Origin of the sequence: Mariniradius sediminis (assembly GCF_021491425.1) — a bacterium.
GTDB classification, from domain to species: Bacteria; Bacteroidota; Bacteroidia; order Cytophagales; family Cyclobacteriaceae; genus Mariniradius; species Mariniradius saccharolyticus.
Genome location: NZ_JAKEVZ010000004.1, coordinates 1 through 115,343, shown reverse-complemented (window position 1 = coordinate 115,343; position 115,343 = coordinate 1). Strand labels below are relative to the sequence as shown.

The window sequence follows — 115,343 nt, the reverse complement described above, 5'->3', positions numbered from 1 at the left end:
CAAATAATTCGTATCTTTATAAAAAAAGGGCGCAGCAGGCCATCTTTCCTTTGTGTTAGATGCTGACAGTTTTATCTTTGTAACAGTATACCATTTAAACAATACCATCATGACAACATTGGGTTTCTTGCAAAACATGGGCGGAGGATCGATCCTTCTGATCATCGTCGTGATTCTTCTGCTTTTCGGAGCCAAAAGAATCCCTGAACTGGCCAGAGGATTGGGCAGAGGCATCAGAGAATTCAAAGATGCTACCAAAGAGATTCAGGATGACCTCGAGGAAGGCCTGAAGGACAAAAAGAAGAAAGTTTGAGTACCAATTAGGTTCAATAATTTTGGAAAAATACCTTTCATTTGACGACATAAAAAAGTCGCTGGAAAATGGGGAAACCGATTGTAAAGCGATAGTCAATTATTACCTCCAAAACATTCAGACGAAGGCGCACCTCAACGCCTTCGTTGAAGTTTATAGGGATTCCGCTTTGGAGCAAGCTGCCAAAGTAGACGAGAAAATCACCTCTGGCAAGGCCGGCAAACTCGCAGGAATGGTCGTCGGTATCAAAGATGTATTGGTCTACAAAGACCATGAGTTCAACGCATCCAGCAACATCCTCAAAGGTTTCAAATCCCAATTCACCGCAACCGCCATCCAAAGACTTATCGACGAAGACGCGATCATCATCGGGCGCTTGAATTGTGACGAATTTGGGATGGGTAGTTCCAATGAAAACACTTGTCACGGAAGGGTTCTAAACGCCGCCGACGAGTCCCGTGTGCCGGGTGGCTCCTCGGGAGGATCTGCGGTCGCCGTTCAGGCGAATATGTGCACCGTATCTCTTGGTACGGACACCGGAGGTTCGGTAAGGCAACCAGCTGCGTTTACGGGGTTGGTTGGAACTAAACCTACCTATTCCCGCGTATCGAGGTGGGGATTGATCGCATACGCGTCGTCATTTGACACGATTGGCATTTTTTCGCGAAATGTTCGGGATAGTGCACTCGTGATGGAAGTCATGGCAGGCCCCGACAATTTTGACAGCACCGCCTCCAAAAAACCCGTGCCCCATTATTCCGAACTCCTGCATTTTGGGAAAAGGGCAAAAGTGGCTTACCTAACAGAAACCATCGAATCGGCGGCACTCCAACCTGAAATAAAAGCCAACACCCTGGCGGTTATTGACAAGCTGAAACAAGAGGGACACCAGGTGGAAGAAGTGCATTTTCCTTTGTTGAAATATGTATTGCCAACCTACTACATTTTAACAACTGCGGAAGCAAGTTCGAACCTCTCTAGGTACGATGGAGTCAAGTACGGATACAGGAGCCCCAATTCCCATAATCTGGAAAGCATGTACAAAAAGACACGCACGGAAGGATTCGGCGAAGAAGTAAAAAGGCGGATTATGTTGGGGACTTTTGTGCTCAGTGCGAGCTACCACGATGCCTATTTTACCAAAGCTCAGAGGGTCAGAAGATTAATTAAAGAATTTACTGAGGAATTATTGAATAAATTTGATTACATTTTGATGCCAACTACGCCCTCCACAGCGTTTAAGTTCGGAGAGCATAGCAATGACCCGGTCGCCATGTATTTGGAAGACCTCTTCACAGTCCAAGCATCAGTGTCAGGAGTGCCCGCCCTTTCACTGCCAAATGGGACTGATAATCAAGGACTTCCAATCGGTATTCAGGTCATGGCCAATTCTTTCAAAGAAGCCGAGCTTTATGCTTTTGGCAACTACCTGATGGAGTTAAACTCGAATTAAACCTAAATTTTAGGCTATGAAAAATCTATCTCACTTCTTAATCACCGCCCTCTTTTTTAGCTTCTTATTTTCAACTTCCGTAAAAGCCCAAGATTTTGACAGGCTTAGCAACGCAAAAATTGAGGAGCAAATGATCGTGCCGAATTATCAATTCGAGTACATCCCTGACTTCACTTACCAGGAAGTGGCGGCAAAAATTAAGGCAATGGAAACCGACATGCCTTTTGAACTCAATGAAAAAATCTTTGCGTTCATCAATTATTTCACCGTGCGGAATCGGGAATACACCAAAATGGTGCTCCAAAGACAGAATCTCTATTTTCCGCTCTTTGAAGAGACCCTCACAGATCACGAGATGCCCGAAGACATCAAGTTTCTCGCGATCATCGAATCGGGCCTCAATCCAAAAGCCAAATCAAGGGTCGGCGCCATGGGTTTGTGGCAGTTTATGCCTGCAACAGGAAGGATGTACAGCATGAACCTAAATCGGGACGTTGATGACCGAATGGATCCGGAACTGGCTACAGAAGGGGCTGCCCGTTATCTCAAATCGCTCTACAGGATGTTTGGTGATTGGGAATTGGCCCTGGCGGCATACAATTGCGGACCGGGCAATGTCCGTAAGGCGATCAAACGATCCGGAGGTAAAAAGACTTTTTGGGGTGTCTATGACTATTTGCCAAAAGAAACGCGAAGCTATGTCCCCCAATTCCAAGCCATGATGTACGTGCTGCGACATACCGAAGACCATAACCTTTTCTTGGAACAGCCAACCTACCCTATTGCTTTTGAAAAAATAAAATTCAACCAAGAACTTGATCTGGAACAATTGGCCACAGTTGCAGGCGTATGCGTAGAAGATCTCGAATTCTTGAACCCGTCCATACAAAACAGGCTCGTACCTGCCACAAATCTGCATATGGCGATTCGTGTGCCAAAGGAAAAAGCGGAACTGATTGCTGCAAATAAAGAGCAATATGCAGAGGCTGTCAAATTGACCAGTGAACGTTCAGATGCATTGAGAGCAAGTAATTCAACTGCAACGCCTATTAAGTCCGTTGCCGTCGCATCAAGTACTACGAATAGCAGTGCGGGACAGCAGCAAAAGGTGATTTACACTGTGAAATCAGGGGATGTATTAGGGACTATCGCCGCTCGAAATGGTACCACTGTCACTAAGTTAAAGACTTGGAATAACCTGAGAAGCAACAATATCCGGGTGGGACAAAAACTTGTTATTTATAAAAACCAAGCGAATTTCGAAAATACCCTGGCGCAGAATTCAGGCAATGCTGGTCCAGCACCCGAATCCTATACCGTACAACCAGGGGATACTTTGTGGCTAATCTCCAAGAAACTAAATGGGGTTACCGTTGACCAACTAAAGAAATTGAACAATCTCCAGTCTGATCAAATCAAACCAGGGCAGAAACTAAAAATAAGTTAACTATTTTGTTAGGAAAAATTTTTTCTACCTGTCCAGAATTCCTAACTTGTGGGGAAATAAGTTAACCATGAAAAATAGTAGCATTATTTCCCCTCTTTGGTCTCTCGTTTTGGCCATTGTTCTGTTGTATGGATGTGACGCAAAAGGAGGCTTTGGCACTTCATCCAACAAGCCAAAATCAAGGGGTGCGATCGGCGAAATTGTTGTCGCGGTCGATTCTATCAAATGGCAGGGTCCCGTAGGACAGGCGGTTAGGGATGTTTTCGAAGGTAGTATTCCGGGCCTGATTCGGGATGAGAATTTCTATGACCTGAGAAAGGTAGATCCGCGCGCCATGAACAAAGTCCTCAAAATGTCCACTAATATCATCTATGTCACCACGTTCGACGATAAAAAGGGCGGTAGTCAGGTAATCAATGCAATGTTTACCAAGGAATCAAAGGAAAAAGCCGCAGCGGACCCCAGCCTTTTCATGTTGAGAAATTCAGACGAATTTGCGCTAGACCAAGAGGTGATGTACCTTTTTGGAAACAACGAGGCCGAGCTTATTCAAAATTTAAAAGAAAACAAAAGACAGCTCCAAAACCTCTTCCAGGTTCGGGAGAGAAACAGGATGCAAAAGGTGATTCTGGCAAGAAAAAGCTCTGAAGCCAATATGGCAGGAAAACAGCTAGGCCTGCAGCTTAGCGTACCAGCCTCCTACCAAATCGCAAAATCCGCTGATAATTTTTTATGGCTCAGACAGCCTACCATTAGTACCGCTCGGCCCGATATTAGCCTGTTCTTTTACAGTACCGATTATACTTCTGAACTTCAGACCTTTCCGGATTCCATCATTGCGCTAAGGGAGCGAATCACGAGACAACACATTTACGGTAATCCTGACAACAGGAATTCTTTTTTGATTACCGAGCGACTTGATCCTTCGCCGGTGTTCACGAATTTCAGGATTAATGATAATTTCGCCGTCGAAATCAGGGGTGGGTGGAAAACCAACAACCTAAGTATGGGTGGCTCATTCCTCGCCTATATCATGGTAGATGCCGAAAAAGGAAAGTTGTACTACATGGAAGGATTTGTATACTATCCAAATGAAGCCCACCGGGAATCCATCCGTGAGATAGAGACCATATTACTCGCCACCCAGCTTGTCGCCCCTGAGACAAAGGCACAATAATCAGTAAGAAAAAACAAAAACCCAATATGGCTATCAAAATCAGAAGACAAGACGCCCTGAACTACCATACCCAAGGCAGTCCTGGAAAGATCGAAGTTGTACCCACCAAACCTTTGTCAAGCCAACTTGATTTGGCTTTGGCCTATTCCCCGGGTGTAGCCGAGCCCTGCAAGGAAATCGAAGCTGACAAAGAGAATGTCTACAAATACACTTCCAAGGGAAACCTAGTGGCCGTAATCTCAAACGGAACGGCTGTTTTGGGCTTGGGAAATATCGGCCCGGAGGCTTCCAAGCCGGTGATGGAAGGAAAAGGAGTATTATTCAAGAAGTTCGCAGGTATTGATGTGTTCGATATAGAAATCGCTGAAGATGACCCGAAGAAACTCATCCATATCATCAAATCACTCGAGCCTACTTTTGGCGGGGTGAATCTCGAGGACATCAAAGCCCCCGAATGCTTCGAAATCGAACAGACGCTCAAACGGGAAATGAAAATCCCCATCATGCATGACGACCAGCACGGCACGGCGATAATTTCTGGCGCGGCTTTGATCAATGCATTGGAGGTTGTCGGAAAGAATATCGGCGATATCAAGCTCTTGGTCAATGGTGCGGGCGCATCTGCTGTTTCCTGTACGAGGTTCTATATCAGCCTCGGTGTGAACCCAAAAAATATCGTCATGTGCGACCGGGAAGGTGTCATCAGGAAAGACCGTGAAAAACTGGATCCCATCAAGGAAGAATTTGCAACAGACCAAGACCTCCATACACTGACTGAGGCATTTGTGGGAGCAGATGTGTTTTTGGGCTTGTCCTCGGGAAATATTGTGACGCCAGAGCAAATTCTCAGTATGGCTGAAAATCCGATCGTTTTCGCCTTGGCAAATCCGGATCCAGAAATCGCCTATGACCTTGCAATGTCAACCAGAGAGGACCTGATCATGGCAACAGGACGATCTGACTATCCCAACCAAGTCAACAACGTTTTGGGATTTCCCTACATATTTCGCGGCGCCCTGGATGTACGTGCGACCAGCATCAATGAAGAAATGAAAATGGCCGCCGCGAAAGCGATTGCGGCATTGGCAAAAGAAACCGTTCCAGACATTGTCAACCGGGCCTACGGTGACAATAAGATCACCTTCGGCAAAACCTATTTGATCCCAAAGCCATTGGATCCAAGATTGATCACCACGATCGCGCCAGCTGTCGCAAAGGCTGCTATGGAATCGGGAGTTGCCAAAACTGTAATCACTGATTGGGAAGCATACAACCTTGAACTTCAGCAGCGAATTGGAATCGACCAACGGCTAATGCTCCGTGTCGTAAGCCGCGCCAAAAAAGATCCGAAACGGGTGGTTTTTGCTGAAGCGGACAATTCCAAAATCCTAAAAGCAGCCCAATTGCTTTGGGGCGAAAAAGTCGCCGTCCCCATTTTGCTAGGAAACAAGGAGAAAATCGACCAATTGATAGAAGAACATAACCTTGATCTATCTGGAGTGACGATCATTGACCCCTATGAAGACGAGGCCAAACTCGAACACTTTGGGAATATCCTATATGAAAAAAGAAAACGTAAGGGCCTGACCCAAAGTGAATGTATCCGACTCATGAAGGACCGAAACTACTATGGTGCGATGATGGTAGAATTGGGGCAAGCAGATGCGTTGATTTCGGGTTTGACCAAGGATTATCCAAAAACGATCCTCCCAGCCCTCCACGTCATCGGAGTCCGTCCAGATGTCAACCGTGTGGCCGGTATGTACATCATGAATACCGCAAAAGGTCCTTTCTTCTTTTCGGACACCACTGTCAATGTAAATCCAACAGCAGAGGAATTGGTGGAAATCGTCGGCCTAACCGCAGACGGCGTAAGATTCTTTGATATCGAACCAAAAGTTGCTATGCTCTCCTACTCCAACTTTGGATCGGCCAAAGGCGAAATCGCTTCCAAAACCGCCAAAGCCACTGCTTTGGCAAAGCAGCGATTCCCCAACATGGTCATCGAAGGTGAAATGCAGGCCAACGTGGCCGTCAACGAGGAGCTGCAAAAGGAAACTTACCCATTCAGCTCGCTGATTGGAAACAAGGCAAACACTTTAATTTTCCCTGACCTGAGCTCCGGCAACATCGCTTACAAACTCTTGTCCGAACTGGGAAATGCGGAAGCCATTGGGCCGGTCCTCTTGGGAATGAATAAACCTGTGCATATATTACAACTTGGCAGCTCGATCCGCGAAATCATCAACATGGTGGCTATAGCTGTAGTAGACGCGCAAACCAAGAATAGGACATGATCGCTTACCTCAAAGGAAAACTAGCCCATAAAGACCCAACATTCGTCATTATCGATATAGCGGGAGTTGGGTATCAAGTCAAGATTTCCCTTCAGACATATTCACAAATCAAAGATGAGGAGCTAATCATGCTCCTCACTTATTTACATATCAAGGAGGATGCGCATACCTTGTATGGATTCAAGGAAGAAAATGAAAAAAAACTATTCCTCCACCTGATTTCCATCTCCGGTGTGGGACCCAATACGGCGCTGCTGATCCTTTCGTCGCTGAGTTCGGCTGAATTGGAAACAGCCATCCTTCACGAAGACGCCCGGCTTATCCAGAATGTAAAGGGTGTGGGTGCAAAAACCGCCCAAAGAATCATCCTGGAATTGAAAGACAAAATCAAAAAAGAATCCTTCGGTGAGGTCGGGGCGCAGATTCCTGCCTTTGCTTCGCCTAACAATAAAATCAAAGAGGAGGCGTTACAAGCCTTGCTGACATTGGGTTTCCAAAGGCCTGTGGCCGAAAAAAACATAGCCACAGTGCTGAAAAAAACCGGTCCGGATATTTCCTTGGAAGAATTAATTAAAGCATCTTTAAAGAACCCTTAATCATTACAAACCAATTTTACTTTTGTACCTGCATTTTTCCAGAAAAAATGACATGAGATGCTTTTGGAATACTCTTGGTATTCTGGTATGCCTCCTTTTTGCTTTTTCATCTCCAAAATTACAGGCTCAACAAACTGGCAGAGACTCCGTAAGGGCGGCGTTAGATACTGTCAAGGTAGCATCAGACACCACCAAGGTTTCTCCCATTGACTCCCTGAATAAGCGTAGGGCTCTCCCTTCCTTCTTGCTTTGGGGTGACCTCAATACCAATCCGCTATATCCACGGCAAAACCCCTACATTCCGAGTTACTCTCCCTTCTACAGTCCAACCCCACTACAGTCAAACATCCGAGTGGAAATGGACTCGGTACTTAAATATCGGGTGCAGGAACAAATGGACTCCACGGAAATCGATCCGGGGATGTTGTATGATTTCGATGATTTCTCCAAAATCCAAGAATACCGTATTAGGCAAGAATATTGGCGCAATCGATCTCGGGGCCTCGACGGAGAAAGCCCCGTCAGTAGCCGCTCGCTCATACCGCCAATCACGACAAGCCCGAGTTTGGACCGAATCTTTGGAGGGAATGAAATCAACATCACCCCGACTGGTTTTGTAAACCTTGACCTTGGTGCGATCTTCCGCAGGATCGATAATCCCTCGATCCCGATTCGTCAACAGCAAAATGGCAACTTCAACTTCAACCAGCAAATCCAAATGTCCGTCAATGGTACTTTGGGTCAAAAACTGAAGATTGGGGCCAACTTTGACTCCAACAATTCCTTTGATTTTCAAAACCAATTGAAGGCAGAATACACCGGATTCAAAGAAGACATCATCAAGTCGATCGAGCTTGGAAACGTCAGCATGCCTGTACAAAACAGCCTGATCCAAGGTGCCCAAAACTTGTTTGGTGTAAAAACCCAACTGCAATTCGGGAAGCTTTTTGTCACTGCGGTGGCTTCTACGCAACGAGGCCGCAGGGATGAATTGGTCATTGAGGCTGGAGGTCAAGGAAGGCAGTTTGAGGTACAAGGCTCGGCCTACGACGAAAACAGGCACTTTTTCCTTTCACATTTCTTTAGGGACAATTACGAACGCTGGCTTAGGGGTTTGCCTCAAATCCTCTCTGGCGTGAATATCACACGTGTGGAAGTTTACATCATGAACCGCGCCCAGAATACCGAGACACTCCGTAACCTCGTGGCTTTTATGGACTTGGGAGAGGGAAATCGGATTTATCGTCCAGAAAATCCAAACATCGGGTCAGGAACGCCAGGAGCTCCGGCCGGCAATGACGCCAACCTTTTGTTCAAAAATCTAATCGCAAACCCCGCATTCAGACCATTTGATACAGGATCTAGCGCTATAGAGGCCAATCTGGGGCTATCCAAAGGGATCGATTATGAACAAGTAAATGGAGCGCGAAGACTCGCTCCAACAGAATACACATTCAATCGCGAACTCGGATATCTCTCTTTGTCAAGAAGGCTGCAAAACGACGAGGTCTTGGCTGTATCGTTCGAATACACCTACAACGGACAGGTTTATAAGGTTGGTGAACTTTCCGAAGACTACCAAAACAACCCGCTGAGCGATATGATCTTTCTCAAGATGCTCAGGCCAGCCCGTATCAACATCCGTATCCCAACATGGGACCTGATGATGAAAAACGTCTACAACCTCAACGCCAGCCAAATCCAGCGGGACGGCTTCCAGTTGCAGGTGATCTATCGGGATGACCGAACGGGATTGGATAATCCTGCTCTCTTGGAAGGTGAAAACGTGGCGAACAGGCCGTTGATTCGTTTGACGGGTTTGGACAACCTCAACCCACAAAATGACCCGGCACCTGATGGCAACTTCGATTATATCCCGGGAATCACAATTTTCCCCGAGCGCGGGTTATTGGTATTTCCCGTGCTGGAGCCTTTTGGAAAGACACTGAGAGATTTGTTTCTTCCCAACGAAGTCAACCTCGCAAATAAATACGTTTTTGATACCCTTTACCGGACTACACTTGCAGATGCCGAATTGGTGACGCGTTATGATAAGTTTTTTATCAAAGGACGCTTGACCGCGGGGTCAGCCTCCGAGATTATGCTTCCTGGCTTGAACGTTTCTCCCGGATCGGTAATCGTGATGGCAGGAAATATCCCACTGACAGAAGGGGTGGATTTTACGGTTGATTACAACTTTGGTCGAGTAAATATCATCAACGAAGGGATCCTCCAATCTGGCAAAAGGATTTCCATCAGTTTTGAAAAAGCAGACCTTGTTTCCTTTCAGACACGAAGTATGTTGGGAACAAGGCTCGACTACATCCTCAACGACAAATTCAACGTGGGCGGTACCTTCCTTTACCTCAACGAAAGGCCCAATATCACCCGTATCGCGGTTGGAAATGAGACATTGCGCAACAGTATGTGGGGCTTGGATGCAAATTTCAATGACGAGTCCCGGTTCTTGACCAAACTTGCTGACGCCTTGCCGTTTACAAGTACCAAGGAAAAATCCCTCGTCCAAGTCAGCGGTGAATTTGCCCAACTGCTTCCGGGCACATCGGTTCGGGTAACGGGAGACCCCACGGTTTACCTCGACGACTTTGAAACGGCCATCACACCCTACTATTTGGGCGGAGCTGCAGCCCAGAGTTGGTACCTCGGTGCTACCCCAAAAACCGACAACAATCGATTTGACCTGAGCGGACTTACGGGAGACAATCTTGGAAATGCCTATCGTCGCGCGAGGATTGCTTGGTACAATATAGACAACGTGTTCTACCGTGACGGAGGCACTGGCGTTCCCACCAATATCACCCAGCAGGACCGACTTAACCACTACGTTAGAAGGGTATTGCCACAGGAAATTTTCCAACGCCGTGAGCGGGATGTCATCGTGGTCCCAGAACCACTATTTGAACTTGCCTATTTCCCAAGCGAGCGGGGAATGTACAACTACAACACCAACCTGACCACCAGCGGTCTATTGCCCGATCCTCGCGTAAATTTCGGTGCTGTAACGAGACCGATCACGACCGAGGTGGACTTTGACCGGACAAATATCGAATACATGGAGTTTTGGCTTTTGGATCCATTTATCCAAGGGGAGAATGGCCGTGTGTTGGACGGTATTTTCAACCAAAACAATACAACTGGTGGTAAGCTATTTTTCAACCTCGGAGAGATTTCCGAGGATGTAATCAAGGATGGACGCCATGGGTTTGAAAATGGCCTTCCTGCCAATGGAGATCCCGCTGAGACAAATACCACCGAATGGGGGCGTATCACGCGGCAGCAGTTCTTGATTCCCGCTTTCGATAATTCTCCGGAATCGCGCGTAAACCAAGATGTGGGGATGGACGGCCTTCGCAACGACAATGAAGCCGAATTCTTCCAGCAGCGTTTTATAGATCGGCTTAATGTGAGTCCACCGGCATTGCAAAACATTATTGCAGACCCCTCTGCCGATAACTTCCAATACTACCTCGATGAGAACTTTGACAACAACGACGTCAAAATCCTAGAACGCTACAAGAAGTTCAACGGCATGGACGGCAATACGCCGATCACTAACAATACCAACCTAAACTTCACCCCTGCAAGTACCAACCTGCCCGACAACGAGGACCTCAACAATGACAATACCCTGAATGAACTGGAGGCCTACTACGAATATGAGATTGACCTGAGACCGGGTCAGATGGAAGTCGGGAAAAACTACATCGTCGACAAAGTCACGACGAGCCAAAGCGGTGACCAAGTGGATTGGTACCTCTTCAGGATTCCGGTCAGGACTCCAAATAGGGTTCAGGGTGAAATAAATGGATTTAAGTCAATCCGGTTTATGCGTGCCTACCTGACTGATTTTGAGCAGCCGGTTGTATTACGGATGGCTCACTTCAGGTTGGTATCGAGCCAATGGCGTATCTTCCAAGAATCACTTTTCGGACGTGGACTTTTTGAAATTCCAGAACCGGACAACTCCAACTTCAGCGTCGATGTCGTCAATATCGAGGAAAACGGCCAGGGAAGTGCTACCCAAAGTCCCTATGTACTCCCTCCAGGCATCGTCAGGGACCGCGACAACTTGGCTTCTATCGAGCGCCAACTCAACGAACAGTCCATCCGTCTCTGCGTAGAGGACTTGCAAGCACTTGATGCAAGAGGTGTTTTCAAAAATGCCAATTCACTAGATCTTGTACAGTATGAACGCATCAGAATGTTCCTACATGCCGATAGCGAAGATGCGCAGGACGGAGAATTGACAGCATTCCTAAGACTTGGCACTGACTACACAGACAACTATTACGAGATTGAAGTACCCCTGAAAATCACCCCGAAAGGCACGCGGGATCCGCTTCAGATTTGGCCACAGGAAAATGAAATCGATATCGCCATCCAAGAGATCGTAGGGGTAAAAGTTGAGCGGGATATGCAACGTGTGCCCCTGAATCTTGCTTTTTCACAAAATATCAGACAGTTCAAAGTAACAGTAGTGGGTCGTCCCGAATTGAACCTCGTGCAGGCAATGTTGATTGGCGTGAGGAATCCCGCTGTCGCAAATGCCGCCGCCAAATCGATCTGCATTTGGGCAAACGAATTGCGGGTCACAGGCTTCAAGGAGTCGACCGGATGGGCTGCCAATGCCAGATTCAATGCACAGATCGCGGACGTCGCGACCGTATCCACTTCGGTCAGGCACAATTCTTTTGGATTTGGTGGACTGGAAACAAGGCTTTCCCAAAGGACACTTTCGTCGGCGACGCAATATGATGTCTCCGCCAATGTCAATGTCCACAAGATTCTTCCCGAGGGCTTGAATATGACAATTCCGATGTACATCAGCTTCGAAAATGCGACTATCAACCCCCAATACGATCCGCTGAATCCCGATGTACTTTTCTCTGAAACCTTGCGGAAATTCGCCAACGAAAATGATCGGGATTTCTATCGCAGCCAAGTGGTCGATCAAATGCGGCGCAGGAACATCGGCTTCACCAACGTAAGGAAAAACAAGAACCCCAATAATGACAAGAACAAGGTCTACGACCTAAGTAACTTCTCGTTTTCCTATGCACATGGCACGGTCCGGCAGAGCAATATCAATACGGAAAGCTATCGGTTCGATACTTATCTTGGTAACATCGCCTACGTGTACCAACCGAAGCCTATGGTATTAGAACCATTTAAGAACGTTTCTTGGCTCGGAGGGGAAAAATTCAAACTGATCAACGACATCAATTTCAATTTTGTGCCCACCAGCTTCTCTGCAAGGGTCGATGTGGACAGGCGATTTATTAGGACCCAATACCGCAACGACCAACTGACGACGGATGGTGTGGACCCTTTCTTCCAAAAAAGCTTCTTTATCAATCGGACCTATAACCTCAACTGGGATTTGACCAAAAACCTCCGTGTGGACTATGCGGCAAGAGTGATGGCGGTGGTAGACGAACCGGAAGGAGACATCGATACTGAATCCAAGCGGGATTCCCTCCGCAATAACATCAGAAGTTTTGGCCGTACCACCAACTACAGCCATAACGCCAACCTCAACTATAAGATCCCGCTCGACAAAGTCGCTGCCTTGGATTGGATTGGGGTGGATTATCGGTATTCGGCAACCTACGGTTGGCTAACTGGAGCGATTGGGCAACGGGATACTTTGGGTAACGTCATCCAAAATACACGCGACCAATCCTTCGTCGGTAAACTTGATTTCGTCAAGCTCTACAACAAGAATGCAAAATACCGCGCTCTGAATGCTCCGAAAAGACCAACGATTCCCGGCAGGACTTCCGTTTCCGCAGAGGATACCATTGGCACGCCTTTCACAAGGAATATCGTCAAGCTCCTGACCATGATCAAAGATGTGAATTTCCGTTATTCGGTTGTGGAAGGGACTTTTTTGCCAGGCTATATGGCCGAAACGGGGATATTGGGCCTTGACCGGAGCTTCATGAATCCTGGATTTGGCTTCATCTTCGGTAGCCAAGACCCAAGTATCCGATTCGGCTTGGCAAATCAAGGCTTGATGGCACCGAGCAGCGAGCTTACGCAGCTTTTCCGACAGAACTCGACTAGAAACCTTCAAATCAACAGCTTGGTGGAACCCTTTAGGGATTTCAGGATCACATTCGAGGCGAAGAAAAGGGAAACTGGCGACTATACAGAGATATTCAGAAACTCGAGTACCAATCCAGGAGAATTCACGCCATTGAGTCCAAACAGGATGAGTGGATACAGCATCACCTATTCGATGATCCGTACCACGTTGGCAAGGAACGACCAAAACAACAATTCTCCGTTATTCACGGATTTTGAGCAAAATCGAAGCATCATCCAAAGCCGCCTCAACGCGCAAAACCCCGGGGGCGAATATGCGCTCAACGGCCAAGACGTTTTGACACTGTCGTTTTTGTCGGCCTATGGCGGAAGGGACCCAAATACCATTTCACTCAATCCTTTTCCAAAGATCCCGCTTCCTAACTGGCGTTTGGATTATAAGGGCCTCAGCCAAATCCCAGCCCTGAAGGAATATTTCTCCAGTATCAACATCACCCACGGCTATACCTCCACCTATGATGTGAGCAATTTCTCAAATTCCTTGCTTTATCAGACTGGGTTGGAGTTGTACAACCGGATTCAAAATCTTCCCCAGGCCAACCTTGTGAATGAATTTGGTCAATTCATTCCGGTTTTTGTGCTCAATCAGGTCGTGCTGTCAGAGCGGTTTGCCCCATTGGTAAGAGTAGACATGTTGACCAAAGACAGGCTCAACATTGTCATGGAATACAATTCTGAGCGAAACATCGGTCTCAATTTCTCTAACGCACAAGTCACGGAACAAACGAGCAGGGATTTCGGATTTGACCTTGGTTATACCAAAGCTGGCGTGAAAATCCCTTTCAAAATCCAAGGGAGGCAGGAAATACTCGAAAATGACCTTCAAATCAGGATCAATACCCGCGTGGTGGATACACGGCAAATACAACGGAAGATTGAAGGGGAAAGCACGGTGACCAACGGTAACCTCAATATCTCAATCAGGCCGACGATTGGCTACATCATCAGCAAAAGCCTAAACATTACCTTCTATTTTGACCGCATAATCAACGACCCAAGGGTCACTACAGCCTTCAGACGGAGTTCGACTGCCTTTGGTGGACAGCTTAGATTTAATTTAGCACAATAGGTTTTTACATTTGGTTAATCCTTGTATTTTTGACCACCTTAATTAAAAATCAACTATGAATTTCCCAAAAGAACTCAAATACACCAAAGACCATGAATGGGTAAGAATCGAAGGCAACATCGCCACTATCGGAATCACTGAATTTGCACAAAGGGAATTGGGTGATATAGTATATGTGGAAGTCGAAACAGTCGGCGAAACTATCGAGGCAGGGGAAGTATTTGGCACGGTAGAGGCTGTTAAGACCGTATCGGACTTGTTTATGCCACTGACAGGTGAAATCACCGAGTTCAACGACGAGTTGGAATCCTCTCCCGAATTGGTAAATGAATCCCCCTACGAGAAAGGTTGGATGATCAAGGTTAAAGTCGCCGGTGACCTGCCAGCGGATTTGCTCGATGCAGAGTCGTACGGGGAATTAGTGGGGGCCTGATTTGACTTCAAAGATCGCGATCAAAAAAGTCAAGAAATAATGGTTTGTTAGTTTGGATTATTCGCTTATAATCAAATTGCGGTTGCCAACGGTACAGTTATTTGGCCAATCTTATTGTTAAATTTCTACAAGAGTGATTCTTTTCTTGTAATAAATAAAATACTTGGTTATAATTGTTATCCTGTATAGAGTCGAAAAGAAAAATTAACCTAATAAACAATCAACCATGGAAGCTAAAAAGACGCCAAGTGCAGATTTGTCCAAGAAATCTGGGATGTTTCTGAACCTCGGTTTAGCCATCAGCGTCGGATTAACCCTTGCTGCTTTCGAATACAAATCATACGATGATGGTAGTCTGAAAGACTTGGGTCAAGTTGCCGATGACTTCGAAGAACTATTGGATATTCCAATTACCGAACAACCACCACCGCCACCACCACCAATTGAACAACCTGTAATCCAAGAAATTCCGGATGAAGTCGAGCTCGAGGAAAAAATCGAAGTAAATTTTGACGTGGACGTGAAGGAAGAGACTGTGATCAAAGAGGTTATTATCGCCGATGCGCCTGTAGTTGAAAAAGCGGACGAAATCTTTGACGTGGTTGAAAACTCTCCCGAATTCCCAGGTGGAATGGAAGCTTGGAACGAGTACTTGAGGAAAAACCTCAAATATCCAACCCAAGCGAGAAGGATGGGTGTAGAAGGAACCGTTTACGTGGTATTCGTTGTGAACACTGACGGTTCTATCCAAGACGTTGAACTCCTTAGAGGTATCGGAGGAGGTTGCGATGAGGAAGCACTCAGGGTTGTGTCCGGAGCACCGAAATGGACTCCTGGTAAACAAAGAGGTAGACCTGTAAGGGTTCGTATGAGATTGCCAATCCGATTCAAACTCGGTTAACCTTATAAAGGGGAGATTTTTTCTCCCCTTTCTTTTTGTTAAAATATTCTAATTTTTTCGTCTACTGGTTGTTTTGTTAGTTTAATTTACCTAATTTTTTCTATCAAAATAAATACAGCCATGGAAACCAAAAAAAATCCCGGACTTGATCTGGAAAAAAGGCGCGGCTTTTTTTTCAATTTCAGCTTGATGCTCAGCGTAGCAATGGTACTCCTTGCATTCGAATGGAAGCAAGCCAGAGGTAGCGAAAACCATCTAACAATAGTTGACATTCCTGGTTGGGACGAAATCCCCATTGACATCCCGATCACTATCCAAGATCCACCTCCACCTAAGATCATTGCTCCCATCATCACGCCCATTGAAGACGATGTTTTGGTGGACAAGTTGCCAGAGGTAATTTTCCAGCCCGAGGTAGAAGACCTTCCAGAACCAACTATCCTAGAGGGTCCGCCAGTTATCGAAATTGCTGAAGAAGTGGTCGATTTTTCGGATGTGATGCCCGAACCGGTTGGTGGAATGAGCGAATGGAACGATTACCTATCCAAAAATCTGAAGTACCCCTCTACGGCAAGAAGAATGGGCATTGAGGGAACGGTATATGTATCCTTCGTGGTCGAAAAATCCGGTGAGATATCCAATGTACAATTGCTCCGGGGAATCGGTGGCGGCTGTGACGAGGAAGCAATCCGGGTGATAGAAGATGCGCCGATCTGGAAGCCGGGCTACCAACGCGGCCGACCCGTCAAGGTGCGGATGCGTGTGCCGATAAGGTTTAAGTTGCAATAATTTGTCTTATAAAAGAAATTTGGCCAAGTTCCGGTAAACTCATTTTCCAGAACTTGGCCAATTTTTTTCCGATAATGGAGACCCAATTTTCAATCCGGAAATCTACTCCTATCAATATTGGGAATGATTTTGATCGCATTTTTGTAATAGACTTTTTTAAGGACGTCATCGGGTAACCCAAGACCATACATGGCCCAAAATGCGTGGTATTTTTTATAATATGGAAAATACTCGTCCTCAGTTTCGAGGACCCGAAAGTAAGTATAGAACTCCTCCTTTACGTAGGCATCTTTGGCAAAAAGAATTCTGTCTTGGTAGTCAATGAAAAATTTCCTGGCCCGCTTGGGTTGCCTACCAAACTCCGCAATAACTGCACCGATGCCAAAGTAGACGTTTGGATATTGGTCCAAATGGGCGCTCGCCTTGTCTAAGTCGTTGGCCATCCAACCCATATGGGCATTGATGAAGGTGGTCTTTGGGTGTTTTCGGAACACATGATGCTGTTCTGCGATAATCTGGGAAAAGGGAGCAGGGTCGGTATCACTTCGCTTCCGTCCGGGATTGAGTTTCAATTCCAGCCAACGCTCATTGTTGGCATCCATGGGTTGCCAAAAAGGTGCTGGATCCGCAGCATGGATGATCACTGGTATGCCCAATTCTCCGCACTTTTTCCAAACAGGATCCAAATCGGGATGGTCGATAGGCACCCTATTTCCGTGAATATCCTTGGTGGAAAGTCCCAGACTCTTGTAAATTTTCAATCCATTGGCACCATTTTGCACGTCTTTCTCCAAATCCGCAACTGCCTTTTCGATCCAGCCTGCTGAACCAAATTCCCTGAAAGAAAGGTTGGTAAAGACGATGAATCTTCCAGGCGCCACACCATTGAAGCGCCGGATCATCGAGAACATATATTCCTGCCCGTCAATATCACCAGTTGCTCCTCTTCCCCTTCCGCTGAGGTTAACCATGACAGCCATATTGATCTCGTCCATCTCCCGAACCAAGCGGTTGACTGTTTCTTGGGACACGTTCCATTGATGGCTGTGGATATCAATAAAGGGAAACTTGGCCCGTTTCACAGGATTTTGAGGTACCACCAAGGTGGATGGCGGATTGTACTCCTCAAAACTCATCTCTTGGGCCTGGAGGAAAAAACCCTGCATACAAAGCAGTATGCCGAATAAAAGGGATTTTGCACGACGGTGGAAGGGAGGTGACTGCATGTTTTGAAGGGAATTTTATCAAAATTAAGCTGGAAACAGCTTCCAAGCCGAGGAGAAAATTTGGAAAATAAAACCAAATTCCCTCGTCCGCTTATAAAATTTCCAAGATCACAACTCCCTCCCCTCTGTCACTCATCCTTCAATATCTTAGCTGGGTTGGTTGTTGCCGCCGCATAGCTGTGCAGGCCCACTACCATAAGGCAAATGAGCAGCACGATTCCACCTGCAAATACAAACTGACTGTAGGGCATCGCGATGCGGTACTGGAAATCGTTCAACCAATCCCTGCCAAAATAGTAGGCAGGAATGCAGGCAAGGACAAATGAAACTCCTACAAGTACCAGGTATTCCTTGGAAATCATACCGAGGATCTGGGCGATGCTTGCGCCCAGCACCTTTCTGATGCTGATTTCCTTGAGTTTCTGAGCAATGGTAAAAGAAGAAAGCCCAAACAATCCCAACATCGATATCAACACCGCCAATGCCGAGGCAAATGAGAGGACTCGTTGAATTTTCAGGTCATCCTGGTAGAATTTCTCCATTTCGGCTTCGAGAAAGTGAAATTCCTCCGTCTCGTAGGGATAAATGCTGCGATAGGCTTCCTCGAGGCGGGTTTTGAGGAGCGAAAGATTCTGGCCTCCTTGCAGCTTCACGTTGATCGTCTGGAAATAAGTCGGATTGTAGGTAATCAGCAGCGGCCTGATTTCCTCCCTGAAAGAACGTGAGTGGAAATCATCGACCACACCAACAATCGTCCGTGGTTCGCCCCCAAATGTGGCAACCGTGCCAAGAATTTCCTCAGGAGTTTCTATCCCTGCATCTTTCAGAAAACGTTTGTTGACAACAATCTCATCTGCCTGATTGGAGGGGCGGCGACCCGCCAATAGCTTGACGCCATTTACATTTGTGAAAGCAGAATCCGCATTCATCACTTGGGTGAAAAACTCCATTTGGGTGCTGTCTTTCGGAACCCTGACATCGGAGGTCCACAGGCTTGTCGACGACACCAAACTGCCCGACAGGCTTACGCCCACCACAAAACTCTCCTGTGCAAGCCTATCCCTCAGCAAGTTCATCTTGTCCTCGCCAGACATGAAAGGGAGGTTTGCATACATGACCGCATCCTTTTCAAAACCGAGGGGTTGATTGCTGATATATTTCATTTGGGCACCCAACACCCCGACCAGTATGATGAAGGCAATGGAAGCTGTAAACTGCAGTACGGTCAGGTTTTTTCTCAAAAATACCCCCATCGAAAAACCTCTGTTGGAAATTTTTTCTCCCTTCAACGCCCGCTGTGGCTGATAGTTGGCAAGGATAAATCCCGGATAAAGTCCAGACACAACGGTTAAGACCAATACGATGACCACAAAAAAGAGCAGATTTGGCCAGTTAAACAGCTTCAGGACAAAACCAGTCGGCAAGTAGTCTATTAACAGTTTAGCGACCAATTCTGCCAAGAATACCGAGAGCACCGCGGCCATCAAGACGATCAAGAAGGTCTCTGCCAAGAACTGGAAAATCAATTGGCCGCGATTGCCTCCCAAGGTCTTCCGAATGCCCACTTCCTTAGCCCTACTGATGGCTTGGGCGGTTTCAAGGTTGATAAAATTGAGGCAAGCTAGGAGCAAAATCAAACCGGCGATGTATATGAGGCCTTTGAGATAGACCTTAGAAACCGTCGTATCGTTGTAGTTTTGGTTGAAATGAAACTCGGCCAAGGGCTCCGCGGAGAAATTGGTACTGTTGCCTTCATTGTTTTCATAGTATTTTTTGACCAAAGATTCAAATTCGAAATCAAAGTCCTTGGCGGATTTACCGGGTACTGCCTTTACAAAAAGCTGGCTACTTGAATTCACATTTCCCCAACTGTCCAAGCCGTACCAGTTCTCTTTTTGCAGGTGCTTGATCGTGGAAAAGGAAATGAAATCGGTAAAAATGAAGTCGGTGTTTTCCGAAAAATCCTCCACTACGCCTGTGATTTGGGCAGTGACGGTGTCTGCATCCACCCACATCAGTTCTTTGCCAAGGACATCCTGTGGACGCATCCCGGGAAAATATTTCTCCAAACTTGCCTTTGAGATCACCGCTGCAGAGGGATTTTCCAAGGCTGTTTTGGGATTGCCCGCCAGCCATTTCCTTGGAAAAATTTCAAAATAGCCCCCATCCGAAAAGGTAACTTCATTGCTCCTCCCAAACACTTTGTTTTCGGAAGGGTCGACGACCAATGTCCCCCAAAGCGTATACAGCCTACCTTTCGTTTCAATCCCGGGAATCTCATCTTGGATCGTCTCCCCCAAAGGCCCCGGAGTACCGGAGTTGGGATAGGATTCGCCTCCTTCATAAGCGGTCAAGGTGTTGATGCGGAAAATCCGCTCCGAATCAGGGTGGAATTTGTCAAAGCTGTTTGCAAACCAGACGACGTTGAAGATCAAAAAGCAGATGGAAAGGCCCATGGCCAATCCCAATAAATGGATCGCCATCCGGAGTTTGTTGCGGAGCATGTTCCGCCAGGCGACAAGGAAATAGTTTTTGGACATGGGAGGGAAAGATTGTTGGTTAATGGTAATTATGTTAATGGGTTATTTCATCACTAAGCGAAGTCGACGGGTTTATAGTCCATAGCTGAGGCTCTTGTATCTTGGATCTGATTTCTAGTGCCTCATATTTGATATCTCAAATCTCATGTCTCACTGCTACTCTCCCTTCAGTGCATCCACCGGATTGGACCAGGCTGCTTTCAGCGCTTGTGAACTCACAGTCAGTATGGCTATGAGCAAGGTTATAACTGCAACAAGGAGGAATATCCAAACATCCAATTCGATACGATAGTTGAAGTCCTTGAGCCATTCACTCATGAAATACCAAGAAATCGGGATTGCGATCAGCAGGGCAATAAGCACGAGCTTTACAAAATCGGACGTCAATAATGCCACTACCCGAGAAGAAGAAGCCCCCAAAACCTTCCTGACGCTGATTTCCTTCATCCGCTGCTCGGCCATAAAAGCTGCCAATCCGAACAATCCAAGACATGAAATGAAGATTGCCAAACCGGAAAACCAAAGCGTCAATGTTCCCACCCGCTCCTCGGTCCGGAATTTTGCGGCATATTCCTGATCAACAAAAGTGTATTGAAATGGAAAATTTGGATTGAACTTCCCAAACAAACCCTCCATCGTTGCCAGGTTGTCCGAGACGGCATTGGCGGGATTTAGACGCACATGCAGTACATTGTACCAGCTGCCCGGGCCAAAAATCACCAAGGGATTTACTTTATCAAAAGGTGAATTCAAGATAAAATCTTCAACAACACCGACGACAAGCCAGTCAGACCCATTGTCCTGAATTACCTGGCCCAATGGTTCTTCAAAACCCATAACTTCAACTGCGGTTTGGTTGAGGAGGACTGCGTTTGAATCCGAAGCATGTTGGAAAATGTCGATGTCACGTCCAGAAACTAAGCTAAGGCCCGCTGTCTTGACCAAATCCGCATCGGAACTGAAGCGTTCGATGGTAATTGTTTGGTTGGGATCCTTGCCGGGCCAAGACATACCCCAGGTATTGCTCCAAGTAGAAGACATCGGAGACATCGTGCGGGAAACGGATATGGCCGCACCAGAGCTTAGCAACTCATTTCGGAAAGTCTCATAATTCCTGGACAGGTCTTCCGTTAAGATATGGTACACCAATTGGTCCCGATCGTACCCTGCATTGCGGTTTTGACCATAATCAATCTGGGATTTGATTACCAAAGTTGCGGCAATCAGAATAACCGCAAAGGCAAACTGGGTCACGACCAACACTTTTCTTAGGGAAAAAGCTGATCTGTGCGAAGTTGCTTTGCCCTTTAGCACCTTTGCCGGGACAAAGGCAGAGAGAAAAAACGCCGGATAGGAACCTGCAGTCAATCCAGTCAAGATCACAAATCCAAACAACAAAATCCAAAAGCCCGGGTTCGCAAATGGCAATGCGAGCGAAGTCCCCATGAGGCTATTGAAATAGGGTATCAATATTTCGACAATTACGAGCGCGAAAGCCGCCGCAATGACGGCCACCACCATCGACTCCCCGATAAACTGGAAGATCAACTTTTCCCTGCCCGCGCCTGATAACTTTCGAATACCCACTTCCTTGGCCCGTTTTTCACTTCGTGCAGTACTGAGGTTCATGAAATTGATGCAAGCGATCAGTAAAATGAGGATCGCGATCCAAAAAAACTGTTTCACCAATTGCATTTTTCCTTCGGCCAAGACACCGTTTTCGTAGTGATTGTAAAGGTGCATTTTGGTAACAGGATGGAGAATCAGGTCATTTTCCTCATCCGAATACTTCTTGGTCACGCCACGGATATTCGCTGCGGCGGTCTCGAGACTGACTTCCGGATGCAGTTCGATGTAGGTCTTGACGCTGTTGTTGCCCCAATATTCATCTTCGTAGCCAAGCTGCTTGTAGAGCGCCCAAGGTACCGCCACGTCAAATTTGAAATCTGTATTTGCCGGCAAATCTGCCAAAACACCGGATACCAAAAGCGACACTTGGTTGTCAAACAATACTTCTTTTCCAATCGGATCTTCCTCGCCAAAAAGCCGCCTTGCAGCATCTTCTGTCATAACCACGGATTCTGGATTAGACAAAACCGTCGCAGGATCTCCTTTTTTCAATGGAAAATCGAACATGGTAAAAAACCCGGGATCTACCACGGTCAATTCCTGCATCAGTCTCTTATCGCCATAGGCGACCAACATCCCATAGGGGAATTGGTATCGGCTGAAGGCTGCAACTTCTGGATATTCGCTACCCAATATCGGGCCAAGCGGCTTGGGAGTATAGCTCCAAGTGTTCAATTGTCCATTGAATTCCGCCTGGTTCCAGACCTCAAAAAGTCGATCTCTTTTGCTGTGAAACTGGTCGAAACTAGTCTCAAAATGTATCCACATCAAAATCATGATCGCACCGGCCATCCCAACAGTCAAGCCGGAGATATTGATTAAAGAAAACCCCCTATTCTTCCAGAGGTTTCGCCAAGCGATGGTGAGGTAGTTTTTGAACATGGGAGAGATTGGTTAGTGGTTATTGAGTTATTAGGTTGCAAAGCGAAGTCGAAAGGAATCGATAGTCAATAGGTTCGGCACCTGTTTCTTTTTTGTTAATAGTTAATAGTTATTAGCTTGAAGCCAACTGTTTCCTGTTCGTCCAATCTAAACTCTACAATCATAAATTGTCTTTAAGTCGACAGTCCATAGTCCACGGTCGCGGCTCTTGTTTCCTGCTTCTTGTGTCTTGATTCTCAAATCTCAATTCACCCATCAAAAAGCCATCCTTGTGCCAGATAAAAGTCGCCAAAAATGACAATTTAGGCCGTTTTGGAGTGATTTTCCGGAATTTCACGAACAAAATTGTTCGCTTACGGACAAATCAAATTTCCCGACTGCCAAGATGAAAGTTCAAAAAAAAGCCCTCGCCGAATTCTGTGTTTGGCGAAGGCTTGTTGGTTGCTTGCTTTGGCGACATGTTTAGGCTCTTGGCAATGCCATTCTTGCGGCGCGGTCGGGATCGTTTTTTACCTCACTCTTGTCGTTGAGTACCATCGTCTCACCATTCGCCACAGTGAATTTCGGCCAGTTGGGCAAGGTGCCGGCGTTAGGGTTTCCGGTTTTCATAAAGGCGATCAAAGCGCTTGACATCTTTTCAGAAAGTTCGCGCGGACGCTTTCCGCCGCCGGTATGCGTGTACATCCTGTCCGTATTGTCAAACCAAAAACAGATGTCGATGCAGTGGAAAGCCCGCATCCTGCCATTGTACAGGTTAGGCTCCCAACCAAACCAAGCCATATAAACTGGTGCTTTCTGCTTGGCTTTCGCATTGCCGCAGGCTACTGCATTTTGCCTGTTGGAAGCAGCCAAGGCCATGATTTCGGCTGGTTTTTTATCCGGAAAATTGGCTTGGTATGCCTTGAAAACTTCCCCTGCCTTATCGCCAAATCTTGGCTTGAGCGCCTCGATGGCACCATTGGCATCTGCCGCTTCCAGTTGGGGATTGGTACGGGTGGCACTCCACTCGTGAAAAGTAGTGCAAATCATCAGTGGGACCTCGGATTCATGTCCGGTTGGATTGGAGAAAAACTCGCCCTTAGGGATATTGACACCATCGGCGACCGGCGCGAAACCTCCCCGGAATCCTGGCTGGGGAAATTCCTTGCGCATCCGATCCAAGGCTTTGTAGGCCACATCGAGGTATTCACGCCAAGTGAGCTCCTGGATTTTGTCCAAAGTATCCGGTGTCAATCCCGCCGCTTCCATCACATAATGGCCCAACTTCCTGCTGTACTCTTGGTCATTGGCCGTCAACATGGACCCGCTTAAAGCCACGCCTTTGTGTACCAGACCTTTGGAAGCGGGCATGGCCATGGTAGCCGTGACTTTTGCGCCGCCGCCGGATTGCCCCATAATGGTGACATTGCCGGGATCACCTCCAAAATTGGAGATATTGTCACGCACCCAATGCAGGGCTGCGATGATATCCAGCATGCCCACATTTCCTGAATTGGCATACTTCGCTCCACCCACACCTGAGAAATCAGTAAAACCAATGGGCCCCAAGCGGTGGTTGATGGAGACGAACACGAGATCGCCTTTTCGGGAAAGGTTCTCTCCATGATAGCCATCCTGCTCGATGGCATTGCCGTTGGTGAATCCACCCCCGTGCAGCCAAACCATCACGGGACGTTTTTTCCCATCGCCGATCGCCGGTGTCCAGACATTCAGCTTCAGGCAATCCTCACTCACATCATCGTAGTTCCAATGGTCGGCAAAGGAATAATGGACATTTGCGTAGCGGTTATCCATGATTTGTGGCGCGGTATTTCCCCACCAAATGGTATCCTTGATGCCTTCCCATTTTTGTGGTTTTTGGGGCGGCATAAAGCGGTTTTTCCCTGTCGTATTTTCTCCGTAGGGCACGCCGAGAAAAGTATAAATACCATTCAGTTGGTATCCACGGACTTTCCCAAAGGCGGTATTGGCGATCGCGATGTCATCGCCGATAAACAAAAACTGTTCGTCATCAGAGGCTTGATGGTTGGTTGTGCCTGTAGTAGCTCCTTGTATGCCAAATGGCACCGCGGCCATTCCGGCTGTTCCGAGGCCGACTTTGGCCAAAAATTCCCTTCTGTTGGTTTTCATGAGATCGGTTGATTTGAGTGGTTACTTTTTCTATTGTCTCAAATTGAGTATATAGAAATACAATTCCTAACCGCTCATCATTTTTTGGGTCCTAGGTCTTAATATCGATACTCTTGTAAACCCAAAACCATGGGACAAAATACAGAAGGAAGGTTTTAGACGATGGGATAAATGAAAAAAAGAAGTTGGAAACCCCATTGCGAGTACCTGATCCAAATGACTTACATTACGATGAAAATGGTGCAGATGGGTTTCTAAAATTCCTCAGGTAGAAGCACCTCGATATCTTGGCTACTTTTTGGGAAGTCCTTGATATTCCTTGTGATGAAATACCGACATTGATTTGAAATTGCAGTTTGGTAAAGAATCGCATCTTCCAAATCTTCAAAATCGGATTGAATGGCTCGATCGATATCCTCTGACTGGGTTTGCGCCAAATTGACCAATCGGTTGATTTTTGAAATCGTACTCTTAATCACATCTGTGGTACAATTGGACTTTTGAAGTACGTAAATGACTGTTTGGATACAGGCAGGAGAGGTGAATAGAATCATTTGCTGATTGACGCTTGATTCAAGAAATTTTCCCACCCGATTGCCGAAATCTCCTCGGTTCAAGATCAGGTCAAGAAAAACATTGGTATCAATGAAAACCCTATTTTCCATGCTTTTCAAATGCCGATTCACGGATTACCTGTTTCCAATCTGTTTCAGGACTCACTTTCCCGGCAATCCCTTGTAATTCCCCGATGAGCGCAAGCTGTTTTTGCCTGTCTTTTTCAATTTCTTTATTCAGCAGATCTTCTATCAAAAAGGATAGGCTTAGCTGTTTATTTTGAGCCATCAGACGACTTTTCTCTATAATCTCCTTATCAATACTAAGGGTAAGTTTCGTTTTCATTGCACGTAACAATATCTTTAATACGTATAAATATACGTGAATTTATCGGTTTTCGTCAATGCCTTTAGGCAAAACTCTTTCCGAACCATGGAATATACCCCATATTGATCTTTGGGGTATTTGGGCCAGGGACAAAAAGAAACCCCGGCAAGTATCTACCTGCAGGGGTTCTTTGAAATGCAATCAGCAAATGCTTACTCGACTACCTCAGCTTCTTGTATTTGATCCGCTTCGATGTCACATCACCCAGCCTTTTCTTCTTGTTTTCCTCGTAATCGGAGAAGTTGCCTCTAAATGATCGGGCTTTGCTATTTCTTTACTATTTGGTTGAACCGGAAATTCTATATATCTGGACAAGAAAAACCTATACCACTTCAGAGAAAACCTTCAAACAAAACAACAATTATTCAAGAAATGAGCTTTTTCGACCACATCATCTTCTTTCTCTGACGAAGATTCGATTAACATTCCTATCGTTAAGAATTAATGAATCTCCTTTGATCTCATAGGTTAATTGTTCGGAAGCGTTTATACTTGGTACCTTCAATGTCAATATTCTGTCATCCATTGTGGAAAAATAATAAGTGGGAATGTCCGTGTATTGGAATTCAACCCCTCCTTTTTTAGCTGCATCTCTGAAAATTCTACTGTCAGGGATAAAACGTCCATCTTTTGTGTATATAGCTTTGTAGTTTTTAGAGGAATTATCATTCTGTTTGTTTACCGAACCGTCCAAATTAAGTGTATTTCTTTCAATCCAAGTTCCAATGATTCTGTTGTCAACCTTGGTTGCCTTCGATTGCTGCAGTGCTTGGGACGAAGGTTTAGTCATCGCTAAGAAAATGGCTTGATCTCCCCTTTCTTCAGTATTATAATCAATTCCTTCATTGCCATCGGGTCGAATTTCAAAAAAATCGCCTGCACCTATTCTTGTGGCGCAGGCATCGCGGATGATATTGTCTGTTATTTCCAACTTGACCGAACAGGTTGAATTAACTCTATCATGATTTTCACTCAATTGGATCTTTACACTATTCCGTTCCAAAACAGCCAAAGCAATAGAATTGGTCAACTCGGTTGTAAATGGGTTCCTCTTTATGTGCACAAAAGAAGACTCTTTACAAATCGCTATAAACAAAAGAAAAAGAATATTTTTCATAGGTTTATCCTTTTTTGAGATTCAAATTACGTCACTCTTTGATTCAGGAGGAACCATCAAAGAATTATCGTAATCAGAACAACGAACGCTATTTGCCTCTAAGCAGGAAGCGGACATTTCCATTTGAATACCCTAAAAGGAGAGTATCGCCTAAAAAGCCATATCGATTGTCTTTGCTTCCAAGTTCTCCATAATTAATTCTTAGGGTGTTATTGTTAATCGTAGTCCATTGAAACGTAGGTATCGAAGCATAGTCAAGTTTAGTGATTTCACCTAATCGTTTCATATCATCTAATAAAAATTGGGGGTCTAGTATTAGCCTCCCGTCTTTTGTGTATTCTTCAATATAATTTTTACCGAAGAATTCATCTTTGATGATTTTGCCATTCGCATCTTTTGAGTAAAGCATCGTCCACTTTCCAACTAATCGTGGATCGCGTTCGGCTTTTTGAAGAAGAGACAAAAAACCAATCAAAAGGATTATTGATAGGCACCTCATAATCAGGTATTTTAGTTATCTTTTTTTTTTGACGAATCGCCCAAAATCAATTCCAAAATCTTTATATCGGAACTGAAATCGAAAATGAATAAGACTGTGAGACAATAACTAGTAAAAAGTCCTGAAAAACAAAAAAATGACAGTTCAATAAAATCTTGAAAAATTTCAATAACGAAGGAAAACTAATTTTTACCAAATATAATTTTACCACCCCCCTAACGGAATAGGTAATAAATTCTGGACTTATCCGTTTTGGGGGGGATTGAGCAAAATTAAATTTTTCGGATTTTTTCCGAAAAAGCTTCCAAGTCCCGATCAAGAGGTGCTCACTTGTCTTTTCTTTGACTATGCTTTCACTAAGAAAAAAAAGGCAGGCCTGAAGTAGGCCTACCTGTCGTGTCTTCGTCTTTGTTTCTTTGTCGAAGACTACCTCAGCTTCTTGTATTTGATCCGCTTCGGCGTCACATCACCCAGCCTTTTCTTCTTGTTTTCCTCGTAATCGGAGAAGTTGCCTTCAAACCAATACACCTGGGAATCGCCCTCAAAGGCCAAGATGTGTGTACAAATCCTGTCCAAAAACCACCTGTCGTGGGAAATGATCACCGCACAGCCGCCGAAGTTTTCCAAAGCTTCCTCCAGCGCACGGAGCGTATTGACATCCAAGTCGTTGGTAGGTTCATCCAAAAGCAGCAGGTTGCCGCCTTCCTTGAGCGTCAGCGCCAGGTGGACCCGATTGCGTTCGCCTCCTGACAGTATGCCTACCTTCTTTTCCTGGTCAGAGCCTGCAAAGTTGAACTTCGAAACGTATGCCCTCGAGTTGACTTCTTTGTTGCCCAGTTTCATCAATTCGTTGCCTTCGGAGATGGTCTGGAATACCGTTTTGTTGGGATCCAAGCGATCGTGTTCTTGGTCCACATAGGCCAGTTTCACGGTCTCACCCACTTCAAAATTGCCGGAATCGGGTTTTTCCTGTCCCGTGATCAATTTGAAAAGGGTGGTTTTTCCGGCGCCGTTTGGCCCGATGATACCGACAATGCCGCCTTGTGGAAGCGAAAAACTCAAATCCTCAAACAGCAGCTTGTCGCCATAGGCTTTGGAAACCTTATTGGCTTCGATCACTTTGGCCCCCAATCTTGGTCCGGGCGGGATAAACAATTCGAGTTTGGCTTCTTTCTCTTTGGCGTCCTCACCTACCAACTTGTCGTAGGCGTTGAGACGGGCTTTTCCTTTGGCTTGACGGGCTTTGGGAGCCATGCGGATCCACTCCAATTCGCGCTCTAGGGTCTTTTGGCGTTTGGATTCCGTTTTTTCCTCTTGCTTCAGTCGGTTTTGCTTTTGTTCCAGCCAGGAAGAGTAGTTTCCTTTCCATGGAATCCCTTCTCCCCTATCCAATTCCAGAATCCATCCGGCCACATTGTCCAGAAAATAACGGTCGTGGGTCACGGCAATGACCGTTCCTTTGTATTGCTGCAGGTGCTGCTCGAGCCAAAGCACGGACTCAGCGTCGAGGTGGTTGGTCGGTTCGTCGAGCAAAAGCACGTCCGGTTCCTGAAGCAGGAGACGGCAAAGCGCCACCCTTCTTTTTTCACCACCGGAGAGATTGCCGACCATCGCATCGCTGGGAGGAAGCCTCAGGGCGTCCATGGCTTTGTCCAGCATCACGTCGAGTTCCCAAGCATTGGCGGCGTCGAGTTTCTCCTGCACTTCGCCTTGTTTTTGGATCAGCTTGTCCATCGCATCTGGATCGTCCATCAGCGCTGGATCCATGAATTTCTCGTTGATTTCCTCAAATTCCTTCAGCAACGCGACGGTACCAGCAACAGCCTCCTCGACGATTTCCTTGACGGTTTTGGTCGGGTCAAGTTTGGGTTCCTGCTCGAGCATGCCCACCGTATATCCCGGAGACCAGACTACTTCCCCGATAAAATCCTTGTCCATGCCGGCAATGATCCTAAGCAAGGAGCTCTTACCAGAACCATTGAGACCAAGCACGCCGATCTTGGCGCCATAGAAAAATGAGAGGTAAATATCTTTCAAAACTTTCTTCTGCGGAGGATAGATTTTACTCACTCCCGCCATGGAAAAGATGATTTTTTCTGCACTCATGATAAATAAATAGGGATTTTATTTTGGAGAACGACAAAGATGGCAAAAAACGGAGTACTTTAGGAATAATGCTTTTGAATTAATTAATTTGCGGAAAATATAAACCCACCACCTACAACCTATTAAATCGCAATGGAGCATCCATACGGGTACATTAAAGATAACAAGGTTTATCTCAAGGGATTTTTGAATCAGCCGGACAGGGTGATTGGAGAAGTAAAGGAAGACGAGGCCTCCACGATCAAGTATTTTGAAGATCGCTACACGGCCTTACTCGAGAAAATCAACAACTTAAAAAAGGATATTGAGGAAAACCAAAACAAAGGCTCCTTCCTCATGAAGCTGGTGCACCTTAAGGAATCATTGTATGCCTATGATGCCTTGGGTGACTTTCCTCCTTTGATCGAAGAACTCAGCCAGTTGCAAGCATTTCTTGATGAAATCATCCAAAAAAACAGGGAACGGAACCTCGAAATAAAGCGCGGCCTAATCTTGGAGGCAGAAGCTATCAAAGACAGCACGGATTGGAAAAAGACTGCCGAAGACTTCAAAAACCTCAAAATGCGCTGGATTAAAACCGGCCCAGTGGACAAGGAATTTGAGGAGGAAATCGAATCCAGCTTCAACGACATTGTCGAAGGCTTTTTTGAGAGAAGGAAGGAATTCTTTGAAGCCTTGGCCCTACAGGCAGAAGAAAACATCAAGATCTACGAATACTTGGTGCAGCAAGCCCGCGATGCATTTGACATGCAGGACGCAAAGGCTTCTTTTGAGATTTCGAAAAAAATCCAAAAAGAATGGAAAGCTGCCGGCAAAGTTCCGATCGAAAGGCGCAAACCGCTCTGGGATGAGTTTTCCAAGTTGAACAACAGGATCTTCAGCCGCTTCAAACGAACGATGCAGACCGAACCCCAAATGAAACCTTGGGAACTGCTCAAAAAAATGGAAGCCATGACCGACGAGATGAAGAAATTGGCCTATGCGCCGACCTCTCCGAACATCATTTCTTCTGCAAAAACCCTCCAGGCAGACTGGAAAAAGCTGCCGCAGCGAAAGCCAAAGGAAGCCAATCTCGTCAACCGCTCGTTTCAGTTTTTCTCGGAGATCGTTTTTGAGAAACTCTTTCTTGAGAAGCTCGTAACAGGAAAATATCCCGATTTTGACCAAAAGGACCGTGCCGAGCAAAAGAAACTGAAAATGGCTATTCTCAAGGATTTGATCTACCGCGACGAGAGCGAACTGGCTACGGTGCGGGACAATACGGAGAATTTCCGGAGCCCTGAACCAGATTTTGAAATCATGATGAAAAAGAAACTGAGCACCCTGAAAAGAAAGGTCGATGTAAAAAATTTCATCCTGAAGGAACTTTCGAACAAATATTAAGTTAACAATTGAAAATTTAAAACAATTTCTATTTTTGCTTGCCGCTGAGGCAGTAAACATTAAAAACTGACACTATGTATTGGACATTAGAACTTGCGTCTTACCTGGAAGATGCGCCATGGCCCGCGACAAAAGACGAGTTGATCGACTACGCAATCCGTTCCGGTGCTCCTTTGGAAGTTGTAGAAAACCTCCAAGAACTAGAGGATGACGGCGAACCGTACGAAAACATTGAAGAGATTTGGCCGGATTATCCGACGAAAGACGACTTCTTCTTCAACGAGGATGAATATTAAAAAAGCCCGACTTCGGGCTTTTCCTTTTTTTTGACAGGTTTACAATCCCAGAACAGACTTCAACTTAGGATAGCCTGTCTTGCTAACGGGCACCGTTTCCCCCCCTCTCAACTTCAACAAGTACCCTTCCTTTTCATACGGCTCAATTTTTGTGATTTCGGCGATATTGACCATGTAGGACCGATGAACCCTCACGAATGAATCGGGCGGCAGGGACTTTTCAAAATAGGAAAGTGTCTTGTTTTTCAGGAATTTCCCCTCTTTGGTGAAAATATTGACGTAATCGTCATTGGCCTCGAGGTATTTGATTTCGGGTACCGGGATGATCTTAATCTCGTTTTTCACCTTGAGAACGACCCGCTGCGCAGCCTCTTGATGGGTTCGCTCCTCGGATTCAAGCATCTCTTTCAGCGCCACCGTTTGCTCCAACTGTAGAAATTTCTCAATGGATTTTGCAAATCGTGCTTTGGAAAAAGGCTTGAGCAGATAATCCACTGCATGGGTATCAAAGGCCTTGAGGGCATATTGGTCAAATGCGGTCGTGAAAATTACAGCCGGCGCATCTTCCACCAATTCGAGCAATTCGAAACCATTCAGTTTCGGCATCTGCACATCCAAAAACATCAGGTCGGGCTTCGAGGTCTGCAATGCCTTGAGCCCTTCAAAGCCATCATGGCAAACTTTGATGATTTCAAATTGGGGATATTCCGCCAAGTATTCTTTGACGATTTCTGTAGCCAAAGGCTCATCATCCACTATGAGTACTTTGAACATAGTATTGGGGTATTTTTAAAGTTACCAAAAACTCGTTTTGATGGGTTTGGGTCGACAGCAAATCCGCCCTCCCATACAATAGGAACAGCCTTCGCTTCACGGACTCCAATCCAAAACCCTCGCCGGAGGGCTCCCCTCCCATGCTTGGATCATAAGGATTTGAAATCAGGACCTGCAAGTCGTTGCCAATTTTGGCAAATTCCAGGCTGATTTGGACCTCTCCTGTGATACCGTATAGTCCGTGCTTGATGGCATTCTCCAGAAGTGGCTGCACCATCAGCGGCGGGAGTTTCATCGAGAGGCTATTTTCATCTACTTTGAAAACGACCGAAAGACGATGTCCAAACCGGACCTTTTCGATCTCCAAATAAAGCTCCAAGTAATTCCGTTCCTCCTCCACAGACAGCCACTTTTTATCATCCTTCTTGATCGTTCCCCGGAGGAAATCCGCCAATTGCAGGACCATTTCACGTGCTTTGTCGGGTTGGCTCTTGACAAGCGCACTGATGGAATTGAGGCTGTTGAAAAGGAAATGCGGCTGAAGTTGCTGGCGCAAATGGAAAAGCTCAGCCTCCTTTGCCATCTGGGCAATTTTCTCCTGGCGCTCCTTGGTTTTTATTTGATCGTCAACTTTTCCATAAAAAACCAAGATCGTCGACCAAGCCAAACTCATGAGGATAAAAAACATCAGCCGAATAGGATACGAAAACGCCACCATTTCAAGGTATCCTGAATTATTTGTCATCAGCCACTGCATCAGATAGCTGCCTAAAAATGTCAGCACAACTGACAGCATGACTGATAGCAAAACGACAAGCCACCACTCAGAGCTTTTCGGTACATAAAACCGAAAGACATTCTCCAGCATCGTCAAACCTATGAGCAAAAGGACGATTACAACGGCGCTATCTGTCAATGCCAATGAAATTGGATAGCCGTAGTGCTGCAGGAGAAAAACTATGGCCGTCATCCCAAGGAGGATGACAGCCAAGGCCTTTAGCCAATTCAGACTCTTCGCAAAAATGATGTCCCGGATCACTGTTTAGAAGGATTTGATTTCAAGGCCTCCGAAGATGATCGAGCCGTAGATTTTCAACACCTTGGTAGAATCCGCCACGTTGGGGTTGTACATGCGCTTGTCCTCGATCCCTGCGAAGATATTGGACACGTTGATCTGCAGGTCCCAATGTGGTGGCACCACCAATTTCACCCCACCGAAAGCTACTTCCACATTGAGAATGGCGCCGTCAGCGATATCCGCCTGCGAAAGGTCAATCTCGGTGCCACCGAAAATTGCGGAGGTCTTGCCTCCCCTGAAGTTTTTGGATAGTACCCGCTTTTGTATCCCCGTAAAGAGTGCCTGCGCATTCAAGACATCTCCTGTTTCAACAAAAGTCCCATTTCGGAAAGTACTGGTTCCTTCACCTCCTGCATTTGGGTCGGATGGATTGTTGACATTTTTTTGGTAGGACTTGAAAAAATCCTCGTTGAACATCTTGTCATTGCGTTGCTTTTTGGCAATCAGGTAAAGGCCCAAGAGTATCAAGCCCGCTGGAATCAAAAATGGTTCGAATTCAACCGGGAAACCGAAATTCTTTTTTACCAAGAAGAATGAACCAAAAAGAATCATGAACACTCCGAATCCGCTTTGGTACTTGTTTTTTACCAAGCTTACCACACCAATGGCGATAAGGATCATTGGCCAGGTGAATACCCAAGATGGGAACCAAATACCGAGGGCTTTGAGCAAAAGCACACCACCGATGATGAGAATCACGATACCTGCCGTGATGTCGTTGTTTCCGGAATTGAATTTACGTTTTGACATGGTCTTTAAAATTAGGTTTTTGTTTCAGATGATGTGTCAAAACTAGGCCGATCGCCTCCGAAATCTGAGTGGGATTAGGCAATCACCGACCAAAACTCGGTGAACACCACGATTTAATCGGTAAAAAAAATCAGTGTCCGGTCTTACTTGCCAAGTACTCGGCGAAATCCATGTCCTCCGGCGTTGTAATTTTGATGTTTTCGGCATTTCCCGAAATCAAAGTCACCTGCCATCCCTGATGCTCATACACCGTGGCATCATCGGTGAAATGCACCAACTCAGGGACCTGAAAAGCCCTTTTTATTTTCGCCAACTGAAAAGTCTGGGGTGTCTGGACCAGGCGGAAGTATTGCCTTTCTTGGAAAAAGGATTTTCCGTCGTCCGAAAGCCTGCGGATCGAATCCTTCAACGGGACTACTGCAATCGCCGACCCTGTCTTTTCTGCAACTTCAAAACTCTCCCGAATCACCTCATGTCTGACAAATGGGCGTACGCCATCATGAATTGCCACCAGCCCTACTTCTGAATTGATCGCGTCAAGGCCATTTTTAACTGATTGAAAACGACTTTTTCCGCCCCCGACCAAGCGATGCGGAATGGTGAATTTGTAATCCAATATTAATGATTCCCAATAGTCAAAATCAGCCGACGGAATTGCCAAAATTAATTCCACATCGGGAACCGCATCCCGGAACCGCTCTAGGGTATGCATCAAAATGGGCTTCCCCGCTACAGGAAGGTACTGCTTGGAAATGGGCGCCCCCATTCTTTTTCCGCTGCCACCGGCGACTATCAGTGCAAATTTCTTCATACTTGTTCTTTTTGGCGCAAAGCTATCTTTTTACATCTCGCCTTATTTTATCCAAAAATGATCGAATTGTGAACAATAAAAAAGGGCCCTTTCGAGCCCTTCATTTTTTAGAGGATCAACATCGCGTCTCCGTAGGAGAAGAACCTGTATTTTTCCTTGATTGCTTCTTTGTAGGCTTTCATCACCAAATCATACCCGCCAAAGGCAGCCACTGTCATCAGCAACGTAGATTCAGAAAGGTGGAAGTTGGAAATCAAGGCGTTTGCAATCTTGAAATCATAGGGAGGGATGATAAATTTATCGGTCCAGCCTTTGCTGATTTTTAGTCTGGCATTCGCGGTTACGGAAGATTCCAGGGTCTTCAAGGAAGTCGTACCGACGGCAACTACTCGCTTTTTATTATCCAAGGCTTCGTTGACCAAGTCGACGGTCTTCTGTGGGATATCGTAATTTTCAGAATCCATTTTGTGCTTGGTCAGATCTTCCACATCTACCTGCCTAAATGTCCCCAAGCCCACATGCAATGTAATAGGCGTGACATCCACTCCCCTCAGCTCCAAGCGCTTCAGCAAATGCGGCGTAAAGTGCATGCCCGCAGTCGGGGCAGCGACAGCACCGACGTGCTTCGCAAAAATTGTCTGATACCTATCCCTGTCTTCTGCTTCGATTTTCCTTTCGATATATTCTTTCAACAAAGGAGTCTCGCCTAGGCTGTCGATAGTCTTATAAAATTCCTCATCCGAACCATCAAAGAGAAACCTTATGGTTCTTCCTCTGGAGGTTGTATTGTCGATTACTTCAGCCACCAAGTCGGAGTCACCGAAATACAGCTTATTACCAACCCTGATTTTCCGTGCAGGATCCACCAATACATCCCAAAGCCTCAAGTCTTGATTGAGTTCCCTCAACAGGAACACCTCTATCTTCGCGCCTGTCTTTTCCTTATTTCCATACAACCTCGCAGGAAATACCTTCGTATCGTTGATCACGAACACGTCGCCGTCTCCGAAGTATTCAATGATATCCTTGAAAACCCGATGCTCAATTTGCCCGGTTTTTTTGTGGACTACCATCAAACGGGATTCGTCTCTGTTGGGTGTTGGGTAAAGGGAGATGAGTTTTCTGGGGATGTCTAATTTAAAGTCGGATAACTTCATATGGTGAATGAGTAGGGTATGCTATGTTGATTAATCTTTCTTTAATATTTAAAAAGTGCAAAGTTAAAAATAAAAATCCCCAATTCTACTTATATTGCTGATTAGTTTTTAAACAAACCAACTACGTGCAATTTATCAACCTCGTGTGGGAAAGTATCCGCTTCGCGATGCAGGCCCTCAAATCAAACCTCACCCGCACCGTGCTATCCCTGCTCGGGGTTACAGTCGGGATTTTTGCGATCATCGCAGTGTTCACCTTGGTGGATTCCTTGGAGAAAAACATCAAATCCAGCTTCACCTTTCTAGGCACGAATGTCGTCACTGTCAACCGATTCTTTTTTGTCGGTGGACCGGATTATCCATGGTGGAAGTTTATCCGAAGGCCGTATAATACCTATTCCGAATACCTTTTTTTGAGGGAAAATCTCAAAAACAGTGAAGCGGTTTCCTTTTCAGCCTCTGCCAATACTACTGTGCAGCAAGCCAGCAATGCCTTCCAAGGTGCAGACCTTACAGGAATCACTTATACCTACCAAGATGTATATGACCTTCCACTGCAATCCGGAAGGTTTTTTACAGAATCCGAAATAAGCTCAGCAAGGAACGTGGCGCTGATTGGGACCAAGATCGCAAGTACGCTTTTTCCCGGCACCGATGCCCTTGGAAAAGAAATCAAGATCAAGGGACGGAAGTTTGTAGTCATTGGGATTTTTGAGGAAGAGGGCGAGGGCCTTTTCGAGATTGCCTCCAAAGATCAAGCGATCATGATCCCGTACTTTAGCTTCACGAAATTGTTTTATGTTGGAAAAAACGGCATCGAACCCAGTATTGCCGTGAAGGGGCAGGAAACAGACATCGGACTGGTTTCTCTCGAGAATGAATTAGTGGGACTGATGCGCGCCAAAAGGGGTTTGAAACCTGCAGAAGAGGACAATTTCTCCCTCAATAAATCCGAATTCTTGATGGATACAATCGGATCGGTGTTTGACGTAATCTCGGGTGCGGGGTGGGTGATCGGCGGATTTTCGATCCTCGTGGGTGGATTCGGCATCGCCAACATCATGTTTGTCTCCGTGAGAGAAAGGACCAATATCATCGGTATCCAAAAATCACTCGGCGCAAAAAACTACTTCATTCTGTTCCAATTCTTGTTTGAAGCGATTTTCCTAAGCCTTATTGGAGGTTTTGCAGGTCTACTGATCGTATATGCATTGACATTTATTCAACTTGGCTCGCTCGAGCTGATACTCTCACTCAAAAACATCGTCTTGGGAATCGGGATTGCATCCGTGATTGGACTAGTTTCCGGTTTGGTTCCAGCAATCGTGGCCGCAAGACTTGACCCTGTCGAGGCGATCCGCGCGACCTAGAAATAAAACAAGGCTCCAAATTGGAGCCTTTTTGATTTATATAATATAAAAGAGTCGCAAGAATCAATCTTCGCCCTTTTCTTCCTTTAATTTGGCACCCAATCCTGCCTTTTCCTTGATTCTTCTTTCCAATTCTTCCGCCAACTCAGGATTGTCAAGCAATAGTTCCTTGACGGCATCACGGCCTTGGCCAAGCTTGTTGCCATCGTAGGAAAACCAAGAACCTGCCTTCTTGATTATCTCAAACTCGACACCGAGGTCAATGATTTCACCTACTTTGGATATGCCTTCTCCATACATAATGTCAAACTCCACGACTTTGAAAGGCGGCGCAACTTTGTTTTTCACGACCTTCACCTTAGTTCGGTTACCAACCACGTTGTCCGCACCTTCCTTGATTTGACCGATTCTTCGGATATCCAATCGGACAGATGCATAGAATTTCAAGGCATTACCGCCCGTGGTAGTCTCTGGGTTACCGAACATCACGCCTATTTTGTCACGCAGCTGGTTGATAAAAATACAGGCACAGCCGGTCTTGTTTATAGCCCCGGTAAGTTTTCTGAGCGCTTGGGACATCAACCTTGCCTGCAAGCCCATCTTACTTTCGCCCATTTCGCCTTCGAGTTCTCCTTTTGGAACCAATGCTGCCACGGAGTCGATGACGATGATGTCGATAGCCCCTGAACGAATCAGGTGCTCGGCAATTTCCAATGCTTGCTCACCGTTGTCGGGCTGGGATATCAGCAGATTTTCGGTATCGATACCCAATTTCTCTGCATAGGTTTTGTCAAACGCGTGCTCGGCATCAATAAAGGCCGCAAGTCCGCCAGCTTTCTGTGCCTCGGCAATGCAGTGCATGGTCAAGGTTGTCTTTCCGGATGATTCTGGACCATAGATTTCGATTACCCTTCCCCTTGGTATACCGCCCACTCCCAATGCCATATCCAAACCCAAGGAACCCGTAGAGATCGCAGGTATATCCTGAACAGTATTGTCACTGAGTTTCATGACGGTACCTTTCCCGTAGGTTTTCTCGAGTTTGTCGATGGTAAGCTGCAGCGCTTTTAGCTTTTCTGTATTTGCGTTCATATTATTAATTTAACATTTCGATGATTTGAATAATTAAAATTAAAGACGGATACTTGGGATACCAACCCATGCTGTCAGTGCTTCGTATTTTGTTGTTGGAAGCAATAAATTGGCTACCTTAATCCGTTGCTAATATTGTAAGAAGATTTGAGATGCTTTCGACAGAAGTTTTAATTTAATGAAAAACTACCTGAAAAAGTCAGTAATTGTCGTAATTATTTTTTTAGGCTACCTGCACGTCTGCCTAGCGCAGAAAAACAATTCGTTCAGGGAAGGAGAGGAATTATTGTTCAAGGTTTCCTATGGTTTTTTTGACGCTGCCGAGGCCAGGATGGTCATCCAGCCCGCCGTGGTACCCTTCAACAACAAACCGACTTACAAGATCGATGTGTATGGTCAGACATTGGGGATATTCAAGCTATTCTATGTCAATGACAATTGGGGAAGTTACGTAGATACCGCTTATATCATTCCCCATCATTCGTACCGATTTATCGAAGAGGGACGGTATAAGAAGAATGAAAGGGTCACCTTCGACCATCAAAATAAACAGGCCGTGGTGAAGCTTTTTGACAGGGATGACAAGGAAGTGGTAGAAACGAAGCAGTTCCCTATACCTGCTAACGTGCAGGATATCGTCAGTGGGTTTTACCATCTCCGCACGATGGATATGAAAAAATTCAAAAAGGGGGATTTGATCACCTTGACCGGCTTTTTTGACAAGGAAGTATACACGATCAAGATGCAATACAAAAGGAAGGAAAAAATAGAGACCAATATCGGCACTTTTGATGCTTATGTTTTGTCGCCGATTATTCCCAAAAATAAGCTCTTCAGAGGCGAGCAGCCGGTCACGGTTTGGGTGTCTGACGACATGAATAAAATTCCTTTGAAGATAAAAGCCAAATTGGTGGTAGGTTCGCTCGATATGGAAATCATGGATGCGAAAGGCCTGAGAAACAATTGATTCATGATTTGGTAACACTGGATTAACATTGCCCCATCCAAAAAAAATTTTGTGTTGTTTTTAGCTTTATCTACGTCTGCCAGACGTATTCATGTTTTGCCGTTCTTTAAATTAGCATCATATTAGCCTAATAAAAAAACCACAATCTACCCATGGGTGACAAGCAAAAAGTCAAGGTATTGGTCGTCGATGACGAGCCGGATATCGTGGACCTACTTACTTATAACCTCAAAAAAGAAGGCTACGAGGTGGAATCCGCGGAGGATGGCGTGAAGGCAGTAAAAATCGCCTCCAAATTCCAGCCTGACGTGATTCTGCTTGATATCATGATGCCTATCCAAGACGGTGTGGAGACCTGCCGCCAACTGAGGGAGATACCTGAGCTCAAAGGCACTTTTATTATTTTTCTGACCGCGCGAGCTGAGGAATACTCCGAAATCGCAGCATTTGACGTCGGGGCGGACGATTACATTACGAAGCCTATCAAGCCACGGGCCTTGATGAGCCGCATCGCGGCCTTGTTCAGACGGGAGTCCAAAAAAGAACAAGAGCTCACCCAAATCAAGATCAAAGACCTCATCATCGACCGCACGAGTTATACGATCGACAAAAGCGGCAAAACGATCACCCTTCCCAAAAAAGAATTCGAACTGTTGTATTTTCTTGCAAAAAACCCGAATATGGTTTTCAGTAGGGATGATCTTTTGCAGAATATCTGGGGAGCGGATGTCTTTGTCCTCGCTAGGACAGTCGATGTACACATCCGCAAAGTCAGGGAAAAAATCGGCGAAGATTATATCACTACTGTCAAAGGCGTAGGGTATAAATTCGATCTGAACTAGCTGCATGTTTACCACTTCGAGGGGGATTTCTTTGGTGTTGGCCTTGGCTATATCAGCCTTGACAGTGGCTTTTCTTTTTTTGATGGAGGATGCGACCCCTACCCTTTTGGTCGTTGCAGGTGGTATCTCTTTTTCCGTCTCTTATATTTTGATCAATGTGACGCTGGAATTCCTCATTTTCAAGGAAATAGCCAATATCTACAGTGTCTTGGAGAAAATCCAAAAAAAGGACTACTCCGCCGTCACGGACAAGTCCGACAGCCTGTCGATCTCCCCGCTCAAAAAGATCAACAAAACAATCAACACCTACGCACAGGCAAAAAACAAGGAGATCGAAACCCTTCAGAAAAACGCCGAATTCCGAAGGGAATTTATCGCCGATATCTCCCACGAACTCAAGACTCCGATTTTTGCAGCGCAAGGGTATATCCATACGCTCCTCGATGGTGCTGTGGATGACAAATCCGTCCGGCTGAAGTTCCTCAAGCGCGCTGCGAAAAGCCTAAATTCGCTCGACAAACTTGTCCACGACCTCCTCACGCTCAACCAAATGGAAAGCGGGGAGATCAAGTTCAATTTCGAAAAATTTGACCTGCGGGAGATGATCCTCGAGGTCATCGAAGACATGGAACATAAAGCCTCCAAACGACAGGTGCTGATCCGATTTTTCTATGACAAGGAAAAAACCTTCATCACCCATGCCGACAAGGACAAGATCTTTCGGGTCTGCCAAAACCTCATCTCCAACGCCATCAAGTACAACAATGACGGCGGCGAGGTCGAAGTACACCTCAAGCCCCATAAAAACCACATCACCGTCGAGGTCAAGGACAACGGCAAAGGCATCCCTCCCGAGGATATCAAGCGGATTTTTGAGCGGTTTTACAGGGTGGAAAAAAGCCGTTCCCGCGAAATGGGCGGCACAGGACTCGGGCTAGCGATCGTGAAGCATATCCTCGAGGGCCACAAGACCAAGATATCCGTCAGCAGCACCGTCGGCAAGGGCTCCATTTTTAGCTTTGAGTTGCCATTGGACAAAGCGGCCATGGAATTTCCACCCAAAAGCCCTGCAGCCGTATAGTTTCTTTGATTTTTTCACATGTTTGAGGCTATGTAGTTCTTTTCATTGGAAAAAGGCAAATCTCTACAGGCTCCTGCCCCGGGTTTTTCACTATCAGTTTTCCAATCTGTTTTTTTTCCTCCCCGATTTCAATACCTTTGCGCGCTTATTGGGCGCGTAGGCTGCATGAAGAAGATTGACTTTCAGGAACTGATTCTGTTTGAAAACGAGGATTACCTTGTCATCAATAAGCTTCCCTATGTATCGACATTGGACGACCGTCACGAAGCGCAGAATATTCTGGACTTGGCCAGACAATACACCCCTGATGCCCAGGTGTGTCACCGGCTGGACAAAGAAACCTCAGGCTGCTTGGTCATTGCCAAGCACCCCGAAGCCTACAGGAATATTGCGATTCAGTTTGAGAACAGAAAAGTGGACAAAGTCTATCATGCAGTCGTGGAAGGCATTCACGAGTACGACAACTTGCTCGTAGACCGCAATATCCACGCAACCAACAAAGGCATCGCCAAGATAACCAAGGAAGGCAAGCCGGCACAGACCTACTTCACCACGCTGCGGACTTATTATGGGCATTCCCTGATTGCCTGCAGGCCCGTGACGGGAAGGCTACACCAGATAAGGGTGCATTTGGCCCATCTGAAGACGCCTATCTGTGGAGATGAGACCTACGGCGGCAAGCCACTTTATTTATCTGCCTTGAAGCGGCGGTTTAACCTTAAAAAAGATACAGAGGAATTGCCCATCATGCAGCGGGTGGCGCTCCATGCGTTTGGGATTGGATACGAAGGATTGAAAGGAGAGCGGATCGAAGTAGAAGCTCCATACCCCAAAGACTTCGATGTCCTGGTCAAACAATTGGAGAAAAATCGCTAACCCAAAGAAAATGTGGGCAATAATGTGCTTTCTTTTGTTTGAAAAAGAAAATACTTCTATCTTTGTGTCCCTTTTTGAGGGTGAAGTATACATAACAAGCTAATAAACAAACATTTACACAGTGGATACATTAAGCTACAAAACCAAATCAGCGAATGCACAGACTGTAGAGAAAAAATGGATCGTAGTGGACGCCCATTCTGCAGTGCTAGGTAGATTTGCCAGTGAGGTTGCTAGAATCCTGAGGGGCAAGCACAAGCCTTATTTCACCCCTCATGTGGACTGCGGAGACAACGTGATTGTCATCAATGCAGACAAGGTAAGGCTGACCGGCAGAAAGATGGACGAGAAAGTCTATGTACGTCATACCGGTTATCCAGGCGGACAGCGGATCTCTACCCCAAGGATGTTGAAGGAAAAATCAGCTTCCATCTTGGTAGAAAAAGCCGTAAGGGGAATGCTTCCCAAAAACAGATTGGGAAGGGATTTGTACAGAAACCTGTTTGTGTACAACGGTCCTGAGCATCCACATGCCGCACAGCAACCTAAAGAAGTCAAATTTTAATCTAGCAGTTCATGGAAATCATCAACACAATCGGTAGAAGAAAGACATCTGTCGCAAGAATCTACATGAAACCCGGAAAAGGCGAGATCACGATCAATGACAGGTCGATCGAGACTTATTTTCCGTTTGAGCTGCACCAGATCATTGTCAAGCAACCACTGGTGCTTGCAGGCGTGGATGGCACCTATGACATCAAGATCAACCTGGACGGCGGAGGCATCAAAGGACAAGCAGAGGCAGCCAGAATGGCTATCTCCAGAGCGCTTTGCGAATTCGATATCGCCCACAGGCCAGCCTTGAAAAAAGAAGGATTCCTTACCCGTGACCCAAGAATGGTCGAGCGTAAGAAGCCAGGACGCAGAAAAGCCAGAAGAAGATTCCAGTTCTCCAAACGTTAATTGGGACTTTATATACCCTTTACTTTCATATTTATCTATTAATGGCACAATTAGAATATAAAGACTTACTGGATGCTGGTGTTCATTTTGGACACTTGACGAGAAAGTGGGATCCAAGAATGGCGCCGTACATCTTCATGGAGAAGAACGGAATCCATATCATTGACCTCAACAAAACGCTTGTTTGCCTCGAAGAAGCATCCAACGCAATCAAGCAGATCGTTCGCTCAGGTAAAAAAGTCATGTTCGTCGCTACCAAAAAGCAGGCGAAAGACTTGGTGGCCGACGAAGCAAAAAGACTCAACATGCCTTTCGTGACCGAAAGATGGCTCGGCGGTATGTTGACCAACTTCGCCACCATCCGCAAATCCTTGAAGAAGATGTCTTCCATCGACAAGATGATGAAGGAAGATTCCTACAAGAACCTGGCGAAGAAAGAAAGACTCATGGTCAGCAGACAGCGCGAGAAATTGGAAAACGTGTTGGGCGGTATCTCCGACTTGACCAGACTTCCTGCTGCTTTGTTTGTCGTTGACATCAAGAGAGAGCACATCGCGATCTCAGAAGCACAAAAGCTTGGTATCCCTGTTTTCGCATTGGTAGATACAAACTCCAACCCCAACGAGGTGGATTTCCCTATCCCAGCCAATGACGATGCTTACAAATCAATATCCTTGCTCGTCAAAGCGTTTGGTGCAGCCATCGAAGAAGGTCTCTCCGAGAGGAAAAGAGACAAAGAAGATGCTAAGCTGACCGAAGAGGAAGAAGCTAAAAGAGCTGTCGACGCCGAGACACAAGAATAATCCACTTTGATTTCATTTATTCAAAAGATTGAACATGTGGCCCCGGCCTGTGTTCAATTTTTTGTTTCTAACAGACCTTTGAGGTTTTTATCACTACAAAGGCTTTTCAGGAAATTTCCAACCTCGAAGGTCTTTGTACCTGCTGGTTGATCAAACAGACAAAAAGTTTAATCTCATAAATTGACTAAAACAATGGCAATTACTGCACAAGAAGTAAACAAATTGAGGCAAATGACCGGTGCCGGCATGATGGATTGTAAAAAAGCCCTAACAGAAGCAGAGGGTGATTTCGAAAAAGCAATCGACATCTTGAGGAAAAAAGGTCAAAAGGTATCTGCTTCCAGAGCCGACCGCGAAACCAAAGAAGGTACAATCGTCATCAAGACCAGTGCAAACGGTACCACCGGAACCTTGCTTTCATTGACCTGCGAAACGGATTTTGTGGCCAAAAACGAAGAATTCGTGGCTTTCGCAAATACAGCCTTGGATTTGGCGATCGCAAACAATGCAGCTACAGCTGCGGATGTTTTGGCGATTCCATTCGAAGGCATCACCATCGGCGAGAAAATCATCGAGCTTACCGGTAAAATCGGTGAGAAAATCGAAATCTCCCACTTCGAAGTCGTGAAGGGTGAAGCTGTAGTTCCTTACATCCACTCCAATGGCAAATTGGGCGTGTTGGTTGCGTTGAAAAACGTAAACGGTGCAGCTGTGGAAGAGGCTGGCAAAGATGTGGCTATGCAAATCGCTGCCATGAACCCAGTTGCTGTTGACAAAGACGGCGTAGATGCTTCGATTGTAGAAAGAGAAATCGAGATCGGCAAAGACCAAGCGAGACAAGAAGGCAAGCCTGAGGAAATGCTCGAAAAAATCGCCCTTGGCAAATTGCAGAAGTTCTACAAAGAGAGCACTTTGCTGAGCCAAGCCTTTGTAAAGGACAACACCAAATCCATCGCACAGTACTTGGACGGCGTCAGCAAAGGCCTGACAGTATCTGCTTTCAAACGGATCTCCATCGGCTAATCCCAGATACCCGAATAGCAAAAGAACCTTCGAAAATTCGGAGGTTTTTTTGTTTATGTGGGCGAATAACAAGTTCGGAAAGACCTTTACGCGTCCCTTACTCAAAAAGCGGAAAAACGGCATTCGGACGATGGGCTTCCGCAAAAAGTCTGTTGAACTCCGAGACCAAATCAGGGTATTGATCCACCAGGTTTTTTGTTTCGGAAGGATCGTTGCGAAGATTGTAAATCTCCATCGGTGGATTTGGATTGTTTTTCACATTCAGTCTTACGGCTTTCCAGTCACCCATCCGAATGGCCTGCTTCCCCCCTTGCTCCACAAACTCCCAGAATAGATACTTGTGTTGAACTTGCCTCCCCTTTCCCAGTAGCGTGGGGACCATCGATATCCCATCCAACTCCGAGTCAATGGACACTCCCGCCAATTCGACAAATGTCGGCATCAAATCCCAAAATGCGGAAATATGGTCTGAAACCGAACCTGCTTTTATTTTTCCTGGCCAGTTGGCGATCATTGAGGTTTTGATTCCCCCTTCGTACAAATCCCGCTTGTATCCTCTGTAAATCCCATTGCTGTCAAAAAAGTCTGGATCATTGCCACCTTCTTGGTGGGGTCCGTTATCAGAGGCAAAGACGATGAGTGTATTCTCCCGGATGCCAAGTACTTCTAGCTTCGCAATGATTTCACCGACATGGGCATCAAGTTTTTCGACCATCGTGGCATAGGTCGCCCTTGGATGTTTGACGGATTGGTAGCCAGGGATATCGATGCCGGGTCCATAGTCCCACCCCGCTGCCGCCACAAACTCCCTTTCATCGCCAAACCTCTCCCGATATTTCTTAAAAATCGGACTCTCCTCATCCGCAGCCAATTCCGCATGCGGGATGACCATCGGTACATACATAAAAAAAGGCTTGCCGCTATTTGCCTCAATAAATTCCAAAGCGGCTTTTTGGATCACATCCGGCGCAAAAGTGGCTTTGTTTGTCCAGTCATTCCCAGGCAGAAAAACCTTCTCTGAATTCAGCCAAAGGTATTCTGGAAAATAGCGATGGGCATATCGCTGGCAATTGTAGCCAAAAAACTGGTCGAACCCCTGTCTGTTTGGGTCACCCGAAGAGCCGACAAATCCCAAGCCCCATTTTCCAAACGCACCGGTTGCATAACCAGCCCTTTTCATCATTTTGGGTAAAGTAAGTACAGAATCAGGCATGGGATGCTGTCCCTCGGGTTGGATTTCCTTGTTTCCCCTGATTGGCGTGTGGCCAGTATGCAAACCCGTCATCAGCGCAGCCCTCGATGGGGCGCACACGGTCGCGCCGGAGTAATGGTTGGTGAAAAGCATCCCCTCTCGTGCCAACTTGTCCAAATTGGGTGTCTCTATCTTGGTTTGCCCTGTAACTCCCAAGTCACCATAACCCAAATCGTCGGCCAGAATGAAGATGATATTTGGCTTGACGGATTTGTTGGTCTGCCGGTCTGAAGTAATTGGGTAGACATCCCAACAAATGGTCAGAAAAAAAACAAGCTGAATGAAATGTGAATTCTTCATGCTAGGAATCTATAGATAAATCCCTTCTTTTCAATCAAAAATATTGAAAAATGACCCTTACATGTTGACAATCGCAATACACTTAGAACTTCCCAAAAAACTCTCAGGTAAATTCTTTACATAATTCAATCCAATAATCGAATAATTCTTTCCTTGAAGCCATAATTGAAAAAAATCAATAAAATACCAACCTAAATCTTTATTACCTAATAATTAAATTTTTATTTGCTTGTGAGGTTATGTTTTTTTCGTACCTTTTAAAGTCTATTTTGAGTAATGAAAACTGTATTTCATTCTAAACCAAACATGGATGTTTTTAAAAGTACTTTACAACCCAATGAAATAAATCAGTTATCGAATGAACCCTTCGACTGTAACTTTTGAGAATTCCAACACAACCCAACTCATCATGAAAAATATTTTGTCAAACTTGAAATGGCTTTGCCTTTTTTTTATAGGCATAAATATGTCGTATGGCCAAACAGTAAGGCTGGAACAAGGCCAAAACGGAGGCATCAATAAACCTGCAGTAAGTCCAGTCAACTGGGCAACAGGAAATTCCAATGAAAGCAACAGCCACTTTTTTGAGGGACAATCGATCCCTTACAGGCTTACAATTTCAAAATTGAGATCTGGTTCTCAAGGTGTTGTCGAAATTGAGTGGGATACCCGAAGCAACAGTAAAAGTGCCATCGATTTTATAACAGGTTTTGACAGGATTTGTGAGGTTGTAGAGCCGGTCTCCAGCTTACCATTTGGTTCATCATCCTACAACTATGCTAATATTCCGGCACCCGGTGGAAGCGCTGGAATGCCAAGGGAGAGTTTCAATAACCTACCTGCCGAAGAACGGAGACTGGCAATCCATGGCGGTACATTTGGGACAATCAGCTACGTAGTTCAGCAGAGCCCAACTGGTACGACAGCGATCACGAGATTGAGAATCCCATTTACTGTTAATAGCACCCCAAGTGGCAACAATAACACTGTGGTCATTGCGTGGGGTGGGCATATCGCGAGCGCCAGCGATTGGGGTGAAGGCAACTCTGCTTCAAGCATCAATGGCTCACCTTATCATACCCGGGTTGTTTCATTGAATGGAAAATCTGTCGGTAGTCAAGACAGGTCAGTTCAGGCAGCCTCTACGTCGGTGGATTTGGACGGTGAATGCGAAATCCAAGGCCCATCCGAGGTCTGTGCAGGAAATCTAGCGACATATTCAGTGCCCGAGGGTGCAGAAAACTACCTCTGGTCAATTACTGGGGAAGGTCAAATAATGGGAGGTCAAGGATCCAATTCAATTTCGGTCAATTGGACAGGCGCGGGCACAGTCTCGGTAGAAATTACCAGCCAATCCTCTTGCGGCCCAGTGTCTTGTTCCAAATCCGTTGAACTTTCAACTCCAGCCAATTTGACTATCGAAGATGCTTTGGTATGTAGTGACGAACTCGGCGGTAGTACCGCTGTAATCGATTTGAATGATTACGCAACTACCGACCAGGGCAACTTGGTGTTCAGAAAAATTCTCCAAGATCAAAGCACAATCGAAATCCAAGATCCATCAAACTACATTGCCACCTCTGGAGATGTGATTCAGGTTGAACCCCAATCAGTCGGAGCATGTGCAGAGGAACCTGCGACTTTTTCAATTACAGTTGCTCAAAGACAGACATTTGGAGTTTGTGCACCTTTCGCAGGAAAGGTTTATGACCTGATCGGATCCGAACTCACAATGCTTTACAATCTATTCGATCCAGAAAATCCGGTCGAAACGAATGAGGTATATTACATTGAGGGATCAAAAGTGCTCGTTGAGATTATTTTCAAGGACAAGTCGAACTTGCCAGCCCTGATCGGATTGTTGGAATCTCAATACCAATTTGAATTTACCTCTGATCTGATCGACATCGAGGAGTTTGAAGACGATTTTGTCATTGCCGGTTTCTTACCAATCGGTTTGTTGGAGCAAATCAACCAAGAAGTACTTTATATTCAGGAGATTCGCCCAGCATTTCCTCCGGTCACCAATAAGGGCATCACCACTACACAAGGGGACAAAGTGATGCGATCTGACTTGGTAAAGTTTGGTTATTCCCATTTTGAGGGAGACCCGACCATAAATGGCGCCGGTGTGAAAATCGGCGTGCTGTCAGACAGCTATGCGACCAGGACTGATGACGGCGTAAACCCACTTGCAGTTGACATTGCAAATGGTGACTTGCCATCTGAACTTTATTTCTCCAAAGATTTGCCAAGCAGATACGGCAAGGGGACTGATGAGGGCCGTGCAATGATCCAAATCATACACGATGTCGCTCCTGGTGCCCAGTTGGGCTTCAGGTACGGCGTCGTAACTGCCGGGGATTTTGCAAAAGGTATTTTGGAATTGGCCGAAGCCGGCAGCGACATTATCGTTGACGACATTACCTACATCACCGAACCATTCTTCAAAGATGGACGGGTAAGTAGGGCGGTCAACCAAGTGACGGCTGATGGAGTCTCCTATTTTACCTCAGCGGGCAATTTTGGCAGCAAATCGTTCGAAGGAACCTTCAATCCTGTGGTTGACAACACGGTCAGCCTACCGTTGAACGGAGGTGTTTGGCCAGAAGGGCGGGTACACCAGTTTGCCAATGGCAGGAATACGCAATCCATAAAAGTTTTCCCAGGTCAGACCGGTCCTGCAGTTTATATGATCGCACTTCAATGGGATGATCCATTATTTTCAATTGAACAGCAAGGAAGCCAATACGACTTGGACATCTATCTAAAGAACTTTCAGGGAGTGCCTCTGTTTGGTTTTAACAGGAACAACCGAAATGGAGATCCAATCGAGGTTTTGTCATTTACCGTCACAGAAGAGACTACGGTTGAGTTGCTCCTAGCAAGAGAATGCGACAGTTGTGGTGACCTTGATTCCAACAGAGGGATTAAATTTAAATACGTTGTGTTCCGTGGGGAACTTGACCCAGAGGCCCAAAATGACATAAATTCATCCACGATTATCGGACATGCCAACTCAGAAGGTGCTATGACCGTAGGTGCAGTCCTTTATGCCAATACTTCGGTATTTAATTTTGACCCAAGCCTTGTACCCGCTGGCACTCCTCCTTTTACGGTAGCTACTTTCTCCTCACGTGGGGGAACAACTACCGAAAATGAGATCAGAAACAAACCGGATTTTGTGGGACCAAACGGCGTCAACACGACGGTAAATCTTGGCGCTCAGGATTTGGAGAATGATGGCTTCTCCAATTTCTTTGGAACCTCCGCCGCAGCGCCACACGCGGCCGCAGTGGCTGCACTGATCAAGCAGGCAAGGGTGAAATATTATCCAACTACCAATCCTCCAGGATGGATTGGTGGTCCAGGGGTAAGTCTTCCAGCGGATATCAGACGGGTGATGTCGAGTACTTCACAGGACATGCATGAAGCGGGGGTTGATTTCAAATCTGGGTCAGGTATGGTGAGAGCTGATCGCGCCTTGCTGACATTGGCAAACCCAAATCCCGAAATCATTGCGCTGGTATATGATCAAAACACTGGCTTGGGTGAGGTTGAATTCCAACTGACAATTACAGGGAAAAACTTCAATGAATCCTCAGAGGTCTTTTTGCGTGACGAGAAGCTTCCATCAACATTTGATGAAAACACTGGAAACTTGTTGGTCACTGTACCCAAATTTGAAGGTAATCCTGACATTACAGTAGTCAATAATCCGATTTCTGAGACCCAAACCGATGGAGGTACAGCTGGTCCTGTCTTCTTCTTCGACGTGATCAAGAAAACAGTGGCGATTAAACTTGACAACCAAACCAAAAAATACGGACAGGTACTTAATCCACTCACTTTCAGTATCGTAGAGCTAGCCGAGGGCAATATCTGGGTGCCTAGTGCATTGACTTTGGCTGAGATTGGGTTAACCACAGATCCAAATGACCCCAATAGCGCGCTGAGACTTCTTTCACTGTCGAGCCCGATTTTTGACCTTGGAGGAGAGTTGGCTGAGGTAGGCACCTATATCATCCGGGCATCCCATCCCAGGACTGGGTTCGCGTTCGCTGATTTCTACAATTATGCAGGCACGCTTCAGGATGGTCTTGTACAATATCCATCCGCCACTTACAGGGTAGAGCCGCTCGCAATAACGATTCAACCTAAGGGTCTATCCATCACGTTCGGCGAATCGATATCCGACAATCTTGAATTTGATGTAATTATTCCAGCGGAATTAATTCAAGATGGGGAGAAAACTCTCATCACCGACCCCCAAGTGATCAAAGACAAAGTGATCGAGCAGTACCTCGCAGACCTTGCTCTCGCCAAACAAATTGGAGATAATAGCCTACCGCTTGGAATTTTCAATGGCCGAACCATCTTCAATCAAGAAACCCTTGTGAACAAAAGCTTCATGGTCAGTGCGAGAACAATGATCAATGCTCGAACAATGATCAATGCTCGAACAATCATCAACTCAGCATTTGATGTCCCGGCGGAAGCATTCGTGGATTATCTCGATAATGAAGAAGATCAAGTCACAAAGCCAGTTTCGATCAATGGAAGACCGATGATCAACGCAAGGACAATCCTCAATGCCCGAACCATAGTAAACGGCAGAACCATCCTCAACGCTCGAACAATCATCAATGCGAGGACTATTCTCAACGCTCGGACGATCATCAATGCGAGGACAATCCTCAACAGTACCGAAAATGCTGAAATAGAATCCGAAAACAATAGTTTGGTAGTGTTTAGCGAAAACGACCTTGACTTGGCCGTGGAAGGAGAAAATGCTACTTTGGGCAAATTCTATGATTTTGGAGCTGAAATAGAAGGAGAGGAAGATGACTTCAATTTGGAGTTTTTCTCAATCAATATGGTCACCGGTTCGGATGTTGGAAGCCATTTCATTATACCTGGAACCTTTGATTCCAGAAACTTCAGAACCTCTTATTTACCTGGAGCGTTGGAGATCACTCCTGCGACGCTCAACGTAACAACTGAAGCAAATCCTGAAGAGATCACCTTCGGAGATCCCAATCCTGCCTTTAGCAGTAATTTTGAAGGATTTGTATTCAGTACCAAATTCTTGAATCCACAGAAAGAAGAAGTAATCCTCGAGGACAATGCTGAAACAATAGTCGAAAGCGTTGTTTACAAACTGAACTCAGGGGCTTTAGAATTCCCATCAACAGGCACAATAGCTGCTGGAAATTATTTGGTAAAACCAGAGATCACATTGATTGATCCTTCGAATTACGTCTTGGGTAATGTTTCTAGGGGCATGCTTGCGGTCGAAAAGGCGACTCCAACTGTCCAAATTACGGGTGGAACATTTGAATTTGACGGTAATCCGAAACCAGCTACGGCAACGGTATTCGGTGTTGGAGGTTCAAGCGATCTACTCAACCCAGATTTGCTTACAATTCAATATGAAGGGGCGAATGGGACATCTTATGGTCCGACGCTCAGCCCTCCATCAATGCCTGGAAACTACCTCGCAATTGCACATTATGCGGGTGACGTAAATTACACAACTGCAAATTCCGTATATACCTCTTTGACTATCATAGGCTGCGTGAATGCCGCACCAGCTATTGGAAGCTTTGCGACAGCCAAAGGTGCAGGAAGTACCGCTAGACCTGCCACCGTCCAAAGACCAGCGAACACCCAAATCGGCGATTTGCTCATAGTAGGATTGATGTTCGAAAAAGGTCAAGCGCCTTCTGTGACACCTCCAGACAATTCCTGGAAGCTGATTAGAAGGGTCAACCAAGGCAATCAGGTGGCAATGGTCACTTACTACAAAGTCATCACAAGCAACAATGAACCTGCATCGTATGGATTCAGCATCAGCCAAAGTCCAAAATGGACAATAGGCATTACCAGGGTAACTGGGGCGGACATTGCACATCCTAATGGCCCAATCGAGGCTTCGGTCGGTGCTTCAGGGTCACCATCTTTGACGGCCACTATTCCAACCATTAATACCAGTGCCTGCAATAGTATGGTAATGACCTTCTTTACTAATAAGAAAGATGCAACCTGGACGGCACCTTCTGGTTTCACGGAGGTATATGATGACCCGAATAACCAACAAGGCTTGACTTCGAACATGATGGCATTCCTTATCAAAACGGATCCTGGAGCGACCGGAAACCTAATCGGGCGGGCTTCAGTTAGCGAGAATTGGGTGGCACAAGCCATCGTTATCCGTCCAAAATCCATCCCTGTCGGAACACAAAACGCCAGGATCCAGGGAACAGCTGCTTCGGAAATCTTGTCGACAAACTCTGAGTCGTCAGAAGCCCAAGGCACTAAGATTGACAATCCGGCTAGCAAGCTCATCGCCTATCCAAACCCAGTCATAGATAGACTCCAAATCCAAATGAGTGGATTGGTTTCCGAGTTCTCTTCGGAGAGGGACATGTCGGTGATCGATGCAGTAGGTAGAACGCACTCCCTCAGGACGAATTGGTTCAAGCAGGAAGGGCGTCTAGAACTTGACTTTACCGGAGTCGCCGATGGACTCTATGTCATCACGCTGAGAACGGATCAAGGCTTGCAGACCGTAAGGGTGATCAAGAGATCACGGTAGTTTGTCTGAAACAATCAAAAAAGCCAGCCCGATTTGTGGGCTGGCTTTTTCATTTTGGACTGGAGATCAAAAGTCCAAGAATTCTTGCCTCGGCGATCTTCTGAATGCCTAATGGTAAAAGTGATCCCTACAATTCAGTCAATCATGATAAAGCCCGAGCCTCCGGCTAACCTCCGCAATGGAGGTTCATTTTCAAAAAAAGGAAAGATCCGTGGATATGACTTGGAAAAAGACCTTACCGCTGAAGGTTTCTCAATTGGTCCTGACCCTCGATCACGGTTTCATTGTATTGGAGTGTCCATCCAAGTGATTTGGTGACGATATAAATATTGACCAACTCGCCCATCAACCTTTCTCTGGAATTGTCGAGCAAATTGGACTTATCCACTTTTTCCCGAATGCGCTTACTGACGGTATTCTTGATTTTGTTGTAATCTGCTGCACCAAATTGGTTGAAATAGTCCTGGGTCACATCGTAGTACTCAATCTCGGGATAGATATTGACCACTGGATCCGGAATCTTCTTTAGAATCACAGTCTTGGTTTCCGGATTGATTTCGGTCTCCAAAGCCCTGAGATCATACTCCACTGTGACTTTGGCATTGGCGATGACAAGGGCCTTTTTGTCAGAGGTCCAAATATTCATGAACAAATCCCTCGAATTCTTGAAGGTAAAAACCTGCGAAAAATACCCCTCTGTCACGATCAGCTTGCCAACTTGTTCTATTTGTTGCTGAATCAATGCGGAATTCTCCAGGATTTCGTCCTTGGACTCCGTACTATTTGACCAAAACCAAATCCCGACAAATACTATGGCCGCAGCCAAAAACCCGAATACAAATCTGTTCATGATGCCCAATGGATGAATTCGAAATTTGGAGAAAAAATACCGTGCCACCAAGGCCCGCACAAGTTGATGTGGCGCATGGGAAACAAAAAAGCCGGTCAATTTCCTTTGACCGGCTTTTTGACTGTTGATTGCTTGCCTCAGTTCTTTTTCATTCCTTTTGAAGTTCTGTCTTCATAGGCAGGTGCTGGCGTCATTTTGGAAGGTTTGGAAGAAATCAGCTTCACCACTTCCTGAACTACCCGCTCCATCTGCGGATCGCGACCCTGCATAATCAGATTTGGATCATCCCACACGACGATATCAGGGCTTACGCCTTCTCCTTCCCAAAACCAATGTCCTGCATTGTCATAAAGCCTCGCATCGGGAACCGTAATCCCGCCCCCATCGATCAACTGATGGCCGGTGGCCGGTCCGACCAATATCCCGAGGGTATTTTCACCTACGACTGGACCTGCCTTGAGGACTTTGAATGCCCAAGGCAATCCGTCACCGCCCGATCCAGCCCAGCCATTGATCAGCATGCCCATCGGTCCGGTATTGGCTTTGATCGGGTTGGTATGATCGCGGCCGTTTCTCCAATGCAGATTGTATACAACCGGACGCAGCAGCAGTTCCATAAACCTGTCTGCCAACTGTCCGCCTCCATTGAAGCGTTCATCGATGATAAATCCTTTCTTGTCCAATTGTCCATAGTACATCGTAATGAGTTCACGCTGTCCGTCTCCCGCTGTATTGGACATGTAGATGTAGCCCAATTGTCCGTCCGAGAGTTTCTCGACCATTTTGCGGTTGTTTTCTATCCATTCGAGATAGATCAAATTACTTTCCTCCGCAGGTGTCAGGCAGGTGATAACAATATCCTTCGAAACTTCCGAATTGCCACTTTTCTGCCCGATTGTCAAGGACACGGTTTTTCCGCTCAAACCTTCAAAGGCCGCGTAAGGATCTTTGTTCGGATCGAGTTTGATGCCATTGACTGCGATGATATAATCGCCTTCCTTCACCTCCACGCCTGGCCGATCAAAGGGAGACCGTACCTCCGTGTTCCATGAAGCCGGCTTGACAATTCGCCCGATCTTATACCGATCCCCTTCTTTGGCCCACTTGATCCCAAGAAATCCCGTTAAGATTGGCGTAACGGATTCGGTATCACCGCCATTGGTATAGGTATGTCCTGCGGCCAACTCAGCCTGCATATTGGATTGGATATTGGTGATGTCCCAGCGTGTACGGGCGTCTTTGATGAGCGCACCGTATCTTTTCCTCATATCCTCCCAATCTACTCCCTGCATGTTGGGATCATAGAAGAAATCCCTGTATCGGCGCCAAGTATCATTGAATATTTGATTCCACTCTTCCCGCGCCACCCAATTCATGACCAGTCCGTTGGTCGGCACTGTTTTCTCCATCTTTTGTCCTGCATTGGCTGCTATCACTGCATACTGACCGTTGCTCGACACCAATATGGATTTGCCATCCGCTGTCACAGTATAATTGTTGACCTTGTCGAGGATGGTTTTTTCCTCCCGTTCTTTGATATCATAAAAAACCAAGGTGCCACCCATCTCACCCGACCCGGTTCTCGGATACCGCATGTAAATCAACTTATCTTCAATCGCGGACATTTTTCCAAAATTCCCTGGCTTGGCGGGAAGCAGCACAATCCGCGATTCCAAACCGTCAAAGTCAATATTTACCTGCACGCCGTTTGCTTTTTTCTCCTCCGGCTTCTTGTCACTTGCGATTGAGATCGTATCGTTTTTGGGAGGGAGAATGGAAGCAGTAGCTTTTGTCAAACTAATTGCCCCAAGCTGTGTGGTATTTGAATATACCCAGGTTCCATCGCCCAAGTCAGAGTAGATAGACTCCATGTTGCGATTGGTCTGAAAAAAAAGGTATTTACCGTCTTTGCTGAATACGGGAGACAAATCCTCGTAGAACCCGGAAGTCGCCTTGGTCAGTTTTTCGGAAGCAGTATCATAGATATGAATCGCTTGGTTTGCGTTTTCCTGGCCGATCGTAAAGGCGAGGTATTTGGAATCAGGCGACCAGTTGATCGGGAAACTAGGTGCACCACCGTGGCCTACGATCCAATAAGTATTCCCTGCTTTTTTGATTTGCCCGGAGGCAACATCTACAATCGAAATGTCATATTTCTCATCCAAGAAGGCGATTTTTTTGCTGTCCGGCGACCAATGCAGTGTGTAGCCAAATCCGGATTTCCTATTCGTCAACTTTTTGGGTTCTTGGCTTCCCTGCGAAGCTTGAAGGTAAATCTCATACTCCCCGGACTGGTCTGACCAATAGGCCACCGTCTTGCCGTCGGGCGACCAAGCCGGGCTATGGTCCAAGGCACCGCTGCTTTGGGTCATGTTTACAGTGAATCCTTCCTTTGCGGGGACATTGAAAAGCTCGCCACGGGCTTGCAAGACGACCCTTTTGCCATCCGGGGAAACTGTCATGTTGGCGATGCTCCTGCTGACATCCTTGAGTTGGGGAATCTCCACGGAAAGGTCAGAAATCACGCGGACATCGATCTTTTTGTAATTCCTGCTTGCCAAATCCATCAAATAAAGATCTCCCCCCATTTCAAATACCAAATCCTTTTCACTGGCAGAAAGAAAAGAGACATCAAAATCCTTGAAGTTGGTCAACTGCGACATGGCCTTAGTCTTGGTATCGTAGGCCCAGACATTGAGACGCATATCGGGATTCTCGTCCGAAAGGAAATAAACCGTATTCCCCGACCAAGCCGGCTTGCCGTCGATTGCGATCCGGTTGGTAATGTTTTCTACCTTGTTGGAAGCGACATCATATATCAAGATGTCGGAGTTATTGCCACTTCTGATCCGCTTGAAAGGGTAATTTTCCGTGATCTTCGTGATATAGGCCAATTGCTTGCCATCCGGAGAGAAGCTCGCCAATTCCCCATAGGGCAAGGGAAGTTTTTCCGGAAAACCTCCTTCTTTGCCGACGAGGAAAAACTGGTTGAGCAACCTGCGACCTCCGAGTTCTCCAGTCGACCCAATCAACAGCCGCTTCCCGTCCGGGTGCCAGTCGATCATTCTGTCTGGAAAAGATTTATACGTCACGCGTGTGGGCACACCACCGGTTACCGGCATTGAATAGACATCCAAATTCCCGTTGTAGCTGGCTGAAAAGGCGATCGACTTCCCATCCGGGGAAAATCGTGGCCAGGATTCTTCGCCCGGCGAATTGGTCAATTGGGTCGCCATGCCACCCTCTTTGGCAACCAACCAAATATCCCCGCCATACACGAAGGCGATTTGGGAATCCGAAACATCCATGTAGCGCATCAGCTTGGCATTGATTTGCCCCAGGGAGGGCAAGACAGATCCAACGAAAAAGAGAACGGTCAATAGTTTTTTCATAATAGTTAGGGTTTAGTATTTTTCAAAAAGTTAGGGATTAAAATGCAGATATTTCAAAACTGTGTTTTGAAAGCAGAGGATCTTGGGACGGAATTCAAAAAAAAGGGCCTCTACAAGGCCCCCATCCACTTCTCCAACTCGTCCATCCATCGGACCTCGCTGGTTTTGTTGACCATGCCGTAGCCGTGGCCGCCCGACTCGTAGATCGTAGTGCCGTAGGGAACACCATGCTGCTTCAGTGCTTCTATAAAAAGGTAAGTGTTCTCGATCTTCACCGGATCATCTTTGGAATGTACAAGGTAGCTCGGAGGCGTCTCGGCAGTGACTTGTTTGTCATTGGAATACAAGTTGATCATTCCCTGGGAGGGGCGTTCCCCGATCAGATTTTTGGAGGAACCGCTATGGCCCACAACTGGATCAAAAGTGATCACAGGATAAATCAGGACCAAAAAATCAGGACGAAGGCTGGTCTTGTTGGGATTGTCGATGACCTCCCGGTGGAATTGCGTCCCTGCCGTGGATGCCAAATGGCCGCCTGCAGAGAAGCCCATGATTCCGATTTGCTGGGGATCGACGTTCCATTTATCTGCATTTTCCCTTACCATTTGGATCGCACGCTGCGCATCCTGAAGCGGCCCGATGCTCTTGTCGACCATTGTCGCGCCATTGGGCAGACGGTACTTCAGTACAAAAGCCGTCACCCCCCGCTTCGCAAATTCCTTGGCCACATCGTGCCCCTCATGCCCTGCCGCCAGTATCCAATATCCTCCTCCTGGGCAAATGATGATAGCCTTTCCATTTGGTTTTTCCGCTTGGTAAACAGTCAAGGTTGGCACGCTGACCTTGCTAATGACCAATATACCATCCGGTCGAACCTCGCTGGTCTCCTCGTTGGGCACATCCTTGGAATTGGGCACCGGGCCATTGTAGAGTGGAATTTCTGTTTGGGAAATTACCAAGAATGGGAGCAGCAAAAAGACAAGAAATGGGGCAAATTTGGTCATGACATGGTCTATTGTAACAAATGAAAGTTAACAAACGTGGATATCCGCATTATTGCCAGTAGTGTAATTTTCATCAGATACACCTCGACTTCGCCGGTCCGCCCCAGGAAGGCTCGGTGTCCGGGGTCTGATTTAATATCGGGAGGTGGCAAAGGGGCAGCTTCGCGGATATTTGGTATTAGCAAATTGTCTCGGTCAAGCTTTCATTAAAAGCTAAAATTACTTTAAATTGCATCATTTCTGATGAAAAAATGCACCAAAAATTATGAGAACGACCATTGACATACCGAAAGAGCTCATCGAGGAAGCCATGCTTCTCACTGGCGCGAAAACGAAAAATCAATTGATCCAAGATGCTTTAGAGGAAAAAATTAAAAGTATTAGAAGGAAGCAATTGATCACCATGAAAGGAACAATTGACCTTGGGATTGACCTGGACATTTTAAGAGACCGCAAATAATGTCTCGGTACAAGGTCTTGGTTGACAGCTCGGTTTGGATCGAGTACTTTAAGCTTGGAAACATTCCAATGCTTGACTTCTTGTTGACGGAAGATTTGGTATGCACAAACGATCTTATTCTCACCGAATTGGTACCAAGCCTGACCCATCAGAAAAGAAATGACATTATCGTAAGTTTAAGGTCTTTAGAACTAATCCCATTGAGGATAAATTGGCAGGGTATCCAACACGTTCAATATTTGAACATTTTGAATGGAATAAATAAAGTTGGAATCCCAGACTTAATCATATTGCAGCAAACGATTGATGAGAAAATATCACTTTTTACATTTGATAAGCATTTTTCCCTTATGAAAGGTCACTTAGAATTTGAATTGATTTCAAGTCGATTTTTCTAATTCCCCAACACCACCCTCCGATAGCTTGTCAAACTTGGGCTGCCGGAATCTTCCACTTGCAAGAGGATATGAAGCTCCTGTCCTTCCCGTAAATGGGGCATGACGAATTCTATCGACTCTCCCTGAGGATTGAAAATATCGAGGCTTCCCGAAAAATTCCCGGCTTCCCTGTAGACCCACCAGTGGTACCTTATCTGGTCACCGTCGGGATCTGAACTTCCTTTGGCACTCAGGGAGACCTTTTCGCCGGCAGGCACTTGCCCTTTGGCCCAAGATTTTCCCTTGTTTCCATTGAGTACCACAACTGGATTGTGGTTGGCCTTGGCATAGGTATCTGCTATATTCCAATCCATCCTCGCCGCAAAATCATGCTGGTATTCCTTCCTGTACCTCCAAATCGTCGCCTGATTGGAGGCGAAAACACGGCCGTCGGGCAAAGTAACCTCATCTTGTGTGGTAACGGTGGATGTCCAGATTTTTGCCTTTTCACCATAAGCTTTGAAGTGCTCGTACCTACCGCCCCAGCCGCCCCAGGCGGGAGAATGGTACCAAGCGAGACCATTTTGGATCAAACCAAAAAACGAAGGCGTGTCTCCTTCCATGATATACTCTAGCGGAAGGTAGTTGGCGCCAAGCGGGCCATGGTTTTCCCTGACATTTTCTTTCAGCCAAGGATTGTCCACCAGGTCAAAGGCATATTTTGGCCCGTTTTTGTACCAGTGGTCGCCACCTATCCCTGTCCAGGTGGCACGATAATATTCCTTCCAACTGTCACCAGCGCTCGGATCGACGATGAAAAGAATCCCGGGAAAAGTGTGTCGAATCCATGGACCGGAAAAATCCTGATCGGAAATGGCATACACACGGAGTTTCGCGACAAACTTCTCGAGGTCAGCTGAAGAGCGGGTCTTCTTGACCTTCCACAGCGCTTGCGCAAGACAATTGGCACCGCCCCAGACCGATATCCAAAGTGGACGATCGTCTGCTTTGTCGACTGCTTTGATCAGAAGTTCGGAACCGGGAGAATCCTTTCCATCCCCAACACCATCCATTCCAAAGGCTGGCAAATGTGTTGTTGTCACTCCTAGCAAGTACTCCATGGAAGGGAAGCCAGCAGCATGCTTGTCCAGATTCGGTTTCACCTTGCCATAATCCTTCACGAGTTGTTCGATCTTATCCCTTCGGGTCATGTTGCGGAGGTGGGTGGATGTGGTCGCCACGATCCCTTCAATATCGTATTCGTTGGCATAGACCAAAAACCGCACGAGCGACTCTTGGTCGTCGGGTTCGTTGGTGATATCCGTAAGCACAAACACCCGCTGTTTTACGGGTTGATGGAATTGCAAGCGTGTTTGCGAAATGGCGAAAAATGGCATCAACAAAAGCAGAAGTTGGGGAAAACGCTTCATAATGACAATGTATTTGGTGAAACTCCGATTGGGTACAATTTAGGATTCTGTTTTCACAAAACCTGAAAGCTTATCCTCCAAATCACAGAGAAAACAGAATTCAATTTACGCGATTAGGACTTTTTACCTATCTTGGTTCAAAACCTGAAACATCCATGAAGACAAACGCTTTCATCCAAAAAAGCAGTTTTTTGCCGCTAATTTTTACCTTTCTCTTTTTGTTCATTTTAGAAAAATCCCATGCCCAAGATGGAATAAGCTGGCTGCGTTTTGAAGGGAAAAGTGGCCCCGGCAAAGGCAAGCATATCGTCCTGGTGTCGGGTGACGACGAATATCGCTCGGAGGAAGCCCTTCCGATGATGGCCAAAATACTGTCCCAACACCATGGATTCACCTGCACGGTACTGTTTGCCATTGAGCCCGAAACGGGCCATATCAAGCCCGATTACCAAAACAATATACCCGGCTTGGAGCATTTGCGCGAGGCGGATTTGATGATTTTGTTCACCCGGTTTCGTGAGTTGCCGGATGAGCAGACAAAATATTTCGAAGAATACCTGCTGACCGGCAAACCCATCATCGGGATCCGAACTGCGACGCATGCTTTCCATTATGGTAAAAACAAGACAAGCCCCTACTTCAAGTACCATTGGCAAAATCCAGAGGGTCCCTGGAAAGGCGGATTTGGGCAGAAAATATTTGGTGAAACATGGGTAGCCCACCACGGAGACCATGGCAAAGAAGGCGCGCGCGGCCTGCCGGACGGGGTACAGCAACTGAATGACCATCCTATCCTGCGCGGGGTAAGGGATATCTGGGTTCCCTCGGACGTATATTCCATCAAAAACCTCTCTGCCGAGGCACAAGTATTGATCCACGGCCAATCCACCCAAGGCATGACAGCCGCCGCACCACTGATGTGGGAAAAATCCGTGATGCCCGTCGCTTGGACGAAAAACTACCAAATAGAAGGGGGCAAAGCAGGGAAAGCCTTTGTCAGTACCATGGGCGCATCGATCGATTTGGTCAGCAAAGACCTCCGCAGGATGTACGTAAACGCCGTTTATTGGTCCCTCGGCATGGGTGATCAGGTTAAGCCCGATCTCAATGTGGAAATCGTCGGCAGCTATGAACCCTCCATGTTTGGCTTTGGCACCTACCGCAAAGGCATGAAGGTGGGGGATTTTAGGTAAAAGAGGCGAGAGACTAGAAGCGAGAGACTAGAAGTGAGAACTGAAAATACGGCTATGGACCATGGTCTATCGACTATTAACTTTTAACCAATAACTCAATAACCCAATAACCATCAACCTCCCTCCCCCATGAACAAAATCGGATTCAATGTCTTGGCTTGGTCGGCGGCAATCTCCGACGAATTGAAACCCATCTTGGAAAGACTCAAAAGCATCGGCTACGACGGGGCCGAATTTTTCGTCGGCGACACCAACGAAGCCGCTTGCCGCAGTATCGGTGATTTCTGCCGCTCGATCGGATTGGAAGTGACAACGGTAACGGTCCTGAGCCCTGCGGAAAACATCATCGATGCCGATCCTGCCGTCCGAACTGCAGGGCTTGAACGCATCAAATCCATCATCGACCGATCCCATGATTTGGGTTCACAGGTGCTGTGTGGACCTTTCCACTCGGCATTCGCGACGTTTTCCAAAGCAGCGCCGCAGGAAATAGAATACGAACGAAGCGCCGAAATCCTCCACCAAGCTGGAGATTATGCTGCACAGGCAGGGATTCTATTGACTCCCGAGGCCCTCAACCGCTTCGAGTGCTACCTCTGTAATACCATGGACCAATTGGGGCATTTGTTGGACAAAGTGAATCATTCCAACGTCAAGGCCATGTTTGACACCCACCATGCCAATATGGAGGAGAAAAAACTGGGTGGCGCCATCCGCCAAATCGCGCCGCGCTTGGCCCATTTCCATATCAGCGAAAATGATCGCGGCACGCCAGGTTCAGGACATGTGCCCTGGGACGAAACTTTTTCCACCTTGGCCGCCATCGGCTACAAAGGCTGGCTGACGATCGAGGGCTTTACCCGGAACGACCCTGACTTTGCCAATGCCATCGGCGTGTGGCGGCAATTTTCGGAACCTTGGGAGATGGCGGAAAACGGGTACCGATTTATCAAGGAAATGGGAGAAAAGCATGGGCTTTGACCTACCTCGGACTATCACTGAAAATCAAGCGAATTCTATCCAAATCAGCCTGAAAAAGCCATTGGTTGAATTATTTCCACACCATAAGCCAAATAAGCATTCCAGAAAATCTTTCCCATTCCAAAAACTTAGGACATATTGCATGCGTACAGTCTCGAAAATCCACGCCATGAAATTTTCCAACGTCCGCCTGATCCTATCAGGATTTTTACTTGTACTGCTTTCCTTCGTCCAAAACGCTTCCGCCCAGGGACTCTATACAGCCCGGGGATACTGGGAAGAAACTACCAGGGAAACCTATCGAGCTATCAAACAAAAACAATCCAACAGTGAGCCGCTCACAGACGACGAGCGGGCCTATGTGGACGACTTTGAAACCTACCTGCGCAACTACTGGCTGAGGCTTTCCGAGGAGGAAAAAAACAAGTATGAACAAATGAAAGCCGCTTGGGACAGGGAGCTGTTGGGACCAGTTCCAAGCATTGCACCCAGCAGTACAGGAGAGTATGACTGGCGAGGAAGGGACCGGGCGATCAATGTCTTTTATGGAGTCTACTATGGTACAACTCTGGTGGCTTTGTTCGAGCCAGACGGTGCGGCTGCTGTGGGTATTCCCCTGATTACTGGCGGCCTTTGGGTTTTGGGTCCCTTTATCAATCCAAAGAAATACGAGAATATCGATCAATCCGTGATCCGGGCCAGCAATACCGGCAAGTTCCTTGGCCTCATCTATGGGGGCGCCTTGGGTTTGGCCATAGGAGGAGAAGGTGAGGACGCTTGGAAAATTCCGCTTGTTTTATCATCAATCGGTAGCATCGGCATGGGAGAATGGGGCTTTCAGATGCAGAAAAGACAACGCCTATCTGAAGGGCATATCGAGATGTTCAGGCACTACGGGATCCTTGGACCTTGGTTGGGATTGGCTACTTCTGCCGCTTTAGGCTCAGAAAATGCCCATGTATATGGAGCATCAGTACTGGCGGGTAGTGCGGCAGGCTTGATAATCGGCCACCGACAGGCCCAAAAATATCCTTACACCAAAGGTGATGTAGACAACGTTTCCACATTGACGGTCGCTGCCACGGGCTTGTCTTTGGCAGTCGTAGCTGAGACGTTGGACGAAGACCCGTCGAGCGCAGTCATTTTGATCCCGGCGGCAGCGTCTGTATTGGGTACCATTTGGGGCCAAAAAGCTGTCAAGGGGGTTTATCTCTCTAACCGTCAAGGAAGTACCATCGGCTTTTCTGCATTGGGCGCAGGCGTCGTAGGCATTGGACTCGCAGCCTTGTTCGAAACGGGATCGCCAGGCTTGGCGATTGGTCTGCCTTCCGCTATGGCCCTAGCCACCCAGCAGATCCTCTTTAACAAATACAAAAGAGAAAACCGATCTAGGGATCTATCTTTCGGAGCCGACAGGGATCTTCCCTACCGCCTCTCCTTTGACCTGACGCCTGAAAACTACCTGATCAACAGGCGTATCCCCGCCACAGGCTACCTCCACGGTACCACCCCCCATGTCTCCAATCCCCTGGCTACTGTGAGGTTGAGTTTTTAACTTAGGAGGCATACAATGCCTTCGATTGATTAACCTACTTCTCCATCGGATGCTCCTATAGCAAATCCGCGGGAGTGTAGAATCCTTTCTTGTCGGCGATTTTTGGACGTACTTCTTTCACTTTTTCGGAGCGATTTGGCGATGCTAAATTGCCAACGGAATTGCGGACATAGGTCAATACTGTTGGCGGCGAGCAAGGGTTGGCATGGACCAAGCATAGCTCTCGAAACCGCAACTGAATGGAAGTTTTTCTTCGTTTGATGAGTTTACAAAATGGAATTTTCCCCTAAGCGGTGTATGGTATTCTGAATCAATCCCGTGACGCTTTCCCCTTTTTCATTTTTTAGATCGAATTTGATTTCCATCACCCAAGTGGGTTGGATGTTGGGAATAATGAGTTTGACCGTTTTTCTATCCTTGTCCAAAACGACTTTCGAAACCTCCAAAGTTTGAATGTTATGATGGGCTGATCCGTATTTTCTGGACCGAAGCAGGTCCCAGGTTTTGACAGTAAAATTGTTCAAGTCTTGGACGCTCTTGGCATCCAGTCTATCTGTAAAGGTCAATTCGATTCCATCTTTAAAGACATGGATACCGACGGGTATATGCATTGGTTTTCCGGTAGCCCTAATTCGATAAAGCCCGCCCAATTGAGGTTGGGTGGAGCCCCAAGCCGACAGGCCACACACATACAATTGCCCATCTCCGGGATTGAATCTACCCCGCATGATCCCGGTCGAAAACCTCGGTATAGGCAATTCGAATACACCACCCTGAACCTGATCTCCGATCTTTTCAAACGGTACCACAAATACCTTTCCATAGCCATAGGACAAATTCAGCAGCTTCCCATTCAAAGGCCCCCATTTCTTGCTCTCCACCCAAAGCAGTTCTGAAGGGGATTGGTCCCGATCCCTTTCTACCCAAACCAAAGGTTGTTCCATTCCGGAGTCTGTACTGTCGGCAGGCGGATTGTATCCAAACATATTCCCGTAAAATCCACCCTTTTTCACCCAATTGATCCTGTTCATGGGATTCCAATGGCCTTCTTGATCCGTCACGATAAAGGTGCCGTCTGGATTGATGCAAACTCCATTTGCAGCTCGGAATCCAGTAGCAATAATTTCTGAGTTTTTACCATCCTTACTCACCTTGATCAAGGTCCCATGTTGTGGTACCAGCGCCTGCCTTGCATGTCGGGCACTTTTGGCATAGTAAAAATTACCTTCCTTATCCGTTTGAAGCCCCATGGCAAATTCATGAAAATGATCCGTCACCTGATGGTCATTGTTGAAACTCTCATAAAAATCCGTTTCTCCGTCTCCATTCATATCATGCAAACGGACAAGCTGATCCCGGCAAGTAACGAAAATTGAGCCATTGATCACCTTGATTCCGAGCGGTTGAAACAGCCCTGAAGCAATTCTTTGCCAGCTCAACGCTCCCAATTTGTCGATAAATCCTCTGACATGCCATACATCCCCGTCGGTCGTGCAGACCACTCCTTCATTTGGATCTTTAAAAAAATCTATCCCGCTCAATCTGAACTGATTCTTCCAAGGGCTGTCAAACGGAGGATTCATGACATCTACTTGAAATGGCCCCTCTGACTCCCCCATTAAAATGGTGGTTTTGAGTCTTTGTGGGTAGCGGGCAGCGCCTCCCTTGGTGAACGGCTCCAAAGATTCAGGAGGAGCTGATCTTTTTGCATAAAGATCCAATCCCTTCGTCCCGGACTTACCGATCAACAATTTGACTTTCGCGGAAAGCGAAGGTTGAACCTCAAGCACCCAATGGCCCCGTTCTTCTTTCAGTACTGCACCATCGCCTACCATGGAAACTGCCGTCCCTACCGGTGCGACCCTCATCTTCAATTTCATTTCAGAAGGCGAAACATTCAGGGTTCTCGTGAAAATGGGCGAGTTGTCCAACGATTCCAGACCAAAGGTTTCCAGGACTTTGGCATTCCCGACAGTGTAGGAAAGAATCACGCGATCCCCATATTGGTAAAGTCCTTGATAATGCGCCCAATCATTGGGTAAGGGACCAAATTTTCGCTTATCCCGCGCTATGAACCTGGGATCTTCAAAACTTCCAGTCTTTGGATTGGCCCATCCGGGCTCTACTTTATTTTCAAAATGCAAATCTCCGACTGTCCGGGGCGAAATATTGTGCCGTCCATTAAACAATATCGCTTCCCAATCAATGAATCCCTCCCCTGTCCAAGCACCGGCAACCCGCATCAGGTCATGGTCAAACATCATCCATGCATTTCCTGCCGCGATGCCTCCTTCCCCCTTATCCAACCTTACCGCTATTCCTTTGTAGGCAAAATTGGCGTTGATGTAGTTTTCATCCGGGAGGGGTGACGGTCCCGAAGACCTTTCCCTAGGGGCTGCATCAAGTCCCACCAGTTCATAAGTATTGATCAAAAAATTCCCGTAGTCCATTTCTGCCCATGGCTTGAATTCCTTTGGAGCGGGACCCAAAGTTCCTCCGCTGGGAATACTGGCTAAGTAAGCAGAATCTATTTCGATATATTGGCTTGGATTCTTTTCCTTCAAAAAAGTCTCCCGGATGTAGTGGATGATGTCATACTTTTCTACGGGAGTTAAATTGGTTTGCGGAGGCATGGAGCCGTAGCCTCTTGTCAGCGTTTGATACATTGAAAAGGGGTCACCGCCAACTTTGAAAGTATCTTTCCAAAATTTGAAGGCCGTGGGGAGGGAGCCCTCCTGTTCATGATTGCCGTGGCAATTGAAACAAATGTTGTTATAGATATGCTCCCCTGTTCTCAGGGATTCTTCCTGCCTATCGCCCCAAGCCTCAATCAAGCCCCGATGGTCCAGGTCTTTTTCGAAATCAGGGATTTCAGACTCGGAGAGAATAAATCCGGATGAAACAGGATATCCCGTATCGTTTTTATTTTGACCTTGATTACATCCAGCAATTAGGAATAAAATAACTGATGAATAAAAAAGACATCGTATTTTGTACATACTGCGATAGGTTGGAAAAAGCCAATTCATTCTTTCAACTCCTCCTCCGGAATAGCCATGGTATGGTTAGATAAGAGCAGAAATGTTCCTTTCACTTTGGAATAAGTACGCATAAAATGGTAGGTCACAGCACCAGGCCCCCGCTCCACAACGGTGTAGCCGCTCACCACTCCTGTATTTCCCAATATCACCACTGTTTGGTCTTTAGATAGCCTAGACCTCGTATTGTCAGCCTGTCCTTGCTGGATCTTCCTTGCCTTGGACACCACTTCCTTTTTTCCATCAATCAAGCTGGCGTGGTTATGGACCCAAATGAATTCTTCAGCCAGAAGGTTGTCCAAAAATTCCACATCTGAGGCCAAGAGTGCTTTTTCCCAACCTAAGTCAAGTTCCAGTAGGGTTTGATGATCCTTGGTTTGGGCTTGAGCAGTGAACACGAAGAAGGTGAAGGCGATATAAAGTAAGGTTTTGCGTTCCATGTTAGGTTATTGGTTATTGAGTTACTTGTTATTTGGCAAGATCAGTCAACTGTCCATGGCAGATACTTCGTGATTCGAAATTCGGTGTTCATTATTCGAAATTCTAAATTTCAAAGGCACTGATCTACTCCCTATTACCTTGACAGAATGAGGTACAGGTATGTTGAATTCAACTTATTCCACTAACCTCATTTTAAAACCCATCGAGGTTTTCAAAGCCTCAAAGGCTTCTCGGCTCTCGCTTCTTGCCTCTCGCTTCTCCCTTCTCTCTTTTCGCCTCTCGCATCTCGGTTCTCGCTTCTTGCCTCTCCCTGCTTACTTCTCCATCGGATGCTCCTTGAGCAAATCCGCGGGATTGTAGAAACCCTTCTTGTCGGCGATTTTTGCACGTACTTCTTTCACTTTTTCAGGCCGTATCGGTGATGCTTGGTTTCCAAAGGAATTGCGGACATAGGTCAGCACGGCGGCCACCTCGTTGTCATTCAGCATCCCCTCATAGGGCGTCATCGGCACTTGTCCTGGATACTCCCTGCCGTTGACGACAATCGGGCCCATCAAGCCCTTCAGGACAAGTTTGATCAGCCGCTCTTCGTTGCCGAGCACCCATTGGGTCCCAACCAATGGCGGAAATAGTGATGCCGACAAGCCCCTGCCGTCGGGCTGATGACAGGTGGCACAATAGCCATCGCGGGCGTAGATTTCCTTGCCAATTTTATACAGTTCCAGATCCCCCCCAGCCAAGGTCGAAAGGACATCTTCCTCTTTTTTCTCCCTGACGGATAGCCCGTTGATGTGGGCCACGGCGGCCTCATGGGCATGTACCATCCATTTGTCCAAAGGCTTTTTCGCAGCCTCTTCCAAAATGGGTAGCCCCTTTTCCTTTGGTAGCCAAGATGCGGCCACGATTGCTTCGAGCCTTACTCGTCCATGCGGATCTTTACTGGCAGCAAGCAAGAGTTGGTCTTGGTCATTGACCTGGTGGCCGGTGTACCGCAATACCCTCACAGCCGCCGCGCGTGCCTTGTAATCTTTTGCCTGCAGCACTTTTTTGAGCAAGTCGGCATCCACCTGGTTCATCCCCCAAGTCACCCAAAGCCCTTCCAGTAAGTGGTGTTCGTAGTTTGGGTCTTGGGAATCAAGCCCTGCGACCCACTTTTTCACCGCCTCAGTTACCTCCTTGGCATCCCGGCCGCGCAGTTCACGACGGGTACGGTACCGGGTGCGGAACTCGGGTTCTTTCAGATTTTCCAAAAGTTCGGGGATCGTAGCTCCATCGATTTTGGCAGGGGTGACCAACGGTCTGCCGGGATAGGTAATCCGGTATACGCGACCATGCACGTGGTCACGCAGCGGATCGCGGGCATTGTGCTGCATGTGTCCGATGAGGACATTGTGCCAATCGATAAAGTACAGCGATCCATCCGGCGCAAACTCCATATCCACCGGGCGGAAATTGCGGTCGCTACCCTTTACCAAATCCTGCCGCCACTGGGTCTTAAATCCTGTGCTATCCTCCATCACGCGATGCTGCTTCATGCCGAGAAAACCGATCGTATTGTTGATCAGCAAATCTCCCTGTACCTCATCCGGAAAATGCCTGCTGGATACAAACTCCAAACCCGATGTCGGCCGGACCCGATGGGCGTCCTCGATCAGGTTGAAGGACTTGTGGGTCGCCTCACCGTAACGGGGCAAGACACTTCCCGGCATCATCCACATCACATCCGGGCCGGAGGTTTCGGCAAAGAAGTTTTGCCCCCAGTCATCGAAAGCGATGCCCCAAGGGTTGGGAATGGACAACTGCGCCGTCCGCTCCAAATGGTGGCGGCTGGGATTGTATCGGTAAAATCCCCCATTCGTACCACGCACGGTTCCGTAGGAAGTCTCCACATTGGTATGGAGAAAAACACCCTCGGCCATATAAATCGCTCCGGAAGGATCTGCGGCAAAAGCCGAAATCACATGGTGCGTGTCATGGTCGTCAAAGCCACTCAGCAAAACCTCCACCCTGTCGGCACGATCGTCGCCGTTTTCATCGATCAGGATTTTCAGGTGTGTACCCTGCGATACATACACGCCCTCAGGGGCTATTTCAAACCCCATCGGCAGGTGCAGCTTGTCGGCAAATATGGTCTGCTTGTCGGCCTTGCCGTCGTTGTTGGTATCTTCGAGAATGATGATCTTATCGTTGGGTTTGGCGTCGCCGGGACGGTAGTGCGGATAGGAAGGACAAGTGGCCACCCAAAGCCTGCCCTTGTTATCAAAACTCATCTGTACCGGATTGGCCAAATCGGGAAACTCTACTTCTGAGGCAAAAAGGTCGATTTTGTATCCTTGGGGAACGGCAAGGGACTTCAGCGCATCTTCACCATACAGGTATTCAAGGCTGCCGTTTTGCTCGGGATTGAAATTGGTCTCTACGGGCGGCAGTGAGCGGGTATTCTTGTCGGCTACAGCCAAATCCTTCCTGATTCCCTTGGCTGCTTCCCAAATGGCTGTGTCCCTGATGGCGGTCATTTGCCGGATTTTCTCCAGTTCCATCGGATAATTGTCTGGACCAAAAGGATTGTAGCGACGGCCAAAGACGTGGACACCGTTGGGGATTTTGTAGTCGTTGTGCCACATCCAGTTTTTTTCCATCACCATCTCATGGATCAGTTCCCTGTTGGCCTCAGCCTGTGGCTTCGCTTTTCCAAAAATTCCATCTGCCAGTAGTCCCGCAAACTTCGCATAGCCCGAGGCATTGAGTTGGGAACCGTCGATGGTCAAAGGCTCTTCGGAAGCAGCATACCATTCCAAGGACGGATGAAAGGCATCCAAAAACAGTACTTGACGCTTTTTGGCTACTTCCGAGATTGCGGCGGTGTACATCTCGAGGTTTTGGTTTTCAGTTTTGCCATCGGGCAAATCCTTGATGTCCGACAAATCCTCCATGGCAATGGGCGAAACGAGGACCAGCTTGGGCGCGGACTTGCCGTTGTATTTCTGTGCAAGTGTATAGACGACAAAGGCATCCAATTCATCCTTGAAATTCTGCAAGCCAGCCTCTCCCTGAAAGGATTCACTGAATCCAAAAAAAGCCAAAATGACATCCGCTTGATGCCGGGTCAGCCACTGGTCGGGGTACTCAAAAAATCCCTCCGGACCTGAAGGATTGGCGTATTCCGTTTGGAATGCCTCCGCACCCGGAAAAGCCCAAGGGGTATTCCTGCCCGGATGGGGCCTGAATCCCGGCGTATCCCCACCGTCAGCCATACTTCTGATGTACAGCATACTATCCGGATACCTCACATGAAGCTCGGTTTCAAAGGTGCCGTACTCCATCATCCTCGAGGCGAGGTTGCCGCCAATGAGCATGATGTGGGACCCTCGTTGGAACTCGAGTGAAGGGGACTTGCTGCATTGGAAAAAAAGGATCGGAACAAGCAGCATCAGGATCATTCCCGGAATGCTGTTACCGCGGTTTTTGAATGGGTTTATCATAGCTTCTTTTCCTTTAATAGGATGGCGAAAGGTAATTTTCGTAAGGGGTCAATATTTGAAGAACAAAATCTTTGTTATTCCATGGTTTTCTGTCCTGTCTTGTCCTGTGGTTTGTTGATACAGCCAGTGAACCGATCTTAAGGTAGCCACAGACGATTCAAATATCAAGCAAGTAAGGCCAGACGGAAAAAAGGTGATTTGGGCAAATACGCGCAGCAATGAGCCTGAAAGTACAGGATGCATCCATCGCAAAAGAAAGGAAATTTAAAGGCTGGGTTTCTTTATTCACCCAATTCAGGTAAATTTTCAAATGGTTATGGAAGGATTTTGGCTTTGGCAGTTGATGGGCAGGCTGCACCCAATGGTGGTGCATTTCCCGATCGCCTTGCTGATTTTTGGGGCCTTCCTAGAACTAGCTACCATCGGCAAATTCCATTCTAAGCTCCGCCCCGGCATCAACCTGCTGGTTTTGGCCGGAGCTGTTTCGGTGCTGATATCCGCAGCGTTCGGCTTTTTGCTGGCTACCCATGAAGGCCTGGAAGGGGAATTATTGGATTTGCACAGAATTTCCGGGATTACGGCAGCTGTCCTGAGTTTGGCGGTACTTTTTTTGTTAAACGAAGTCTGGAAGAAAAACCAAACCAAAAGCATCAAAGCCTACCGCGCAGCACTCTTTTTGACTGCAATTGGCGTTGGGGTTTCGGGCCACTTTGGGGCTTCGATGACACATGGGGAAAACTTCCTGAGTGAGACCTTCCCTTGGAGCGACAACCTTGGCAAGACTGAAAACACCTTCAACCTCGCTTCCTATGGAAGCGCAGAACTGAACCCCGAGCAGGAAATGCAACTGATCGGGGAAGTGCGGACGGTACTCGCCCACAACTGCTACAAATGCCACAGCGGCGCGAAAATCGAAGGAGAACTTCGCCTGGACGAAAAGGAATTTGTCTTCAAAGGGGGTGAATCAGGAGCGATTCTTGTCCATGGAAATCCAGACGCAAGCGAAATGATCCGCCGGATCAGCCTCCCCAAAAACCACAAGGATGTCATGCCTTCCAAAGGCAAGCACCTGAGCCAGGAAGAAATCGATCTGATCGGCTTTTGGATCGCAAAGGGTGCACCATGGCCAGACGGAGCGGCGCAAAAAAGTGTGTACCGGGTAGCAGAACTGGCACCCAGAAAGCCCGCTTTGCCTCAATCCATCCCAGGGCTTGAAAATCCCGTGGATCTTTGGGTCAATAGCTATTTCGAAGAAAACGGTATTTCCTGGCAGCCCGTAGTCGATGACCGTACCTTTCTCCGCCGGATCTATTTGGATGTAGTTGGGCTGATTCCAAGTCCCGAAGATTTGGAGGCTTTTGCCAATGATCCCGATCCGGATAAGAGAGCCATTTGGCTGCGAAAACTACTGGATCGAAACGCCGATTACGCCACGCACTGGCTCACGTTTTGGAATGATGCGCTGCGCAATGACTACACAGGGACCGGCTACATCACCAACGGCCGCTACAATATCACCGATTGGCTGTACAAATCCCTCCAATCCAATAAGCCCTATGATGTTTTTGTGAAGGATCTCCTCAATCCGAATGATGCCTCCAAAGGATTTATCGAGGGTATCCGCTGGCGGGGCACCGTCAATGCCAGCCAACGCACCGAAATGCAGGCCGCCCAAAACGTAGGGCAGGTGATTTTGGGCCTGAATCTCAAATGCGCCTCCTGTCACGACAGCTTTATCAGCGATTGGAAATTGGACCAGGCTTATGCCTTTGCCAATATTTTTGCAGATACCACGCTGGAAGTCAGCCGCTGTGAGAAACCGATCGGGAAACTCGCAAGCACCAAAATCCTTTGGGAGGAATTGGGGGCAATCGACAGTACAGCTGCGCGCGCGGAAAAACTCCGCCAACTCTCGGAATACCTCGTCCAGCCTGCAAATGGTCGGATGTACCGGACGGTCGTCAACAGAATATGGAAGCAAATGATGGGCCGCGGGATTGTCGAACCGGTCGATGAAATGGACAATGAACCTTGGAGCCAAGATTTGTTGGACTGGCTGGCGGTCGATTTTGTGGAAAAAGGCTACGATCTCAAGGAATTGATCTTTCTGATCGGAACCTCCAAGATTTACCAGTCTCCGACGGTAGGCTATAAAAGTCAGGATCTTCTCTTGGCCGATGATTTTGTTTTTGAAGGAATGGTCAGACGCAGGATGACTGCTGAGCAGTTTTCAGACGCGGTCAGTCAGGTTTTCAATCCTGTTTTTGAGGAAAAAGATTTAAAGTACAATCCCAACCAACTTATTCCTGAGCAAAAGAACAGGGCACCCTATGCACGGGCTTCCTTGGTGGCGAATAATGCTTTCCTCACCGCACTTGGCCGGCCAAATCGGGAAATCGTTTCCACGAGCCGGGATTCGCAGGCGAGTCTTTTGCAGGCATTGGAGTTGACAAACGGGGAAAAGTTGAATTCTGTTTTGCAAAAAGCAGCTGAAAAATGGAAGGAGAATTACCGGGAAGGCCCTGCCATCATTGCCGAAGTCTATTCCAAAGCACTGCTTCGCAAGCCCAGCAAAAAGGAAAGTGAAATCGCATTGGCTGCTTTGGGGAAAGATCCCGACACAGCGCAATTGCAGGATTTCTTTTGGGCAGTCGTGCTGTTGCCGGAGTTTCAATTTCTTTATTAGACCAACTATATCAATCAAGATATATGGTATGAATTTGCCGATACAAGTCATCAATCCAAAAATGGAAAGTAAAGAATAATTGATTCATAATTCAGGGTGAACATGTCCCGTTAGGGACAGAATATTGGTAGAAATGGACAAATTATGATAGTTCGCCGTGCCTTTAGGTACGGAATATATTTTGTACCTAAAGGCACAAAATCGGATTAATTGTCATCTGGTTTTACCCATACATAGTCCCTACGGGACTTAGGATTAAATTAAGATTGAGAATTTGGAAATGGTACGGTAACCAAGAAATGAGAGAAAGAAAACAAATGGCATTATGAATATCAATCTGCACAGAAGGGATTTTTTGAAGAAAACCAGCGCGACGGCCATTGCCACGATGGCGATGGGTGCTCCTTTTACCAGCTTGCTATCTTCCTGCAATTCAAGAAAATCCATACCCGCAAGCGCCGATTCGGTCATTTTGCTTTTCATGGCGGGAGGGATGGCCCATACGGAGACTTTTGATCCGAAGAAGCACACGGCTTTCCGAAAAGGAATGCATTCCAGCGAGGTGCTGAGTACCTTTCCTTCAGTACCGACTGCCTTGGATGGGATTCATTTTTCCGAAGGATTGGAATCCATCGGAAAAATCATGGACAAGGGGACTTTGATCCGGTCCTATGTCGCTGCGGACCTCGGGCATATCCTCCATACCCGACACCAATACCACTGGCATACCTGCTACGAACCGCCGCAATCGGTGGTCGTGCCGCATATCGGTTCCTGGATTGCCAAGGAACTCGGGCCACTCAATCCCGTCATCCCCGCCTTTATCAATATCGGACAACGCTTTACAGTCGGGGAAGGCGAGGAATTGAAGGCTTTTCACAGCGCAGGGTTTTTGGGAAGTGAGTTTGGGCCTTTCCTGATACCGGACCCGACTTCGGGTTTGGATGCGGTACGGCCCCCCGTTGGCATGTCCACAAAACGCTTTGAAGCGAGAAACCAACTCTACGAAAAACTGGTGCAGGAAAGCGCCATGGGCGAATTTGGCGGCGACTATCAAAAAGAATCGCTGAAAAGGTCCATGGAGCAAGCCTACATGTTGCTGAACTCCCCGGAGGCGAAGGCTTTTGATCTCAGTCAGGAACCCAAAGAAAGCTATGATCGGTACAATACCGGAAAATTTGGTTTGGGATGCCTGATGGCAAAAAGGTTGGTAGAGCAAGGGGCGCGGTTTATCAGCGTCACCACGGAATATGAGCCTTTCTTTGGTTGGGATACCCATGACAATGGCCATACCCGATTAAAGGATATGAAAAAACTGATCGATGCGCCGATTGCCCAATTGATCCGGGACTTGGATGAAAGTGGCCGGTTGGAACGCACGATGGTGATTGTAGCGAGTGAATTCAGTAGGGATATGCTGACCGAGGGAAGGCCGGACCTGAAGGTCTTGGACCAAGTGGAGGTTCCGGAGATCATTGAAGACATGAAAAACTACGGCATGCATCGGCATTTCACGGATGGCTGTTCGATTCTAATGTTTGGCGGAGGCATCAAGCGCGGCCACGTCTTTGGAAAAACCGCGGACGAACGGCCCTGCAAGACCATCGAAAAGCCCATCAAAATCGACAGTATCCACCAAACCATTTACCATACTTTGGGGATTGCACCCGACACAAATTATGTCATTGAGCAAAGACCATTCTACACCACGCCCGACGGACATGGCAAAGTAGAAATGGATTTGCTAAAGGGCTAAAACGATTAAGGAAACCGAAAAGCATATCCATGAACGGTTTTCCCAAAAAAACTATATCTACTAAATTGAAAAGGAATTGAGCCAAATTTAAATTTTCAAAAAAGTACCCCAACAACACGATCAAAAACCCAAAAACCATGTCTTACTCCAACCTTACTTTTCAGTCCTTAAGCATCTTGCTTTGCGTCGGGATTTTGTTTTCCTGCGGCAAAAAAGCCGAAGAAAGCAAACCCCTCCATCCAAAGGTCGCAAAACTCAAACTTCCAGATGGATTTGTAGCAGAGCATATCTACAGCCCAGGTGAACACGAGCAGGGTTCTTGGGTCGGAATGACCTTTGACGACAAGGGAAGATTGTTGGTGACAGATCAGTACGGTGCCATTTATCGCCTTGAAATCCCCGCCATCGGTTCGGATTCATTGGCGCCCAAGGTCGAAAAACTGAAGATCGGAACTGGACCGGACGACAAATTGGGAATGGGTTTTTCGCAGGGCATCCTCTACGCCTTCAACAGCCTTTATGTCACTGTCAACCACAATGCCAACGAGGCATTTGACAAAGGAACCGGTGTTTATCGCTTGCAGGATTTGGATGGGGACGACCAGTATGAAAGCATCACGCTGATTAAGGCATTTACGGGGCACCCCGGAGAACACGGACCGCACAGCATGATTCTTTCTCCCGACAAAAAATCCATCTTTTTTGTAGCCGGAAACCATGTAGACGTACCCGAATTGGATGCATACAGGGTACCGAAAGTGTGGCAGGAAGACAATCTTTTCCCAGTAATCAAAGATCCGCGTGGCCACGCTACGGACAGAATGGCTCCCGGTGGCTGGATTGCATCATTTGACCCTGACGGAACCAATTGGGAACTTTACAGCGTGGGATTCAGAAATCCCTATGACATCGCTTTCAACGAGCTCGGTGATCTTTTTACCTACGATTCAGACATGGAATGGGACTTTGGGATGCCTTGGTACCGTCCGACTAGGATATGCCATGTGACCAGCGGAAGTGAATTTGGCTGGCGCACCGGCAACCAGAAATGGTCACCCGAATATCCCGACAACCTGCCTGCAACCCTCAACATCGGCCAAGGTTCCCCGACCAACGTCATGTTTGGTACAGGATCGAAATTTCCGGAGAAGTACCAGAAAGCACTTTTTGCTTTTGACTGGAGTTTTGGTATTATCTATGCGATTCACCTGACACAACAGGGAGCGACATATACTGCCGCAGCCGAAGAGTTCATTTCAGGCTCCCCTCTCCCGCTCACGGATGGAATTATTGGCCCCGATGGGGCGATGTATTTTATGACCGGCGGCAGGCGCTTGGAATCTGACCTGTACCGCGTCTACTACAAGGGTGACGAAAAAACCGATTCCGGTTCAACCATCGCAGAATCAGAAGAAAACAAGATCCGGAAAAAACTGGAAGCTTTCCACACAGGAGGTCCGAACCCTGCTGCGATTGAAACAGCTTGGCCTTACCTTAATCATCCAGACCGGTTTATCCAGTATGCAGCGCGCATAGCCGTGGAGCAGCAGCCGGTGGGCCAGTGGCAGGAAAAGGCTTTGACCGAAAAAGACCCAACTTCCTTGACCCAAGCCATGATCGCGCTGACGCGTCAAGGAGATGCGAAGATGCAGCCGCAAATCCTAGGTGCTTTGATGGCGTTGGATTTTGCAGAATTGGATATCACACAAAAAAGAAACCTGACGAGGGCGGTTGAAATCAACCTTTTCCGCTATGGAAATCCAGCCGCGGAGGTCAAAAACCAGCTAACCCAATACCTCAGCCCACAATTCCCCTCGAAGGATAACCTGCTGGACCGAAGTCTAAGCAAGGTTTTGGCGAGTCTGGAAGATCCCGCCGCAACCCAAAAAATGATTGCACTTCTCCAGACTGCCCAAGATGATCCAGATTACCAAAAGACATTCACAGCCTCATCGGATTTGGTCTTCCGGAATCCACAGTATGGATTGGATATCGCCGAAATGCTTTCCAGCGTACCTCCGGCACAGCAATCCTATTTCGCGACAGTGTTGGGAGGGGCAAAGGCTGGTTGGACACCCGAACTGCGTGATGAATATTTCACTTGGATCAGAAAAGCCTTCGAATACAAAGGAGGTCGAAGCTACGTCGGCTTTATCGACCGGGCTAGAAAAATGGCCCTCAGCCATGTGCCAAAAAGTGATTTTGACAAATACAATGAACTGTCGGGTGCATCTCTGCTGACTGGCAGCGGCAATGACTTGCGCGTTTCTGATATCCAGCCCGAGGGCCCGGGAAGAAGGTGGACTGTCGAGGAGGCCTTGCCAATGATGGAAAACCTTGCCGGACGGGACTTTGTCAAAGGAAAGGCCATGTATGCCGCTTCCCTCTGTCTTTCCTGCCACACGATGCGGGGAGAAGGTGGAGCGGTGGGGCCTGATTTGACCCAATTGGGAACCAGGTTCTCGGCCAAGGACATACTCGATGCGACCATCAACCCCAACGCCGTCATCAGTGACCAATACGCAGCGACCATTTTCTACCTCCATGACGGCAGCTCGATCATGGGCAAATTGGCCAATGAGGAATCTGACAAGTACATCGTCTCCCAGAATCCGTTCGATCCAAACACCCTTCGGGAAATCCCCAAAAAAGACGTCAAAAGCAAAAAGTTATCCGAAATCTCCATCATGATGCCCGGCATGATCAATCGGCTCAATGAGGAAGAATTGAAGGATCTGATGGCCTATCTGATGGCTGGCGGCAATCCTGAGCATGAAGTTTTTAAAAAATGAAGGCGATGAAAAACAGGTTTGGATTAGTGTTGATTGGCCTCGTTTGCGTAGGTATGGTTTTTCTTTCTTGCCAAAAGAAGGGGGAAGTATCCAAAACCGAGAGACCGGAGACCTCATCTTCCGCAGATTTTGAGGCGATTTTCGATGGCAAAACCTTGGCTGGCTGGAAAGGCGATCCATCCGTATGGCGGGTCGAGGATGGCAGCATTGTCGGTGAACTCGTCCGCGATAAACAAATCCAATCCAACACCTTCCTGATTTGGGAAGGGGGGGAACTGGGCGATTTTGAGTTAAAAGCAGCGTTCAAGATCACCGATTCGGGAAACTCCGGGATCAATTACCGCAGTGAGATGCTCCAAGAACCAGCATTTGCGATGCGTGGCTACCAAGCGGATATTGACGGAAAAAATACCTATACGGGCCAAAATTACGAGGAAAGGAAAAGGACGACTTTGGCCTATAGAGGGCAAAAAACCGAAATACAAAGCCAAAATCCCCCCGGACAAATCGGGGACTATGTGGAAAGAAACGCCTGGAAAGGACTCGTGCTCAAGGAAGAAATCGGAAACCGTGATGCCTTAAAGGCATTTATCAAACATGAGGACTGGAACGAAATCCACTTGGTGATCAAAGGGAACAGGCTTCAGCATTTTGTAAATGGAACTTTGATGAGTGATGTCACCGACTTGGACGCTGTGAACTTCGCGGCTAAGGGCCACCTTGGCTTCCAAGTCCATGTTGGTCCGCCCATGAAAGTCCAATATCGCAATATATATCTGAAACGCCTTACGCCATGACCACAAATCCCGCTTGGCAAGACAAAATCTCTCACCATTCCCAACTCGGCGGGATAGAAACTTCCGTACTTGACAACGGTGCTGGAAATGGTGTGCGGATTGCGTGGTTCAATACCGGGAAGTTGCGATTCAAGGTCGTCTTGGATAGAGGAATGGACATCATGGAGGCCTTTTTCCAAGAGCACAGCCTTGCTTGGATCAGCCATCTGGGTACCGCGGCACCCCAACCATTTTCCAACCAAGGCATAGATTGGCTACGGACATTTGGGGGAGGATTGCTGACAACTTGTGGGCTTTCCCATGCGGGCGTACCGGATACTGACGAATTTGGGCAAAGGGGACTTCATGGGAATATCTCCAACATCCCGGCCACGATATCATCGATCAAGCAACCTGATTTCCGGACCGGCGATCTGGAAATGAGCATCTCGGGGACGATAATAGAGACAAGCGTCTTTGGCCCGACGCTCGAATGGAAACGAACCATTTCCTGCAAATTGGGAGAAAACAGCATTCGGGTACGGGACGAGGTACGGAACCTTGGCAATGCTCCCGCCCCGCATATGCTCCTTTACCATATCAATTGTGGCTGGCCGCTGATCGATGCCGGAACTGATATCGTATGGAACGGTAGCTTTGAAACTTTCGACAAGCATCCTAGAAACCCGATTTTCACCCCCAACAATGATTTCAAAAAATGTCCCGCTCCATTGGACAGCCATGCAGGATTCGGCGAGTCAGTTGCATTTATCCGCCCTCAGGATGATGGAAAGGGAGTTTGCGAATGCGGTTTTGTCAATCAGAACTTGGGGATTGGATTGGAGATCAAATTTTCCAAACACCAACTCCCTTGGCTCATCAATTGGCAGCATTGGGGAAAAGGGGAATATGTAACCGCTTTGGAACCTGCGACGCACCCGCCGATCGGCCAAGCCAAAGCGAGAAAGGATGGGAGCCTGATTTTCCTAGAACCTGGAGAAAAACGAGGGTACGACCTCGAATTCAAGGTGCTCGATACTCCCAAATCCATTTCCAACCTCCTTGAAATCAATAACAAATAACCAATAATCAGAAACCGAATAACCATTACATACATAACCAATTCACAATAAACCTATAACCATCAAATTATGAGCTTGGCAAAAAAAGCATTGGAACAAGGAGAAGGCATCCTCAGGCTAAGTCCTACTTGGGTACCACGTTCATTTTGTGTTCCGGGACGGAGAATCAAATTGCATCCTGACGATTACTACATGCTGGGAGGCGCACGAGGCGGCATCGACGAGCGATGGCTTTCATCGACTACACCAGCCCAAAATGGGCCATTGACCAGCAAGAATGAAGGACTCAGCCACGTTGTCCTCCATGATGGGCAGGAACTGAAGCTTTTTTTGCTTAAAGACGCCATTGATGAACTGAAAGGGGAAATCATCGGCAGCCGCATTTGGGACAAGTACAAGAGCTGGCCCATGTACTCCAAGTTTTTTGACAATATGGGCCCACTTCCCCACCACGTCCATTATGATGATAAAATATCAGCATTGACTGGACAGGTCGGCAAACCAGAGGCCTACTATTTCCCTCCCCAATTGAACAACCATGGCGGAGATTTTCCCTACACCTTCTTTGGTATCTCGCCAGGTACGACAAAGGACCAAATCAAAACCTGTCTGATGAATTTCAACAAAGGGGATAATAAGATCACCAATTATTCCCAAGCGTTCAAGTTGGAGCCGGGGACAGGCTGGGATGTACCTCCGGGGATGCTGCATGCACCGGGCAGCATGTGTACCTACGAACCGCAAAAGGCCTCAGATATATTCGCGATGTACCAATCATTGGTCAACGAAGCGATTATCCCGGACGAATTGCTGTGGAACGGTACACCTAAAGATAGAATCGGGGATTTTGACTTTTTGGTCGAAAGCCTTGACTGGGAACTCAACATCAACCCCAACATTTTGGAAACGAGGCAGATGCTTCCAAAAAACGTCTACGAACGGCACTGGATGCATGCGCATGGATTTGAGGAAAACTGGATCTGCTATCTGTCCAGAGACTTCAGCGCCAAGGAACTTACCGTTTTCCCCGGCCAAACAGTCACCATCAAGGATTCCGCTGCCTACGGTCTGATCATGATGCAAGGGCACGGAAAAATGGGCGTTTGGGACGTGGAGACTCCCGCGCTGATCAGGTTTGGGCAATTGACGCATGATGAATATTTCGTGTCGGAAAAAGCAGCCAACGAAGGTGTCAAAATCACCAACCTCTCCAAAACCGATCCTTTGGTAATGCTCAAGCACTTCGGACCGGACAACCCGGATTTGAAGATGTGAACTTGGAGATGTGAGATATGAGACGTGAGACTTAAGACTCAAGAAGCAAGAGCTGCAGCTATGGACTATGGCCTATCAACAATTAACTTAATAACCAATAACTCAATAGCAAGCAACAAAACACAAGACCTCAATCTATCGACTATGGTCTATTAACCATTAACTCAATAACCAATTCACCATGAACAATTACCCAAAACTACACAATGCCACCTGGCCGGGAATCGTGGGAAAAGGCCCTGATTCTGAGCCTGTAATCCCATTCGACAAACTTTTGGAAATGACCGCGGCGGCGGAAGTCAACGGGGTCAAGTTTGACGGGGTGGACCTCGGCCTCCTCGATCCACACCTTAACATCGATATGTCCGACGACGATATCAAGCGCCTAGCGGACAAGGTTTCCGGATATCACCTCAACATTGGCTCCCTCGTCGCACCGATTTGGGCGGGTTCAGCCATGGGCACCGCGGATCAGCGTAAAACCTTCGTGGAAATGGTCAAGAAATCCTGCGCCATTGGCAAGCGCCTGAAAGAACTCGGCGTACGCCACTATGGTATTGTCCGCATTGACTCAGCCGCGGGGGTATCCGATTGGGCAAAGGATCCTGCGGGAAACACCAAGCTGATTGCACAGACATTCCGCGAAGCCTGCGATGTCGCGGCTGACTTTGGTGAAAAACTCGCTGCCGAGGGTGAAATCTGCTGGGGTGGGATGCACAGTTGGAAACACATGGTCGAGCTGCTTCAGATGGTAGATCGTAAGAACATCGGTTTCCAGGCCGATATGTCCCATACTTTTCTTTACACGATGGGTTACAACGCACCCGAGCATAGAATCCTTCCCGTGGATTTTGATAAATCCGACCGAGAGGCGATCAAATCTGCTCTGAAGACTGTAACTGCCGCGCTGCGACCATGGACAATCGACTTTCACGTGGCCCAAAACGATGGCACCGTATTCGGGTCTGGATCGCATGACAAGACCGGTCGCCACTGCCAAGCCACGGACCCTAACGGACTTTTGGACATCGCCAATGACGCTGGCTACTGGCTGCGGGACGAAAAGGGAAACCTGACAAAAGCCTTCCAACATATCTGCTGGGATGGCTGCATGTTCCCCAATGCCGTGATGGAAAAACAGCAAACCTGGAACGATATCCTCGCCGCCCTGATCAAAGTCCGTGAAGCCCACGGATGGAAGGGATAAGTTGGAAGTACGAAGTCAGAAGTATGAAGTCAGAAGAGAGAAGCCAGAGACGAGAATTGAGATCTTAGAACCAAGAATCCTTTCGTCTCATGTCTCGCTTCTCATGTCTCACGTCTAAAATCTTAAAAAATGAGCAATAAAAAACAAATCCGCATCGGCCTGATAGGCACCGGCCTGATGGGAAGAATCCACACCAATGCCTACAAAAGAATTCCTGATTTCTTTTCGGAGTTTGAATACCAACCTGTCCTCCAAGCCGCCTGCGCCCGTCGGGAGGAAAAAGTGAAGGCTTTTGCGGCCCAATGGGGCTATGCATCCTACGAAACAGACTGGCGTAAACTCATCGCACGCGAGGACATCGATGCCGTGGACATCTGTACGCCCAACGACTCCCATGCCGAAATTGCCATTGCTGCTGCAAAGGCGGGGAAGATGATCCTCTGCGAAAAACCACTTGCGAAAACGGTGGAGCAAGGCGAAGCCATGGTCGAGGCAGTCGAAAAGGCCGGTGTGAAAAATACCATTTGGTACAATTACCGTCGAATTCCCGCCGTGACCCTGGCGAAGCAGATTGTCGATTCCGGCAAACTTGGCAAGATATTCCATTACCGCGCCAACTTCCTACAAGATTGGACCATCAATCCCGACTTGCCCCAAGGAGGTGATGCGCTCTGGCGCCTCGACGTGGATGCCGCTGGTTCCGGTGTGACAGGTGACCTACTCGCCCACTGCATCGATACTGCGATGTGGATCAATGGTGGCATCGTCGATGTGTCAGCCATGACGGAAACATTTGTCAAGGAACGTATACACCAAGGTTCCGGCAAAGTTCAAAAAGTGGGAATCGACGACGCATGTATCTTCCACTGCCATTTTGCCAATGGCTCGCTTGGGCTATTTGAGGCGACCCGCTATGCACGCGGCCACAAAGCGCTCTATACCTTCGAAATCAACGGGGAGCATGCATCGATTCGCTGGGACCTTCATGATATGAACTGGCTGGAATACTTCGACCACAAAGATGAGTCCCAAGTAAGGGGCTGGAGAAGAATCCACATTACGGAAGGCGAACAGCCCTATATGAAGCGTTGGTGGATTCCGGGCACTTCGATTGGCTATGAGCATTCATTTATCCATCAAGCCGCTGATTTCTTCCATTCCCTGCAAACAGGAAAACCTTGCCATCCGACCTTCCAAGATGCCTTGGAAACCCAAAAGGTATGTCAGGCGGTGTTGGATTCGGCCCATGACCGAAGCTGGAAGGACACTGGGGTGAAGTGGGAAGGGTAAAAAAACAAAAAAACCTGCCGGGTTACTGATCTCCTATCCTTAATTCGGACACGAAGGTCAAACCCGGCAGGTTTATTTTTTTAAACTTTGAAATTAGAATGCTGCTTTGAAACCTTCCATTTTTTGGTCTACTTGGGTATCGACGTCGAAGGATATCTTCACTTTCTCAAATGACATGGTCACTTTCGCTACCTTGTTGTTGCCTGCGGAAATGCTGTATTGAAGTCTCTCGTGCACTTCGTTGGACATGACAGGAGCAACTTTGATAGCGACTGCATCGTCTTTTGCGAGCGCTTCTTCATCGATTTTTCCGTCTTTCATGTAAGCAAAAACAGAACTGGCTTTGCTGTTCAAATGCACGGTCCACTCACCTGATGCCTGTGGCGTGATGAAAATGGAGTATTTGCCGGGACGGAGGTTTTTGCCACCCACGCTTACGCCCGTGCTGAATTCGATAATTGTTGCAGCATTGGCACCTGCCCTCCATGTGACGCCGTATTTTTCGATTTCACCGAAGATTTTTCTTCCCTTTACAGCCGGAGAGGAATAGTCTATGCTGATTTTTGTAAAACCGACATTTTGAGAAACAGAAGCTGCCGGGCTAGCTGCCGGTGCCTGCATTTGGGCAAAAGAAGTAAGCGGCAATGCAGCCATCAACAAAATGATGGTGGCAATGAGGAGATTTTTAATGGTTTTCATTTTTTATTGGGTTTTTTAAATTAGAATTTGGAAGGTAAAATCGGCTTTGAAGTTAACTGAATGGTTTCTAAATATCTATCAATTTTTCATGTTCAATTATTTGATCTCAAAAAAAGGTTATTAACTTAACTCTCAAATTACCGCTTTTCAGAAAGTCGAAAAACGATTTTTTAACCCCAAAATAACTTAGGTATGGCATTCTCCAAATCGCCAAATAACCAATCAGCGACAGGATTTTCGCAATTAGTCAATGATTATTGGGTCAATAAGTTCACAGGAATTGAAGAATTACAGCTCCCAAAGGATCCTTTAAAATCTTCATCAAAAAGGATAGATAAAAACACGTTGAGTTTTCTTGTAGAAAAAAATTTGCTCGATGCTATTACGAACAACTTAGCAGACAATACTACGTCCCCATCAATCACCCTGTTAGGAGCATTGCAAGTTTTGCTTTATCGCTACAGTAGCCAGGATGATTTTTGTGTCGGCGCCACAATCAAAAGATCAAATCTTTTCCATTCAACTGGAGAGAACATAAATGACGATTATTTGAATATCCTGCCAATTCGCACCAAAATAGATGGCAGAAGACAATTTGGCGAGTTCATCCGAACACTAGAGGAAGATTTTGCGGAAGCCAAATCCCACAGCCATATTTCAGTTGATCAATTGATTTCTTATTTAGGTAAGAAGGACAAAAAAGATTTACGAATTCTTGTTCCGGTCGTCTTCGACTATCAGGAAAATGTTGAACTGGATGTGGCAAGCCAATTATCAAGAATCGACCTTGAATATTTCAATTCTATTTTGTGGTTCGGCTTTGCGGAACATACAGATAAAATTGAAGCCACCATCACGTTTGACACTGAATTTTATTGCCTAGAATCGATTAAGAGGATGTCCTCCCATTTTTTAACGCTTCTCGAATCTGTTCAATCCAATCCGAGGGTGAACTTAGGGCTTCTAAATATTATCCCTCAAGAAGAGAAAGATTTACTACTGAAGTCCTTCAACGATACTGAATCTCCATTACCAGACGGAAAAACGATTTTGGATTTATTTGAACAACAGGTCGGTACAAACCCAGATGCGCTGGCGGTTGAATTTGAAGGAAACCAGCTTTCATACCGGCAATTGGATGCCCAATCAAACCAGCTGGCCCATTTTTTAATCAACAACGGGCTCAAACCTGAAAGCCCTGTTCCGATTTGTATTGACCGCTCTTTGGAGATGATTATTGGGATTTTCGGGATCCTCAAATCCGGCGGGGCATATGTCCCGATAGACCCTTCTTTTCCAAAGGACAGGATTGACTATATGATTGAAGACACAAAAGCCAATTTTGTTATTTGTTCATCAGAAACAGCCCCCAATTTCACAGATAAAGCAAAACTTGTCGTCATGGACAAGGAAATGGGAGCTCTTCTCAAAATGCCTTCAACCAAACCCTCGTTTTTGGTGTCGCCCGAAAATTTGGCTTACATCATCTATACCTCAGGTTCTACGGGAAAACCAAAAGGTGCGATAGTAGACCATCGCAACCTCATAAACTTTTCGATTAGCTTAACGAAAATTGTTGGGTATGATTCTTCTTCACGTCAATTATCGGTCACTACTTTCATATTTGACGCATTTTGTTTGGAACTGTTTGTACCCCTAATAAACGGGGGAGCTGTTTTCTTGGCAAAGAAAGAAATCGCAATGGACGGCTTTAGTCTGGCCCAAAAAATAGCAGAAGTGCGACCTACACACATGCAGGCCACCCCATCCGGCTGGCAAGTACTCCTCGGTTCCGGTTGGAAAAATAAGGAGGGAATTATAATGACCACAGGCGGAGAGGCTCTTATGGAAGAAACTAAAAATCTTCTAGCCCAGACTGGAACCCTTTGGAACCTCTATGGACCTACCGAGACAACAATAACCTCAACATTCAAAAAAATGGAGGTGGGTGAAAAGGTAACCATCGGCAAGCCCATTGACAATACCTCCGTGTATATCCTTTCAGCAGACGGAAGCCTAAACCCTATCGGTATTCCCGGAGAACTGTGTATTGGAGGGGATGGCGTCGGGAGAGGCTACCTCAACAGACCTGAACTAACCTCCCAAAAATTCGTCCCAAATCCTTTCGGCAATATCCGGGTAGACAAAATGTACCGCACAGGTGACCTTTCGAGGTGGCTTCCCGACGGAAACATCGAATACTTGGGGAGAATGGATGACCAGGTCAAGATCAGGGGATACCGCATTGAGCTTGGTGAAATTGAATCCGTCGTTCTTTTATACCCTGGAGTGAAGCAGTCAGTAGTCTTGGCAAGGGAAAACGGACATGGTGACAAAAAGCTCATCGGATATGTGGTCTGCGAAGGCGATTTCGAAAAAGAATCCGCAATTTCCTTCCTCAAGTCAAAACTTCCTGAATACATGGTGCCCAAACTTTGGCTTCAGCTAGAGAAACTCCCTATCAACTTTAGCGGAAAAATCGACAAAAAAGCACTGCCCGATGTAACTGGTCCTGATATTCAAAACTCCGATTATTCACCTCCAAAAACTGACTTAGAAAACAAACTGGCCAATATCTGGAAAAGCGTCTTAGGATTGGAAAGGGTAGGCATCCGAGACGATTTCTTTGCCCTCGGGGGACACTCCCTGCTCGCGATGAAGGTGATTGCAACAATCCGGCATGAGATAGGATTAGAACTTTCTATCGGGGAGATGTTTAATTACCCAACAATTTCACAACAGATTGATATCCTGGAGCCAAGAAATAATGGCAAATATGGAATAATCCAGCTTGAAACTACAGAAAGACACGAGTCAATCCCACTTTCCTACAACCAGCAAAGTCTTTGGTTTATTGATCAATTATCAGGTAGTACTCAATACCATATTCCAATTGTTTTTAGAATTGAAGGAGAGTTGAGCAAAAGGGCCCTGCAAAAAGCCCTTGTTGAAATCGTAAACAGACATGAAATCCTTCGCACGGTAGGCTCGGAAAAGGACGGCGATGTATTTCAAAAAATACTGGAAAAAAATCTCTTTGAACTTAAGTCCAAAGAAGTCCCCAACGAGGAATTAGCAAAAGAAATTGCGGGAATTGTCAAATCCCCTTTTGATCTGACTTGTGACCATATGATCCGCGCTTGGCTGCTGAGTCATGGAGATGAGACGCAGATCTTGGTTATTATTTTACACCATATCGCATTTGATGGGGCATCGACAAGCATTTTCAAAACAGAATTATGGGAGAATTATAAAGCCTTTTCAAAAGGTAGTTCCCCAAACCTACCATCTCCAAAGCATCAATACGTAGACTACGCTGTCTGGCAGAGAAAAATCATCGGCAGTAGCTCCTATCAGTCAAAACTAGAGCACTGGAAGAATAGTTTACAAGGAACCACCCCTATCCAGGTGCCAACGGATTTCATCAGGCCTGCGGTAATTTCCTCAAACGGAGATATAGTCCGCTTTACGATTGGTCAAGAAATAATTAATAACGTATATGCCATAGGTAAGCGGCAAAATGCAACCCTCTTCATGACGCTTTTGACCGCGTTCAAGGTTTTGCTCCACAGGTATTCCCAACAAGAGGATATTTGTGTCGGTACGCCGATGTCAGGGAGAGAGATGCAGGAATTTGAGGAAATGATTGGGTTTTTCGTAAACAGCATTCCGATAAGGACTCAATTGGCCGGCAACGTTAGCTTCAACGATCTCTTGAATAAGGTGCGCTCGAAAACCATCGATGCATTCGACAATGGACAGATCCCCTTCGAACTGATTGTTGAATCACTTGAGATCAAAAGAGATCTTAGCAGAAATCCTTTGTTTCAGGTGCTGTTTGTACTCCACAGTGAATCCGAAAACAGTTTTCAAACTGAAAACACCAAATGGACCTCGATCAATTACAATCAATCCACGTCAAGATTTGACTTTGCTTTTGAATTGACGGAAACAAAGAAAGGGCTTGACGGAATGGTAGAATTCAGCACTGATCTCTTTGCAAAGGAGACAATAGAGAGGATGGTTGACCATTACAAAACCCTGTTGGTTTCAATTACTGAAAATCCGACCGAGAGGATTGACAAATTGAAAATGATGGGTAGTGAGGAAGAAATCCTGATATTAAAACAATTCAACAACACAAAATCAGATTATCCAAAAAACGAAACAGTCGTTAGTCTATTTGAAAAAACCGCAAAACAATTTCCAAATAACCTTGCGGTCGTTGCTGGTGGTCAAAGTATAAACTATAATGAACTTGACCAAAGAGCCAATAAATTTGCCAACTACCTGATTTTAAAGGGAGTAAAATCAGAAAATCCAGTACCACTTTGTGTAGACCGGTCCATCGATATGGTCATAGGAATTCTGGGAATTCTAAAGGCGGGAGGAGCATTAGTGCCGGTTGACCCTTCGCTGCCTGTTGAAAGGATTGACTACATGTTGGAAGACACTGGGGCGGATTTTGTTATCTGCAATTCCAGCACTTCCCATAAAGTCGCAAATCATAAAAAACTGATTTTTGACCAAGAAAGTGAGGAAATTAACTCAATGTCCTCCATCAATCCACTTACATCACCAAATCCTGAGAATCTCTTTGATATCATCTATACCTCTGGTTCCACAGGTAAGCCTAAAGGTGTGATGGTCGAACACAGAAACCTGGTCAATTTTCTTTTTAGTATGACCAAAGATGTTGACTTTAATCCTTCATCAAGTGTTTTATCAGTTACCACTTATAGTTTTGATATTTTCTATCTCGAATTATTTCTTCCTCTGTATCAGGGGGGTTGTGTTTTTTTAGCAGATAAAGAAACTTCGCTTGACGGTTATCGGCTTGCCAAGGAAATTGAAGAAAAAGCCCCAAGCCACATGCAGGCTACCCCATCAGGTTGGCAAGTACTTCTAGAAAGTGGTTGGAATAATCCAACGGGCTTGAAAATGCTTGTAGGTGGAGAAGCGCTGAAAGAGGAAACGAAAAACGCTTTGTCGTCGCTGGGTACGCTCTGGAATTTATATGGCCCAACTGAAACTACCATTTGGTCGACATTCAACAAAATGGAACCCTCCAAAAAGGTAAATATTGGAAAGCCTATCGCAAATACTTCAATTTATATACTTGGTTCGGGAGACCAGCCCAATCCGATAGGGATTCCTGGAGAACTCTGTATTGGCGGGGATGGTGTGGGTAGGGGTTACCTCAACAGACCTGAGCTTACATCCGAAAAGTTTGTCCCCGATCCTTTTAGTGGAAATAAAAATGCAAGATTCTACCGAACAGGAGACTTAGCCAAATGGCTCCCTGATGGCAACATAGAATACCTCGGAAGAATAGATGATCAGATCAAAATCAGAGGTCACCGAATTGAACCTGGCGAAATCGAAACGGTACTTCAGCAGCACGAGGGGATCAAACAGGCTGTTGTCGCGGTGAAGCAAGACAACTTTGGTATTAATAGACTAATCGGATATGTAATCTGCAGACATCCTTTTGATAAGGATGGGGTGATCTCTTTCCTCAAAGGAAAATTACCCGATTACATGGTCCCCAATATTTGGATGGAACTGGATGCTTTCCCTTTAACTTTCAACGGTAAAATAAATAGGAAAGCCCTTCCCGAGCCTTCAACGGAACTCATCGAAACCACAAAATACGAAGCACCCAAGACAGAACTACAAAAAAAGGTATCTGGAATTTGGAGACGAATATTGGGTGTGGAGAAAGTGGGGCTCAATGATGATTTTTTCGAACTTGGGGGCCACTCCCTTATGGCAATGAGGGCAGTAGCAGCTCTAAGACAGGAAACTGGACTTTTACTCTCTATCAGTGATCTTTTTGCCAATCCCACTCTGAAAATGCTGACAGATATCCTCGCTGCAAAGGAAATCGGTGACGGAAATTTTAGGATTATGGTTCCTGACGAAAGACCTGAAATACTTCCACTTTCCCACAATCAGTTGAGTATTTGGTTTATTCATCAATTAGAAGGGAGTATCCAGTACCACATACCTATCATCTTCGATATCAGAGGTAAAATTGACACAATGTCATTAGACAATGCCCTAGTGGAAATCGTAAACAGACATGAAATATTACGTACAGTAATCTCGGAAAAGGATGGCATTGCCTATCAAAGAATCCTGAAAAAGAATCAATTTCAACTTGATAAAAAAGCAGCAAATAGGAAAGAACTAGATCAGGAAATAACCAAGCTAATCAGAATGCCTTTTCATCTGGAAAAAGACCATATGATCAGGGCATGTCTAATCACACTGGGAACGGATGAATACTGTTTGGTCATTACCATGCACCATATCGCCTCGGATGGATGGTCGTCTTCTATCCTAAAAAGGGAGCTTAAGGAACTATACCGAGCTTTTTCAAAAGGATTTAATCCAGATTTACTCGAGCTCCCCCACCAATATTCAGATTTTGCATTATGGCAGAGAAATATTATTGCCAAGGATGCATTCAAATCAAAATTAGACTATTGGAAAAAAAGACTTCGGGATACTACCCCACTCCAACTTCCTGCCGACTTCACTAGGCCTTCGGTTCTTAGCACTAAGGGCGATGTTCATCGATTTTCAATTGATTCTGAGTTAGTCCTGCAACTCAAAAATTTAGCAAAAAATCAGAAAGCAACGCTATTCATGACCCTGTTAGCAGCATATAAAGTCCTGCTTTATCGGTATAGCGGTCAAGAAGATATATGTGTCGGCACACCCATTGCAGGAAGAGAAAACAAGGAAACTGAAGATTTGATAGGCTTCTTTGTGAATACACTTGCTCTTCGAACAGAAGTTAAAAACGCCTTGGGTTTCGCTGATTTTTTAACCCAAGTCAAAACATCTACTTTGGAAGCTTTTGAAGCCCAGGAAGTTCCTTTTGAGATGATTGTTGGCGAATTAGGCCAGGAGCGAGACCTGAGTAGAAACCCGATTTTCCAGGTTCTTTTCGTTTTGCAAAACGTCCCGAATTCCAAATTCGAAATAGCGGGGGCAGAAGTGTCCGAGAAAGGGTTTGAGCACTTCACTTCTAAGTTCGATATGACTTTTGAACTTACTGAGACCAAAGATGGAATCCGGGGGGTGCTGGAATTTTGCACCGATCTTTTTAAAAAAGAAACCATCACCAGCTTTGTGTCTCACTATTTGCAGCTCTTACGGTCAATATGTGATAATCCGACCGAAAAAATCGGATCATTGAAGATCATGCAAGATCATGAAGAGAGACAAATTCTTGAATCCTTTAACAAAAACCACAACTCAATTCAGGAAAATATCACGATTCTTGACCTATTCGAAAGTGAAGTCAAGAAAAACCCTGAAGCGGTAGCGGTTGCTTTTGAAGGCACGAAACTTAGCTACTTCGATCTTGACAAGAAGTCAAATCAGCTGGCCAGTTATTTGATCACCAAAGGAATTAAAAATGAAGAGCTGGTTCCTATTTGCCTTGACAGATCGTTCGAAATGATCATCGGGATTTTGGGTGTTTTGAAGGCAGGCGGAGCATACGTACCAATAGATCCAACCTACCCAGAAGACAGGATCAGTTTTATGCTCAATGACTCAGGTGCCAAAGTTGTTTTGACCACCTCCGACCTGACTGAAAAAATTCCTGGTCCCTTTGAAATCATTTGTCTCGACAAGTTTGACAGCGAATTAGAATTTGAATCAAATCATCTGAATGATAGGGAAATTAGCAAAAACAACCTTGCATATGTGATTTATACCTCAGGGTCAACCGGAAAACCAAAAGGTGTCCAAATTGAGCACGGGGGATTAGTTGCGTCTACTCTGGCAAGGCATTCTTATTATGGCAATACGGGTTCAGCCTTGTTGATACCATCATTCGCATTTGATTCATCTGTTGCAGTGATTTTTGGAGCTTTGACCACCGGCAGCCAACTGATCCTTTGCAAAAGTGAATTCATTAAAAGCCCCCATCATATCCAAAAATTGCTGAAGGACACTGAAACTCTACTTTGTGTCCCATCTTACTACAGGTTCTTGCAGGAAGAGGAATTGCTTTCAGATTCCAAATTGGTGAATGTCATTCTTGCCGGGGAAAATCTGGACCAATCTCTTGTGAAGCTGCATTTCGACAAAACCAAAAATGTGAATTTATTCAATGAATATGGTCCAACTGAAGGAACCGTTTGGGCTTCTGTGGCCCAGATTCATTCGCCAGAAGAAAAAGTCACAATCGGAAAACCGATAGATCACACGAAAATATTCATTGTCAACAAAGACAATCAGCTCAACCCAGTCAATGTCCCCGGGGAGTTATGTATTTCAGGAAAAGGTGTGGCAAGAGGCTACTTGAACAACCCTGAACTTACGATGGAAAAGTTTGTCAAAAATCCATTTAGCTTATCTGGTGATGAAAAGATGTACAGGACTGGCGACCTTGCGAGTTGGCTTCCCGATGGCAACATCGAGTATTTGGGTAGAATTGATGACCAAGTGAAAATCAGGGGATACAGGATAGAATTAGGAGAAGTCGAACAAGCATTGTACAGCCATGTTAAGGTCGAGCAATGTGTAGTGATTGCAAGATCATTGGACAAAAGAAAAGACATAGCACTAATAGCTTATACGACAGGCGAAGCCACCGCAGAAGAACTAAGATCGTGTCTGAAAGAAAAGCTGCCAAACTATATGGTCCCCAGCCACTTTGTGAAATTGGCCAGTTTGCCCTTGACGAGTAATGGGAAGGTAAATAGAAAAAGTCTTCCCGACCCTGAAGACACAGGGATGCAGGGTGTAGAATATATAGCTCCAAAAACAGACGAAGAGAGATTTCTAGCAAAAAAATGGTCAGAAGTATTGCGGGTGAAAGAATCGGGGATCGGATTGGCGACTGACTTCTTCGCTTTAGGCGGAGATAGTATAAAGGCAATACAGATTGTAGCCAGGCTACGAACCGGAGGATATGAGTTAAAGATATCGGATGTGATGAGTAGTAGCAGGTTGGTAGACATGGCCTCCAAACTGCGTACTTTGACAAGAGTGATAGATCAAGCACCTGTAGAAGGTGAGGTGATGTTGAGTCCGATACAGTGTGGTTTTCTGGAAAATAGTTTTGCAAAGGGAACCGAAGAAATCAAAGACCTTTTTCATCAAAGCTTCATGTTTTGTTTACCAGGTGGTGTAACTGAATTAGAAGTTAGGGCTGTTATGGAAAAGATTGTGGCACACCACGACGCATTACGTATGCGATATCAGAAGTCGGAAGAAGGTGTGTGGAAACAATACAACGAAGGGCTTATAGGGGACTATTATATTCTTGAAGAAACAACACTACCTAACGACAGAGATGATTTCAAAAGTAGTCAAAGCCGATTCTTTGAGGAGCATGGTACTCGCCTAAAGCAGCGTGTTAGCTTTAGAAAAGGCCCTCTTATTGGCGTCGGATTATACCACGATGTTGAAAACAATGAAAGCCATTTGCTGCTCTGCATACATCATATGGTGATAGATCTGGTATCATGGCGTATTTTGTTTGAAGATATTGATATTCTACTGAATCAATACCGAAACGGAGAAGACTTAGCGTTGCCTGAAAAAACCGATAGTTATCGCTATTGGATGGAACGTAACGCAGCCTATGCGAATGGACACCTGGTCGAGCGCCAGCGACCGTTCTGGGACCAGCAAATTAAAAGGAAAGTTGACAAAATTGCTGCCGAAAACCCAGAAGGAAGAAATCTATTTGGTGTAAGTAAGCGTGTTGGTTTTACTTTAAGTAGGGAACAAACGGCGCAAGTCTATCAAGGGATGAATGGCCTGAACAAGGTGGAGATCAATACCTTATTGTTGGCGGCATTATCAAGAGCATTGAAGGATGTGTTTGGCACAAATGTAGTAAGGGTATTACTCGAGGGCCATGGAAGAGAGGGATATCTGGAGAAAACTGACATAAGCCGAACCGTAGGTTGGTTTACAAGTATATACCCGTTTGTTTTGATCACCGGGGATGAAAGTGTGGAGTCAGTTTTAATGCTCCAAGACACGCTAAATAAAGTTCCTGATAAAGGAGTAGGTTATGGTATATTGCGTTACCTGCACAAGCACCGACTGCCCGAGCTGGAAGACGCCGACGTGAGTTTTAATTTCTTTGGGGATTTTAGCAAGCTAGCGGGAAAAGAAGAGAACCCAACGTTAGCATCACCCTCCTCGAACCGTAGAAATAGTGCTAAGGCGATTCTCAATTACTCTAAATATGGACACGGTGCTGATGTCCACCCAGACATAGAACGTGAGACTGAATTAGAGGTAAGTGGACAAAGTCAAGATGGCTGCTTGGAAATGAGTATTCAGTACAGTTCCGAGCGTATGGGCGAAGAGTTGATGCAACTACTCGCTGTGATTTATAAAACACATTTGCTCAAAATCAGTGAAAGCTTAAATACCTACGAAAAACCGGTCCAATTACCAAGCAGCTTTACCTATAAGGGCTTAACCATGCAACAGGTAGAAAAGCTAAAGCAGGAATATGGGACCATTGAAGACGTTTACCAATTGAGCCCAATGCAGCAAGGCATATATTTCCATGCCTTGTCAGAACCTGAAAGTCACGCATACTTTATTCAACTAGCTTATGGCCTTAGTGGATTTTTGGATATAGATAAGCTAAAGGATGCGTTTAGTAAGACAATAAAAAGGCACGCTGTGTTACGGACCATTTTCAGAAGAGATTTGGGAGATGATCCGTTGCAGGTAGTATTAAAGGATGATAACATAGACTTTAGGTATGAAGATATCAGAGAAAAGGAAAAAACAGCACAAAAAGACTATCTCAAACAGGCAAAAGTGGCAGATATTGCCGAGGGTTTTGACTTAAGTGTAGGTCCCTTGGTGAGATTGACTGTTCTTCAACTATCCGAAGACACCTTTTTTCAAATATGGAGTACCCATCATTTGATTATCGATGGCTGGAGTACCAATCGAGTACTATATGAGTTTGATCAATATTACAAATCTCTCATAGGGAATAAACAAACCATACTAAATACACCTGAGCCTTTTAGTCATTACATAGCGTGGTTGGACCAGGTGGATCGTGAAACCAGTATTTCCTACTGGAAGAACTACTTGAGCGGATATGAAACCAAAGCCTTTCTGCCCTTTGACAGTGACGGGATGTCGACCGATACAACGTATTTAGCAAGTGATTATGAATTTTGGCTGGACAAGGAGCTCACAGAAAAATTAACTGACCTGGCTTCAAAAGAAAAAACGACATTAAATACGATTATCCAGAGTGCATGGGGGGTATTACTTAGCAGATATAACAATACCCAAGATGTAGTCTTTGGTTCTGTAGTCTCAGGACGTCCATCGCAGCTCAAGGACATTCAGGAGATGATTGGGATTTTCATCAACACTGTACCTCAGCGGGTGAGTTACTCTGGACAAACCACTTTCAAAGATCTATTACAATCAATACATCAATCCTTTATCGCAGGTGAACCCCACCATTATTTGAGTTTAGCGGAAATTCAGCGTCAAAGTGACTTGGGGTCAAATTTGATTGATCAGCTTTTGATTTTTGAGAATTATCCAATATCCGGTCAGGCAGAGGATGCTATCGCCCCTCCACAATCAAAAAATAAAGAAGAGGTCAAAATTATTAGTGAGACTGTAGAATTGTTTGAGCAGATGACCTATGATTTCACCTTGATGGCGGCTTTGGAGGATCGTTTGTTCTTTAGAATGAAATTTAATAGGGCAAGATACAGTGAGGGATCAATTAAGCGATTAGAGAGACAGTGGAAGCAATTGCTAATGGAAATATCAAATGATGCAACTATCCCGGTTAACCATTTGGAAATTCTGCCCGAAGAAGAAAAGACCCATCTGTTTGAATCACTGAATGGTTCAAGAGTTTTGTCACCTTTGGAAAAAACAATTGTTGAATTAATACAAGAACAAGTCGATAAAACCCCTGAAGATATAGCCTTAAAGTATGATGGAACTGCTCTCACCTACAGGGAACTTAACGAGACATCCAATCAACTTGCTCACTACCTCCTTAGCCGTTATGATATAGAGCCTGATGTTTTAGTGGGTATTGAGTTGGAACGCAATGAATGGATGGTGATAAGTATATTAGCTATTATAAAAGCGGGAGGCGCCTATGTTCCAATCGACCCAAATTATCCTTTAGCACGAAAAGAGTTTATAAAACAAGACAGCGGTATTTTATTTTGCCTCAACATTGACACTCTCCTTGATTTCAAAAAAGAGTGGAAAGACTGTGTTAAAAGCAATCCCCCCGCTCCGATCAATGCAGACAATTTGGTCTATTGCATTTACACCTCCGGTTCAACGGGCAACCCCAAAGCCGTAACTATTGAGCATAAGCAGTTATCATCATATGTTATGTTCAACAAAGAATACTTTTTCAAAAGTATTGAGAACTCAATGCATACAAATTGGTATGCTGTAACAAATTACACCTTCGATATTTCCGTTTTCGAAATTCTGGGCTCACTAGCTATGGGCTTCACAATAAATCTCAATCCTATTGGAAACACAGAATATCTTCTCAGCTCTATTGCCGCCAATCCCCATGGAGTCCTGCAAATTACGCCCTCCTATTTTGAGGAACTTATTTTGGACGAAAAAGCCAAGACCATATTACCGTCATTGGGTGTATTGCTAATAGGGGGAGAAGCGATGGGTGAAAAGGTCTTTTCATTTATCAAAGATTATCTGCCTCAAAACACCGTGTTTAATGTCTATGGGCCTACCGAAGCTACCATTTGGAGTACGGCTTTTCTATTAACAGGCGCAAGAAAAGTATTGTTGGGAAAACCGCTCGGCAATGAATCGATTTACATCCTAAACCATGACCTAAATTTGGTGCCAATTGGAAGCATAGGTGAAATATGCATTGGTGGCGTAGGTCTTGCCAGGGGTTACTTAAATCGACCCGACCTGACCAGAGAAAAATTCATTGAGAATCCTTTTAAGGCAGGAGAACGCATATATCGAACCGGCGATTTGGGCAGATTGAGAGAAGATGGGAATCTAGAGTATTTGGGCAGAATTGATGATCAAATCAAAATCAGAGGGAATCGGATAGAGCTAGGCGAGATCGAGAAAGCGTTGGCAAGGCACCCAAAATCTGGACAATGTGTAGTAATAGCAAGAGCATTAAGAAATACCAAAGACAAGGAACTGATCGCCTATACAACTGGCGAGGCTACAGCCAAAGATCTTAAAAATCACATTAAGGATTTGCTTCCCAGCTACATGGTTCCCAACTATTTTGTGAGGTTGTCTAGTATCCCGTTGACCAGCAATGGAAAAATTGACAGGAAGGCTCTGCCAAACGTGGAAAATAAAGAAACAGTTACCTCAAGTTATGTCGAACCAAGAAAGGAGCTGGAGAAACAAATTGCCGCACTTTGGCAAAGAATCCTTGGTTTGGACAGGGTAAGTATTGAAGATGATTTCTTTGAAATTGGCGGACATTCGATTCTTGCTGTAAAGGTAATTTCCGCAATGGAAAAAGAATTAGGATTAAACCTTTCCATAAACCTGATATTCAAATATCCAAGCATTTCTTCATTATCAAAAGCTATCGAAAACAGCCATGAGAATCAGAAAAGTTGGAATTCCTTAGTTCCTATAAAACCATCCGGAACTAAGCCACCACTTTTCATTATTCACGGTGTCGGCTCGACAGTTTCCATTTATTATACGTTGGCGAAATACATTGATAACGACCAACCCATATTTGGCTTTCAACCAAAAGGTTTGGACGGAATTGAAGTACCAAACAATTCGGTTGAAGAGATGGCTGCCTTTTATATTTCTCTCATGATCAAACAATATCCTTCTGGCCCGTATTGTATTGCCGGTTATTCATTTGGAGGATATGTAGCTTACGAAATGGCTCGTCAACTGAAAGCAATGGGCAGAGAAGTATCCAAGCTAATTCTCTTTGACACATCTGCGTATGAAGATGAAGCAAAACTCTCTTGGTTGAAAAAATTAAAACTCCAACTGGGTAAAAGGATAGTAAATCTGGGTTTCGCATTTCAGGAACCAGAAGGATTCTACGAACAAAAAAGAAGGTCTTTTGAAAGAAAGAAGGACCAAGTTTTGATCAAATTAAATCTAAAGGCCAGGCCGGAAACCCAGAAAGACCTAGGAAGTATCATAAAGGTCCTTGCAAGTAACAATGTGAGAATTCTAAGAAATTATAAGTTGGCAAATTACGCCGGTGACCTATATTTATTTAAGGCCAAACACAGGCCTTTCTATGTAGAGGACGCCAAGTATTACGGTTGGGGTCCTTTGGTAGAAAGGGTCCATATAGTGAATGTATCCGGCCATCATGACAATATTTTCAAGAAGCCAGAAATCCTCAAAGAAATGGCCTCTATGATCCAAATGGTCCTTGATGAACGTCCCGGAAAATGACCCAAAACCTGTCCATCGCCCTTCTCGATATTTCCCCAACCTGGGAGGATTTCCATTTTGAGCCACTTTACGGTAAATTCCATGTTATCAGGGTATGCGTTTCAAGAAATATACATGAGATAGAAGCACAACTTAGACTGCTCAAAAATGAAGAAATAGATAAGCATGCCAGAATTTTCAAGCAAAGCGACAAGAATATCTTCTTGACCAGCCAAGTGATGAAAAGGGTATTGTGCGGACTTTATCTCAAGATTTCACCTGCAGAAACCAACTTTTTATTCACTGAACATAAAAAACCGTATGTCTCAGGTTATCCCAACTTCCACTTCAACATCAGCCATTCCGGAGATTGGGTGGTTTTTCTTTTTTCCTCATCGCCTTGTGGCATTGATATCGAAAAGATCAAGCCGGACTTTGATTTCGAAGGAATGATGCCATCTGTATTCCATCCAAGGGAGATCGATTGGATCAATGGGCAACCTGACAGGAACAGGGCATTTTTCAAGCTGTGGACCATTAAGGAATCCCTGCTCAAGGCCCAAGGCACCGGCCTTATCGATGACCTCAATCAATGGGACTTGACATCAACGCAAAAAATGTCTGACCCTGATTGGCATGTGCAGACTTTTTCGGTCGGAGATGATTACTATTTGAGCACCTGTGTTAAGGACCATCCTAGGGAATTCAAGTACTTCGAATTTGCTGGCAGCTTTGACTTTTCTTCATAAAAGTGTGGCGGTTTTCGTTTCTTCATTTTAAAAGTGTAAAAAAACAATTCGATGCCAACCGATGATCATTGGGCAGGTCACCGATTCTTGGGACCGATCAAATGAAACTGTTTTCAGGCTTTCTTCTTCCAATAATCCACCGCCGCCAATCCCCCAAACCATACTACCGTGCAGGCAAATAGCCCGTTGTTCAAAGCTTTTTGTCCCAGCATATCAGCATAAAACAAAACCGTAATCACCAGCATGGCTGACAGGATCAACATGGGAAACCAAAACTTGCTCATTTTTTCTGGAGGATTTTGCTAAATACCAAATACAAAACACCGCATGCGATCCAGGCGGGCAACGTGAAAAAGGAAAGGAAAACTCCCTGCTGGACCGAAATCGTATAAAACACACCCATGCTAATCAACCAAGCCGCCAATACGGCCATATTGAACCCGATACCTTTGGCTGCTGCATAATTCCTGACAATGTTAAACCGTTCGGCAAAGTAATGCTCAAAGAATATCACCGCCCCAATCGGTGCCAAAATAAAGCCATACACTGCCACAAAGTCCAGCAACTTCATCGCAAACGCCGGAAACAGCCCTGCTATCGTCGCAATTGCACCCGTTACCAAAGTAACGCTGACCGTGGAGCTTTTTGGAAAAATGGCCTGAAAAGCCAGCCCAGCCCGATAAATCGTAGGATTGGCAGTCGTCCAGCCGGCAACAAGGACGCAAACCAGTCCCGATATCCCAACGACTTCATAGGACAAAGGCCCCGGTGCCACGGGCGGCACACCCCCGCCTGCCAAGATGGCCTGTGCCTCAGGACTTTTCAAATACAGCGCAAACATCAGGCAGGCGGATATCCAAGCCATATAGTGGCCGACATACATGCCCGCCGCACTTGTCCAACCCACAGAATTACGATCAGCATAGCGCAACACCGATAGATCCGACATACCCAAATGCATCGCCGCATTGCAAAACCACGCAAATGCCGTCACATGCCAAAACGTAAATTTGATTTGACCGGGAAAAGGCTCCGAACCCGAGCCCCAAACCGCCCAAAGGTCATCCAAACTACTGACGCCGAGCCGTTTGGCAGCGACGATTCCCGCAATCAAAAATACCAGTACCATCCAGGGTGCCGCGATGTTGGAAAACTTGGAAACTGCATCATAGCCCTTGGCAGCGACAATCGAAATCACCGCCCCGACAACCAGGACTACCAATACCCAGGAAATGCTCGTAGGCATCCTATCCGTCAAGGCAGGCATCGGCATATCAAAAGGAATCCCAACGGCCGTCGCCGAAACGGTGATCATCGCCCCTGCCAAAAAGCAGAAAAGCAAGCCATTGGCCACGTTGTAGCCGGTTACGAGCTTCCTTCCTGAGATTTTCTCGAGCTTGTAGTAAAGCGTCAGCCTTTCGGAGGTGGCAATGGGCGTCGTGATGTAGCGCCATGTCAATACTGCCAAAAAATTACCAACCAGCAAACCGACAATCAGATCAAAAGCCGACACGCCCGCAGTCAAAAAAAGTGGCCCAATCACAAACTCCGTCCCCGCCGCATGCTCGCCCGCATACATGCCAAGAAACTTCCTCCAGTCCTTTAGCTGCGAGGTCGGGACAGGCTGCCGTACAAATTCACCACTTGTTTGAATCGACTCCTGAGCAGTAACTTCCTCCATAGGTTGATTTTGGGTTGAGGATTGAAAATACAAAAAAGCCAGGGTATTTCCTGTCCTGCATTGTCCTGTTGGATGATAGCACCCAATTCACAGCAATCTGACCCGCATCTTTTCAATCACCGCAAGTGGTCAAAATGCCAACTTTTGTGAATTGATTCACAAAAATGATACGAATTTTGTGAATTGTTAAAATAGTTGTTCAGCCACTGAAATTCCCTATAAATTGGCTCTGAAAAAATTTGGCGGAACTTCAGGTTGATCACTAGTCTGATTTACAAAAATCAATTGCCGCTACAGCGACTCCCGCACAATCACCCGAAACTCATTCTTTACCCAGCGGCCTTGGTTGTTCAGGACCATTTCGGCTGCGATTTCACCCATCTTGGCAAAATCGGTGGTCATGACCGTAATCCCTCGCTGCAAGACTTCCTTCAGCGGCGTTTCGTTGTAAGATAGAATGCCAAAATTCTTCCCTATTTCAAGGTCGGAGTTTTCCCGGGCCATTTTGATCAAGCGGACCAAGTCGTTTTCTTCAATGACAATATACGCCTCTCCAGCAGAGAGTGACAATTCGCCATGAACCTCAGAAAGGATATCAAAATCAAAACCTTTCTCTACCGCAAATTTCCGAAAACCCTCTACAATCCCACTTGGATAAGGATACGCCGAATCCAAGGGGAACACCAGTCTTAACCTACGGTACTTCTGCAAGCGGGGCAGCAGCATTGACAGCGCCCCATAGATATCTTCCTTGAAATCCTGATAGACCGCCCCAAATGCCGACTCCACACCAGGCACGAGCTTATCCAGCAAGATCAGCTTCTTGTTGGGGATACCTTGGATCAATTTCCAGGCTGCATTTTCCCCCTCCTTTTTGAAATGCGGCATCACGATGTAGAAGTCAAAATCACCCTTCTGCTGTTCGAGCAGCTTTTTGAAAAGCGAGACTTCACAGTGGTACACATGAAACGCCACCTCCGCCCGGTCTTCCAGCCCTAGCACCAGCGCATTGTAAATCTCCTTTTTATAAGCACTTAGTTTGTTGAAAAGCAGCAGAATCCTGTATTTCCTGAGCTCCGAATGGTGGGAGATGTAAAAGCCCTTGCCACGCACCGACTCGATAATCCCTTGTTGGCGAAGCAGCGTGTAGGCCTTTTCCACCGTATCCCTGGACAGGTAATAATCCTCGCTTAGGCTGTTGATCGAAGGAATCTTATCCCCAAATCGCAGCTCACCGGTATGGATGAGCGATTTGATGGACTTGACCACTTGGATGTATTTCGGGACGCTGGATTGTTGGTCGATCTTAAGATCCAAACTCATGGCTATTGGGCTCGTGCGGCGCAAGGTTACTGCAAAATGGCCTTAAATACAACTCTTTTCAAAAGGGCCAAATCCCTGATTTCAGTATAGTACAGGACACGACGACTGGCTTTGGGAATTATTTTCGTACAAAATTTTTCCATCAAGCGAAACATTCAAAACGATGAATAAGACCTTCCAATACGTCTCCTACCTTTGGGACGAGCAAAAAGCAAAATCCCTGGGCGATGACCAAGTCGCGCTGCTGATATACCGATCCAATATCCTTGGTGCCGACCTCCGCATCACCAACTACGGCGGCGGCAATACGTCCTGCAAAACAATAGAGAAGGACCCGCTGACGGGCAAGGATGTCGAAGTCATGTGGGTCAAAGGCTCTGGGGGTGACATCGGCACATTGACCAAATCGGGCTTGGCGGCACTCTATGTCGACAAACTTCGTGCCTTGGAGGGCATTTACCGCGGGATAGCGCACGAGGATGAAATGGTGGGATTATTCAACCACTGCATTTACGACTTGGATTCCAAGGCACCATCGATCGATACACCGCTGCATTCCTTTTTGCCATTCAAGCACATCGACCACCTGCATCCTGATGCGGCAATAGCAATTGCAGCATCGAAGGATGGAGAAAAAATCACCGCAGAGCTATTCGAGGGCCAGATTGCTTGGGTTCCTTGGCAGCGGCCTGGATTCGATTTGGGGCTGCAATTGAGAAATGCCTTGGACGCAAATCCGGGCATCCGCGGCATCATGCTGGGAGGTCATGGCCTCTTTACCTGGGGAGATACGGCCTACGAATGCTACATCAACAGCCTCGAAGTGATCGAAAAAGCCTCAGCATTTCTCGCCACCAACTATGGGAAGAAAAGACCAATCTTCGGGGGAGAAAAAATAAAATCCTTGGTTGGATCCCAGCGCAAGGAACAGGCTGCCCGAATCGCTCCGCTCTTGCGCGGACTCGCCTCGAGCTATTCCAGAATGGTCGGGACGTTCAACGATTCCGATACGGTTTTGCAGTTCATCAATTCCCATGACCTGTCCAAACTGGCGCCAATGGGTACTTCCTGCCCGGACCACTTTCTGAGGACCAAAATCGCCCCATTGGTGTTGGACATTCCTGCAAGCCAAGACCTCAGCGACCTTGGTGCGGTGAAAAGCCATATCGAAAAGCTTTTCGCGGACTACCGGGACGGCTACAAAAAATATTACGAAACGCACAAGCGCCACAACAGCCCTGCCTTGCGTGACCCGAACCCGGTTGTAATCCTGTGGCCAGGTGTCGGGATGTTTTCCTATGCCAAAGACAAACAGACTTCCCGTGTCGCCTCCGAATTCTACATCAACGCCATCAACGTGATGCGCGGTGCAGAAGCCGTTTCGGAGTACGTTTCGCTGCCTTTGCAGGAAGCATTTGATATCGAGTATTGGCTCCTTGAGGAAGCCAAGCTGCAGCGTATGCCCAAGGAAAAAGCGCTTTCGAGAAAAGTGGCTTTGATCACGGGAAGCGCAGGAGGGATTGGAAAAGCAATTGCCGACAAATTGGCCGAAGAAGGTGCCTGCGTGGTGCTGACGGATATTGATGAAGATCGCTTAGCAAATGCAAGGAAGGATTTTGGCAAAGATGCTGCCATCGCAGTGAAGCTGGACGTGCTCGACAACGACACGATTGGGCAAGCCTACAAAGCTGCCTGCCTGGCCTTTGGCGGGGTAGACATCATTGTCAACTGTGCTGGATTGGCGATCAGCAAACCTTTGGCGGAAACCACGGAGGCCGATTGGGATTTGCTCAATGATGTACTGGTCAAGGGACAGTTCAAGGTCAGCCAAGCCGGGGTCTCAATCCTCCGTACACAGGGATTGGGGGGTGATATTGTCAATATCGTTTCCAAAAATGCACTGGTTTCCGGTCCCAACAATGTGGGGTACGGTACGGCCAAAGCTGCCCAAATCCATATGTCCCGCTTGCTTGCTGCCGAACTTGGCCCCGACAAAATCCGCGTCAACGTCGTCAATCCGGATGCCGTGATCGAAGGTTCCAAGATTTGGGAAGGCAAATGGGCGGAGGGCCGTGCAAAAGCTTATGGCGTGACTGTCGAGGAACTTCCGGCCTTCTATGCCAAGCGGACGCTTTTGAATGAAATCATTTCCACCAAGGATATCGCCAACGGGGTGCTTGCTTTCGTGGGCGGCCTCCTAGGCAAATCCACCGGCAATATCTTGAACGTCGATGGTGGCGTAGCTGCCGCTTTTGTGAGGTAAATTAGAATGGTTTCGCGCAAAGACGCTGAGACGCAAAGAGTAATTGCAACGAAATTACCAAGACACAAAAGATGGGAAGTGTAGGTTGGCTTTCACCAAAAACTTTCCTTTGTCACCCCGACGGAGGAGGGGTCTATTCGACATGCTTGGGGTAGCAGCGTAGCGTGTGACTTTTGAAAATTCCACGCGAAGACGCTGAGACGCCAAAAAAATACAAGAACAGGGAGCTTTAATAATTTGGTGAAGGCAATCGCGGAATTAGGAAAGAAAAACTGGCTAGTAGGCTTCCCTTAGGAGCCCAAAGTAGAGGAAGAATGGCGACATTCACAGACACTTGGCGTTCTTGGCGTCTTCGCCGCCTTTGCGAGAGGTCCTCTAACTAAAGGCGCACGGATATACCACTGCCAACTGCCACTGCTAACTGGTCTTGGCGTCTTCGCCGTCTTTGCGTGCATTTATTACGAAAGAAATCATGATCATCACTGCCGAACATATCCAATCCAGCAATAAACCCCAGGAAATCGCCCATGCCCGGGCATTCAACTTCCTTGCGGAAAACTTGGACAAAAAGGGACTGAATGTCGATTTACTTATCCGACAGCTGCAAGAACTGCAAATTGCCATTCCTTCCTGGGCTTTGGGAACAGGGGGAACTAGGTTTGGAAGGTTTTCCGGCGGCGGTGAACCCGCGACCTTGATCCAAAAGATCCAAGACGTCGGACTACTCCATGCCCTCAACCGCTCCAGCAACGCCATTTCCTTGCATATACCTTGGGATATTCCCGAGGACTACGATCAAATCGGCCAAGCTGCCGCAGCCGTGGAAATCGGCTTTGATGCAGTCAATTCCAATACCTTTCAGGACCAAGCCCAGCAAAAGCACTCGTACAAATTCGGCTCGTTGGCAAACTCGGACGAAGCTGCCAGGGAATTGGCAATCGCCCACAATATCGAAGTCATCGAGATCGGGAAAAAACTGGGTTCGAAAGCCCTCACTGTGTGGCTTGCGGACGGGAGTTCCTTCCCCGGCCAACAGAGTTTCAGGAAATCCCTGCAGCATACCTTTGAATCCCTCCAAAAAATCTATCAGCGGCTTCCCTCGGACTGGCAAATGCTGATCGAATACAAACCCTACGAGCCATACTTCTACAGCACGGTCATTCCGGATTGGGGTACTTCCTTCCTTTTGGCCAATAAGTTGGGGGAAAAAGCACGTACACTCGTGGACCTCGGTCATCACCTGCCCAATACCAATATCGAGCAGATCGTCGCGACGCTGATGACGGAGGGCAAGCTCGGCGGATTTCATTTCAATGATTCCAAATACGGAGACGATGACCTGACCGTCGGCAGCATCAAACCCTACCAATTATTCTTGATATTCAACGAATTGGTGGCAGGATTTTCGGAAACAAAAAATCCAAAACCTGCCTGGATGATCGATGCCAGCCACAACCTGAAGGATCCATTGGAAGACTTGCTCCAATCGGTGGAAGCCATCAAATTGGCGTATGCGCAAGCCTTGATTGTGGACAGAAAGGCCCTGGCTTACGCCCAGGAAACCCGAGACCTGGCCATGGCGCAGGGCCTGCTTCAGGACGCATTCAGAACTGACTTGCGGCCACTCCTGCAGGAATCTGTACGGCAAAGTGGTGGTGCAATTTCACCGATTGGAACGTACCGTGAACTGAGGGTGCGGGAAACCTTGATCCGCGAACGGGGAAAAGACAGCAAATCCAGCGGCTTGTAATATGGAAGCAATAGCCGTCACTGCAATTTTTGACATCGGAAAGACCAACAAGAAATTCTTCTTGTTTGACCAAAATCTCCATCCAGTATTCCAAACAAACCAAACCTTGGCCACCATCCCCGATGAAGACGGCGAGCCCTGCGAATCCTTGGGGGCCTTGACCCAATGGATGAAGGCAACGCTGGATGAGGCGATGGCCATGTCGCAGTTTCGCATTCCGCGGCTCAACTTTACCAGCTACGGGGCTTCTTTTGTCCATATCGGTGCCGACGGACGCCCCGTCGCGCCCTTGTACAATTATTTGAAAAAGTATCCCGAGGATATTTTGGGGCAGTTTTATGCGCAGTATGGCCCGGTGGAAAAATTCAGCCAACAGACGTCGTCTCCCGCCTTGGGCATGCTGAATTCCGGCCTTCAGCTCTATTGGCTCAAATATGCCAAGCCGGCTATCTTCCAAAAAATCCACCAAAGCCTACACCTTCCCCAATACCTTTCCTTCCTTTTTACAGGAAAGGCCGTCAGCGAATACACCAGCATCGGATGCCATACGGGACTTTGGGATTTTGGGAAAGCCGATTACCATGCTTGGGTGTACAGGGAAGGTATCGCCCCTCTCCTGCCGCCGATCGTGCCTACACAAACTTCGTTTGAAGGAAAAATCGGGGATCAGTCGCTCGAAATCGGTGTGGGCATCCATGATTCTTCCGCAGCACTTTTGCCTTACCTTGAGAGCAGTCCGGAACCATTTGCCCTGCTCTCCACCGGGACTTGGTCTATCAGCATCAATCCCTTCAATGCCCAGCCGCTAACCACTGAAGAGCTGCGGCAGGATTGCCTGCATTTTCTCAGCCGGGACGGCAGACCGATCAAAATCAGCCGCCTTTTTGTCGGGGAGGAGCACCGGGTACAGGCCGAGCTTCTGCAAACCCATTTCGGTGTTTCACAGGAGGCCTACAAGCAACTGGCATTTGATCCTTCACTTTTCGAAAAGCTGAAGTCAAATCGAAGCAAACGCTTCAAATTTGAATTTCTAAATCCAGCCGTATTCGGTGCGGAGGCAGCTTTGGAAACAGACAAGAACAATTTTCAGAACTTAGCCGAAGCATACCATTGCCTTATCCACGAGCTGACAGAGCTCCAAATCATATCGTTGAGCCTTGTGCTGAATGAAACCACAATCAACAAACTCTATATCGACGGTGGCTTCAGCACCAATCCGATATTCGTGGAGATGCTTCGCAGCAAACTTCCCGGGATCGCCATTGAGACAAGGGACTACGCGCTCGGTACCGCCATGGGGGCAGCGATGGTGATGGGTTGAGATCGATAATTTCTGTAATTGTTTACCACAATCTCTGAAATACGCTGATGTTTTCTCATTTTCATCTGGAAATTGATTTGACGCCCTTTCCTTGCAACGTTTCCAAAAAAGCAGAAATATCCCCAAATTGAAGTATTTTCATCCCATGCCAAGTCCTCCCCATATAGCCCTGTTTATCCCCTGCTATGTCGATCAGTTTTATCCCCAGGTGGGGATCGCAAGCCTGGAACTACTGGAAAAGCTGGGCTGTCAGGTCAGCTATCCCATGGCGCAGACTTGTTGCGGACAGCCCATGGCCAATGCAGGCTATGAACGGGATACGGTGGAAACTGGTAGGCATTTTCTCCGAACTTTCGCTGGATATGACTTTATCGTGGCGCCTTCGGGGAGTTGCGTACTGCATGTGAAAGAGCACATGCCGCGCATTCCCGGCATGGAATCGGATCAAGAACACATGCACGGGCGGGTGTTTGAATTGACTGAATTCCTGACGGATGTCTTGAAAATCCAGCAGCCTGAGGGGGATTATCCCCATAGGGTTGGCTTCCACGCCTCCTGCCATGGATTGCGCGGGCTTCGACTGGGCACGAGTTCGGAGCGCCATGATGCTCCCTTCAACAAGGCCAAATACCTACTCCAAAACATCAGGGGACTCGAATGGGTTGAATTGGGCAGAAAGGACGAATGTTGCGGATTTGGTGGGACCTTTGCCGTCACGGAAGAGGCACTCTCCGTCCAAATGGGTCAAGACCGGTTGGCGGACCATATTGCCCATGGCGTAGAGATCATTACCGGAGGCGATATGTCCTGCCTGATGCACCTGGAAGGAATTGCCCGCCGCAGCCAACAGCCAGTCCAGTTCAAACACATTGCCCAAATCCTCAACGAAGCCATCCGATGAGCCATCCCATCAAAGCCCAGGAATTTTTGAGCGATCCTGCCAAAGCCAAATGGCATGACGAGACCTTGTGGTTTGTGCGGGACAAGCGGGATACCATCACCAAGACCATCCCCGAGTGGGAGCAATTGCGGGACTTGGCTTCCCAAATCAAAGACAATGTCTTGGCCAATCTGGATAGATACCTGGTAGAATTTGAGCAAAAAGCCAAGGCAAACAATATCCACGTGCATTGGGCCGCCGATGCCGAAGAACACAACCATATCGTCCTCGGCATTCTCCGGCAGCATGACTGCAAGGCCATTGTCAAAAGCAAATCCATCCTCACAGAGGAATGCCACTTGAATCCCTTTTTGGAAAAAAACGGGGTCGAGGTAGTCGATACTGATTTGGGCGAGCGCATCGTGCAGTTCCTCAATCAGCCACCCAGCCATATCGTATTGCCTGCGATCCATTTGAAAAAACGGGACATTTCTGAAATTTTCCACGAAAAACTCCAAACTGAAAAAGGAAACGAAGATCCATCCTACCTGACCCAAGCAGCGAGGGTTCACTTGCGCGAAAAATTTCTCTCTGCAAAAGTCGCCATTACCGGCGTCAACTTTGGCATTGCTGAGACGGGTGAGTTTGTCGTGTGTACCAATGAAGGAAATGCCGATATGGGAGTGCACCTGGCGGATGTGCAAATTGCCTGTATGGGTATCGAAAAGATCATCCCGCGCCGCAGGGATTTAGGGGTTTTCCTCCGTATCCTTGCGCGCTCGGCTACGGGTCAGCCGGTCACCAATTACAATTCACATTTCCGCTCTCCCGCACCCGGTAAGCAGATGCACATTATCCTTGTGGACAACGGCCGTACGGACCAGCTTGCCCGCGAAAAATTCAAAAACTCATTGAAATGCATCCGCTGCGGGGCCTGCATGAATACCTGTCCGATCTATCGCCGCAGTGGGGGCTTTAGTTACGGTAGCGTGGTGCCGGGGCCGATTGGCTCGATCCTTTCACCCGGACTCGATCTGAAAAAATACAGCTCCCTACCCTTCGCATCGACGCTGTGTGGCTCCTGTTCGGATGTATGTCCCGTGAAAATCAACATCCACGAGCAACTCTACGAATGGAGGCAGGAAATCACCAAAGAGCAAGGTGCAAATGCAAAGAGTATTTCCATGAAAATTGCCAATGGCATTTTCTCCACGCCTTTTGCCTACAAAATCAGCGGTAAAATGCTGCGCGGCGCATTGAAAATCCTGCCGGAAGCCATCACCTATTCCAGCTTGAATACATGGGGAAAGCAGCGGGATTTGCCCGAAGTGCCGAAAGAGAGTTTTAAGGATTGGTACAAGAAAAACAGAAAATGAGCAGTCGGGAGCAGATATTAGGGAAAATCAAGCGCGTTACAAAGGCGGATAGCCCACTTCCGGATATTCCAGATTTCGAATTTGCCGAGGAAACCAAAGAGCGTTTCGTGAAGTCCATTCAGGGTAACAAAGGAGAGGTCATCGATGTGGCGGGTTTGGAAGTCTTCTTGAAATCCAATGGCTTTTCCAAAATCATCAGCTTGGCCAAGGGCCTTGAGCAGCTATCCACGAGGACTTTGCCGGATAATCCCCACGAATTGGCGGACTTGGAGGTAGCGATCATCCAAGGTCAATTTGGCGTTGCCGAAAACGGGGCCATTTGGCTGACGGATGCAGATTTGGGCTTGCGTGCGTTGCCGTTTATCACCGAGCATCTTGTGATCGTGCTTTCTGAGGACTCCTTGGTTTCAAATATGCACGAGGCCTACAAGAGGATTGGAGAGCAGCCTTCAGGATTCGGACTTTTCATCGCCGGCCCATCCAAGACGGCCGATATCGAGCAAGCGCTGGTGATTGGCGCGCATGGGGCGAAGAGTTTGCGGGTGGTGTTGGTTTAGACAAAACAGTCAAAATGAAAGAATCAAGAGAATCTGTTTAACCAATCGTTCAATCCAATGTCTGAATCCCTAAGGCTTGGACTTTCTCCACATGATCGATAATGGAATGTTTAACCAAACCCCAAAAATCCCGATTTTCCCTTAACTTAGTTTCGATTAACCATCTATGTCATGAGAGAAGTCACCGTTAAAATACCCGAGGAAAGATTCGAGTTTTTCATGGAGCTGTTCGAGCAATTGGGAATTGAAACGAATCTTGAATATGAAATCCCCGAAGCCCACAAAGCAATCGTGACGGCGAGAATTAAAAATTCTAAGCCAGAGGATCTAATTGCCTGGGAGGAAGCGAGAAAAACGCTCAAGTTCAAAACCTAGTAACCTGAAGTTTAGCATTGTCATTGAACCTTTGGCCTTAGGAGATATTCAAGATGCCATAGATTACTATGACAACAAAAAACTTGGATTGGGAGTTGAATTCGAAAACCAGCTCCATCAACATTTCGAGTCGCTTTCATCTGTCAAATTTTTTCAAGTCCGATATGGTGAGATTAGGTGTCTACCCGTCCGGAGGTTTCCTTTCATGATTCATTATTCGGTCGATGAGGCAAAGCGTTTGATCATCATTCGCGCTGTTTTTCATACCGGATTGGACCCAAGACTTTGGAAAAAGCGGGATAGCTAAGCCAATTGGAATCTATTTTTTCCTCGTAAAATCCAGCTCTATCTGCTCCAAACTCTTCCCTTTGGTTTCCGGCAGGACAAACAAAATCACAAAGAATCCAAATGCGCAAATAGCTCCATAAAGCCAGAAATTGTTGGCCCAGCCAAGGTTTTCCTTGATTACAGGAAAAAAATATGTCAGGGTAAAATTTCCCACCCAATGTGCCAAGGCAGCGATGGACATGGCCGCGCCCCGGATCTTGATCGGAAAAATCTCCGACAAAACCACCCACAGCAAAGGCGCTAAGGTAAAGGAATATACACCTACATTGACGAGAACGAGAAGGACTAAACTCGCACCTCCCTGCTCGGAAAAAAAAGAATAGCCTATCAAGAGGTAGAGAATAGCCATGGACGACGTGCCTATCAACAGAAGCACCTTTCTCCCAAATCTATCAACCGTGTAAATCGTGATGAAAACTGAAAGCACCATCACCCCACCAATCACTACGATGTTGAGCATCATCTGCTTCAGGTTGAAGCCCGCGGCCTGGAAAATATCGGCAGCGTAGTAGATAATGACATTCACGCCGCTCCATTGCTGCAGAAATGACAGGAAAATCCCAATCGAGAGAACCTTCAATATCGGCGACTTTAACCATACTCCAATTCCCGAATTGTTTGGATCTTCTAGGGACAGATTTTGCTGAATTTCAGCCAGGGCAGATTGCGTATGTTGAGGCCCTCCAATTTTACTTAGAATTTCTTTTGCCTCCGACATTCTCCCTGCCTTTACCAACCACCGAGGGCTTTCTGGCACCCAAAACATTGACACAAAAAACACAAAGGCCGGTATAAATTCGACCCCGAACATCCACCTCCAGCCGTGTGTACCCGACCAACTTGCTGCTATCATTTGAAAGCCTGCATCCTCCGGCAATTCAATGTCGAGCAAAGAAATCCTCCAATTGATGAGCTGGGCTAACAGAACACCAATCATAATCAAAAGTTGATTGATCGTCACCAAAGTTCCTCGCTTGTGCGCAGGGGAAATTTCGGCTATGTAAAGTGGCGAAAGGTTCAGTGCGATGCCCATTGCGATGCCACCGACGATCCTGTAAAAATTAAACCACCAAAATGTTGGAGCCAAAGCAGTTCCAATTGCGGAAATTGAAAACAGAAGCCCAGCAAGGATCAAAAGCTTTTTCCTTCCAAACTGGTCACTTAAGAAGATACAAGCAATAGCTCCTACCATGCATCCGACCAAGGCGGAACTTGTGCCCCACCCTTGTTCGCTCGGTGATGTCAGATTAAAAAACGGCTCATAAAAAGGCTTCGCCCCACCAACAACCACCCAATCATATCCAAAGAGAAATCCACCCAAAGCGGCCGTCAGGCTAATCATCCAAATGTATTTTTTGTCAAATTGAATCATTTGTTCCATACAATAGGAAAATTGAAAAGAGCTGAATCAAAAACGACTGCCTGTTTCGGAAGAAACAAGCGATGTAGCAAACCAATGAACAGGCTGTGATACCATTTTCAATATACCAAAAAACAATTTCCAAATCATTTCGAAATCTGCGTTGTATCCATCAATTTCTAGAATCGCTCAACAACTCAACTTTCCCTTTTCTTCCTATATTTGCAGCCAAAGCTTCGCCATGCAGAAACGACTCGTTTTGGACCAAAATCAGATCAGCATCATCCTGAAGAGGTTCTGTCATCAGCTGATTGAAAATCACGATAGTTTTGAAAATACCGTCCTGTTGGGTTTGCAGCCCAGAGGTCCGATTGTTTTGGGAAAATTGGTTAAGCTTTTGGAGGACATCTCCGGTGTCAAGGTACCGTTCGGATATCTAGACGCGACATTTCATCGGGATGATTTTCGCAGGAGGGATTTCCCTCTCAAGGCAAATGAGACGAAAATCGATTTTTTGATTGAAGGAAAAAAGGTTGTCCTAATCGATGATGTGCTCTACAAAGGAAGGTCAGTGAGGGCGGCATTGGATGCCATGATTGCCTTTGGACGGCCCCAAAAAGTGGAATTGATGATCCTTGTTGACCGCAAATACACCCGTGATTATCCGATTATGCCAGATTACTGTGGCGTGAAGGTCAATACCCTCGAAAGCCAGTATGTGTCGGTAGAGTGGGCAGAGAAAGGATTTGAACAAGATGCCATTTGGATAACAGAAAAATCAGCCTAAACGATATGTCACAACTCAGCACGCGTCATTTATTGGGAATCAAGGACATCAATGCCGACGATATCCAGTTGATTTTCGAGACTGCTGACAATTTCAAAGAAGTGCTCAATCGGCCGATTAAAAAAGTTCCGTCGCTGCGTGACATTACTATCGCCAATATTTTCTTCGAAAACTCTACAAGAACACGGCTTTCTTTTGAGTTGGCGGAAAAGCGTTTGTCGGCAGATGTACTTAATTTCTCTTCGAGCAATAGTTCGGTAAAAAAGGGAGAGACGCTCATCGACACGGTGAACAACATCTTGTCGATGAAAGTGGACATGGTCGTGATGCGGCATAGCAGTCCTGGCGCACCTCATTTTTTGTCGAAAAACATCAAAGCCAATATCGTTAATGCAGGGGATGGGACACATGAACACCCCACACAGGCACTTTTGGATGCCTTTTCGATTCGTGAAAAATTGGGAGATGTCGCTGGAAAAAAAGTAGCCATCATTGGTGATATTCTTCATTCCAGAGTAGCTCTGTCGAATATTTTCTGTCTTCAGAAGCTTGGCGCAGAAGTGATGGTTTGCGGACCAATCACACTACTTCCCAAATACATCAAACATTTGGGTGTGAAGATCGAGCATGACGTAGAAAAGGCCCTGCAATGGTGTGATGTGGCCAACGTGCTTCGAATCCAACTGGAAAGGCAACAAATCAAGTATTTTCCATCACTGAGGGAGTATTCGCTATATTTTGGCATCAACCGAGAGAAATTAAAGAAACTTAACAAAGAAATTGTCATCATGCATCCCGGCCCGATTAACAGAGGAGTCGAATTGAATTCTGACGTTGCAGACAGTGAGCATTCCATTATTCTGCAACAAGTTGAGAATGGGGTAGCTATAAGAATGGCGGTTCTCTATCTCTTGGCTGGAGTGAAATAAAAATTGAAGCTTTACGAATTTCAATAGGAACATTCTTTTTGACAAACAAAAAACTCTAACCCGGATGGATAAGGGGAATTTTTATCTTTAGATAATTATTAAAAACAGGCTTCATGTCCAAGCCATCCAGAGACAAAGCTATTTCGCATTTGCTGTTTTTTGCAGGGATTTCATTTCTTGGTCTGATACCAAAATGCTAAAAAATAAAAAAGCCAGCAATAATTGCTGGCTTTGGATGGTGTGGCGGCGGCCTACTCTCCCGGGTGCGACCCCAGTACCATCGGCGCTGCAGGGCTTAACTTCTCTGTTCGGGATGGGAAGAGGTGGGGCCCCTGCGCTCGGCCGCCTAGTCTTTCTGTACCATGT

The 115,343-nt window shown here is 46.5% G+C and carries 74 protein-coding genes and 1 rRNA gene; 46 read left to right on the top strand and 29 right to left on the bottom strand.

All coding sequences use genetic code 11. The features are described from left to right. Window positions 1-109: 109 nt before the first annotated feature. The 10 genes from tatA (at window position 110) to L0U89_RS06570 (ending at window position 16,604) form a co-directional block, all read left to right on the top strand. On the top strand, window positions 110-313 hold the full coding sequence (tatA, locus tag L0U89_RS06615) for a twin-arginine translocase TatA/TatE family subunit (RefSeq protein WP_008625483.1): 204 nt from the start codon (window positions 110-112) through the stop codon (window positions 311-313). Window positions 314-335: 22 nt separating this feature from the next. After that, a complete protein-coding gene (gatA, locus tag L0U89_RS06610) occupies window positions 336-1,766 on the top strand; it encodes an Asp-tRNA(Asn)/Glu-tRNA(Gln) amidotransferase subunit GatA (RefSeq protein WP_234860807.1) in 1,431 nt (476 codons plus the stop codon). A 16-nt stretch (window positions 1,767-1,782) separates the two neighbouring features. Then, window positions 1,783-3,213: a lytic transglycosylase domain-containing protein gene (locus L0U89_RS06605; protein ID WP_234860806.1), complete on the top strand. Its 1,431-nt coding sequence runs from the start codon at window positions 1,783-1,785 to the stop codon at window positions 3,211-3,213. A gap of 67 nt (window positions 3,214-3,280) precedes the next feature. Continuing rightward, entirely contained in the window at window positions 3,281-4,390 is a 1,110-nt protein-coding gene (locus L0U89_RS06600; protein WP_234860805.1) for a DUF4837 family protein, read from the top strand. Window positions 4,391-4,416: 26 nt separating this feature from the next. Then, on the top strand, window positions 4,417-6,687 hold the full coding sequence (locus L0U89_RS06595; protein WP_234860804.1) for an NADP-dependent malic enzyme: 2,271 nt from the start codon (window positions 4,417-4,419) through the stop codon (window positions 6,685-6,687). Continuing rightward, window positions 6,684-7,283, top strand: a complete 600-nt coding sequence (gene ruvA / locus L0U89_RS06590; protein ID WP_008625487.1) for a Holliday junction branch migration protein RuvA — start codon at window positions 6,684-6,686, stop codon at window positions 7,281-7,283. Before L0U89_RS06595 ends, ruvA begins: the two co-directional genes overlap by 4 nt. A gap of 358 nt (window positions 7,284-7,641) precedes the next feature. Continuing rightward, a complete protein-coding gene (gene sov, locus L0U89_RS06585; RefSeq protein WP_234860803.1) occupies window positions 7,642-14,481 on the top strand; it encodes a T9SS outer membrane translocon Sov/SprA in 6,840 nt (2,279 codons plus the stop codon). A gap of 55 nt (window positions 14,482-14,536) precedes the next feature. Further along, window positions 14,537-14,914, top strand: coding sequence for a glycine cleavage system protein GcvH (gcvH, locus tag L0U89_RS06580; protein WP_234860802.1), 378 nt, complete (start codon window positions 14,537-14,539; stop codon window positions 14,912-14,914). Between the two features lie 226 nt (window positions 14,915-15,140). Next, window positions 15,141-15,815, top strand: coding sequence for an energy transducer TonB (locus L0U89_RS06575; RefSeq protein ID WP_040479306.1), 675 nt, complete (start codon window positions 15,141-15,143; stop codon window positions 15,813-15,815). 120 nt (window positions 15,816-15,935) lie between these two features. Then, window positions 15,936-16,604: an energy transducer TonB gene (locus L0U89_RS06570; RefSeq protein ID WP_234860801.1), complete on the top strand. Its 669-nt coding sequence runs from the start codon at window positions 15,936-15,938 to the stop codon at window positions 16,602-16,604. Window positions 16,605-16,693: 89 nt separating this feature from the next. Here the strand turns inward: L0U89_RS06570 and L0U89_RS06565 are convergent, their stop codons facing one another. From L0U89_RS06565 to ettA, 9 genes are all read right to left on the bottom strand, one after another. Then, window positions 16,694-17,770 (bottom strand): amidohydrolase family protein, encoded by a 1,077-nt coding sequence (locus tag L0U89_RS06565; protein WP_234860957.1) that lies wholly within the window; start codon window positions 17,768-17,770, stop codon window positions 16,694-16,696. A gap of 188 nt (window positions 17,771-17,958) precedes the next feature. Next, window positions 17,959-20,370 (bottom strand): ABC transporter permease, encoded by a 2,412-nt coding sequence (locus tag L0U89_RS06560; protein WP_234860800.1) that lies wholly within the window; start codon window positions 20,368-20,370, stop codon window positions 17,959-17,961. A gap of 156 nt (window positions 20,371-20,526) precedes the next feature. Continuing rightward, window positions 20,527-22,881, bottom strand: a complete 2,355-nt coding sequence (locus tag L0U89_RS06555) for an ABC transporter permease (RefSeq protein ID WP_234860799.1) — start codon at window positions 22,879-22,881, stop codon at window positions 20,527-20,529. A 462-nt stretch (window positions 22,882-23,343) separates the two neighbouring features. Continuing rightward, window positions 23,344-25,011 (bottom strand): carboxylesterase/lipase family protein, encoded by a 1,668-nt coding sequence (locus tag L0U89_RS06550; RefSeq protein ID WP_234860798.1) that lies wholly within the window; start codon window positions 25,009-25,011, stop codon window positions 23,344-23,346. A gap of 254 nt (window positions 25,012-25,265) precedes the next feature. Beyond that, entirely contained in the window at window positions 25,266-25,676 is a 411-nt protein-coding gene (locus L0U89_RS06545) for a type II toxin-antitoxin system VapC family toxin (RefSeq protein WP_234860797.1), read from the bottom strand. Beyond that, entirely contained in the window at window positions 25,666-25,911 is a 246-nt protein-coding gene (locus L0U89_RS06540; protein ID WP_234860796.1) for a DUF6364 family protein, read from the bottom strand. The genes L0U89_RS06545 and L0U89_RS06540 overlap by 11 nt, the downstream gene beginning before the upstream one ends. A gap of 433 nt (window positions 25,912-26,344) precedes the next feature. After that, complete coding sequence (locus L0U89_RS06535) at window positions 26,345-27,070, bottom strand: hypothetical protein (protein ID WP_234860795.1); 726 nt, start codon at window positions 27,068-27,070, stop codon at window positions 26,345-26,347. Window positions 27,071-27,158: 88 nt separating this feature from the next. Beyond that, window positions 27,159-27,569 carry a hypothetical protein gene (locus tag L0U89_RS06530; protein WP_234860794.1) on the bottom strand — a complete coding sequence of 137 codons (411 nt, stop codon included), beginning with the start codon at window positions 27,567-27,569 and terminating at the stop codon, window positions 27,159-27,161. 426 nt (window positions 27,570-27,995) lie between these two features. After that, window positions 27,996-29,675, bottom strand: a complete 1,680-nt coding sequence (gene ettA / locus L0U89_RS06525; RefSeq protein WP_234860793.1) for an energy-dependent translational throttle protein EttA — start codon at window positions 29,673-29,675, stop codon at window positions 27,996-27,998. Between the two features lie 132 nt (window positions 29,676-29,807). Here ettA and L0U89_RS06520 point away from each other — a divergent pair, with 132 nt between their 5' ends. After that, the gene (locus L0U89_RS06520; protein WP_234860792.1) at window positions 29,808-31,058 is read left to right on the top strand and encodes a DUF349 domain-containing protein; all 1,251 of its coding nucleotides are present in this window, start codon (window positions 29,808-29,810) and stop codon (window positions 31,056-31,058) included. 74 nt (window positions 31,059-31,132) lie between these two features. Next, the gene (locus L0U89_RS06515) at window positions 31,133-31,354 is read left to right on the top strand and encodes a DUF2795 domain-containing protein (protein WP_008625540.1); all 222 of its coding nucleotides are present in this window, start codon (window positions 31,133-31,135) and stop codon (window positions 31,352-31,354) included. Window positions 31,355-31,393: 39 nt separating this feature from the next. On the opposite strand, the gene L0U89_RS06510 is transcribed toward L0U89_RS06515, so the two are convergent. From L0U89_RS06510 to queA, 5 genes are all read right to left on the bottom strand, one after another. After that, entirely contained in the window at window positions 31,394-32,128 is a 735-nt protein-coding gene (locus tag L0U89_RS06510; RefSeq protein ID WP_234860791.1) for a LytR/AlgR family response regulator transcription factor, read from the bottom strand. Beyond that, window positions 32,103-33,167: a sensor histidine kinase gene (locus L0U89_RS06505; protein ID WP_234860790.1), complete on the bottom strand. Its 1,065-nt coding sequence runs from the start codon at window positions 33,165-33,167 to the stop codon at window positions 32,103-32,105. Before L0U89_RS06505 ends, L0U89_RS06510 begins: the two co-directional genes overlap by 26 nt. 3 nt (window positions 33,168-33,170) lie before the next feature. After that, a complete protein-coding gene (locus L0U89_RS06500; RefSeq protein WP_234860789.1) occupies window positions 33,171-33,956 on the bottom strand; it encodes a LiaF transmembrane domain-containing protein in 786 nt (261 codons plus the stop codon). 130 nt (window positions 33,957-34,086) lie between these two features. Next, complete coding sequence (locus L0U89_RS06495) at window positions 34,087-34,767, bottom strand: 2-C-methyl-D-erythritol 4-phosphate cytidylyltransferase (protein WP_234860788.1); 681 nt, start codon at window positions 34,765-34,767, stop codon at window positions 34,087-34,089. A 107-nt stretch (window positions 34,768-34,874) separates the two neighbouring features. After that, complete coding sequence (gene queA, locus L0U89_RS06490) at window positions 34,875-35,924, bottom strand: tRNA preQ1(34) S-adenosylmethionine ribosyltransferase-isomerase QueA (protein ID WP_040479309.1); 1,050 nt, start codon at window positions 35,922-35,924, stop codon at window positions 34,875-34,877. A 125-nt stretch (window positions 35,925-36,049) separates the two neighbouring features. Here queA and L0U89_RS06485 point away from each other — a divergent pair, with 125 nt between their 5' ends. Then, window positions 36,050-37,294, top strand: a complete 1,245-nt coding sequence (locus tag L0U89_RS06485; RefSeq protein WP_234860787.1) for an ABC transporter permease — start codon at window positions 36,050-36,052, stop codon at window positions 37,292-37,294. 63 nt (window positions 37,295-37,357) lie between these two features. Here L0U89_RS06485 and recA read toward each other — a convergent pair whose 3' ends face one another. Next, window positions 37,358-38,386: a recombinase RecA gene (gene recA / locus L0U89_RS06480; RefSeq protein ID WP_234860786.1), complete on the bottom strand. Its 1,029-nt coding sequence runs from the start codon at window positions 38,384-38,386 to the stop codon at window positions 37,358-37,360. 178 nt (window positions 38,387-38,564) lie between these two features. Between recA and L0U89_RS06475 the strand changes: the two genes are divergently transcribed. The 8 genes from L0U89_RS06475 to tsf all read left to right on the top strand — a co-directional run bounded on the left by L0U89_RS06475 (window position 38,565) and on the right by tsf (window position 44,941). Next, window positions 38,565-39,353, top strand: coding sequence for a DUF3108 domain-containing protein (locus tag L0U89_RS06475; RefSeq protein ID WP_234860785.1), 789 nt, complete (start codon window positions 38,565-38,567; stop codon window positions 39,351-39,353). A gap of 152 nt (window positions 39,354-39,505) precedes the next feature. Then, the gene (locus L0U89_RS06470) at window positions 39,506-40,195 is read left to right on the top strand and encodes a response regulator transcription factor (RefSeq protein WP_234860784.1); all 690 of its coding nucleotides are present in this window, start codon (window positions 39,506-39,508) and stop codon (window positions 40,193-40,195) included. Between the two features lie 4 nt (window positions 40,196-40,199). Beyond that, on the top strand, window positions 40,200-41,276 hold the full coding sequence (locus tag L0U89_RS06465; RefSeq protein ID WP_234860783.1) for a sensor histidine kinase: 1,077 nt from the start codon (window positions 40,200-40,202) through the stop codon (window positions 41,274-41,276). Between the two features lie 165 nt (window positions 41,277-41,441). Beyond that, complete coding sequence (locus L0U89_RS06460; protein WP_234860782.1) at window positions 41,442-42,152, top strand: RluA family pseudouridine synthase; 711 nt, start codon at window positions 41,442-41,444, stop codon at window positions 42,150-42,152. Between the two features lie 121 nt (window positions 42,153-42,273). Next, window positions 42,274-42,717 (top strand): 50S ribosomal protein L13, encoded by a 444-nt coding sequence (gene rplM / locus L0U89_RS06455; RefSeq protein WP_008625597.1) that lies wholly within the window; start codon window positions 42,274-42,276, stop codon window positions 42,715-42,717. 11 nt (window positions 42,718-42,728) lie between these two features. Then, window positions 42,729-43,115 (top strand): 30S ribosomal protein S9, encoded by a 387-nt coding sequence (rpsI, locus tag L0U89_RS06450; protein WP_040479313.1) that lies wholly within the window; start codon window positions 42,729-42,731, stop codon window positions 43,113-43,115. A 41-nt stretch (window positions 43,116-43,156) separates the two neighbouring features. Next, on the top strand, window positions 43,157-43,918 hold the full coding sequence (gene rpsB / locus L0U89_RS06445) for a 30S ribosomal protein S2 (RefSeq protein WP_008625601.1): 762 nt from the start codon (window positions 43,157-43,159) through the stop codon (window positions 43,916-43,918). Window positions 43,919-44,110: 192 nt separating this feature from the next. Next, the gene (tsf, locus tag L0U89_RS06440) at window positions 44,111-44,941 is read left to right on the top strand and encodes a translation elongation factor Ts (protein WP_008625602.1); all 831 of its coding nucleotides are present in this window, start codon (window positions 44,111-44,113) and stop codon (window positions 44,939-44,941) included. Between the two features lie 97 nt (window positions 44,942-45,038). On the opposite strand, the gene L0U89_RS06435 is transcribed toward tsf, so the two are convergent. Further along, complete coding sequence (locus tag L0U89_RS06435) at window positions 45,039-46,493, bottom strand: arylsulfatase (protein ID WP_234860781.1); 1,455 nt, start codon at window positions 46,491-46,493, stop codon at window positions 45,039-45,041. Between the two features lie 466 nt (window positions 46,494-46,959). Between L0U89_RS06435 and L0U89_RS06430 the strand changes: the two genes are divergently transcribed. Then, window positions 46,960-53,091: a S8 family serine peptidase gene (locus L0U89_RS06430; RefSeq protein WP_234860780.1), complete on the top strand. Its 6,132-nt coding sequence runs from the start codon at window positions 46,960-46,962 to the stop codon at window positions 53,089-53,091. Between the two features lie 235 nt (window positions 53,092-53,326). On the opposite strand, the gene L0U89_RS06425 is transcribed toward L0U89_RS06430, so the two are convergent. From L0U89_RS06425 to L0U89_RS06415, 3 genes are all read right to left on the bottom strand, one after another. Continuing rightward, the gene (locus L0U89_RS06425) at window positions 53,327-53,941 is read right to left on the bottom strand and encodes a DUF4230 domain-containing protein (RefSeq protein WP_234860779.1); all 615 of its coding nucleotides are present in this window, start codon (window positions 53,939-53,941) and stop codon (window positions 53,327-53,329) included. A gap of 137 nt (window positions 53,942-54,078) precedes the next feature. Beyond that, on the bottom strand, window positions 54,079-57,333 hold the full coding sequence (locus tag L0U89_RS06420) for a S41 family peptidase (RefSeq protein ID WP_234860778.1): 3,255 nt from the start codon (window positions 57,331-57,333) through the stop codon (window positions 54,079-54,081). A 110-nt stretch (window positions 57,334-57,443) separates the two neighbouring features. After that, entirely contained in the window at window positions 57,444-58,337 is an 894-nt protein-coding gene (locus L0U89_RS06415; RefSeq protein ID WP_234860777.1) for an alpha/beta hydrolase, read from the bottom strand. Between the two features lie 265 nt (window positions 58,338-58,602). Here L0U89_RS06415 and L0U89_RS06410 point away from each other — a divergent pair, with 265 nt between their 5' ends. Next, complete coding sequence (locus L0U89_RS06410) at window positions 58,603-58,797, top strand: type II toxin-antitoxin system VapB family antitoxin (protein ID WP_234860776.1); 195 nt, start codon at window positions 58,603-58,605, stop codon at window positions 58,795-58,797. Beyond that, window positions 58,797-59,195 (top strand): PIN domain-containing protein, encoded by a 399-nt coding sequence (locus tag L0U89_RS20600; RefSeq protein ID WP_369413242.1) that lies wholly within the window; start codon window positions 58,797-58,799, stop codon window positions 59,193-59,195. The genes L0U89_RS06410 and L0U89_RS20600 overlap by 1 nt, the downstream gene beginning before the upstream one ends. Here L0U89_RS20600 and L0U89_RS06405 read toward each other — a convergent pair. Next, entirely contained in the window at window positions 59,192-60,604 is a 1,413-nt protein-coding gene (locus L0U89_RS06405) for a nucleoside hydrolase-like domain-containing protein (RefSeq protein ID WP_234860775.1), read from the bottom strand. The two genes, L0U89_RS20600 and L0U89_RS06405, sit on opposite strands and share 4 nt — an antisense overlap. A gap of 155 nt (window positions 60,605-60,759) precedes the next feature. Here L0U89_RS06405 and L0U89_RS06400 point away from each other — a divergent pair, with 155 nt between their 5' ends. From L0U89_RS06400 to L0U89_RS06390, 3 genes are all read left to right on the top strand, one after another. After that, window positions 60,760-61,797, top strand: coding sequence for a ThuA domain-containing protein (locus tag L0U89_RS06400; RefSeq protein WP_234860774.1), 1,038 nt, complete (start codon window positions 60,760-60,762; stop codon window positions 61,795-61,797). A 129-nt stretch (window positions 61,798-61,926) separates the two neighbouring features. Continuing rightward, a complete protein-coding gene (locus tag L0U89_RS06395) occupies window positions 61,927-62,778 on the top strand; it encodes a sugar phosphate isomerase/epimerase family protein (RefSeq protein WP_234860773.1) in 852 nt (283 codons plus the stop codon). Window positions 62,779-62,920: 142 nt separating this feature from the next. Next, the gene (locus L0U89_RS06390) at window positions 62,921-64,333 is read left to right on the top strand and encodes a hypothetical protein (protein ID WP_234860772.1); all 1,413 of its coding nucleotides are present in this window, start codon (window positions 62,921-62,923) and stop codon (window positions 64,331-64,333) included. Between the two features lie 266 nt (window positions 64,334-64,599). Here L0U89_RS06390 and L0U89_RS06385 read toward each other — a convergent pair whose 3' ends face one another. The 3 genes from L0U89_RS06385 to L0U89_RS06375 form a co-directional block, all read right to left on the bottom strand. After that, complete coding sequence (locus L0U89_RS06385) at window positions 64,600-67,332, bottom strand: DUF6797 domain-containing protein (protein WP_234860771.1); 2,733 nt, start codon at window positions 67,330-67,332, stop codon at window positions 64,600-64,602. A gap of 26 nt (window positions 67,333-67,358) precedes the next feature. Then, on the bottom strand, window positions 67,359-67,811 hold the full coding sequence (locus L0U89_RS06380) for a nuclear transport factor 2 family protein (RefSeq protein ID WP_234860770.1): 453 nt from the start codon (window positions 67,809-67,811) through the stop codon (window positions 67,359-67,361). A 315-nt stretch (window positions 67,812-68,126) separates the two neighbouring features. After that, complete coding sequence (locus tag L0U89_RS06375) at window positions 68,127-71,294, bottom strand: PVC-type heme-binding CxxCH protein (RefSeq protein WP_234860769.1); 3,168 nt, start codon at window positions 71,292-71,294, stop codon at window positions 68,127-68,129. A 316-nt stretch (window positions 71,295-71,610) separates the two neighbouring features. Between L0U89_RS06375 and L0U89_RS06370 the strand changes: the two genes are divergently transcribed. The 8 genes from L0U89_RS06370 to L0U89_RS06335 all read left to right on the top strand — a co-directional run bounded on the left by L0U89_RS06370 (window position 71,611) and on the right by L0U89_RS06335 (window position 84,158). Next, window positions 71,611-73,980, top strand: coding sequence for a DUF1549 domain-containing protein (locus L0U89_RS06370; RefSeq protein WP_234860768.1), 2,370 nt, complete (start codon window positions 71,611-71,613; stop codon window positions 73,978-73,980). Window positions 73,981-74,305: 325 nt separating this feature from the next. Then, window positions 74,306-75,736, top strand: a complete 1,431-nt coding sequence (locus tag L0U89_RS06365; protein ID WP_234860767.1) for a DUF1501 domain-containing protein — start codon at window positions 74,306-74,308, stop codon at window positions 75,734-75,736. 137 nt (window positions 75,737-75,873) lie between these two features. Then, a complete protein-coding gene (locus L0U89_RS06360) occupies window positions 75,874-78,528 on the top strand; it encodes a c-type cytochrome (protein WP_234860766.1) in 2,655 nt (884 codons plus the stop codon). 5 nt (window positions 78,529-78,533) lie between these two features. Further along, the gene (locus L0U89_RS06355) at window positions 78,534-79,325 is read left to right on the top strand and encodes a 3-keto-disaccharide hydrolase (RefSeq protein ID WP_234860765.1); all 792 of its coding nucleotides are present in this window, start codon (window positions 78,534-78,536) and stop codon (window positions 79,323-79,325) included. Then, window positions 79,322-80,386, top strand: coding sequence for an aldose 1-epimerase family protein (locus L0U89_RS06350; RefSeq protein WP_234860764.1), 1,065 nt, complete (start codon window positions 79,322-79,324; stop codon window positions 80,384-80,386). The genes L0U89_RS06355 and L0U89_RS06350 overlap by 4 nt, the downstream gene beginning before the upstream one ends. Before the next feature lie 69 nt (window positions 80,387-80,455). Next, entirely contained in the window at window positions 80,456-81,661 is a 1,206-nt protein-coding gene (locus tag L0U89_RS06345; protein ID WP_234860763.1) for a cupin domain-containing protein, read from the top strand. A 181-nt stretch (window positions 81,662-81,842) separates the two neighbouring features. Next, complete coding sequence (locus tag L0U89_RS06340) at window positions 81,843-82,868, top strand: sugar phosphate isomerase/epimerase family protein (RefSeq protein ID WP_234860762.1); 1,026 nt, start codon at window positions 81,843-81,845, stop codon at window positions 82,866-82,868. A gap of 129 nt (window positions 82,869-82,997) precedes the next feature. Then, window positions 82,998-84,158 carry a Gfo/Idh/MocA family protein gene (locus L0U89_RS06335; RefSeq protein ID WP_234860761.1) on the top strand — a complete coding sequence of 387 codons (1,161 nt, stop codon included), beginning with the start codon at window positions 82,998-83,000 and terminating at the stop codon, window positions 84,156-84,158. Between the two features lie 93 nt (window positions 84,159-84,251). On the opposite strand, the gene L0U89_RS06330 is transcribed toward L0U89_RS06335, so the two are convergent. Then, entirely contained in the window at window positions 84,252-84,857 is a 606-nt protein-coding gene (locus L0U89_RS06330; RefSeq protein ID WP_234860760.1) for a DUF2911 domain-containing protein, read from the bottom strand. Between the two features lie 192 nt (window positions 84,858-85,049). Here L0U89_RS06330 and L0U89_RS06325 point away from each other — a divergent pair, with 192 nt between their 5' ends. Next, window positions 85,050-99,299 (top strand): non-ribosomal peptide synthetase, encoded by a 14,250-nt coding sequence (locus L0U89_RS06325; RefSeq protein ID WP_234860759.1) that lies wholly within the window; start codon window positions 85,050-85,052, stop codon window positions 99,297-99,299. After that, on the top strand, window positions 99,296-100,027 hold the full coding sequence (locus L0U89_RS06320) for a 4'-phosphopantetheinyl transferase family protein (protein ID WP_234860758.1): 732 nt from the start codon (window positions 99,296-99,298) through the stop codon (window positions 100,025-100,027). The genes L0U89_RS06325 and L0U89_RS06320 overlap by 4 nt, the downstream gene beginning before the upstream one ends. Before the next feature lie 113 nt (window positions 100,028-100,140). Here the strand turns inward: L0U89_RS06320 and L0U89_RS06315 are convergent, their stop codons facing one another. From L0U89_RS06315 to L0U89_RS06305, 3 genes are all read right to left on the bottom strand, one after another. After that, entirely contained in the window at window positions 100,141-100,311 is a 171-nt protein-coding gene (locus L0U89_RS06315; protein ID WP_234860757.1) for a hypothetical protein, read from the bottom strand. Continuing rightward, a complete protein-coding gene (locus L0U89_RS06310) occupies window positions 100,308-101,708 on the bottom strand; it encodes a purine-cytosine permease family protein (RefSeq protein ID WP_234860756.1) in 1,401 nt (466 codons plus the stop codon). The genes L0U89_RS06315 and L0U89_RS06310 overlap by 4 nt, the downstream gene beginning before the upstream one ends. 291 nt (window positions 101,709-101,999) lie before the next feature. Beyond that, window positions 102,000-103,031: a GntR family transcriptional regulator gene (locus L0U89_RS06305; RefSeq protein ID WP_234860755.1), complete on the bottom strand. Its 1,032-nt coding sequence runs from the start codon at window positions 103,029-103,031 to the stop codon at window positions 102,000-102,002. A gap of 163 nt (window positions 103,032-103,194) precedes the next feature. Between L0U89_RS06305 and L0U89_RS06300 the strand changes: the two genes are divergently transcribed. The 7 genes from L0U89_RS06300 (at window position 103,195) to L0U89_RS06270 (ending at window position 111,553) form a co-directional block, all read left to right on the top strand. Further along, complete coding sequence (locus L0U89_RS06300; RefSeq protein ID WP_234860754.1) at window positions 103,195-105,294, top strand: bifunctional aldolase/short-chain dehydrogenase; 2,100 nt, start codon at window positions 103,195-103,197, stop codon at window positions 105,292-105,294. Between the two features lie 472 nt (window positions 105,295-105,766). Continuing rightward, the gene (locus L0U89_RS06295) at window positions 105,767-107,044 is read left to right on the top strand and encodes a sugar isomerase (RefSeq protein ID WP_234860753.1); all 1,278 of its coding nucleotides are present in this window, start codon (window positions 105,767-105,769) and stop codon (window positions 107,042-107,044) included. A gap of 1 nt (window position 107,045) precedes the next feature. Further along, a complete protein-coding gene (locus L0U89_RS06290) occupies window positions 107,046-108,365 on the top strand; it encodes an FGGY-family carbohydrate kinase (protein WP_234860752.1) in 1,320 nt (439 codons plus the stop codon). A gap of 145 nt (window positions 108,366-108,510) precedes the next feature. Further along, window positions 108,511-109,266 carry a (Fe-S)-binding protein gene (locus tag L0U89_RS06285; protein ID WP_234860956.1) on the top strand — a complete coding sequence of 252 codons (756 nt, stop codon included), beginning with the start codon at window positions 108,511-108,513 and terminating at the stop codon, window positions 109,264-109,266. Continuing rightward, on the top strand, window positions 109,263-110,621 hold the full coding sequence (locus tag L0U89_RS06280; RefSeq protein ID WP_234860751.1) for a lactate utilization protein B: 1,359 nt from the start codon (window positions 109,263-109,265) through the stop codon (window positions 110,619-110,621). The genes L0U89_RS06285 and L0U89_RS06280 overlap by 4 nt, the downstream gene beginning before the upstream one ends. Continuing rightward, on the top strand, window positions 110,618-111,178 hold the full coding sequence (locus L0U89_RS06275; RefSeq protein WP_234860750.1) for a LutC/YkgG family protein: 561 nt from the start codon (window positions 110,618-110,620) through the stop codon (window positions 111,176-111,178). Before L0U89_RS06280 ends, L0U89_RS06275 begins: the two co-directional genes overlap by 4 nt. A gap of 171 nt (window positions 111,179-111,349) precedes the next feature. Continuing rightward, window positions 111,350-111,553, top strand: coding sequence for a hypothetical protein (locus L0U89_RS06270; RefSeq protein WP_234860749.1), 204 nt, complete (start codon window positions 111,350-111,352; stop codon window positions 111,551-111,553). A 319-nt stretch (window positions 111,554-111,872) separates the two neighbouring features. On the opposite strand, the gene L0U89_RS06265 is transcribed toward L0U89_RS06270, so the two are convergent. Then, window positions 111,873-113,282: a sugar porter family MFS transporter gene (locus tag L0U89_RS06265; protein WP_234860748.1), complete on the bottom strand. Its 1,410-nt coding sequence runs from the start codon at window positions 113,280-113,282 to the stop codon at window positions 111,873-111,875. Between the two features lie 220 nt (window positions 113,283-113,502). Here L0U89_RS06265 and pyrR point away from each other — a divergent pair, with 220 nt between their 5' ends. Together pyrR and L0U89_RS06255 are read left to right on the top strand one after the other, a co-directional pair. After that, a complete protein-coding gene (gene pyrR / locus L0U89_RS06260; RefSeq protein ID WP_234860747.1) occupies window positions 113,503-114,048 on the top strand; it encodes a bifunctional pyr operon transcriptional regulator/uracil phosphoribosyltransferase PyrR in 546 nt (181 codons plus the stop codon). Window positions 114,049-114,053: 5 nt separating this feature from the next. After that, complete coding sequence (locus L0U89_RS06255; RefSeq protein WP_234860746.1) at window positions 114,054-114,977, top strand: aspartate carbamoyltransferase catalytic subunit; 924 nt, start codon at window positions 114,054-114,056, stop codon at window positions 114,975-114,977. A gap of 238 nt (window positions 114,978-115,215) precedes the next feature. Here the strand turns inward: L0U89_RS06255 and rrf are convergent. After that, window positions 115,216-115,327, bottom strand: a 5S ribosomal RNA gene (gene rrf / locus L0U89_RS06250). Window positions 115,328-115,343: the final 16 nt, after the last annotated feature.

What these genes read in the sequence shown, in the direction of transcription:
- L0U89_RS06265 (WP_234860748.1), bottom strand. Translation starts at nt 113,282, where the DNA reads ATGGAACAAATGATTCAATTTGACAAAAAATACATTTGGATGATTAGC.
- L0U89_RS06515 (WP_008625540.1), top strand. Translation starts at nt 31,133, where the DNA reads ATGTATTGGACATTAGAACTTGCGTCTTACCTGGAAGATGCGCCATGG.
- tatA (WP_008625483.1), top strand. Translation starts at nt 110, where the DNA reads ATGACAACATTGGGTTTCTTGCAAAACATGGGCGGAGGATCGATCCTT.
- L0U89_RS06465 (WP_234860783.1), top strand. Translation starts at nt 40,200, where the DNA reads ATGTTTACCACTTCGAGGGGGATTTCTTTGGTGTTGGCCTTGGCTATA.
- L0U89_RS06275 (WP_234860750.1), top strand. Translation starts at nt 110,618, where the DNA reads ATGAGCAGTCGGGAGCAGATATTAGGGAAAATCAAGCGCGTTACAAAG.
- L0U89_RS06550 (WP_234860798.1), bottom strand. Translation starts at nt 25,011, where the DNA reads ATGAAAACCAACAGAAGGGAATTTTTGGCCAAAGTCGGCCTCGGAACA.
- rpsB (WP_008625601.1), top strand. Translation starts at nt 43,157, where the DNA reads ATGGCACAATTAGAATATAAAGACTTACTGGATGCTGGTGTTCATTTT.
- L0U89_RS06535 (WP_234860795.1), bottom strand. Translation starts at nt 27,070, where the DNA reads ATGAAAAATATTCTTTTTCTTTTGTTTATAGCGATTTGTAAAGAGTCT.
- L0U89_RS06410 (WP_234860776.1), top strand. Translation starts at nt 58,603, where the DNA reads ATGAGAACGACCATTGACATACCGAAAGAGCTCATCGAGGAAGCCATG.
- L0U89_RS06255 (WP_234860746.1), top strand. Translation starts at nt 114,054, where the DNA reads ATGTCACAACTCAGCACGCGTCATTTATTGGGAATCAAGGACATCAAT.
- L0U89_RS06460 (WP_234860782.1), top strand. Translation starts at nt 41,442, where the DNA reads ATGAAGAAGATTGACTTTCAGGAACTGATTCTGTTTGAAAACGAGGAT.
- L0U89_RS06560 (WP_234860800.1), bottom strand. Translation starts at nt 20,370, where the DNA reads ATGTCCAAAAACTATTTCCTTGTCGCCTGGCGGAACATGCTCCGCAAC.
- ettA (WP_234860793.1), bottom strand. Translation starts at nt 29,675, where the DNA reads ATGAGTGCAGAAAAAATCATCTTTTCCATGGCGGGAGTGAGTAAAATC.
- L0U89_RS06350 (WP_234860764.1), top strand. Translation starts at nt 79,322, where the DNA reads ATGACCACAAATCCCGCTTGGCAAGACAAAATCTCTCACCATTCCCAA.
- L0U89_RS06575 (WP_040479306.1), top strand. Translation starts at nt 15,141, where the DNA reads ATGGAAGCTAAAAAGACGCCAAGTGCAGATTTGTCCAAGAAATCTGGG.
- L0U89_RS06360 (WP_234860766.1), top strand. Translation starts at nt 75,874, where the DNA reads ATGTCTTACTCCAACCTTACTTTTCAGTCCTTAAGCATCTTGCTTTGC.
- L0U89_RS06295 (WP_234860753.1), top strand. Translation starts at nt 105,767, where the DNA reads ATGATCATCACTGCCGAACATATCCAATCCAGCAATAAACCCCAGGAA.
- L0U89_RS06400 (WP_234860774.1), top strand. Translation starts at nt 60,760, where the DNA reads ATGAAGACAAACGCTTTCATCCAAAAAAGCAGTTTTTTGCCGCTAATT.
- L0U89_RS06305 (WP_234860755.1), bottom strand. Translation starts at nt 103,031, where the DNA reads ATGAGTTTGGATCTTAAGATCGACCAACAATCCAGCGTCCCGAAATAC.
- L0U89_RS06290 (WP_234860752.1), top strand. Translation starts at nt 107,046, where the DNA reads ATGGAAGCAATAGCCGTCACTGCAATTTTTGACATCGGAAAGACCAAC.
- L0U89_RS06600 (WP_234860805.1), top strand. Translation starts at nt 3,281, where the DNA reads ATGAAAAATAGTAGCATTATTTCCCCTCTTTGGTCTCTCGTTTTGGCC.
- L0U89_RS06540 (WP_234860796.1), bottom strand. Translation starts at nt 25,911, where the DNA reads ATGAAAACGAAACTTACCCTTAGTATTGATAAGGAGATTATAGAGAAA.
- ruvA (WP_008625487.1), top strand. Translation starts at nt 6,684, where the DNA reads ATGATCGCTTACCTCAAAGGAAAACTAGCCCATAAAGACCCAACATTC.
- recA (WP_234860786.1), bottom strand. Translation starts at nt 38,386, where the DNA reads ATGAACGCAAATACAGAAAAGCTAAAAGCGCTGCAGCTTACCATCGAC.
- gcvH (WP_234860802.1), top strand. Translation starts at nt 14,537, where the DNA reads ATGAATTTCCCAAAAGAACTCAAATACACCAAAGACCATGAATGGGTA.
- L0U89_RS06365 (WP_234860767.1), top strand. Translation starts at nt 74,306, where the DNA reads ATGAATATCAATCTGCACAGAAGGGATTTTTTGAAGAAAACCAGCGCG.
- L0U89_RS06435 (WP_234860781.1), bottom strand. Translation starts at nt 46,493, where the DNA reads ATGAAGAATTCACATTTCATTCAGCTTGTTTTTTTTCTGACCATTTGT.
- L0U89_RS06500 (WP_234860789.1), bottom strand. Translation starts at nt 33,956, where the DNA reads ATGTCAAAACGTAAATTCAATTCCGGAAACAACGACATCACGGCAGGT.
- L0U89_RS06475 (WP_234860785.1), top strand. Translation starts at nt 38,565, where the DNA reads ATGAAAAACTACCTGAAAAAGTCAGTAATTGTCGTAATTATTTTTTTA.
- L0U89_RS06420 (WP_234860778.1), bottom strand. Translation starts at nt 57,333, where the DNA reads ATGAAAAAACTATTGACCGTTCTCTTTTTCGTTGGATCTGTCTTGCCC.
- L0U89_RS20600 (WP_369413242.1), top strand. Translation starts at nt 58,797, where the DNA reads ATGTCTCGGTACAAGGTCTTGGTTGACAGCTCGGTTTGGATCGAGTAC.
- L0U89_RS06300 (WP_234860754.1), top strand. Translation starts at nt 103,195, where the DNA reads ATGAATAAGACCTTCCAATACGTCTCCTACCTTTGGGACGAGCAAAAA.
- L0U89_RS06280 (WP_234860751.1), top strand. Translation starts at nt 109,263, where the DNA reads ATGAGCCATCCCATCAAAGCCCAGGAATTTTTGAGCGATCCTGCCAAA.
- L0U89_RS06320 (WP_234860758.1), top strand. Translation starts at nt 99,296, where the DNA reads ATGACCCAAAACCTGTCCATCGCCCTTCTCGATATTTCCCCAACCTGG.
- L0U89_RS06390 (WP_234860772.1), top strand. Translation starts at nt 62,921, where the DNA reads ATGCGTACAGTCTCGAAAATCCACGCCATGAAATTTTCCAACGTCCGC.
- queA (WP_040479309.1), bottom strand. Translation starts at nt 35,924, where the DNA reads ATGAAGTTATCCGACTTTAAATTAGACATCCCCAGAAAACTCATCTCC.
- L0U89_RS06375 (WP_234860769.1), bottom strand. Translation starts at nt 71,294, where the DNA reads ATGATAAACCCATTCAAAAACCGCGGTAACAGCATTCCGGGAATGATC.
- L0U89_RS06370 (WP_234860768.1), top strand. Translation starts at nt 71,611, where the DNA reads ATGGAAGGATTTTGGCTTTGGCAGTTGATGGGCAGGCTGCACCCAATG.
- L0U89_RS06595 (WP_234860804.1), top strand. Translation starts at nt 4,417, where the DNA reads ATGGCTATCAAAATCAGAAGACAAGACGCCCTGAACTACCATACCCAA.
- L0U89_RS06325 (WP_234860759.1), top strand. Translation starts at nt 85,050, where the DNA reads ATGGCATTCTCCAAATCGCCAAATAACCAATCAGCGACAGGATTTTCG.
- L0U89_RS06355 (WP_234860765.1), top strand. Translation starts at nt 78,534, where the DNA reads ATGAAAAACAGGTTTGGATTAGTGTTGATTGGCCTCGTTTGCGTAGGT.
- L0U89_RS06430 (WP_234860780.1), top strand. Translation starts at nt 46,960, where the DNA reads ATGTCGTATGGCCAAACAGTAAGGCTGGAACAAGGCCAAAACGGAGGC.
- L0U89_RS06510 (WP_234860791.1), bottom strand. Translation starts at nt 32,128, where the DNA reads ATGTTCAAAGTACTCATAGTGGATGATGAGCCTTTGGCTACAGAAATC.
- L0U89_RS06380 (WP_234860770.1), bottom strand. Translation starts at nt 67,811, where the DNA reads ATGGAACGCAAAACCTTACTTTATATCGCCTTCACCTTCTTCGTGTTC.
- sov (WP_234860803.1), top strand. Translation starts at nt 7,642, where the DNA reads ATGGACTCGGTACTTAAATATCGGGTGCAGGAACAAATGGACTCCACG.
- L0U89_RS06555 (WP_234860799.1), bottom strand. Translation starts at nt 22,881, where the DNA reads ATGTTCAAAAACTACCTCACCATCGCTTGGCGAAACCTCTGGAAGAAT.
- L0U89_RS06310 (WP_234860756.1), bottom strand. Translation starts at nt 101,708, where the DNA reads ATGGAGGAAGTTACTGCTCAGGAGTCGATTCAAACAAGTGGTGAATTT.
- L0U89_RS06270 (WP_234860749.1), top strand. Translation starts at nt 111,350, where the DNA reads ATGAGAGAAGTCACCGTTAAAATACCCGAGGAAAGATTCGAGTTTTTC.
- L0U89_RS06520 (WP_234860792.1), top strand. Translation starts at nt 29,808, where the DNA reads ATGGAGCATCCATACGGGTACATTAAAGATAACAAGGTTTATCTCAAG.
- L0U89_RS06605 (WP_234860806.1), top strand. Translation starts at nt 1,783, where the DNA reads ATGAAAAATCTATCTCACTTCTTAATCACCGCCCTCTTTTTTAGCTTC.
- L0U89_RS06395 (WP_234860773.1), top strand. Translation starts at nt 61,927, where the DNA reads ATGAACAAAATCGGATTCAATGTCTTGGCTTGGTCGGCGGCAATCTCC.
- L0U89_RS06545 (WP_234860797.1), bottom strand. Translation starts at nt 25,676, where the DNA reads ATGGAAAATAGGGTTTTCATTGATACCAATGTTTTTCTTGACCTGATC.
- tsf (WP_008625602.1), top strand. Translation starts at nt 44,111, where the DNA reads ATGGCAATTACTGCACAAGAAGTAAACAAATTGAGGCAAATGACCGGT.
- L0U89_RS06415 (WP_234860777.1), bottom strand. Translation starts at nt 58,337, where the DNA reads ATGACCAAATTTGCCCCATTTCTTGTCTTTTTGCTGCTCCCATTCTTG.
- rpsI (WP_040479313.1), top strand. Translation starts at nt 42,729, where the DNA reads ATGGAAATCATCAACACAATCGGTAGAAGAAAGACATCTGTCGCAAGA.
- L0U89_RS06530 (WP_234860794.1), bottom strand. Translation starts at nt 27,569, where the DNA reads ATGAGGTGCCTATCAATAATCCTTTTGATTGGTTTTTTGTCTCTTCTT.
- L0U89_RS06565 (WP_234860957.1), bottom strand. Translation starts at nt 17,770, where the DNA reads ATGCAGGGTTTTTTCCTCCAGGCCCAAGAGATGAGTTTTGAGGAGTAC.
- L0U89_RS06345 (WP_234860763.1), top strand. Translation starts at nt 80,456, where the DNA reads ATGAGCTTGGCAAAAAAAGCATTGGAACAAGGAGAAGGCATCCTCAGG.
- L0U89_RS06330 (WP_234860760.1), bottom strand. Translation starts at nt 84,857, where the DNA reads ATGAAAACCATTAAAAATCTCCTCATTGCCACCATCATTTTGTTGATG.
- L0U89_RS06470 (WP_234860784.1), top strand. Translation starts at nt 39,506, where the DNA reads ATGGGTGACAAGCAAAAAGTCAAGGTATTGGTCGTCGATGACGAGCCG.
- L0U89_RS06285 (WP_234860956.1), top strand. Translation starts at nt 108,511, where the DNA reads ATGCCAAGTCCTCCCCATATAGCCCTGTTTATCCCCTGCTATGTCGAT.
- L0U89_RS06340 (WP_234860762.1), top strand. Translation starts at nt 81,843, where the DNA reads ATGAACAATTACCCAAAACTACACAATGCCACCTGGCCGGGAATCGTG.
- L0U89_RS06425 (WP_234860779.1), bottom strand. Translation starts at nt 53,941, where the DNA reads ATGAACAGATTTGTATTCGGGTTTTTGGCTGCGGCCATAGTATTTGTC.
- L0U89_RS06405 (WP_234860775.1), bottom strand. Translation starts at nt 60,604, where the DNA reads ATGAAGCGTTTTCCCCAACTTCTGCTTTTGTTGATGCCATTTTTCGCC.
- pyrR (WP_234860747.1), top strand. Translation starts at nt 113,503, where the DNA reads ATGCAGAAACGACTCGTTTTGGACCAAAATCAGATCAGCATCATCCTG.
- L0U89_RS06495 (WP_234860788.1), bottom strand. Translation starts at nt 34,767, where the DNA reads ATGAAGAAATTTGCACTGATAGTCGCCGGTGGCAGCGGAAAAAGAATG.
- L0U89_RS06385 (WP_234860771.1), bottom strand. Translation starts at nt 67,332, where the DNA reads ATGTACAAAATACGATGTCTTTTTTATTCATCAGTTATTTTATTCCTA.
- L0U89_RS06570 (WP_234860801.1), top strand. Translation starts at nt 15,936, where the DNA reads ATGGAAACCAAAAAAAATCCCGGACTTGATCTGGAAAAAAGGCGCGGC.
- L0U89_RS06315 (WP_234860757.1), bottom strand. Translation starts at nt 100,311, where the DNA reads ATGAGCAAGTTTTGGTTTCCCATGTTGATCCTGTCAGCCATGCTGGTG.
- L0U89_RS06335 (WP_234860761.1), top strand. Translation starts at nt 82,998, where the DNA reads ATGAGCAATAAAAAACAAATCCGCATCGGCCTGATAGGCACCGGCCTG.